General features: G+C 57.0%; 104 protein-coding genes, 1 tRNA gene and 1 riboswitch. Of the genes, 46 read left to right on the top strand and 59 right to left on the bottom strand.

Translation table 11 applies throughout. From position 1 onward, the window contains the following. Window positions 1-122: 122 nt before the first annotated feature. From mzrA to OKF39_RS20465, 4 genes are all read right to left on the bottom strand, one after another. Complete coding sequence (gene mzrA / locus OKF39_RS20480) at window positions 123-506, bottom strand: EnvZ/OmpR regulon moderator MzrA (protein ID WP_028014507.1); 384 nt, start codon at window positions 504-506, stop codon at window positions 123-125. Window positions 507-508: 2 nt separating this feature from the next. Then, window positions 509-1,171: a DedA family general envelope maintenance protein YqjA gene (gene yqjA, locus OKF39_RS20475; RefSeq protein ID WP_008503144.1), complete on the bottom strand. Its 663-nt coding sequence runs from the start codon at window positions 1,169-1,171 to the stop codon at window positions 509-511. A 343-nt stretch (window positions 1,172-1,514) separates the two neighbouring features. Beyond that, the gene (exuR, locus tag OKF39_RS20470; protein WP_479983316.1) at window positions 1,515-2,291 is read right to left on the bottom strand and encodes a transcriptional regulator ExuR; all 777 of its coding nucleotides are present in this window, start codon (window positions 2,289-2,291) and stop codon (window positions 1,515-1,517) included. A 115-nt stretch (window positions 2,292-2,406) separates the two neighbouring features. Further along, a complete protein-coding gene (locus OKF39_RS20465) occupies window positions 2,407-3,705 on the bottom strand; it encodes an MFS transporter (protein WP_479983315.1) in 1,299 nt (432 codons plus the stop codon). 476 nt (window positions 3,706-4,181) lie between these two features. Between OKF39_RS20465 and uxaC the strand changes: the two genes are divergently transcribed. Both uxaC and OKF39_RS20455 read left to right on the top strand, forming a co-directional pair. Continuing rightward, entirely contained in the window at window positions 4,182-5,594 is a 1,413-nt protein-coding gene (gene uxaC, locus OKF39_RS20460; RefSeq protein WP_479983314.1) for a glucuronate isomerase, read from the top strand. Window positions 5,595-5,611: 17 nt separating this feature from the next. Next, complete coding sequence (locus OKF39_RS20455) at window positions 5,612-7,099, top strand: UxaA family hydrolase (protein ID WP_479983313.1); 1,488 nt, start codon at window positions 5,612-5,614, stop codon at window positions 7,097-7,099. A gap of 139 nt (window positions 7,100-7,238) precedes the next feature. Here the strand turns inward: OKF39_RS20455 and sstT are convergent, their stop codons facing one another. The 4 genes from sstT to OKF39_RS20435 form a co-directional block, all read right to left on the bottom strand. Beyond that, window positions 7,239-8,480: a serine/threonine transporter SstT gene (gene sstT / locus OKF39_RS20450; protein WP_479983312.1), complete on the bottom strand. Its 1,242-nt coding sequence runs from the start codon at window positions 8,478-8,480 to the stop codon at window positions 7,239-7,241. A gap of 221 nt (window positions 8,481-8,701) precedes the next feature. Further along, entirely contained in the window at window positions 8,702-9,670 is a 969-nt protein-coding gene (locus OKF39_RS20445; RefSeq protein ID WP_479983311.1) for a TerC family protein, read from the bottom strand. A gap of 250 nt (window positions 9,671-9,920) precedes the next feature. Continuing rightward, window positions 9,921-10,919 carry a Gfo/Idh/MocA family protein gene (locus OKF39_RS20440; protein WP_028014500.1) on the bottom strand — a complete coding sequence of 333 codons (999 nt, stop codon included), beginning with the start codon at window positions 10,917-10,919 and terminating at the stop codon, window positions 9,921-9,923. Between the two features lie 70 nt (window positions 10,920-10,989). After that, window positions 10,990-11,493: a YgjP-like metallopeptidase domain-containing protein gene (locus OKF39_RS20435; RefSeq protein ID WP_193066168.1), complete on the bottom strand. Its 504-nt coding sequence runs from the start codon at window positions 11,491-11,493 to the stop codon at window positions 10,990-10,992. Between the two features lie 83 nt (window positions 11,494-11,576). On the opposite strand from OKF39_RS20435, the gene rlmG reads away from it, so the two are divergent. Further along, entirely contained in the window at window positions 11,577-12,713 is a 1,137-nt protein-coding gene (gene rlmG / locus OKF39_RS20430) for a 23S rRNA (guanine(1835)-N(2))-methyltransferase RlmG (protein ID WP_063155303.1), read from the top strand. Here the strand turns inward: rlmG and OKF39_RS20425 are convergent. The 3 genes from OKF39_RS20425 to lsrR form a co-directional block, all read right to left on the bottom strand. After that, window positions 12,710-14,731: an oxidoreductase gene (locus tag OKF39_RS20425; protein WP_479983310.1), complete on the bottom strand. Its 2,022-nt coding sequence runs from the start codon at window positions 14,729-14,731 to the stop codon at window positions 12,710-12,712. The two genes, rlmG and OKF39_RS20425, sit on opposite strands and share 4 nt — an antisense overlap. A gap of 185 nt (window positions 14,732-14,916) precedes the next feature. Next, complete coding sequence (gene lsrK / locus OKF39_RS20420) at window positions 14,917-16,497, bottom strand: autoinducer-2 kinase (RefSeq protein WP_479983309.1); 1,581 nt, start codon at window positions 16,495-16,497, stop codon at window positions 14,917-14,919. 32 nt (window positions 16,498-16,529) lie between these two features. Continuing rightward, on the bottom strand, window positions 16,530-17,501 hold the full coding sequence (gene lsrR / locus OKF39_RS20415) for a transcriptional regulator LsrR (RefSeq protein WP_479983308.1): 972 nt from the start codon (window positions 17,499-17,501) through the stop codon (window positions 16,530-16,532). Window positions 17,502-17,716: 215 nt separating this feature from the next. Between lsrR and lsrA the strand changes: the two genes are divergently transcribed. The 6 genes from lsrA to lsrG are packed head-to-tail and all read left to right on the top strand — an operon-like array spanning window position 17,717 to window position 23,402. Further along, window positions 17,717-19,204 carry an autoinducer 2 ABC transporter ATP-binding protein LsrA gene (gene lsrA, locus OKF39_RS20410; RefSeq protein WP_047367086.1) on the top strand — a complete coding sequence of 496 codons (1,488 nt, stop codon included), beginning with the start codon at window positions 17,717-17,719 and terminating at the stop codon, window positions 19,202-19,204. Beyond that, window positions 19,201-20,232, top strand: a complete 1,032-nt coding sequence (lsrC, locus tag OKF39_RS20405; protein WP_063155307.1) for an autoinducer 2 ABC transporter permease LsrC — start codon at window positions 19,201-19,203, stop codon at window positions 20,230-20,232. Before lsrA ends, lsrC begins: the two co-directional genes overlap by 4 nt. After that, complete coding sequence (gene lsrD, locus OKF39_RS20400) at window positions 20,233-21,210, top strand: autoinducer 2 ABC transporter permease LsrD (RefSeq protein ID WP_047367088.1); 978 nt, start codon at window positions 20,233-20,235, stop codon at window positions 21,208-21,210. 1 nt (window position 21,211) lies between these two features. After that, window positions 21,212-22,213 (top strand): autoinducer 2 ABC transporter substrate-binding protein LsrB, encoded by a 1,002-nt coding sequence (gene lsrB, locus OKF39_RS20395; RefSeq protein ID WP_088204301.1) that lies wholly within the window; start codon window positions 21,212-21,214, stop codon window positions 22,211-22,213. An 11-nt stretch (window positions 22,214-22,224) separates the two neighbouring features. Beyond that, the gene (lsrF, locus tag OKF39_RS20390) at window positions 22,225-23,112 is read left to right on the top strand and encodes a 3-hydroxy-5-phosphonooxypentane-2,4-dione thiolase (protein WP_479983307.1); all 888 of its coding nucleotides are present in this window, start codon (window positions 22,225-22,227) and stop codon (window positions 23,110-23,112) included. After that, window positions 23,109-23,402 carry a (4S)-4-hydroxy-5-phosphonooxypentane-2,3-dione isomerase gene (gene lsrG, locus OKF39_RS20385; RefSeq protein ID WP_028014490.1) on the top strand — a complete coding sequence of 98 codons (294 nt, stop codon included), beginning with the start codon at window positions 23,109-23,111 and terminating at the stop codon, window positions 23,400-23,402. The genes lsrF and lsrG overlap by 4 nt, the downstream gene beginning before the upstream one ends. A 46-nt stretch (window positions 23,403-23,448) precedes the next feature. Here lsrG and OKF39_RS20380 read toward each other — a convergent pair whose 3' ends face one another. The 9 genes from OKF39_RS20380 to ygjG form a co-directional block, all read right to left on the bottom strand. Continuing rightward, entirely contained in the window at window positions 23,449-24,075 is a 627-nt protein-coding gene (locus OKF39_RS20380; RefSeq protein WP_049137050.1) for a thioredoxin domain-containing protein, read from the bottom strand. Between the two features lie 31 nt (window positions 24,076-24,106). Continuing rightward, window positions 24,107-24,844, bottom strand: coding sequence for a fimbrial biogenesis chaperone (locus OKF39_RS20375; RefSeq protein ID WP_074171846.1), 738 nt, complete (start codon window positions 24,842-24,844; stop codon window positions 24,107-24,109). Next, entirely contained in the window at window positions 24,810-25,340 is a 531-nt protein-coding gene (locus tag OKF39_RS20370) for a fimbrial protein (RefSeq protein WP_028014487.1), read from the bottom strand. The genes OKF39_RS20375 and OKF39_RS20370 overlap by 35 nt, the downstream gene beginning before the upstream one ends. A 9-nt stretch (window positions 25,341-25,349) precedes the next feature. Next, complete coding sequence (locus OKF39_RS20365; protein WP_048960488.1) at window positions 25,350-25,892, bottom strand: fimbrial protein; 543 nt, start codon at window positions 25,890-25,892, stop codon at window positions 25,350-25,352. A gap of 9 nt (window positions 25,893-25,901) precedes the next feature. After that, the gene (locus OKF39_RS20360; RefSeq protein ID WP_248038164.1) at window positions 25,902-26,918 is read right to left on the bottom strand and encodes a fimbrial protein; all 1,017 of its coding nucleotides are present in this window, start codon (window positions 26,916-26,918) and stop codon (window positions 25,902-25,904) included. Further along, on the bottom strand, window positions 26,919-29,537 hold the full coding sequence (locus OKF39_RS20355; RefSeq protein WP_479983306.1) for a fimbrial biogenesis usher protein: 2,619 nt from the start codon (window positions 29,535-29,537) through the stop codon (window positions 26,919-26,921). It lies immediately after the preceding gene. Window positions 29,538-29,586: 49 nt separating this feature from the next. Beyond that, entirely contained in the window at window positions 29,587-30,294 is a 708-nt protein-coding gene (locus tag OKF39_RS20350) for a fimbria/pilus periplasmic chaperone (protein ID WP_028014483.1), read from the bottom strand. 153 nt (window positions 30,295-30,447) lie between these two features. Further along, window positions 30,448-30,990 (bottom strand): fimbrial protein BcfA, encoded by a 543-nt coding sequence (locus OKF39_RS20345; protein WP_028014482.1) that lies wholly within the window; start codon window positions 30,988-30,990, stop codon window positions 30,448-30,450. Window positions 30,991-31,474: 484 nt separating this feature from the next. After that, window positions 31,475-32,854 carry a putrescine aminotransferase gene (gene ygjG / locus OKF39_RS20340; RefSeq protein WP_236298741.1) on the bottom strand — a complete coding sequence of 460 codons (1,380 nt, stop codon included), beginning with the start codon at window positions 32,852-32,854 and terminating at the stop codon, window positions 31,475-31,477. 435 nt (window positions 32,855-33,289) lie between these two features. Between ygjG and OKF39_RS20335 the strand changes: the two genes are divergently transcribed. Both OKF39_RS20335 and OKF39_RS20330 read left to right on the top strand, forming a co-directional pair. Then, window positions 33,290-34,810, top strand: coding sequence for a methyl-accepting chemotaxis protein (locus OKF39_RS20335; RefSeq protein ID WP_063943009.1), 1,521 nt, complete (start codon window positions 33,290-33,292; stop codon window positions 34,808-34,810). Between the two features lie 336 nt (window positions 34,811-35,146). Next, a complete protein-coding gene (locus OKF39_RS20330; RefSeq protein ID WP_028014479.1) occupies window positions 35,147-36,706 on the top strand; it encodes a methyl-accepting chemotaxis protein in 1,560 nt (519 codons plus the stop codon). Here OKF39_RS20330 and OKF39_RS20325 read toward each other — a convergent pair. Next, window positions 36,703-37,197 carry a PadR family transcriptional regulator gene (locus OKF39_RS20325; protein ID WP_041908013.1) on the bottom strand — a complete coding sequence of 165 codons (495 nt, stop codon included), beginning with the start codon at window positions 37,195-37,197 and terminating at the stop codon, window positions 36,703-36,705. The two genes, OKF39_RS20330 and OKF39_RS20325, sit on opposite strands and share 4 nt — an antisense overlap. 147 nt (window positions 37,198-37,344) lie before the next feature. On the opposite strand from OKF39_RS20325, the gene OKF39_RS20320 reads away from it, so the two are divergent. Next, window positions 37,345-38,109, top strand: coding sequence for a siderophore-interacting protein (locus OKF39_RS20320; RefSeq protein WP_479983305.1), 765 nt, complete (start codon window positions 37,345-37,347; stop codon window positions 38,107-38,109). Here OKF39_RS20320 and OKF39_RS20315 read toward each other — a convergent pair whose 3' ends face one another. Beyond that, complete coding sequence (locus tag OKF39_RS20315) at window positions 38,110-39,279, bottom strand: coiled-coil domain-containing protein (protein ID WP_069732673.1); 1,170 nt, start codon at window positions 39,277-39,279, stop codon at window positions 38,110-38,112. Window positions 39,280-39,953: 674 nt separating this feature from the next. On the opposite strand from OKF39_RS20315, the gene OKF39_RS20310 reads away from it, so the two are divergent. The 4 genes from OKF39_RS20310 (at window position 39,954) to OKF39_RS20295 (ending at window position 43,547) form a co-directional block, all read left to right on the top strand. Continuing rightward, window positions 39,954-40,439 carry a PAAR domain-containing protein gene (locus OKF39_RS20310; protein ID WP_479983304.1) on the top strand — a complete coding sequence of 162 codons (486 nt, stop codon included), beginning with the start codon at window positions 39,954-39,956 and terminating at the stop codon, window positions 40,437-40,439. A gap of 3 nt (window positions 40,440-40,442) precedes the next feature. After that, a complete protein-coding gene (locus OKF39_RS20305) occupies window positions 40,443-42,140 on the top strand; it encodes an S-type pyocin domain-containing protein (protein WP_479983303.1) in 1,698 nt (565 codons plus the stop codon). Beyond that, window positions 42,137-42,604 (top strand): DUF6392 family protein, encoded by a 468-nt coding sequence (locus OKF39_RS20300; protein WP_074164144.1) that lies wholly within the window; start codon window positions 42,137-42,139, stop codon window positions 42,602-42,604. Before OKF39_RS20305 ends, OKF39_RS20300 begins: the two co-directional genes overlap by 4 nt. Window positions 42,605-42,908: 304 nt before the next feature. Then, the gene (locus OKF39_RS20295; RefSeq protein WP_100170911.1) at window positions 42,909-43,547 is read left to right on the top strand and encodes an HGGxSTG domain-containing protein; all 639 of its coding nucleotides are present in this window, start codon (window positions 42,909-42,911) and stop codon (window positions 43,545-43,547) included. A gap of 646 nt (window positions 43,548-44,193) precedes the next feature. Here OKF39_RS20295 and OKF39_RS20290 read toward each other — a convergent pair. Further along, window positions 44,194-44,520, bottom strand: coding sequence for a hypothetical protein (locus tag OKF39_RS20290; protein ID WP_100170910.1), 327 nt, complete (start codon window positions 44,518-44,520; stop codon window positions 44,194-44,196). A gap of 156 nt (window positions 44,521-44,676) precedes the next feature. Then, window positions 44,677-44,752 (bottom strand) — tRNA-Ile (locus OKF39_RS20285). Between the two features lie 124 nt (window positions 44,753-44,876). Here OKF39_RS20285 and mug point away from each other — a divergent pair. Next, window positions 44,877-45,383 (top strand): G/U mismatch-specific DNA glycosylase, encoded by a 507-nt coding sequence (mug, locus tag OKF39_RS20280; protein WP_023333460.1) that lies wholly within the window; start codon window positions 44,877-44,879, stop codon window positions 45,381-45,383. A gap of 102 nt (window positions 45,384-45,485) precedes the next feature. On the opposite strand, the gene rpoD is transcribed toward mug, so the two are convergent. The 3 genes from rpoD to rpsU all read right to left on the bottom strand — a co-directional run bounded on the left by rpoD (window position 45,486) and on the right by rpsU (window position 49,561). Next, window positions 45,486-47,330 (bottom strand): RNA polymerase sigma factor RpoD, encoded by a 1,845-nt coding sequence (rpoD, locus tag OKF39_RS20275; RefSeq protein ID WP_028014473.1) that lies wholly within the window; start codon window positions 47,328-47,330, stop codon window positions 45,486-45,488. Between the two features lie 154 nt (window positions 47,331-47,484). Further along, on the bottom strand, window positions 47,485-49,230 hold the full coding sequence (gene dnaG / locus OKF39_RS20270; protein WP_420871081.1) for a DNA primase: 1,746 nt from the start codon (window positions 49,228-49,230) through the stop codon (window positions 47,485-47,487). A 115-nt stretch (window positions 49,231-49,345) separates the two neighbouring features. Then, window positions 49,346-49,561 carry a 30S ribosomal protein S21 gene (gene rpsU, locus OKF39_RS20265; protein ID WP_001144069.1) on the bottom strand — a complete coding sequence of 72 codons (216 nt, stop codon included), beginning with the start codon at window positions 49,559-49,561 and terminating at the stop codon, window positions 49,346-49,348. A 236-nt stretch (window positions 49,562-49,797) separates the two neighbouring features. On the opposite strand from rpsU, the gene tsaD reads away from it, so the two are divergent. Both tsaD and OKF39_RS20255 read left to right on the top strand, forming a co-directional pair. Continuing rightward, complete coding sequence (gene tsaD / locus OKF39_RS20260) at window positions 49,798-50,811, top strand: tRNA (adenosine(37)-N6)-threonylcarbamoyltransferase complex transferase subunit TsaD (protein ID WP_028014471.1); 1,014 nt, start codon at window positions 49,798-49,800, stop codon at window positions 50,809-50,811. A 101-nt stretch (window positions 50,812-50,912) separates the two neighbouring features. Next, window positions 50,913-52,067, top strand: a complete 1,155-nt coding sequence (locus OKF39_RS20255) for an IS481 family transposase (protein WP_479983302.1) — start codon at window positions 50,913-50,915, stop codon at window positions 52,065-52,067. 80 nt (window positions 52,068-52,147) lie between these two features. On the opposite strand, the gene ureG is transcribed toward OKF39_RS20255, so the two are convergent. The 9 genes from ureG to OKF39_RS20210 form a co-directional block, all read right to left on the bottom strand. After that, window positions 52,148-52,765: an urease accessory protein UreG gene (gene ureG, locus OKF39_RS20250; protein ID WP_022651876.1), complete on the bottom strand. Its 618-nt coding sequence runs from the start codon at window positions 52,763-52,765 to the stop codon at window positions 52,148-52,150. A 9-nt stretch (window positions 52,766-52,774) separates the two neighbouring features. Continuing rightward, a complete protein-coding gene (locus OKF39_RS20245) occupies window positions 52,775-53,449 on the bottom strand; it encodes an urease accessory protein UreF (protein ID WP_126344883.1) in 675 nt (224 codons plus the stop codon). Next, window positions 53,449-53,988, bottom strand: a complete 540-nt coding sequence (locus tag OKF39_RS20240) for a HupE/UreJ family protein (protein ID WP_126344884.1) — start codon at window positions 53,986-53,988, stop codon at window positions 53,449-53,451. Before OKF39_RS20240 ends, OKF39_RS20245 begins: the two co-directional genes overlap by 1 nt. Window positions 53,989-53,997: 9 nt before the next feature. Then, entirely contained in the window at window positions 53,998-54,456 is a 459-nt protein-coding gene (gene ureE, locus OKF39_RS20235) for an urease accessory protein UreE (protein ID WP_048961248.1), read from the bottom strand. Between the two features lie 9 nt (window positions 54,457-54,465). Then, complete coding sequence (gene ureC / locus OKF39_RS20230) at window positions 54,466-56,169, bottom strand: urease subunit alpha (protein WP_479983301.1); 1,704 nt, start codon at window positions 56,167-56,169, stop codon at window positions 54,466-54,468. Next, the gene (locus OKF39_RS20225) at window positions 56,162-56,476 is read right to left on the bottom strand and encodes an urease subunit beta (RefSeq protein ID WP_028014465.1); all 315 of its coding nucleotides are present in this window, start codon (window positions 56,474-56,476) and stop codon (window positions 56,162-56,164) included. Before OKF39_RS20225 ends, ureC begins: the two co-directional genes overlap by 8 nt. 10 nt (window positions 56,477-56,486) lie before the next feature. Then, window positions 56,487-56,789, bottom strand: a complete 303-nt coding sequence (locus OKF39_RS20220) for an urease subunit gamma (protein ID WP_041908071.1) — start codon at window positions 56,787-56,789, stop codon at window positions 56,487-56,489. 10 nt (window positions 56,790-56,799) lie between these two features. After that, a complete protein-coding gene (locus OKF39_RS20215; RefSeq protein ID WP_048959465.1) occupies window positions 56,800-57,627 on the bottom strand; it encodes an urease accessory protein UreD in 828 nt (275 codons plus the stop codon). A 137-nt stretch (window positions 57,628-57,764) separates the two neighbouring features. After that, a complete protein-coding gene (locus OKF39_RS20210; protein ID WP_048959464.1) occupies window positions 57,765-58,778 on the bottom strand; it encodes an alpha/beta hydrolase in 1,014 nt (337 codons plus the stop codon). 143 nt (window positions 58,779-58,921) lie between these two features. Here OKF39_RS20210 and OKF39_RS20205 point away from each other — a divergent pair, with 143 nt between their 5' ends. Next, on the top strand, window positions 58,922-59,344 hold the full coding sequence (locus OKF39_RS20205; RefSeq protein ID WP_047367377.1) for a MarR family winged helix-turn-helix transcriptional regulator: 423 nt from the start codon (window positions 58,922-58,924) through the stop codon (window positions 59,342-59,344). Between the two features lie 41 nt (window positions 59,345-59,385). Here OKF39_RS20205 and OKF39_RS20200 read toward each other — a convergent pair whose 3' ends face one another. Both OKF39_RS20200 and plsY read right to left on the bottom strand, forming a co-directional pair. Beyond that, window positions 59,386-60,852 (bottom strand): MFS transporter, encoded by a 1,467-nt coding sequence (locus OKF39_RS20200; RefSeq protein WP_049138352.1) that lies wholly within the window; start codon window positions 60,850-60,852, stop codon window positions 59,386-59,388. A gap of 92 nt (window positions 60,853-60,944) precedes the next feature. Beyond that, window positions 60,945-61,559, bottom strand: a complete 615-nt coding sequence (plsY, locus tag OKF39_RS20195; RefSeq protein WP_014833311.1) for a glycerol-3-phosphate 1-O-acyltransferase PlsY — start codon at window positions 61,557-61,559, stop codon at window positions 60,945-60,947. Window positions 61,560-61,666: 107 nt separating this feature from the next. Between plsY and folB the strand changes: the two genes are divergently transcribed. After that, on the top strand, window positions 61,667-62,035 hold the full coding sequence (gene folB, locus OKF39_RS20190; protein WP_028014460.1) for a bifunctional dihydroneopterin aldolase/7,8-dihydroneopterin epimerase: 369 nt from the start codon (window positions 61,667-61,669) through the stop codon (window positions 62,033-62,035). Window positions 62,036-62,143: 108 nt separating this feature from the next. Further along, complete coding sequence (bacA, locus tag OKF39_RS20185; RefSeq protein ID WP_028014459.1) at window positions 62,144-62,965, top strand: undecaprenyl-diphosphate phosphatase; 822 nt, start codon at window positions 62,144-62,146, stop codon at window positions 62,963-62,965. A gap of 13 nt (window positions 62,966-62,978) precedes the next feature. On the opposite strand, the gene OKF39_RS20180 is transcribed toward bacA, so the two are convergent. Continuing rightward, on the bottom strand, window positions 62,979-64,220 hold the full coding sequence (locus OKF39_RS20180; protein ID WP_028014458.1) for a multifunctional CCA addition/repair protein: 1,242 nt from the start codon (window positions 64,218-64,220) through the stop codon (window positions 62,979-62,981). Between the two features lie 60 nt (window positions 64,221-64,280). Then, a complete protein-coding gene (locus tag OKF39_RS20175; protein WP_028014457.1) occupies window positions 64,281-64,901 on the bottom strand; it encodes a TIGR04211 family SH3 domain-containing protein in 621 nt (206 codons plus the stop codon). Between the two features lie 229 nt (window positions 64,902-65,130). Here OKF39_RS20175 and OKF39_RS20170 point away from each other — a divergent pair, with 229 nt between their 5' ends. From OKF39_RS20170 to hldE, 3 genes are read left to right on the top strand one after another with little or no spacing between them, the layout of a single operon-like run. Further along, the gene (locus OKF39_RS20170; protein WP_479983300.1) at window positions 65,131-66,432 is read left to right on the top strand and encodes a CYTH domain-containing protein; all 1,302 of its coding nucleotides are present in this window, start codon (window positions 65,131-65,133) and stop codon (window positions 66,430-66,432) included. 21 nt (window positions 66,433-66,453) lie between these two features. Next, complete coding sequence (gene glnE, locus OKF39_RS20165; RefSeq protein WP_479983299.1) at window positions 66,454-69,309, top strand: bifunctional [glutamate--ammonia ligase]-adenylyl-L-tyrosine phosphorylase/[glutamate--ammonia-ligase] adenylyltransferase; 2,856 nt, start codon at window positions 66,454-66,456, stop codon at window positions 69,307-69,309. 40 nt (window positions 69,310-69,349) lie between these two features. Further along, window positions 69,350-70,780, top strand: coding sequence for a bifunctional D-glycero-beta-D-manno-heptose-7-phosphate kinase/D-glycero-beta-D-manno-heptose 1-phosphate adenylyltransferase HldE (gene hldE, locus OKF39_RS20160; protein ID WP_003862540.1), 1,431 nt, complete (start codon window positions 69,350-69,352; stop codon window positions 70,778-70,780). Window positions 70,781-70,843: 63 nt separating this feature from the next. Here the strand turns inward: hldE and ubiK are convergent, their stop codons facing one another. Continuing rightward, window positions 70,844-71,140: a ubiquinone biosynthesis accessory factor UbiK gene (gene ubiK / locus OKF39_RS20155; RefSeq protein ID WP_028014454.1), complete on the bottom strand. Its 297-nt coding sequence runs from the start codon at window positions 71,138-71,140 to the stop codon at window positions 70,844-70,846. A gap of 121 nt (window positions 71,141-71,261) precedes the next feature. After that, window positions 71,262-71,412, top strand: a riboswitch (FMN riboswitch). A 106-nt stretch (window positions 71,413-71,518) separates the two neighbouring features. On the opposite strand from ubiK, the gene ribB reads away from it, so the two are divergent. After that, entirely contained in the window at window positions 71,519-72,172 is a 654-nt protein-coding gene (gene ribB, locus OKF39_RS20150; protein ID WP_028017147.1) for a 3,4-dihydroxy-2-butanone-4-phosphate synthase, read from the top strand. Between the two features lie 44 nt (window positions 72,173-72,216). Here ribB and OKF39_RS20145 read toward each other — a convergent pair whose 3' ends face one another. From OKF39_RS20145 to zupT, 5 genes are all read right to left on the bottom strand, one after another. Next, window positions 72,217-73,278 carry a fimbrial protein gene (locus tag OKF39_RS20145; RefSeq protein ID WP_479983298.1) on the bottom strand — a complete coding sequence of 354 codons (1,062 nt, stop codon included), beginning with the start codon at window positions 73,276-73,278 and terminating at the stop codon, window positions 72,217-72,219. Further along, window positions 73,262-74,023 (bottom strand): fimbrial biogenesis chaperone, encoded by a 762-nt coding sequence (locus OKF39_RS20140; RefSeq protein WP_048959459.1) that lies wholly within the window; start codon window positions 74,021-74,023, stop codon window positions 73,262-73,264. The genes OKF39_RS20145 and OKF39_RS20140 overlap by 17 nt, the downstream gene beginning before the upstream one ends. Window positions 74,024-74,032: 9 nt before the next feature. Next, window positions 74,033-76,471: a fimbria/pilus outer membrane usher protein gene (locus OKF39_RS20135; protein WP_479983821.1), complete on the bottom strand. Its 2,439-nt coding sequence runs from the start codon at window positions 76,469-76,471 to the stop codon at window positions 74,033-74,035. A 73-nt stretch (window positions 76,472-76,544) separates the two neighbouring features. Continuing rightward, window positions 76,545-77,105, bottom strand: a complete 561-nt coding sequence (locus OKF39_RS20130; protein WP_045261131.1) for a fimbrial protein — start codon at window positions 77,103-77,105, stop codon at window positions 76,545-76,547. Between the two features lie 333 nt (window positions 77,106-77,438). Further along, entirely contained in the window at window positions 77,439-78,212 is a 774-nt protein-coding gene (gene zupT, locus OKF39_RS20125; RefSeq protein ID WP_028014448.1) for a zinc transporter ZupT, read from the bottom strand. 130 nt (window positions 78,213-78,342) lie between these two features. On the opposite strand from zupT, the gene ygiD reads away from it, so the two are divergent. Further along, entirely contained in the window at window positions 78,343-79,131 is a 789-nt protein-coding gene (gene ygiD / locus OKF39_RS20120; protein ID WP_048959959.1) for a 4,5-DOPA-extradiol-dioxygenase, read from the top strand. 37 nt (window positions 79,132-79,168) lie between these two features. Here ygiD and OKF39_RS20115 read toward each other — a convergent pair whose 3' ends face one another. The 3 genes from OKF39_RS20115 to tolC form a co-directional block, all read right to left on the bottom strand. After that, window positions 79,169-80,329: a glutathionylspermidine synthase family protein gene (locus tag OKF39_RS20115; protein WP_320700488.1), complete on the bottom strand. Its 1,161-nt coding sequence runs from the start codon at window positions 80,327-80,329 to the stop codon at window positions 79,169-79,171. Between the two features lie 2 nt (window positions 80,330-80,331). Next, complete coding sequence (locus OKF39_RS20110; RefSeq protein WP_028014445.1) at window positions 80,332-80,997, bottom strand: DUF1190 family protein; 666 nt, start codon at window positions 80,995-80,997, stop codon at window positions 80,332-80,334. Window positions 80,998-81,158: 161 nt separating this feature from the next. Continuing rightward, entirely contained in the window at window positions 81,159-82,637 is a 1,479-nt protein-coding gene (gene tolC, locus OKF39_RS20105; protein WP_028014444.1) for an outer membrane channel protein TolC, read from the bottom strand. 204 nt (window positions 82,638-82,841) lie between these two features. Here tolC and nudF point away from each other — a divergent pair, with 204 nt between their 5' ends. The 5 genes from nudF to parE are packed head-to-tail and all read left to right on the top strand — an operon-like array spanning window position 82,842 to window position 87,250. After that, entirely contained in the window at window positions 82,842-83,474 is a 633-nt protein-coding gene (nudF, locus tag OKF39_RS20100) for an ADP-ribose diphosphatase (protein ID WP_028014443.1), read from the top strand. Further along, complete coding sequence (locus OKF39_RS20095; RefSeq protein WP_003862516.1) at window positions 83,471-83,893, top strand: DUF1249 family protein; 423 nt, start codon at window positions 83,471-83,473, stop codon at window positions 83,891-83,893. Before nudF ends, OKF39_RS20095 begins: the two co-directional genes overlap by 4 nt. 27 nt (window positions 83,894-83,920) lie before the next feature. Then, entirely contained in the window at window positions 83,921-84,748 is an 828-nt protein-coding gene (gene cpdA / locus OKF39_RS20090) for a 3',5'-cyclic-AMP phosphodiesterase (protein WP_028014441.1), read from the top strand. Next, a complete protein-coding gene (yqiA, locus tag OKF39_RS20085; RefSeq protein ID WP_041908103.1) occupies window positions 84,748-85,329 on the top strand; it encodes an esterase YqiA in 582 nt (193 codons plus the stop codon). The genes cpdA and yqiA overlap by 1 nt, the downstream gene beginning before the upstream one ends. A 28-nt stretch (window positions 85,330-85,357) precedes the next feature. Then, window positions 85,358-87,250 carry a DNA topoisomerase IV subunit B gene (gene parE / locus OKF39_RS20080; protein WP_028014439.1) on the top strand — a complete coding sequence of 631 codons (1,893 nt, stop codon included), beginning with the start codon at window positions 85,358-85,360 and terminating at the stop codon, window positions 87,248-87,250. Window positions 87,251-87,333: 83 nt separating this feature from the next. Here parE and OKF39_RS20075 read toward each other — a convergent pair whose 3' ends face one another. After that, a complete protein-coding gene (locus tag OKF39_RS20075) occupies window positions 87,334-89,472 on the bottom strand; it encodes a TonB-dependent siderophore receptor (RefSeq protein WP_479983297.1) in 2,139 nt (712 codons plus the stop codon). Window positions 89,473-89,856: 384 nt separating this feature from the next. On the opposite strand from OKF39_RS20075, the gene OKF39_RS20070 reads away from it, so the two are divergent. Genes OKF39_RS20070 through OKF39_RS20050 form a run of 5 tightly spaced genes read left to right on the top strand, consistent with a single transcriptional unit; the run spans window position 89,857 to window position 94,518 of the window. Further along, window positions 89,857-90,669, top strand: coding sequence for an ABC transporter ATP-binding protein (locus tag OKF39_RS20070; RefSeq protein ID WP_126817121.1), 813 nt, complete (start codon window positions 89,857-89,859; stop codon window positions 90,667-90,669). Next, entirely contained in the window at window positions 90,666-91,649 is a 984-nt protein-coding gene (locus OKF39_RS20065; RefSeq protein ID WP_048959956.1) for a FecCD family ABC transporter permease, read from the top strand. The genes OKF39_RS20070 and OKF39_RS20065 overlap by 4 nt, the downstream gene beginning before the upstream one ends. Continuing rightward, window positions 91,646-92,686: a FecCD family ABC transporter permease gene (locus OKF39_RS20060; protein WP_473711913.1), complete on the top strand. Its 1,041-nt coding sequence runs from the start codon at window positions 91,646-91,648 to the stop codon at window positions 92,684-92,686. Before OKF39_RS20065 ends, OKF39_RS20060 begins: the two co-directional genes overlap by 4 nt. 9 nt (window positions 92,687-92,695) lie before the next feature. Further along, window positions 92,696-93,646, top strand: coding sequence for an iron-siderophore ABC transporter substrate-binding protein (locus OKF39_RS20055; RefSeq protein WP_048959954.1), 951 nt, complete (start codon window positions 92,696-92,698; stop codon window positions 93,644-93,646). Then, window positions 93,643-94,518, top strand: a complete 876-nt coding sequence (locus OKF39_RS20050) for a MurR/RpiR family transcriptional regulator (RefSeq protein WP_028014433.1) — start codon at window positions 93,643-93,645, stop codon at window positions 94,516-94,518. Before OKF39_RS20055 ends, OKF39_RS20050 begins: the two co-directional genes overlap by 4 nt. 40 nt (window positions 94,519-94,558) lie before the next feature. Here OKF39_RS20050 and OKF39_RS20045 read toward each other — a convergent pair whose 3' ends face one another. Further along, a complete protein-coding gene (locus OKF39_RS20045; protein WP_447616304.1) occupies window positions 94,559-95,398 on the bottom strand; it encodes a helix-turn-helix transcriptional regulator in 840 nt (279 codons plus the stop codon). A gap of 166 nt (window positions 95,399-95,564) precedes the next feature. On the opposite strand from OKF39_RS20045, the gene OKF39_RS20040 reads away from it, so the two are divergent. Genes OKF39_RS20040 through OKF39_RS20030 form a run of 3 tightly spaced genes read left to right on the top strand, consistent with a single transcriptional unit; the run spans window position 95,565 to window position 99,882 of the window. Beyond that, window positions 95,565-97,379: a DUF2264 domain-containing protein gene (locus OKF39_RS20040; protein WP_479983296.1), complete on the top strand. Its 1,815-nt coding sequence runs from the start codon at window positions 95,565-95,567 to the stop codon at window positions 97,377-97,379. A gap of 32 nt (window positions 97,380-97,411) precedes the next feature. Continuing rightward, the gene (locus OKF39_RS20035) at window positions 97,412-98,677 is read left to right on the top strand and encodes an oligosaccharide MFS transporter (protein WP_479983295.1); all 1,266 of its coding nucleotides are present in this window, start codon (window positions 97,412-97,414) and stop codon (window positions 98,675-98,677) included. Between the two features lie 17 nt (window positions 98,678-98,694). Then, a complete protein-coding gene (locus OKF39_RS20030; RefSeq protein ID WP_150145052.1) occupies window positions 98,695-99,882 on the top strand; it encodes a glycoside hydrolase family 88 protein in 1,188 nt (395 codons plus the stop codon). A gap of 32 nt (window positions 99,883-99,914) precedes the next feature. On the opposite strand, the gene lysM is transcribed toward OKF39_RS20030, so the two are convergent. The 5 genes from lysM to qseB form a co-directional block, all read right to left on the bottom strand. Then, window positions 99,915-100,355, bottom strand: a complete 441-nt coding sequence (lysM, locus tag OKF39_RS20025; RefSeq protein ID WP_028014428.1) for a peptidoglycan-binding protein LysM — start codon at window positions 100,353-100,355, stop codon at window positions 99,915-99,917. 85 nt (window positions 100,356-100,440) lie between these two features. Then, window positions 100,441-100,755: a putative quinol monooxygenase gene (locus OKF39_RS20020; protein WP_008502984.1), complete on the bottom strand. Its 315-nt coding sequence runs from the start codon at window positions 100,753-100,755 to the stop codon at window positions 100,441-100,443. A 31-nt stretch (window positions 100,756-100,786) separates the two neighbouring features. Next, the gene (locus OKF39_RS20015) at window positions 100,787-101,368 is read right to left on the bottom strand and encodes an NAD(P)H-dependent oxidoreductase (protein WP_041908121.1); all 582 of its coding nucleotides are present in this window, start codon (window positions 101,366-101,368) and stop codon (window positions 100,787-100,789) included. A 105-nt stretch (window positions 101,369-101,473) separates the two neighbouring features. Beyond that, window positions 101,474-102,811 carry a quorum sensing histidine kinase QseC gene (gene qseC, locus OKF39_RS20010; RefSeq protein WP_150145051.1) on the bottom strand — a complete coding sequence of 446 codons (1,338 nt, stop codon included), beginning with the start codon at window positions 102,809-102,811 and terminating at the stop codon, window positions 101,474-101,476. Continuing rightward, entirely contained in the window at window positions 102,808-103,467 is a 660-nt protein-coding gene (gene qseB, locus OKF39_RS20005) for a quorum sensing response regulator transcription factor QseB (protein WP_199886795.1), read from the bottom strand. Before qseB ends, qseC begins: the two co-directional genes overlap by 4 nt. A 139-nt stretch (window positions 103,468-103,606) precedes the next feature. Between qseB and OKF39_RS20000 the strand changes: the two genes are divergently transcribed. The 5 genes from OKF39_RS20000 to OKF39_RS19980 all read left to right on the top strand — a co-directional run bounded on the left by OKF39_RS20000 (window position 103,607) and on the right by OKF39_RS19980 (window position 111,059). After that, the gene (locus tag OKF39_RS20000; RefSeq protein ID WP_023309189.1) at window positions 103,607-104,008 is read left to right on the top strand and encodes a YgiW/YdeI family stress tolerance OB fold protein; all 402 of its coding nucleotides are present in this window, start codon (window positions 103,607-103,609) and stop codon (window positions 104,006-104,008) included. A gap of 118 nt (window positions 104,009-104,126) precedes the next feature. Beyond that, window positions 104,127-106,385 (top strand): DNA topoisomerase IV subunit A, encoded by a 2,259-nt coding sequence (gene parC / locus OKF39_RS19995; RefSeq protein ID WP_028014425.1) that lies wholly within the window; start codon window positions 104,127-104,129, stop codon window positions 106,383-106,385. A 162-nt stretch (window positions 106,386-106,547) separates the two neighbouring features. Continuing rightward, window positions 106,548-107,285 carry a 1-acylglycerol-3-phosphate O-acyltransferase gene (gene plsC, locus OKF39_RS19990; RefSeq protein WP_028014424.1) on the top strand — a complete coding sequence of 246 codons (738 nt, stop codon included), beginning with the start codon at window positions 106,548-106,550 and terminating at the stop codon, window positions 107,283-107,285. A 58-nt stretch (window positions 107,286-107,343) separates the two neighbouring features. Next, window positions 107,344-108,756: a cell division protein FtsP gene (gene ftsP / locus OKF39_RS19985; RefSeq protein ID WP_028014423.1), complete on the top strand. Its 1,413-nt coding sequence runs from the start codon at window positions 107,344-107,346 to the stop codon at window positions 108,754-108,756. Window positions 108,757-108,887: 131 nt separating this feature from the next. Further along, complete coding sequence (locus OKF39_RS19980) at window positions 108,888-111,059, top strand: YgiQ family radical SAM protein (protein ID WP_224066003.1); 2,172 nt, start codon at window positions 108,888-108,890, stop codon at window positions 111,057-111,059. Between the two features lie 73 nt (window positions 111,060-111,132). On the opposite strand, the gene dkgA is transcribed toward OKF39_RS19980, so the two are convergent. Then, entirely contained in the window at window positions 111,133-111,960 is an 828-nt protein-coding gene (gene dkgA, locus OKF39_RS19975) for a 2,5-didehydrogluconate reductase DkgA (protein ID WP_023616907.1), read from the bottom strand. Between the two features lie 105 nt (window positions 111,961-112,065). Next, entirely contained in the window at window positions 112,066-113,229 is a 1,164-nt protein-coding gene (gene yqhD, locus OKF39_RS19970) for an alcohol dehydrogenase (RefSeq protein ID WP_126300153.1), read from the bottom strand. 195 nt (window positions 113,230-113,424) lie between these two features. Here yqhD and OKF39_RS19965 point away from each other — a divergent pair, with 195 nt between their 5' ends. After that, entirely contained in the window at window positions 113,425-114,324 is a 900-nt protein-coding gene (locus OKF39_RS19965) for an AraC family transcriptional regulator (protein WP_324660731.1), read from the top strand. A gap of 45 nt (window positions 114,325-114,369) precedes the next feature. Here the strand turns inward: OKF39_RS19965 and yghB are convergent, their stop codons facing one another. Further along, the gene (gene yghB / locus OKF39_RS19960) at window positions 114,370-115,029 is read right to left on the bottom strand and encodes a DedA family general envelope maintenance protein YghB (protein ID WP_028014419.1); all 660 of its coding nucleotides are present in this window, start codon (window positions 115,027-115,029) and stop codon (window positions 114,370-114,372) included. Window positions 115,030-115,068: the final 39 nt, after the last annotated feature.

Raw genomic sequence — 115,068 nt, 5'->3', positions numbered from 1 at the left:
TGCGGGGTTAGCCGCTATCCAAAATGATGCGGAGTACATTTGAGGGGTGCTCCGCGTACTTAAGCATAGTAAGTAAACGGGGGATTCACCAAAGTGAGTGAAAAGATTCGGAATCCAGGAAGTTATCCAAACCGATGCGACGTATCGCGAATCAATGATAACCACGCGGCTGGCGGGTTGTCATCTTCCTGCTGGGCAATGATATAGCCGTGCGGCAGCGTGCGGTCAAGAACCGCTTTCGCGGCAGCGCTCTGCGCACGGGAATCAAACTTAATCAGTAAAACATCGTCCTGCGGGGTGATGCTTTTAAAGCGGATGCCGTTTGCATCCAGATGATGCCAGACAGAAAAACCGTCAGGCACACCGCCCCCCTGGTTTACCGGGCGAATGGCCAGCGTAGCGTCCTGATGTGAAAGCGTGTTCCAGGCCAGCAGTACGGCGCTGAGCATCACCAGTGCAATAAAGGCACAGGCAAAGCGGCGCATGGCGAGCGGTGAGATAACCATCGTTAACCTCGCGCTCCGTATTTTTTCTTCCACAGGACAACCAGCGAGCCGATCAGGCCGAAGACCAGCAGAACAACAGGCAGCAGCATCAGGCAGGACATCAGCTGATCTTCATATTTCATGAAGACCGGCGTCTTACCCAGCGCATAGCCCAGCGTCGTCAGGATCAGAACCCATAACAGGCCGCTCATCCAGTTGAAGAACTGGAAGCGTGCGCTGCTCAACCCGGACAGCCCGGCAATGGTGGGCAGCAGGGTACGCACAAAAGCGATAAAGCGGCCAATCAGCAGCGCGGAAAGCCCATGCTTATGGAACAGGTGGTGTGCCCGCTGGTGATAGTGAGCAGGCAGATGGGAAAGCCAGTTCTGTACTATTCGGGTATTGCCCAGCCATCTTCCCTGGATATAGCTCACCCAGCAGCCAAGGCTGGCCGCGACGGTCAGTAATAAAATGGTTTGCGGGAACGCCATTGCGCCTTTAGCACACAGCACGCCGACAAGCACCAGCAAACTGTCACCCGGCAAGAAGGCTGCAGGCAGCAAACCATTCTCAAGGAACAGAATCATAAACAAGACAAAATAGAGCATGCCAATCATGGAAGGGTTGGCCAGCGTTTCAAAATCCTGCGCCCAAAGGGCATGCAGCAGTTGGGTCAAAAGTTCCATTCAGTGTTCCTGGAAATCGGTTAACGTCTCGCCTGTTATCCGGGACAAACAGCACGGCGACATTGTTGTGATTTCATTATGGTCGCTCGCGGACACATTGCGGTGTGGCCAACACTGTTCCCTGTTAATTGGCTGGTTAGCAAGCACTAACTTTCAAAATAACGAAGTGAATCCAATTGTAACAAAGCCCAACGTTCTGCGTCACAGAATTTGCAGGGTGAGGTGATTTTGGCGTAAGCCCTGAAAGTGAGCGAGGGATTTTACAAAGGCTGACACTATATATGTTTTGCTTACCCATTCAGCCGGGGAGGCGCAGCGAAGCGCCTGCCGGTAGAAAGGTCGCCTATTTTGCGCCGCTCGGGGCCGTATCGAGATGAACGACAGGATTATCGGCAAAAAGATAGCGGTCAGCGTTAAATTCGAAGTCGTCGCTGGTTTCATTGAAGAGCATCTGCTTGGTGTTTTCCAGGTGCTGCCACATGGCGAGCTTCGCGGCGTGGGGATCTTTACGAATCAGCGCCTTAAGAATTTGATCGTGGTCGTCACACCAGTTGTCCACGGTACGCGAATCAATATGATCGTGCAGTTTTTTCCAGTACGGGTTGTGAACGCGCTGAGTCCACATTTTCTCAACGATTGCCGCCAGCGCCGTATTCTGGGTTGCCAGGGCGACCTGAACGTGAAACTGCAGGTCCCACTCGGAATCACGGAAACATTTTTCCTTGCGAGCGTTCTCCTGAATCTCCATCAGCTTCATGATGTCCTGCTTGGTCACCTGCGTGGCGGCAAATTCGGCAATATTGCTTTCGATCAGCTGGCGAGCCTGGAGCAGCTCAAACGGACCGTAGCTGGCGAATTCTAGACTTTCATCCGCCACCGGAGAGTGTTTAGGCTGATTAGAAATAACGTGAATGCCGGAACCTTTGCGTACCTCAACGTAGCCTTCCACTTCCAGCATGATAATCGCTTCGCGCACCACGGTTCGGCTTACGCTTTTTTCATCCGCGATAAAGCGCTCGGCGGGAAGTTTATCACCGACAAGATAGACCCCTTGCTCGATGCGATCTTTCAGCTCGACAGCAAGTTGTTGATATAAACGACGTGGTTCGGTGATTTCCATATGCGCTCCAGGCAGGGTACGGCAGATGATTTGTTATACCACTTTCACGGAATACTCTCCAGATTTTGCCATTAAAAAAGCCGCCCGGGGGCGGCTTCGGTGAAACGCATTTTCGCTAACTCTGCGTAGCCGGTCGCCCGAGAGACTCTTTCGCCAGCTCCTCTGCGGATTTGCTTTTCAGCACCGTCCAGATAACCACCGCGCCCATCAGGTCGAAGATTGCCAGCACCGCGAACAGCGGGCTGAAGCCGATGGTATCCGCCAGCGCGCCGACGACCAGCGCAAACATCGTACTCGCGGTCCACGCGGCCATCCCGGTCAGGCCGTTGGCGGTGGCCACTTCGTTGCGACCGAAGACGTCAGAGGAGAGCGTAATCAGCGCGCCGGAGAGCGACTGGTGCGCAAAACCACCGATGCACAGCAGGGCGATAGCCATATACGGACTGGTGAACAGGCCGATCATGCCCGGGCCAATCATCAGCAGGGCGCCCATGGTCACCACCATCTTACGGGAAACAATCAGGTTCACCCCAAACCAGCGCTGGAACAGCGGTGGCAGGTAGCCGCCTACAATACAGCCCAGGTCAGCGAACAGCATCGGCATCCAGGCGAACATCGCGATCTCTTTCAGGTTAAAGCCGTAGACTTTAAACATAAACAGTGGGATCCACGCGTTGAAGGTGCCCCAGGCCGGTTCAGCCAGGAAGCGCGGCAGGGCGATACCCCAGAACTGACGGGTGCCCAGGATCTGCCAGACGGACATCTTCTTGCCATTGTTGGTCTGATGCTGCGCTTCCTGACCACCAATAATGTATTCGCGTTCTTCCTCGGAGAGTTTTTTCTGATCGCGCGGGTGTTTATAGAAAACCAGCCACGCCATTGCCCAGGCAAAGCTCAGCACGCCAGAGATAATGAATGCCATCTGCCAGCTGTGCATCACGATGGCCCACACCACCAGCGGCGGCGCAATCATTGCGCCGATGGACGAGCCCACGTTGAAGTAACCCACCGCGATGGAACGCTCTTTTGCCGGGAACCACTCAGAGCTGGCTTTCAGCCCCGCCGGGATCATTGCGGCTTCTGCCGCACCGACCGCTCCACGGGCCAGCGCCAGGCCGCCCCAGCTGCCTGCCAGTGCGGTTGCACCGCAGAATACCGCCCAGGCGATGGCGAAGAAGGCATAGCCGATTTTGGTACCCAGAATATCGAGAACATACCCAGCAACAGGCTGCATGACGGTGTAAGCGGCAGAATAGGCCGCGATGATGTAAGAGTATTGCTGCGTGGAGATATGCAGCTCTTCCATCAACGTTGGCGCCGCGGCTGCCACGGTGTTACGTGTCAGGTAGCCCAGCACGGTACCCAGCGTCACCAGTGCGATCATATACCAACGTAACCCTTTAATTTTACGCATCTAAAACCTCATCGTTATGTTATTTCCGCGCCAGAGCACGGCAACCTCTCAACCGTTGCCGGGAGCAGTTGTGTAACGGGAGGGGCGTAGCCGGGAGAATGTCCCGGAACGGCCCGAACCTTGCCATAAGTAAGCGTGCATAAGTCGGTATCCGTACCGTTAAATCCGATGTGTCTCACACCGGTAACGCATTCCGTCGGCTTAGTGTTTGCGACGGCGAAACGATAACTTGTCATACAACTTTAAAAGGTGAGTGACATCACAAATGTATGATTCTTTGTAGGGACATTAATCGCTGCGCGCAAAGCCAGCAACGGCGCGGCCTGTAGAAGGGTTTACCCCATTGAGGGTAATTTATTTGTTAGCGTTTATTGATCTCACTCACGAAAAAAGCTTCGGCGGGTGGAAATTGGTGTGATAACTTTGCAGCATATGAACATACGCTTTCTGACGCTCCCGTAATGAGGAAGACGATAATGACGCCGTTTATGACCGACGATTTTCTGTTAGATACCGAATTTGCCCGCCGCCTGTACCACGACTACGCTAAAGACCAGCCGATTTTCGACTACCACTGCCACTTACCGCCGCAGCAGGTTGCCGAAAATTACCGTTTCAAAAACCTGTATGATATCTGGCTGAAGGGTGACCACTATAAATGGCGCGCAATGCGCACCAACGGCGTGGCTGAGCGACTGTGTACCGGCGACGCGACCGATCGCGAGAAGTTCGACGCCTGGGCGGCGACCGTTCCGCACACTATCGGCAACCCGCTTTACCACTGGACGCACCTCGAACTACGCCGTCCGTTTGGCATCACCGGCAAGCTGCTTTCTCCCGCTACGGCGGATGAAATCTGGGACCAGTGCAACGAACTGCTGGCGCAGGATAACTTCTCCGCGCGCGGCATCATGAAGCAGATGAACGTGAAGATGGTGGGCACCACCGACGATCCGATTGACTCCCTGGAGCATCATGCCGTTGTCGCCAAAGACGCCTCTTTTGACATTAAAGTGCTGCCAAGCTGGCGCCCGGACAAAGCCTTCAATATTGAGCAGGCCACGTTCAACGACTATATGGCGAAGTTGGCGGAAGTGTCCGATACCGACATCCGTCGTTTCGCCGATCTGCAAACCGCGCTGACCAAACGTCTGGACCACTTCGCGACGCACGGCTGTAAAGTCTCTGACCACGCGCTGGACGTGGTGCTGTTCGCGGAATCCAACGAAGCCGAACTGGACAGCATCCTGGCGCGTCGCCTCTCCGGTGAATCGCTTAGCCAGCATGAAGTAGCGCAGTTCAAAACCGCGGTGCTGGTGTTTCTCGGCGCGGAATACGCCCGTCGCGGCTGGGTACAGCAGTACCACATCGGCGCGCTGCGCAATAACAACCAGCGCCAGTTCAAACTTCTGGGCGCGGACGTGGGCTTTGACTCCATCAACGACCGCCCGCTGGCGGAAGAGCTGTCAAAACTGTTGAGCAAACAGAACGAGCAAAACCTGCTGCCGAAAACCATTCTGTACTGCCTGAACCCGCGCGATAACGAAGTGCTGGGCACCATGGTGGGCAACTTCCAGGGCGAAGGTATGCCGGGCAAGATGCAGTTCGGATCCGGCTGGTGGTTCAACGATCAGAAAGACGGCATGGAGCGTCAGATGACGCAGCTGGCGCAGCTCGGTCTGTTAAGCCGCTTTGTCGGCATGCTGACCGACAGCCGCAGCTTCCTCTCCTACACTCGCCACGAATATTTCCGCCGCATTCTGTGCCAGATGATTGGCCGCTGGGTGCATGCGGGCGAAGCGCCAGCGGATCTCCAGCTGCTGGGCGACATGGTGAAAAACATCTGCTTTAACAATGCGCGTGACTACTTCGCCATTGAACTGAACTAAGGCCGTCTGAGGTTGATATGCAATACATCAAAATCCATTCGCTGGATAACGTGGCCGTCGCGCTGGCAGATTTAACCGAAGGCACGGAAGTAGCCTTCGATAACCAGTCGGTCACGTTGCGCCAGGCCATTGGACGTGGACACAAGTTTGCCCTGATCCCCATTGCAAAAGGGGAGAACGTGGTGAAGTACGGTTTGCCCATCGGCCATGCGCTGGCGGATATTGCGCCGGGTGAATATATTCATTCCCACAATACCCGCACCAATCTCAGCGATCTGGACGAGTACAGCTATCAGCCTGAACTACCGAAGGCAGGCGTGCAGGCGGGGGATCGTGAGGTGCAAATCTACCGTCGCGCAAACGGTGATGTGGGGATCCGCAACGAGCTGTGGATCCTGCCGACCGTCGGCTGCGTGAACGGCATTGCGCGTCAGATCCAGACCCGCTTTCTGAAGGAGACCCATGATGCCGAGGGCATCGACGGGGTACATCTGTTCAGCCACACCTACGGCTGCTCCCAGCTGGGTGACGACCACATCAACACCCGCACCATGCTGCAAAACATGGTGCGCCACCCGAATGCGGGCGCGGTGCTGGTGATCGGCCTCGGCTGCGAGAACAACCAGGTCGACGCCTTCCGCGAGACGCTGGGAGAATTCGACCCTGAGCGCGTTCACTTCATGGTGTGCCAGCATCAGGACGACGAAGTGGAAGCGGGCGTTGAGCAGCTGCATCAGCTTTATGAGGTGATGCGCCACGACAGGCGCGAGCCGGGCAGGCTGAGCGAGCTGAAGTTTGGCCTGGAGTGCGGTGGGTCTGACGGTCTTTCCGGCATTACCGCTAACCCAATGCTGGGCCGCTTCTCGGATTACGTGATTGCCACCGGCGGCACCACGGTGCTGACCGAAGTGCCGGAGATGTTTGGCGCGGAGCGCATTCTGATGAGCCACTGCCGCGACGAAGAGACGTTTGAGAAGACCGTCACCATGGTGAACGACTTCAAACAGTACTTCATTGCCCACAATCAGCCGATTTACGAGAATCCGTCCCCGGGGAACAAGGCGGGCGGAATCACCACGCTGGAGGAGAAATCCCTCGGCTGCACCCAGAAAGCGGGGGCCAGCCAGGTGGTGGACGTTCTGCGCTACGGCGAACGCCTGAAAACCCACGGCCTGAACCTGCTGAGCGCACCGGGTAACGATGCGGTCGCCACCAGCGCGCTGGCGGGGGCGGGCTGTCACATGGTGTTGTTCAGCACCGGTCGCGGTACGCCGTACGGCGGTTTTGTGCCGACGGTGAAAATCGCCACCAACAGCGAGCTGGCGGCGAAGAAAAAGCACTGGATCGATTTCGACGCAGGCCAGCTGATCCACGGCAAAGCGATGCCGCAGCTGCTGACGGAGTTCGTGGACACTATCGTGGAGTTTGCTAACGGCAGACAGACCTGTAACGAGAAGAACGACTTCCGCGAGCTGGCGATCTTTAAGAGTGGTGTGACGCTTTAAATGTTTTATCGGGTGGCGCTAGCGCTTACCCGACCTACTGAACTTTAATCGGTGCGGCCTGATGCCCTCACCCTGACCCTCTCCCACGGGAGAGGGTACAAACACTAAAAACGGCAACCTCAGGGTTGCCGTTTTGCTGTTAACCTCGCAGCGCGTTCTTCGCTAAACGCGCGTCTTCTGCCTGACAGGCCGCTGCGGTGAACAGCACGTCGGTAGAGGAGTTCAGCGCGGTTTCGCAGGAGTCCTGCAGCACGCCGATGATGAAGCCGACGGCCACAACCTGCATGGCGATCTCGTTCGGGATGCCGAACATATTGCACGCCAGCGGGATCAGCAGCAGCGAACCGCCCGCCACGCCGGAAGCGCCACAGGCACACAGCGACGCCACCACGCTCAGCAGCAGCGCCGTTGGCAGATCCACAGGAATACCCAGCGTATGCACTGCCGCCAGGGTCAGCACGGTGATGGTAATCGCCGCACCTGCCATGTTAACGGTCGCACCCAGCGGGATCGACACGGAATAGGTATCGCGGTCCAGGTTCAGCTTCTCCGCCAGCGCCATGTTGACCGGAATGTTTGCCGCCGAGCTGCGGGTGAAGAAGGCGTATACGCCGCTCTCGCGCAGGCAGGTGAGCACCAGCGGATACGGGTTACGGCGGATCTGCCAGAACACCAGCAGCGGGTTGATCACCAGCGCCACCAGCAGCATACAGCCGACCAGTACCATCAGCAGCTGCGCGTAGCCCCACAGCGCGTCAAAGCCGGTTGTGGCCAGGGTAGATGACACCAGGCCGAAGATACCGATGGGCGCAAAGCGAATCACGACCTTAACGATAAAGGTCACGGCGTTGGACATGTCGTTGACCAGGTTTTTCGTCGTTTCGTTGCCGTGACGCAGGGCGAAGCCCAGGCCGATCGCCCACACCAGGATGCCAATGTAGTTGGCATTCAGCAGGGCATCAATGGGGTTCGTAACCATGCTCATCAGCAGGCCGCGCAGCACTTCCACAATGCCTGAAGGCGGCGTGACGTCGCCCGCCGCAGAGGTCAGATGTAGCGTGGAGGGGAAGAGGAAGCTAAAGACAACTGCGGTCAGCGCAGCAGAAAACGTGCCCAGCAGATATAAAAAGAGAATCGGGCGAATGTTGGTTTTTTGTCCGTGTTGGTGATTGGCGATAGAAGCCATGACCAGCATCAGTACCAGCACCGGCGCAACGGCCTTCAGCGCGCCCACGAAAAGCGTTCCGAGAAGCCCCGTCGCTTCCGCGGCGGGTTTTGACACCAGCGCCAGCAGAATACCCAGAACCAGACCTACCAGGATTTGTTTAACCAGGCTACCCTGCGTCAGACGCGTAAGCAGGCCCTTAGATTGTGTGCTCATACTAAATTCCTAAGTGAAATTGTGTTCCATCCTGGATGTGCTCTAAGTCACATTTATTTCAGGATGTAAATATTTGTTTGCCTGGTTGAGTATCAAGGAAAGCGGGGAAAGGCGGAAGAGTAAAATGCTGGATTTTACGTGTCACATCATATTTTTTAACTATTGAGTCACAAAAGTGTGTTAACCCTCTCCCCTTTGAGGAGAGGGTTAGGGTGAGGGGATTACTCCGCCTGCTGCTTTTTATCGTGCTGGCGGTTAACCCAGGTATTGATAACCAGCGTCACCAGCAGAATGCCGAACACCACGCCAAGCGAAATGGCGATCGGGATGTGGTAGAAATCCACGATCAGCATCTTGATACCGATAAACACCAGGATCACCGACAGACCGTACTTCAGCATCGAGAAGCGCTCTGCCGCACCTGCCAGCAGGAAGTACATCGCGCGCAGACCGAGGATCGCAAACAGGTTAGAGGTCAGCACGATGAACGGATCAGTCGTCACCGCGAAGATTGCCGGGATGCTGTCTACCGCGAAAATCACGTCGCTCAGCTCGACCAGAATCAGCACCAGCAGCAGCGGGGTAGCAAACAGCAGGCCGTTCTTACGCACGAAGAAGTGCTCGCTCTCGATCTTGTCCGTCATGCGCAGATGGCCGCGGATCCACTTCACCAGCGGCTTATCACCGATACCGGTATCGTCTTCTTTCGCCAGCGCCATCTTGACCCCGGTAAACAGCAGGAACGCGCCGAACACGTACAGCAGCCATTCGAACTGGGTAATCAGCCAGCTGCCGGCGAAGATCATGATGGTACGCAGGACAATGGCACCCAGCACGCCGTAGACCAGCACGCGGCGTTGCAGGGCTGCAGGCACAGCAAAGTAGCTGAACAGCATCAGCCAGACGAAGACGTTATCAACCGCCAGGGCTTTTTCAATCAGATAACCGGTGAGGAAGGCGAGCGCCTGAGGATCGGCCACCGCACGGCCTTCGGTTGAGGCCAGGTACCACCAGAAGGCGGCGCAAAAGAGGAGCGAGAGGGTAACCCAGACCAGCGACCAGACGGCGGCCTGCTTAACGCTCATGCCGTGTTCGCCGCGACGACCCTGCAAAAAGAGGTCAATCGCCAGCATGATGAGCACGACAACCGTGAATCCGCCCCACAGCATTGGAGTGCCGACAGAATGCATACTATTTTCCTTACACATAAAAAACAAAAACGGCCATGGTCAGAAGACGATAGCCGTTAGCTTTTTATGCATAGACCTCGCCTTCCGGCAAGGTCTCACTTACAACCACGAAGGTTGCCCGGCGACCGGATGCATATTTAACGCATCGTAATGACGATCCACCGGCGAAGAAGTTACTCCCCTTTGCAGGTAACAAAATATGTCAGACCATCGGTTTCGTCAATGGCCTGCGCCGTTTCATTACACAGCTTTACGCGATCGCTTCCGCGCCTATGCCGTCTGCCGGGAACACCACGCCGGTCTGGCGGCGGATCTCGGTTTGCAGCTTCGCCGTGGTGCGGCTTACCGCAAGGCCTGGGTGATTCACTTCGTTGTCTTCCACCAGACGGGCGAAGACCTCTGCCTCATAGAGCATAGTGTTAATATGCTGAGGCTGCGTTAGTTCCTGCGCTTTGCCGCCGCGCGGCACGAAGCTCACCTTCTGGCATTCGGAGATCTTCTCGATGACCAGCGACCCGGCTTCGCCCTGAATTTCGCTCGGCAACACGGAATCGCTCACCTTGGAGTGCTGCAGCGTGACGCTGAAATCACCGTAATCCAGCACCACCAAACCGTGTGCATCCACGCCGCTCTCCAGCAGGCTGGCGGTGGCCGTAACGCCGTGCGGCTCGCCCCACAGCGCTACGGCAGAGGCCAGGCAGTAAAAACCGATATCCATAATCGAGCCGTTTGAGAAGGCCGGGTTAAAGGTATTCGGATTCTCGCCGTCCAGATAGCGCTGATAGCGCGACGAATACTGGCAGTAGTTGATAAAGGCTTTGCGCACTTTGCCAATTTTCGGCAGGGACTGCTGCAGCAGAAGGAAATTCGGCAGGCTGGCGGTTTTGAACGCTTCGAACAGCACCACCTGGTTTTCGCGGGCAAGCGCAATGGCCGCTTCCACTTCCTCAATATTCGAGGCCAGCGGCTTCTCGCAAATTACGTGCTTTTTGTGGCCGAGAAACAGCGCCGTTTGCGGGAAGTGCAGGGAGTTCGGGCTGGCGATATAAACCGCGTCAATGGCGTCGCTTTGCGCCATTTCATCCAGGGAGGTGAAGAGATGCTCGACGAGGTAGTCGTTAGCAAAGCTCTGCGCCTGCTCAAGGCTGCGGGAATAGACTGCGGTGAGTTTAAGTTTGCCGGTTTCGTGGGCGGCGTCGACGAACTGGCGCGTGATCCAGTTCGTTCCAATGACTGCGAAACGTATCATAAACGTTTACGTACTCCGTAGCGGGGAACCTTTAGCCACTGTAGCACGGGATTATTGCAAAACCAGTGCGCTATTCCGCATTACCATTTAACGATAAATGCGTAAGCCACAGGCGGGTATCAAACTCCAGCTGGTGATACTGCGGCTCCATGTGGCAGCACAGGGAATAGAACGCTTTGTCGTGCTCTTTCTCTTTCAGGTGCGCCAGCTCATGCACTACGATCATCCGCAGAAAGGCTTCCGGCGCGTTACGGAAAACCGTCGCCACGCGGATCTCCGCCTTAGCCTTTAGCTTGCCGCCCTGCACGCGGGAGATGGCGGTGTGCAGGCCGAGCGCGTTTTTCAGCACGTGGATCTTGTTGTCGTACATCACCTTGTTGATCGGCGGCGCGCTCTTCAGATACCGGCTTTTCAGATCCTGCGTATACTGCCAGAGAGCCTTATCGGTCGCGAAATCGTGCGTGCCGGGATAGCGTTTTTCCAGCACCGCGCCGAGCTTCTGCTCGGCAATCAGGCTGCGAACCTGGGAAAGTAAATGCTCCGGATAGCCCTGGAGATAAGTAAGTTGGTTCATCAAAAGCCCAAATTAATGCGAAAACGGGTATACTCACGCACCCTTTTCAGGGATACGCCAAATTTTACCATTCAGGAGGGCCGATGAGCCACTTAGACAACGGTTTCCGTTCACTCAACCTTAAACGTTTCCCGGAAACGGACGACGTTAACCCGCTTCAGGCGTGGGAAGCGGCGGATGAATATCTGCTGCAGCAGTTGGATGAGACTGAAATCCGCGGCCCGGTTCTGATCCTGAATGACGCGTTTGGTGCCCTGGGCTGCGCCCTTGCGGAGCACACGCCGTACAGCATCGGCGATTCCTACCTGAGCGAGCTGGCGACGCGTGAAAACCTGCGCCATAACGACATCGACGAGTCCAGCGTGAAGTTCCTCGACAGCACCGCGGACTACCCGCAGGCGCCGGGCGTGGTATTGATCAAGGTGCCAAAAACCATGGCGCTGCTGGAGCAGCAGCTGCGCGCGCTGCGTAAAGTCGTCACGCCGGAAACCCGCATCATTGCGGGTGCCAAAGCGCGCGATATTCACACCTCAACGCTGGAGCTGTTCGAGAAGGTTCTCGGTCCAACCACCACGACGCTTGCCTGGAAAAAAGCGCGCCTGATCAACTGCACCTTCAGCGCACCGGCGCTGGCCGACGCGCCGGAGACGCTGAGCTGGAAACTGGAAGGCACCGACTGGACCATCCATAACCATGCGAACGTCTTCTCCCGCACCGGGCTGGATATTGGGGCGCGTTTCTTTATGGAGCATCTGCCGGAAAACCTGGAAGGGGAGATTGTCGATCTGGGCTGCGGCAACGGCGTGATTGGCCTGACGCTGCTGGCGAAGAATCCGGAAGCCAGCGTGGTGTTCAGCGACGAGTCGCCGATGGCGGTGGCCTCCAGCCGTCTGAACGTGGAAACCAACATGCCGGAAGCTGTGGATCGCTGCGAATTTATGATCAACAACGCGCTCTCCGGCGTTGAGCCTTTCCGCTTCAACGCCGTGTTCTGCAACCCGCCGTTCCACCAGAAGCACGCCCTGACGGATAACGTCGCGTGGGAGATGTTCCACCACGCGCGCCGCTGCCTGAAAATCAACGGCGAGCTGTATATCGTGGCGAACCGTCACCTGGACTACTTCCACAAGCTGAAGAAGATTTTCGGCAACTGCGTCACCATTGCGACCAATAACAAGTTTGTGGTGCTGAAAGCGGTGAAGCTGGGTCGCCGTCGCTAAATAACCAGTGCAAGCTGGGTGCCCTGCGCAATCGCCCGCCGCGCATCCAGCTCCATCGCCACGTCGCACCCGCCGATCAAATGCACCGTTTTACCCGCTTCGCGCAGCGGATCGGCCAGATCGCGCTTTGGCTCCTGTCCGGCGCACAAAATCACATGATCCACGTGCAGCAGCTGCGGTTCACCACCGATCAGCACATGCAGCCCGTCGTCGTCGATCTTCTGGTAGCTCACCGCCGGGATCATCTTCACCCCGCGCGAGAGCAGGGTGGCGCGGTGGATCCAGCCCGTGGTTTTGCCCAGCCCTTCACCCGGCTTGCTGGCCTTACGCTGGAGCATCACGATCTGGCGCGGGCTTTTCGGCAGCTGCGGCCCTTCCGGCCGTAATCCGCCGGACTGGCTCAGGCTGGTATCAATGCCCCATTCTACGCAAAACTCGGCGATGTTCTGGCTGGTGGCCTCGCCCGGCTGGCTTAAATACATCGCGGTATCAAAGCCGATCCCGCCGCAGCCGATAATAGCCACTTTCTCGCCAACAGGCGCTTTGTCACGCAATACGTCCAGATAGCTCAACACCTTCGGATGATCGATACCCTCGATTGCAGGCGTGCGCGGTGCGATCCCGCTCGCCAGGATCACCTCGTCGAAACCGATCAGATCCGCCGCGCTAACAAGCTGGTTAAGCCGCAGATCAACACCCGTCAGATCGATCATCCGGCGGTAGTAGCGCAGGGTTTCATAGAACTCCTCTTTGCCGGGGATCTGTTTGGCGATATTAAACTGCCCGCCAATTTCACCGGCGGCATCAAACAGCGTCACGCTGTGCCCGCGCGAGGCGGCATTCACCGCAAACGCCAGCCCAGCGGGGCCGGCTCCCACGACGGCCAGGCGTTTTTGACTGACCGCGGGGACGACCGGCATTTTCGTTTCATGGCAGGCGCGGGGGTTCACCAGGCATGAGGTGACTTTGCCGGCGAAGATCTGATCCAGACAGGCCTGGTTACAGCCGATGCAGGTGTTGATCTCATCCGCACGGCCGCTTTGCGCTTTGGAGAGCAGTTCGGAGTCCGCGAGGAACGGACGCGCCATCGAGACCATATCGGCGTCGCCGCGTGAGATCACATCGTCCGCCACCTGCGGGTCGTTAATGCGATTCGTCGTTACCAGCGGAACGGAGACTTTGCCTTTCAGCTTGCGCGTTACCCAACTGAACGCCGAGCGCGGCACCGGCGTGGCGATGGTCGGGATGCGCGCTTCGTGCCAGCCAATCCCGGTGTTGATGATGGTGGCACCTGCGGCTTCAATCGCCTGCGCCAGCTGCACGGTTTCGTCGAACGTGCCGCCGCCCTCCACCAGGTCGAGCATCGACAGGCGGAAGATAATAATAAAGTCCGCGCCCGCACGTTCGCGCACCGCGCGCACCACCTCCACGGCAAAGCGCATCCGGCGGGCATAGTCACCGCCCCATTCGTCGTCGCGCTGGTTGGTGCGTGCGGCGAGGAATTCGTTAATCAGATAGCCTTCAGAGCCCATCACCTCCACGCCGTCGTAGCCCGCCTCACGCGCCAGCGCGGCGCAGCGGGCAAAATCGTCGATCAGCGCCAGGATCTCGTCGTGGCTGAGGGCGTGAGGGGTAAAGCGGTTAATCGGCGCCTGAATAGCCGATGGCGCAACCAGCTTTGGCTGATAGCTGTAGCGCCCGGTATGCAGAATTTGCAGGGCGATTTTGCCGCCTTCGTTATGCACCGCGTCCGTGACAATGCGGTGATGCGGCAGCTGTGTCGCATCATTCAGGACTGCGCCGCCCTCCATCGTCACGCCTGAAGGGGCAGGGGCTACGCCGCCGGTGACAATCAGCGCCACCCCGTGGCGCGCGCGCTCGGCGTAGAAGGCCGCCAGGCGCTCGGCTCCGTCCGGACGCTCTTCCAGCCCGGTGTGCATCGAGCCCATCAACACGCGGTTTTTGAGGGTGGTAAACCCCAGATCGAGGGGGGCGAATAGCGACGGGTAGCGGCTCATAGTCTCTTCCAGTGTAAAATTATTGCTATGTGGTCGGATGAGTTACTAATTTAGCCAGCGGCAGCAGAAAGGTAAAAGCGGGATCGAATGATTGTGATAGATCTCAAAGAACTTCCCCGGTGGCGCTACGCTTACCGGGGCTACAAAACCCCAGGACGGATAAGCGCAGCGCCATCCGGCGTTATTTACGGCGTCGCTGCCCGCGCTAACCCCGGCGCCTGCCACATCGACGTGGTCAGCCCGCTGTCCACCAGCCCGAGCTGATCCGCGTACACCGCCTGCCACTTCTCCATCATGCTGTCGTATAGCTCCCGGTGCTGCGGGTTTGGCGTAAACTCGCGGCTCCACTTCACCAGCCGCTCGCCCGTCGAGGCCATATCCGCAAACAGCCCCGCGCCCGTTCCGGCGGCAATGGCGCAGCCGAGCGCCGTTGCCTCTTTGACTTCCGGCACGCGCACCGGCAGGCCGGTGACGTCGCTTAAAATCTGGCTCCACAGGGCGCCCTTTGCGCCGCCGCCCGCAAACACCAGGCTATCAAACGTCACGCCGGAGAAGCGCGAAATCTGCGTCAGGTTACAGGCCGAGACGATTGCCGCGTTCTCCTCCAGGGCGCGGAACAGCGTCGCTTTGTTGCACTTTTCCGGGTCGATGGAGAGGTTAATAAACGACGGCGCGGCATGGTACCACTGCTTAAAATGCATCGCGTCGGAGAAGATTGGCATTACGCCGTGGGAGCCAGCGGGTACGCGGCCCGCCATCTCTTCCAGCAGGGAATAGGTGTCCATCCCCATCCGCTCGGCAATCAGCTTCTCTTCGGCACAAAAGGCGTCGCGGAACCAGCGCATGGTCAGCCCGGTAAAGAAGCTGATCGACTCCGCCTGCGCCATGCCAGGGATAACGTGCGGGTTCACGCGGATGTTCATCTCAGGGTCGGTGCGCACCTGCGGCAGGTTAACCACCTGCTGCCAGAAGGTGCCGCCCAGCACCGCCGTTTGTCCGGCGCGGACAACGCCCAGCCCCAGGCAGCCCAGCTGCACGTCGCCGCCGCCCATCACTACCGGCGTGCCCTCGCGTAAACCGCTCTGCTGTGCGGCTTCTTTCGTGATGGCCCCCAGCACGGTGCCGGTCTCTTTTACCGGCGAGAGAATATCGGCGCGCAGCCCGGCCATGTCGAGCAGCGCCGGACGCCAGTCGCGTGAAAAGAGATCCAGCATGCCGGTGGTGCCCGCGTTAGACGGATCGACCGCCAGCTCGCCGGAGAGCTTTGCCGCCAGCCAGTCGCTGATCATGGTGATAGTGGCGGCCTTACGATAAATATCCGGGCGATGATGCGCCAGCCAGAGCAGGCGCGGCATGGCGCTAAGGGCAAGCGTCTGGCCGGAAACGTCATACACTTCGGATTCAAAACGGTAGTCGTGGATCTCTTTGAGTTCAGCCACCTCGCGGCTGGCGCGGGCGTCGACGTTGGCGCAGGCCCAGATGGCCTCGCCGCTGCGGTCGTACAGCACGATCCCTTCGCGCATCGAACAGCAGGCGACGGACTGAATATCCGCCGCGCTCAGGCGCGCGCGCTCCAGCGCCTGCTGAACGCACCGGCAGGCCAGCTGCCAGTTGGTGTCGAGGTCAAACTCCATTGAGCCCGGCACGTTCTCCACGCTCAGGTGCTTCCACTCGGCCTGGCCGACGGCAATCTGGTTGCCCTGTAAATCGAAAATCACGGCGCGAACGCTGCCTGTCCCTGCATCTAACGCTAAAAGGTAACTCATGAGCTTGCCTCGCTATTAGCGCAGGGCGACTCTTATTTGGCCAGAGCCAGCACCGCGCGGGCTGTCGTCTCTTCCGTCACCAGGCCATTAATACGGCGACCTTTCAGTGCGGCGTAAATCGCATCGGCTTTCTCTTCCCCTCCGGCCACGCCGACGATGGTGGGCAGCTGCGCCAGTTCATCGAGCGTGACGCCGAGTAATTCTTTGTGGATCTCCAGCTCCTCGACGCATTCCCCTTCGGCATTAAGGAAATAGCCGAGGATATCGCCCACCGCCCCTTTACGGGCGTACATCAACTGTTCACCTTCGCTGATATAGCCGGAGCGCAGTATGGTCGCGTCACGTCGCTGGTTCACGGAACCAATGCCGACCACCGCCACGTCAGCGGCGGTCGCGGCGAGGATCACGTCCCGAACGCTGGTTTCGCGCTTTAAGATCCTGGCGACTTCCGCAGATGAGACGCGAAGCGGGGCGGGGATCATGCTGACGCTACAGGCCGCATCCAGCTGGCCGATACCGGTCATATACGGCCCCACGCCGCCGGAAAGCGTCACCAGGCGGATCTGCTGCGAGCTGATAAACCCGCTCAGGTGCTGCAGGCTACTCATGGTGGTTTCACCGAACCCCACCGCCAGCAGCTGGCCGGGCGCCAGCACGCCCATCAGCGACTGCGCCGCGCCAATGCCCAGCCGCACGTTCATCGGCGGGGTATTTAGGGCAGGCATCACGCGCACCAGCTTCAGCCCAAAGCGCTGCTGTAGCTCGGTTTCCAGCGACAGGCACCCCTCGTAGCGGGAGTTGATCTGCACGCGGATCACCCCCGACTGGCGGCCTTTCTCCAGCAGGCGGGAGATCTTCAGGCGCGGCAGACCGAGCCGTTCGCCGATATCATTCTGGGTCAGCCCGTCGTGGTAGTAGCACCAGGCGACGCGCGCCACCAGCTCCTCTTCCGCCAGTGCCAGCCCGGCAAACCGTCCTTCTTCCGCAGTGCGTTTATCGCTCATAATTGAACTCTTATAAAAATTTAGATCATATGTTCGTAATGGCGCGGCGTGAAAATGTGAGCCACGCGGCAAAACGGATCTTTTAGATCGTTTCTGGTTAATCTGAATCTCAATCGATAAAACTGTGATCCCTGCACGGTTGTAAATATAGTTCACCGTCTACGCTTTTGAACATTATTAAATCTAAAAATCATTTGTTCAATAGCGGAGCGATGATGACACCACTTCTCAACGCGCGAAATATCAGCAAGCAGTTCTCAGGCGTGCCGGTCTTAAAAGGCATTGATTTCACGCTGCTTGCGGGGCAGGTGCACGCGCTGATGGGCGGTAACGGCGCGGGAAAATCGACGCTAATGAAGATCATCGCCGGGGTAGAAACGCCGGATAGCGGTGAACTTTCGGTTGCGGGCGAGTCTTTTGCACGGCTTACCCCGGCGCAGGCGCATCGGTTAGGCATTTATCTGGTGCCGCAGGAGCCTCTGCTTTTCCCCAACCTGACCGTGAGGGAAAACATCCTGTTCCGCCTGCCGCGCGAGCGCGATCGGGAAAAGCGGCTGGCGGAGAAACTCCAGCAGCTGCAATGTCAGCTTAACCTTGATGCAACGGCCAGCACCCTGGAAGTGGCGGACCAGCAGATGGTAGAGATCCTGCGCGGGTTGATGCGCAACGCCAGAATTTTGATCCTGGACGAGCCCACGGCCTCGCTGACGCCCGGTGAAACCGAACGGCTGTTTCGCCAGATCCGCGCCTTACAGGCGTTCGGCGTCGGGATCGTCTTTATCTCGCATAAGCTGCCGGAAATCCGCACGCTGTCGAGCCACGTTTCGGTGATGCGCGACGGCGCGGTGGTGCTCAGCGGAGAAACCGCCCAGTTTGACGACAGCGCCCTGATCGCCGCCATGACGCCGGTCAGCCGCGAAAAAGGCTTAAGCGATGCGCAAAAGCTGTGGCTGGCGCTGCCGGGCAATCGCCGCACCCAGCCGCAGGATTTTCCGGTGCTGCGCGTGGAAGATCTCACCGGAGAGGGCTTTATCGATCTCAGCCTGGAGATTTACGCCGGGGAGATCGTCGGCCTTGCCGGACTGGTCGGATCCGGGCGCACCGAGTTTGCCGAAACGCTCTATGGCCTGCGTCCCGTACGCGGCGGGCGGGTGTGGCTGGAGAGCCGGGAGATCACCTCCGATCCGGTGGGTTTACGTCTGGAAAAAGGGCTGGTTTATCTGCCGGAAGACAGGCAGGTGTCCGGCCTGTTTCTCGACGCGCCTGTCCGCTGGAACACGGTGGCGCTGAACGAGCCGTCGCTCTGGCAGCAGCGAAAGCGGGAGTCTGCGGTGGTGGAGCGCTATCACCGTGCGCTGGGGATCAAGCTCAATCATGCGGATCAAACCGTGCGCACGCTCTCCGGCGGCAACCAGCAGAAGGTGCTGCTGGCGCGCTGTCTGGAGGCCAATCCTTTATTGCTGATCGTCGATGAGCCGACGCGCGGCGTGGACGTGTCGGCGCGCGCCGATATCTACCAGCTCATTAAAAGTGTGGCGGCGCAGAATGTTGCGGTGCTGATGATCTCAAGCGATCTCGATGAATTTCCCGGCCTTGCGGACCGTGTGCTGGTGATGCATCAGGGCGTACTCAGCGGCGAGCTGCCGCGCCACGCCGTCAGTCTCGATCGGATGATGGCGCTGGCGTTTGGAGGACAATCATGAAGATCTTACTCAAAAACCGCGAGCTGAGCGCGTTTCTTGCCATTCTGGCGCTGTTCGCCGTGCTGGTGGCGCTGAATCCGTCCTACTTCAGCCTGCAAACGCTGGGGATGATCTTCGCCAGCGCGCAGATCTTGATCCTGCTGGCCATCGGCGCCGCGCTGGTGATGCTGACCCGCAATATCGACGTCTCCGTGGGCTCGACCGTCGGGCTGTCCGCCATTGCCGTCGGCGTGGCGCTCAACGGTGGCTACAGCCTGCCGGTATCGATACTTTTTGCGCTGTCGATTGGCGCGCTGGCGGGGGCGTTCAACGGTTTTCTGGTGGTGGGGCTGCGCATTCCGGCGATTGTCGCCACCCTCGGCACGCTGGGGCTGTACCGCGGAGCGATGCTGCTCTGGACGGGCGGAAAGTGGATTGAGGGGCTGCCGCCGGGGCTGAAATCTCTCTCCGAGCCTGCCGCCATCGGCATTTCACCGCTCGGCGTGGGAGTGTTGATTCTCGTTGTCGTTGGCGCGTGGGGGCTATCGCGCACCTCGTTCGGGCGTGATTTTTACGCGGTGGGGGATAATCTCGCCGCCGCGCGCCAGCTGGGCGTGGCGGTGAACCGCACGCGCATGATCGCCTTCACCCTCAACGGCATGCTGGCAGCCTGCGCCGGGATTGTCTTTGCCGCGCAGATCGGCTTTGTGCCCAACCAGACCGGCAGCGGGCTGGAGATGAAAGCCATTGCCGCCTGCGTGCTCGGCGGCATTTCGCTGCTGGGCGGCACCGGCACGCTGGTCGGTGCGTTCCTCGGCGCGTTCTTCCTTACCCAAATCGACACCGTGCTGGTGCTGTTCAGGCTACCGGCGTGGTGGAACGACTTCATCGCCGGGCTGGTGCTGCTGGGCGTGCTGGTGCTCGACGGGCGGCTGCGCCAGGCGCTGTCACGCCATCAGCGGGCGCTGAAGTACGGCCGGTTCCAGCCTGGAAACAGAGGGGGAAAGCACGTCACCCCGTTTCCCAAACGCAACAAAGAGGTGGCGTAAATGAGGCTCAACTGGGAAAGCGCGCTGCTGATATTGCTGGTGCTGGAGATCCTGCTCTTCGGCGCCATTAACCCGCGCATGCTCGACGTTAACATGCTGCTGTTCAGCACCAGCGATTTCATCTGCATCGGCATCGTGGCGCTGCCGCTGACGCTGGTGATTATCAGCGGCGGGATCGACATTTCGCTGGGCTCCACCATCGGCCTGTGCGCCATCGCGCTGGGGGTGATGATGCAGGCGGGGTGGCCCATGACGATCGCCGTTCCGCTGACGCTGCTGCTTGGCCTGCTGTGTGGGCTGGTGAATGCGGCGCTGATCCACTACACCGGCATTAGCCCTTTAGTTATTACCCTCGGCACGCTCTACCTCTACGGCGGCGGCGCGCTGCTGCTCTCCGGCATGGCGGGGGCGACGGGCTACGAGGGCATCGGCGGCTTCCCGGACGGTTTTACCGCGTTCGCTAACCTCACGGTGCTGGGGCTGCCGATCCCGCTGGTGCTGTTCGCGGTGATTACCGCCTTCTTCTGGCTGATTACCCATCGCGGGCGCTTTGGCCGCCATCTGTTTTTAATCGGCCAGAATCCGCGCGCGGCGCGCTATGCGGCGCTGTCGGTGAACGGCATGCCCTACGCGCTGTACGGTCTGGTGGGCGTGGCGTCGGCGGTGGCCGCGCTGGTGATGGTCTCCTATTTCGGCTCTGCGCGTTCGGATCTGGGGCGCGATTTGCTGATGCCCGCGCTCACCGCCGCCGTACTCGGCGGGGCAAATATTTACGGGGGTTCAGGGTCGGTGCTGGGTACGGCGCTGGCGGCGCTGCTGGTGGGTTATCTCCAGCAGGGATTACAGATGGTCGGCATCCCCAACCAGGTGTCGAGCGCGCTGTCGGGGGCGCTGCTGGTTGTGGTGGTGATGGGACGTTCGCTAAGTCTGCACCGCGAATGGGTGCGATCTCTCTTCAGAAAACTATCCGGAGCGTAAGATGAAAACAAAACTGCTCGTCCTGGCAATGGCCCTCAGCTTCGCTTCGGCGCAGGCGGCGGACCGCATTGCCTTTATCCCCAAGCTGGTGGGCGTGGGTTTCTTCACCAGCGGCGGCAACGGCGCGAAAGAGGCGGGGAAAGATCTTGGCGTGGACGTGACCTACGACGGCCCGACAGAGCCGAGCGTTTCCGGCCAGGTGCAGCTCATCAACAACTTCGTCAACCAGGGCTATAACGCCATTATCGTCTCCGCCGTGTCGCCGGACGGTCTCTGCCCGGCGCTGAAGCGCGCGATGCAGCGCGGCGTGAAGGTGCTGACCTGGGATTCCGACACCAAACCGGAGTGCCGCAGCATTTATATCAACCAGGGGACGCCGGAACAGCTCGGCGGCCTGCTGGTAGAGATGGCGGGCAAGCAGGTCACCAAACCGAATGCCAAAGTGGCGTTCTTCTACTCCAGCCCCACCGTCACCGACCAGAACCAGTGGGTGAAAGAGGCGAAGGCCAAAATCGAGAAAGATCACCCCCAGTGGCAGATCGTGACCACCCAGTTTGGCTATAACGACGCAACCAAATCTCTGCAGACCGCCGAGGGGATCTTAAAAGCGTATCCGGATCTGGACGCGATCATTGCGCCGGACGCCAACGCCCTGCCGGCGGCGGCGCAGGCGGCGGAAAACCTGAAGCGGGAAGGGGTGGCGATTGTCGGCTTCAGCACGCCGAACGTCATGCGTCCGTACGTTGAGCGCGGGACGGTGAAAGCCTTCGGCCTGTGGGATGTCGTACAACAGGGCAAAATTGCGGTCAATGTCGCCGATCGTCTGCTGAAAAAAGGCGATCTTAACCCTGGCGACAGCGTGGACGTAAAAGATATCGGCGCGCTGAAGGTGGAGCCGAACAGCGTGCAGGGCTATCAGTATGAGGCGAAGGGCAACGGCATCGTGCTGCTGCCGGAGCGGGTGGTGTTCACCAAAGAAAACATCAGCAAATACGATTTCTGACGGGGGAGCAAATGGCTGATTTAGACGACATCAAAGACGGCAAGGATTTTGGCATCGGCACGCCGCAGCAGAATGTGCCGTTCACGCTGAAGGGCTGCGGCTCGCTGGACTGGGGCATGCAGTCCCGTCTGGCGCGTATCTTTAACCCGCAGAGCAACCGCACGGTGATGCTGGCCTTTGACCACGGCTACTTTCAGGGGCCGACCACCGGCCTTGAGCGTATCGATCTCTCCATCTCCCCGCTGTTTGGCGAAACCGACGTGCTGATGTGTACCCGTGGCATTCTGCGAAGCCAGGTGCCCGCCGCGACAAACAAACCGGTGGTGCTGCGCGCTTCCGGCGGTAACTCGATTCTGGGCGAGCTGTCGAACGAGTGCGTGGCGGTGGCGATGGAGGATGCCCTGCGCCTGAACGTCTGCGCGGTGGCGGCGCAGGTGTACATCGGAAGCCCGTTTGAGCATCAGTCGATTAACAACATCATTAAGCTGGTGGACGCGGGCGCACGCTACGGCATGCCGACTCTGGCGGTGACGGGCGTCGGCAAGGAGATGGCCCGCGACGCGCGCTACTTCTCGCTCGCCAGCCGCATCGCCGCCGAAATGGGGGCGCAGTTCGTCAAAACCTACTACGTGGACGAGGGCTTTGAAAAAGTGACCGCCAGCTGCCCGGTGCCGATCGTCATCGCCGGGGGCAAAAAGCTGCCGGAGCTCGAGGCGCTGGAGATGTGCTGGCGGGCGATTGATCAGGGGGCGTCCGGCGTGGACATGGGGCGCAATATCTTCCAGTCCAGCGCGCCGCTCGCCATGCTGAAAGCGGTGAAAAAAGTGGTTCACGAGAACGTGAGCGCCCGGGAGGCGTTCCAGTTCTGGCAGGAAGAGAAACAGGGAGAAGCAAAATGAACGTGACGCTGGTTGAGATTAACATCAAGCCCGAGCGGGTGGACGAGTTCCTGGAGGTGTTTCGCGCCAACCATGAGGGGGCCATCAGGGAGCCGGGAAACCTGCGCTTTGACGTGTTGCAGGACCCGAGGGTGAAAACCCGGTTCTTTATCTACGAGGCCTACAAAGACGAAGCGGCGGTGCTGGCGCATAAGCAAACCCCGCACTATCTGGCGTGCGTGGATAAGCTTGAGGAGCTGATGTCGGAGCCGCGTAAGAAACGCAGTTTTGTGGGGCTGTTGCCGGAGTAATTCGATGCCCGATGACGCACTCATGCGCGTCATCGGGCATCCTGGCTTATCCTTTGGCTTTCTGGATCGCCATGATTAATGCATCGGAAGAGACGTTTCCTGACATCACGCTAATGCGCTGAATGACCGGATCTTTTTCCTGAGGTAAAACCACAAACGCCGGCGCGTTGGCAAAACCGATCTGCTTCACGAGCTTCACATTGTCCTGTAACACTTTGTTTGCCGACCCGGCCGAAGGCAATTTTTTAAAGATAAAACGGATATCCGGGTTGGCATGGATAAGCGTTTCTGTGACGTTGCAGTTCACGCATTGCTCATCCACAAAAGACACCACGGCGACTTTTGCGTTGGCGGGCCCGACAACAGGATCGCCGCCAGCAAGCAGCTGCTCGCGATGGAGGATGACATTTTGCACCATGGCCTGTTGCTGCGCTATCTCCTGACGCTGGCGAAGGCTTTCCCCTGCCGCAACTAAAAACTCAGGATGTTCAGCGAGATAGGTAGAAACAATTTCACCCATTTTTTCAGGATGGGCGGCGAAATACGCTTCGGCGGCTTTTCCTGTTTGTTCAATCTGCTGTGGCGTCGCTTGCTCTGCCTGCGCTGCGGCTGAGAAAGTCAAGGTCGCGGCCAGCAGAAGCGAAAGGCGACGAAGGGAGGTTGAAACTTCCATTGATGTTATTCCGTAAAAGAGAGAGACGGGACTAGGACGCCAGTGCCTGTGTACGAACAGGCATAATGCGTCCATAGTCATTAATCGCTTGCCAGCGCACCTGGCATACCCCTGGGTCTGGACAACCCTCGAGCGCTCGCTCGCTAAAAGGGGCGACAAGGCCGCCATCAGCGATGCGCTTACCGCCGAGGCTGAGCTGATAAAGCGTGATGTAGTAAGGCGTCGGATTATTCACAACGACGTTATTTTTGTTTCGTGACCAGCGTAAGGCCTGATAAGCATCATCAGGATTGCCGGTGAGCCCGGTGGGCCGATAAAAAAGTTTAAAGCGTGAACGTACCGCCGTTTGCACACCCGTGGTGTGCGGGTTAGCGGAAGGGATCGCCGCAACGTTTAATGTGAACAGCGTTTCCCGGTTCTCGGGTAACTTTCCTCCCGTAAATATCAGCCGAATCGTGTTTTCGCGTTGCGGACGCAATGAGAACAGCTGCGGCGTGGCCACAAATGCGGATTGAACCCCATGTGGGGCATCCGCCCCAGTCCACAGGCCACCCGGCTCGACTTTGGTGTAGATCAGATACGATTCGTCAGAAGGGTTACGCACGGAAAAGCTGATCGATTTCTCACGTTCCGGATAGACAAACCGCGTTCCGCCGATCACCACGCCAGCTTGCGCCTGAAGCATGATGGTGGAGAGAAAAAAGAGAAGCAGGATCTTCGCCGGATAAACACACTTACGCATAATTGAGAATAAAGGTTGTCGTCGCATTTGCCGTTCCCGTGGTGACCTTGTTTGCGGTGGCAACATAGCGGGCGTAAAACTGGAGAGTCGCGTCGCTTTGATTAGGAATAATCATCGTCTTCTGGCTTTTACTTCCCATAGAGATGAGCGACTTGTCCTGGTTGTAAATTCCTACGCCGATACCGGTTGCATAGCCTTCACCGCCGATGAGCGTCAGTAAATCCGGGTTTGCTGTATCGGGTGTGCCGTCAAAGGTAATACTGACTGAGCCTTCTGTTCCGGCACAGTTTTCCACATTAATAGCAAACGGATGATAATCAGCGCCCATACCTGACTGGGTGAAATATTTACTTTGCACGCTGTCCATTGTGACGGTCAGGTTCTGAGAATCAGGCGCGATACTGCACGTCTTTTTATGGATCACGCCAGTGATATAAATTGTACCGTCGTGCGCCAGTGTACGCGCTGAAAAAAATGGCACCAGAAAAAGCGCGGTGAATATTATTGTGAAAAACTTTTTCATTTCCGCATCCTACTGATAGAGCAGATCAAAATACATGATGGCCGTAGCATTCCCTGTCGTAACCTCGGGCAGGGTCGATTTGTACCGTAAATTAAACGTCAGGCTATTATCTCCCTGCTTTAAGGGATAAATTTCGGATTCCGTATTATTTATTTTAATCGGATTCATTCCGGCATTGAGAAGCTCTACGCCAACGCCCGTCGCCATTTCGCCAGCCGTTCCTTTACCCGTGTCGCTGAGCGCCAGCAGGTCCGAATTATTGGTATCCGGCATACCGCTGAACCAGATTTTTGTCCCCTGAATGGCGCGTGAACAATTTTTAAGATCGATCGTGAACGCTTTTTCCGGCGTCGTTGTTCCGGTTGCGGGAAATTCAGATATATCGAATGCGCCTAAATCAACCGTTTGTTCTTTACTGTTCACATCAACTTCACACGATTCGCCGATAATTGTGCCGTATATCTGGAGGTTAACTGTAAAACCCTCATCGGCGTACGTTGTTGCTATGCCAGAGAACAGTGTCGCCAGGGCGACAAAATACAAGACTCTCATTTTTCACCCTTACGCAAAATCGATACGTAAACAGGCCAACGCAGTAAACAGACCTTCTGCCGGGGCCTTCCCTGTCGTGCTGATGGGGTAGGTTTTTAACGTGACATCAGCATGGCCCGAACTATCAGTAATAAAATCAGCGGTGCTGGAGGCGTCGTTAGGTATCATGACGGTGCCATTTTCGTTGGTTACCACCACGCCGACATCTTTATTATCCGTAGCGATCGCCTGGCCGACGTTGCTGTCTGCGTTGGCGACCAGTCGAAGCGTAAGATGCGCAGGCGAAATCACGTCCGCATTACACTCGATGGGAACATTAAAGGTTTTTACCGGCGCATTAGAAGGTTTCTCACCCGCTTTCGTGAATGAAGCACTGTTGAGTTTTCCCAGGTCAACCGTAATGATTTGTCCCGCATTAATGATGCAGTTTTGCGGCACCGTGACCGCGCCGCTGTATGTTATTTGATAAACAATATCATTCAACGGGTCGGTATTTTCGGTGGTGATATAAACATTAAACATCACTTTACTGGGGATAATGACCGTGCCGATAAAAGGTTTGATAATTTTTAACCGGAATACCAGGTTGGAGTCATATACCGGGAAAGGTATGTTCATATCCTCTTTATCCACCCTGTAATCTTTACCCATATGGATATAGTCTCCAGGCGGAAAATATTCACCAATTTCGGAATCGGTTATCCGCATTGCCCCTGCAATATAGATCGGGTCAAGATTCATATACTGCCACTGGTCTTCCGTGAAAATCACCGGGTAGGTATTCCTGTATGAGCGATAGGTACGAGAATCGCCATCTGGATGATAGTCACATATGGCGTTTACGCCCACATCCTGTGATTTAACCAGTTCTACTGCCTGCCCCAGCTGGTTTTGTTCTTTTGTCAGCGTGGCCGTCAGATCGTAATTCACATTCGTAATGCTGTGATCAAAGTTATGACAGACCGCTGCCAGACTTTGCGTAGAAGCCGTAAGGCTGAGTAATAAAAAAATAATGCGTACTTTCACTTATCGGCACTCCGCTTTTAAACGCACGAGGGACTGCTTTGTTTCACTTAGCTTGTAAACGGCAACACATTTTTTATCATCTGTGTCGCCCCATTGCGCTGTCAGACTCCCTGTCTCGCCCAGCCCAGACAGATACGCTTCGCCGTTATCGCCTACGATGGTGTCCCCACCTTCATCGCTGCGCGTAACAACCGCGCCAAAGGGCACAGGGCGCCCGTTATGCATAAGTGCAATCATCGCGCGCGTTCCTGAGCGCGCCTTAAAGGTGGCGCGAACCAGGGCGCCCTGGGTTGGAACAACGTGGGTTACAGCCTCGTCAATGTCCAGATCGTCGCTGAGCGAGTTGGTGTTCAGCGCCATGCGGTTACGGTGGTATGCGCTGGCATACGGCACAATCGCATAACCACGCCAGTCGGTATGGATCCCTGGGCCGTCTTCGACCTTAACGTTGCTTGCGCCGGGCGCGGCGATCAGGACATTGGTATCCCCCAACGGCTGGCTTAAGGTGATGCCGTTGCGATGCGCGACGATACCGCCGCTGAGGCCGTAGTTGATCTGTTGATAATCACCATTGTTACTGTAGTTGTACCCCAGGCTCGCATTACCGTAGGCGCTATCATATTCCGTGCTGATGCTTCCACTGGCACCGGTATGTTGGTTCTGATATCCCTGCTGAACGCTGTAGCTGAGGTTATTGTCTTCAAGCAGCGTTCCGTTGATGCCGGCAGTATTATTGACCCTGCCGTCGTTATCGGTGCTCATGCCGTATGTGGCGTAAATGCTGTTTAAACGTTTGGTCACATCTCCACCTGGATGAAGCCACAGATTGAGCGGGAAGGAGAGCGTTAAAGAATAAATACGATCGCTTTCACTCATGCCAGGGGATTTATTGTAGTTGTAGGTCAGGTTATAGGTTACGCCCGCAACCGTTCCGCTATAACCTAGCTGAATAAGCGTATTTTTTTCGTCGGTATGCCAGTACGTTTGCTGGCTGCCGTTGAGGAAAATCGACCCGGCAGTGCCCAGCTGTTGGGAAATATTGGCCTGCAGCTTGCCGCGTTTGGTGTAGTACAGATTGTAATAATCGGTCCACACGGGCTGATTGTCGTCGGTGTGGTCGTTGGGATCGTCCTGGCCCACATAACCTTTCATTTGCTTATAGGTGGTTTCATCCAGGGTATAAAAACCGGATGTGGAATAGCGATAGCCTAACAGCTGGAAATTGGTGCCCATGCCGTTCAACGATTTTGCATATAAGAAACGTATTGACTGCCCGTTATGTGAGCTACCGTCGCTCAGTTCGCTTTGTGCGGAGGTGAGATCGGCCGATACGGCGCCAAAATTCCCCAGGTTCACCCCGGTACCCAACGCAAAGGCAGAGTATTTTTCCGTCAGCTGCGTACCACCGTAGACGGTGAATCCTTTTGGTAACCCCCAGATAAGCGTTCCCTGGACAAAATTTGTGTCCTCCTGCTGATCGCTGTTACTGCGATAGCGGGCCGCAGTGGCGGCATATTTTACGGTGCCTTCACGCTGTAAAACCGGTACCGCGGAATAGGGCACAGAGTAGCTGCTGATCGTTCCGTCAGATTCTTTGACCTCTACATTCAGGTCACCGCTGGAGGAGGTGGGGTACAGATCGTTAATGGCAAACGCCCCGGGCGGCACATAGCTTTGATAAATGGTGTAACCGTTTTGTTTGATGGTGACCTGGGCGTTGGATTTAGCGATCCCATGAATGGTTGGCGCAAAACCTTTCATACTATCAGGCAGCATGTTGTCATCAGAATTGATCTGCACCCCGCGGAATGGCAGGCTGTCGAAGACATCCGAAGTGGTATAGTTCTCGCCGATTGTTAGCTTGCTTTTTAGCGGGATAACGGCACGTTCAACATAGGTTTTAATGTGTTCCCAGTTGGTGTAGGTCTCTGAGCCGCTGCTGTTGTAGCTCCATGTAGAGAAATCCCGCAGCCGCCACGGCCCCAGGTTTAATCCACTGTTAAGTCCCAGAAAATAGTTGTCTGTCGTCGAACCGTAATCACCGCTATTGTGACTATGCGAACCCGAAAAGTCATAATTCAGCATCAGGGCGTTAATGCCTTCGTCCCATTGCTCAGGGGGAATGTACCCGCGCGCGTTATTACGCAGCGCCGCTTGCGGAATACTGATATTCAGGCGCTGGTGTTCAAAATCAAAAAATGTGGCGGCAGCGGGAATGGCTGCCGGCAAGTCGACACAGTTGCCCGCTTTTTCGTCCTTAAGACCGGGTAAGACATCGACATTTACCCCCATCGCATCAAGTGACTTACGCGATAGGCAGGGCGTCAGCCCCGTATCGTCATCCGTAGGTGTTGAATTTTTGCGCACGTTAAACGTGACGTCGCGCGTGGCTAAAAAATTGTCATTCAGCCATACGTCCACGCGATAGACCCCTGGCGCCTGACCAGCATTACTAAAACGTGATAAATCAGCAACCGCCGCAGGATCGCTTGAAAGAAAGGCAGGGTTGAAATAATAGCCCGCATCCGCATTAACGGATGCGAATGCGCCGAGCATGGCCAGCGTGAGAGGGGCCAAACGATGATTGACTATCCTTGTCTGATACTTGCGAAACTTCATTTTTCTCTGCCTGCTTCAACGCGCTATGTTCGGTATTTTTCCGGGAAAATTATGCTCCAGGGCATGTCTGAACAGGGGTGGTAGCACCGAAATCGTTAACGGTCTGGAACGTCACCTGGCTCCCGCTACCGGCAGGTAGATCAACGACCAGGCTGTTCATTGGCGGAACCATGTTATTGGTTAACTTTGCGTTTCCCGCTTTGAATTGCACCAGCGACACGTAATAAGGCGACGCGTTTTTGATGGTCAACTTGCCGTTACTGACCGTGCAGCGCAGCGCCTTTGGCGCGTCAATTGACGGGGTAGGCAATTTTTTTGGGCGAATAAAAAGCTTAATGACGCTCTGCGTCGCAATCTGCAATGTATTTCCCTGCAACTTACTTTTATCCACGGCGGGGATAGCTTTGCTGTTGAAATAAAAAACGCTTTCTCTGTCTTTCGGCAAATCTGGGCCAGCGTACATAATCCGGATGGTGTTTTCTTTTTTAGGATGCATAACAAAAAGTGGAGGCGTAACAATAAAGTCCGTGGACTTCGATTGATCGGCGTTCGCAACCCACGATTGCACCAGGAAAGCATTGCTTTGAGACGAGTTCGTAATAGGTAACGAAATCTGTTTATCACCCTGAGGGTAAATAATACGCGTTGCGCCCAGGCCTATCCCCCCAGCGTGAGCCGTAGTCAGCACCGTAGCTGCGAATAAAAAAGAATGCGTAATCAGCTTCGTTATCAAAGATACAGTATTAATTCGTTTCATTTATATATCACTTCATTGAATACATAATCAAATACATAGAATAAAACATGCCGTTTAAGCCTATGTATTTAATCTATATAAAACGGTCGGTTATATTAAAAATCCCTCCTTCGTACAGGCGTACGAAGGAGGGATGACAGCATCCTAATTCGATTAGGAATAAACCATCTGGAAGGTAGCGGTGGATGCTACGTTACCTGGTGTTGCTGCGCCTGTAGCGATGTAGTCAACGCTCAGTGGGATAATGTTTTCACCGTTGATCAGGCCGATTGCAGAAGAGGTGGTACCCAGATCCAGGTTTTTACCGTCCGGTCCAAACAGCTGCAGAGCCACGTTCTGTGCGGAACCTGCACCTGCGGTATTCGCCATAGCGCCCGGCTGAGTTGCATCCTGCTGCGCGTTGAAAATAACCGCTGCGTTCTGGCTGACAGTGGTGTCGCAATCTTCCAGTTTAATGTTGAAATCTTCTTTCTGATTCGCCAGCATTCCGCTTTGAGTCAGCTTCACGGTACGAACCTGGCTCAGGATAACGGTCTGGTCAACAGAATCGGCAGCAACTGAACAGGCAGCGTTAACAACCTGACCGACGAAATTAACGGTACCGCCGCTTACTGTGGTGGTGTCTGCCTGTGCGTTCATCATCACGCCGCTTGCCATAGATGCAGCAACAACCATTGCTAAAACATGCTTTTTCATACAAATCCTTTTAAATAAACAGTTTTCTGTCAAGTTGAAACAAAATTAAAGGTGACTTAATACAAGACTATTCAGATTAAAAATCATGAATATACAGAATCATACAGTACGCTGTGTTTTGCACATTCTCGTGATGTTCCGAAAGCGTATTTTATGAGGCGAGACATATTATATCAATCTATTGCTGGTTGATTTTTGCTTAGAAATTCTTAAATGGGTTTTAATTATAAATTTATTAGTTTTTAGAATGGGAGGGTATGTTTGATGCGCTATTTAGCCTGATTCAGTAAGATGCAATCGCCGAGAGTGATATTTCTGCATTGTTATTGAACGCTATCCTTTTATTAAAATTAAATATTAATTTAAAACGGGAATTGTTCTTTAGGGCAATGTAAGAGTGATTTTCAATATGCCATGTTTAATTACAAATTGAAATGAAATTAGAGTGGATATAACTCCCTCCTCCATAAGAGGAGGGATTAAATCATACTTCTTCTACTCTTACCCGCAGCGCTGCCAGCGCCTTGCGCGCCGCTTTCAGCACCTGCTCACACTGCTCAATGGTCAGCGTCAGCGGTGGTTCCACGCGGATGGTTTTCGAGTTGTTGAGCGTGCCGGCTACCAGCACCCGCTGGCGGAACATCTCGCTGGCGAAGCTGTAGCCGATTTCATTGTCGACAAACTCGATTGCCATCAGCATCCCTTTGCCGCGCGCCTCCTGCACCAGATCCGGGTACTCACGCCCCAACTGGCGGAAGCCGTCCAGCAGCATGTCGCCTTTCTGCTCCGCCTGCGCAGGCAGGTTTTGCTCCAGCAGCACGTTGATGGTGGCCAGCGCCGCCGCACAGGCCAGCGGGTTACCGCCAAAGGTAGTGGTGTGCAGGAACGGATTGTCGAACAGCACCGAGAACACCTCCTCGGTGGCAACCGTTGCACCAATCGGCATCACGCCGCCGCCGAGCGCCTTCGCAAGACACAGTATGTCCGGCTGAACGTTCTCGTGCTCGCAGGCAAACATCCTGCCGGTGCGCCCCATCCCGGTCTGCACTTCGTCGAGGATCAGCAGCGCGCCAAACTCATCGCACAGCTGACGCACGGCAGGCAGGTAGCCCTGTGGAGGCAAAATCACGCCGCCTTCACCCTGAATCGGCTCGAGGATCACCGCCGCCACGTCATCGCCGGTTTTACGGCATTCGCTTAGCACGGTGCGCATGGCGTTAATGTCGCCAAACGGCACGTGGCGGAAGCCCGGCAGCAGCGGCATAAACGGTTTACGGAAGGTGGATTTGGCGGTCGCAGACAGTGCCCCCAGGGATTTCCCGTGGAACGCGCCGCTGGTGGCGATAAAGGTGAATTTCCCGCGTGGCGACTGGTACGCCTTGGCGAGCTTGATCGCCGCCTCGACCGACTCGGTGCCGCTGTTGCTGAAGAAGCTGTATTTCAGCTTGCCGGGCGTTAAGGCCGCCAGCGTTTTCGCGAGCATGGCGCGAAGCGGGTCGAGCAGTTCCTGACTATGGAGAGGTTGTTTCGCAAGTTGATTCTGTACGGCGGAAACCACTACTGGATTACGGTGCCCCACGTTAAAGATACCGAAACCACCCAGGCAATCTATAAACTCCTGTCCCTGGGTGTCGACAAGCGTGTTGAGACTTCCCGCTTGCCACTCTACGGCTCCGTAATCCCCGCCGGCGGTAACAGATTTGCGATACTCCAGAAAACCAGGATTCACATGCTCTTTAAAATAATCGATGACCTCTCGGTTAAGTTGTTTCATCTCCTCATGATCGAGCGTTCGCTTCTCAATGAGATTCAGTGCGTGCGCGGTACAGGCAAGAGCCGAGGCGCTGGAAGGTAACCTGTTCAAAATATGCTCCCGGGGATCGCGTATCACATGATACTGAGTTAAGTATTGCAGGGATTACGCCACTTCAGATGACTTAACGAAAATCGGGATAAACGCCAGGTTAAAATTATGTTGCGCAATATTTAATCATGCCGGAGCAATCGAAACGGGATTTAGGGGGACAGGGCAACCCGCATTCTCAGGTGCACAAAAAGGCAATTGCACTAAAGGAGTGCATGGCTTGCGGCTTAAGTGGGCGTTAACAGGTCATGCTTTATAGGTAATTTCTTTGTGAAAGTATTTGGAATCAATGAATTATAAAATCTCACAAAAAGTGCGGTTTAAGTGAAATCTGCGATCTCCATCAAGTTTAACAACTAAAGATAAATTGTTTACCGCCGAAAAAATAATAAACCACAAAATTAACATTCGAATAACCTGCAAGGAATGCCCGTCATGTCTTCTCCTTCCTGTGTCACCCAGAATAATTATCCTCTGGACGATGACACCACCTTAATGTCGACCACCGACGTCCACAGCTATATGACCCATGCAAACGACACCTTTGTGCAGGTGAGCGGCTATCAGCTTGATGAGCTGATGGGCCAGCCGCACAATCTGGTGCGTCATCCCGACATGCCAAAAGCGGCGTTTGCCGATATGTGGTACACCCTGCAGCAGGGTGAGCCGTGGAGCGGCATTGTCAAAAATCGACGTAAAAATGGCGATCATTACTGGGTGCGTGCGAATGCGGTACCGATGGTGCGGAATGGGCAGGTGACGGGGTATATGTCGATCCGCACCAAAGCCACGGAGGAAGAGATCGCTGCCGTAGAGCCGCTCTACCGGGCGCTGAATAACGGGAGCTGTAAAAAACGCATCCAAAAAGGACTGGTGGTGCGTAAGGGCTGGTTGGGTAAACTTCCTTCCATGCCGCTACGCTGGCGCGTACGCAGCGTGATGGCGGCGCTCTTTGCCGCGCTTGCCGCTACCCTGGTGACCACCTCCGCAGGCTGGGTGCCGCTCGCAGCGGCCGCCGTGATAACGCTACTGGGAACGCTGCTGTTTGAGCAACAGATTGTCCGCCCGATCGAAAACGTCGCGCATCAGGCGCTGAAGGTGGCGACCGGCGAGCGCAACAGCGTGCAGCATCTGAACCGCAGCGACGAGCTGGGGTTAACCCTGCGCGCGGTAGGACAGTTGGGGCTGATGTGCCGCTGGCTCATCAATGACGTCTCAAGCCAGGTGATGAGCGTCCGTGACGGCAGCGACAGGCTGGCGCAGGGGAACGAAGCGCTGAACGATCGTACGCGTCAGACCGTGGCGAACGTGCAGCAGACCGTCGCAACGATGAACCAGATGGCCGCTTCCGTTCAGAGCAACTCAGAAACCGCCGCCGAAGTGGACAAACTCTCCGTCGCCGCGAGCAGCGCGGCGACGAAAGGCGGCAACGCGATGCAGACCGTGGTGAAAACGATGGATGACATCGCCGATAGCACGCAGCGCATCGGCTCGATTACCTCCCTGATTAACGACATCGCTTTCCAGACCAATATCCTGGCGCTGAATGCGGCCGTTGAAGCGGCAAGAGCCGGCGAGCAGGGGAAAGGCTTTGCCGTGGTCGCGGGGGAAGTTCGCCACCTTGCCAGCCGCAGCGCGAATGCGGCTAACGATATCCGCAAGCTGATTGATGCCAGCGCCAGCAGGGTACAGTCCGGCTCCGAGCAGGTGCACGCCGCAGGCCGCACGATGGATGACATTGTCGAGCAGGTGAAAAACGTCACGCAGCTCATCGCGCAGATCAGCCACTCGACGTCCGAACAGGCGACCGGGTTGTCAGAGCTAACCCGCGCGGTGGCGGAACTGGACAGCATTACGCAAAAAAATGCCGACCTGGTCGAGGAGAGCGCGCATATCTCTGCCATGGTGAAACACCGCGCCGGGCGTCTTAAGGATGCGGTGACGGTGCTCCATTGAGCCAGTAATGTTCCGGAAAAGTCGTTTATACCGTAAGGAATAAACGGCTTTTTTATTTGTGGTTGTGACTATTAATGTTTTTTATTGTTAATGAGATATTAAATAACTAAATAAAATGTCTCAGTTATTTATCCCTGCCTAAGTCAGTTTTTCCCGATGCTATTTTGCAAAACCCTGTTCTGGTGGTCTGGTAACGATCGATGGGGCGGAATTAATAGTCTCTACCTATCCATTGTGATGGTTATGAAATAAAAAAACGATCAAAGTCATAAAGTTAGCGGATTCGTTACCGATAACAGCGATCGTCTGAGAAATAATCACATCGATGGAGTAAATATGTTCTTACATGACGTAAAGATCGGCACGAAATTATTTCTGGCGTTTGGATTCTTTATTGTCCTGATGGTGATCAGCGCCAGTATGTCCTTACTGAGCCTGAACCGGGCTAACAACGGGATGCAATCCATCATTACCCATGATTATCCCACCACGGTAAAAGCGAACCAGTTAATCGACAACTTCCAGGAATTTATTAGCACTCAGCAGCTCATGCTGCTGGATGAACAGGGAACGTACACGGCACAGTCGCAGCAGCATCTTAAAGAGATCAGCGAGCATATCACGGTGATTTTGGGCGAGCTGAATACGGTGTTGCAGGACCCGAAATCGCAGCAGGTCCTTGCCGAGATCCGCGACGTTCGTCAGCAGTATCTGGACTCGCGCTATCGCATTTTGCAGGCGGTGCAGAATAATGACCGTGCGGGTGCTATCCAGGAGATGATGACCCATACCCTCACCGTGCAGCAGGCCTATAAAGCTAAAGTGCAGGAGCTGATTGCGATTCAGAACCATGAGATGCAGAGCGCGGGGGCGCAGGTGGAAGGAGACTTCAGGTCTAGCCGACTGCTTCTGATCCTGATCACCCTCTTTAGCGTCGCCGCTGGCAGCCTGATTGGCTGGTTTATCGTGCGCGCTATTACCCGCCCACTCGGCGAGGCGGTGAATTTTGCCAATGCCATTTCAGAGGGCGACCTGACGGGCAGCATCACGCCGCACGGCAAAGACGAAACGGGCCTATTGCTGCACGCGCTGATGGAGATGAAAAACCGCCTGCTGGATATTGTGCAGCAGGTGCAAACGGGCTCGGAGAATATCTCCAGCGCAGCCGCGCAGATTGTCGCCGGTAACCAGGATCTTGCCGCGCGCACCGAGGAGCAGGCAAGTTCCGTTGAACAGACCGCCGCCTCGATGGAGCAGATCACCGCGACGGTGAAAAACACCGCCTCGCACACCGGGGAAGCGACTAATCTCTCGGCAGATGCCGCCACGGTGGTCAAAAACAACGGGGAGATGATGAAGCAGGTGACCAGCAAAATGCGCCTGATTAACGAGACGTCGAACCGGATGTCCGACATTATCGACCTGATCGACGCCATTGCGTTCCAGACCAACATTCTGGCGCTCAACGCAGCGGTGGAAGCCGCCCGTGCCGGTGAGCACGGTCGCGGCTTCGCGGTCGTGGCGGGGGAAGTGCGCCAGCTTGCCCAGAAGAGCGCGTCGTCTGCCAGTGAAATTCGCGAGCTGATCGAGAGCTCCACCAGCCAGACCCAGGATGGGATGAATCTGGTGGAAAAAGCGAGCGCGTTGATCAACGGCATGGTCGGCAACGTGGAGGAGATGGACACGATCCTGCGCGAGATCCGCCAGGCCAGCCACGAGCAGACGGAGGGGATCTCGCAGATCAACAGCGCGATTGGCCTGATTGATGCCACCACCCAGCAGAACTCTGCGCTGGTGGAGGAGTCCGTCGCGGCGGCGGCATCCCTTAACGAGCAGGCGATGCACCTGAAAGAGCTGGTACGTGTATTCCGAGTGAGCGAGCACGCGCCGGCTTAATCCAACTGGGAGATCTCCAGCGCCGCGCGGTCGATTATGCCGATAATCTGCTTGAGCTGCGCGTCGCTGAGCTCTCCCTGATTTACCTTCAGGTCTAACACCGCTTTAAAGTTATCCAGCGCCCGCTTCATCTGCGGGTTTTTGCGCAGCTCAAAGCCGACGCTGCGCGCCTTAATACGCACCTGGATCTGTTCCAGCTGTTCCCGGTTTTCGTCCAGCCAGCGTTGTCCTTCAGCGGTAATCGCAATTTTCTTACGACCGCTCTCTTCTTCCGTAATGGTGATAAAGGTTTGATCCTGCAGATAATCCAGCGTCGGGTAGATCACACCGGGGCTCGGCGTGTAGTTCCCCTGGGTCAGGTTCTCGATCTCTTTGATCAGCTCATAGCCGTGGCTGGCGCTGCGGGTCAGGATATCCAGAATCACCAGTCGCAGGTCGCCGTGGCCGAAAAAGCGCGGTCGGCGTCCACCGCCGTCGTGTTCATGTCGCATGTTATGTCTCTTAATTTGATATATCTAAACTATATCTAAGATATATTCAGATGCAATCTAAAAAATCTTGCTTTTTTACTGATTAGTAATCATTATCATTTGAAAATCAATTCCGATATATCGTATTCACCAGAGAAGAGGCTAAAAATGGCATCTACCCGTTACCCACAGCGCGTGCGTAATGACCTGCGCTTTCGCGAGCTGACGGTGCGCCGCGTTGAGCGCATTAGCGCAGGCTTTCAGCGCATTGTTTTAGGCGGCGAGGCACTGGAGGGCTTTAGCTCCCGCGGCTTCGACGACCACACCAAAGTCTTTTTCCCTGCACCTGGCACCACGTTTGTCCCGCCGAAGGTCACCGATGAAGGCATCGACTGGGGCGACGGCGTACGTCCACAGGCGCGCGACTATACGCCGCTGTACGATGAGGCAAATCATGAGCTGGCGCTCGATTTCTTCATTCATGACGGCGGGATTGCCAGCGGCTGGGCAGTCGAGGCGAAGGTGGGCGACAGGTTGACGATCGGCGGCCCGCGCGGTTCGCTGGTAGTGCCGGAGGATTACGCCTGGCAGCTGTACGTGTGCGACGAGTCCGGCATGCCCGCGCTGCGTCGACGTTTAGATAGCATTGCTAAACTGCCGGTTTGTCCGGAGATTCACGCGGTGGTGACCGTAGGTGACGAATCTTATAAGGACTATCTGGCGCACCTGAGTGATTTCAACATCACCTGGGTGGTGGGCCACAGCGAGCAGGCGGTGGCTGACCGTCTGGCGGCGCTGGCCGTGCCGGCGGAGGATTACTTTATCTGGCTGACCGGAGAAGGGAAGGTGGTAAAAAGCCTGAGCCGCCAGTTTGAAACCAACGCGATTGACCAGCATCTGGTGCGTGCCAGCGCATACTGGCACGCTAAATAATCAGGCTGCCGAATCCATCTGCGCTTCGTTAACCTGATGTTCGAGCGAGGCGCATACCTCTTTTAGCGCTTTCTCCTGCTGAGCAAAGTACGCTTCCATATTGCTCAGCGACGAGACCAGCAGCCATGACTCCTCTTTTTCCAGCTCCGCCAGCTCGTTCACTAAGGTGTCGATTTGCTCGCGTACCTGCGCCATTTTTTTGCGGATACGCTCCAGATCGTTCAGCCTGTCGCTCGCCATCAATGGCTCGAACCCCTGCTGCAGGCGGGCCACCAGCGAGCGAATGGTTTTGACGTCGCCGCGCTGTTTGGCCTGGTTGAGCTGCACCATCATCGCGTTGGCTTCCTCTTTCAGATCGTCTGCGACTAAATCCGGATGGCAGAGCTTGCTCGCCTGCCGCCAGAGGCGCTTGAGTTCGTTCTGATCTTCTTCCGAGAGATGCTTGCCCTTGCGCAGCCGCACTTCGGCATCGTGATGCTGTTCGCGATACTTCTCGTACTCTTCGTTGGCCTCGTCGCGCGCCTGACGCGCGGGCTCTTCTTCGCGCGTTAAGCCGCTTTCCAGTTCGAGCGCTTCGGCCAGCAGGTTGGTAATCAGATTGCTTTGCTGCTCCAGATGCTTACGCGCCTGAGCGGCCTGGACGGAGTCAGCCGGGAGATCGCGCCAGCGCTGGGTAAGCGTCGCCAGCACCTCCACCGCCTGCGCCATATAGCGCTGACAGCGGCGGTAATCCTCCTCGCGACGACGTGCCTCCGCCTGCTGACGACGCAGGTTCAGCTCCGCCAGCGTTTTACGCAGGGCGAGGATCTGCTGCATCAGCGGTCCGAGGCGGGAGAAATAGAGATCGTTGAACTCATCAAGCTGCTGCACGCGAGCGTTGCGGCGGTCAATCAGATCGCGCAGACGCTCTTCCAGCGCCTTCAGCTCCAGCTTGCTGGCGGCTACCTGTGGGTCACGCCACTGGGTCACGGCGCGTTGGCCCTGCAGCCAGGCGGTTATGGCCGCCATGGCCGAGGTATAGTTCTTTTCCTCAAGCGCCACGACGATTGCCTGTAGCTCATCGTCAAACGCTTCATTTTTCAGGCGTGTCAGCTGGCTCTGGATGATGTCGTCATCTTCCAGTTCAATGGCATTTTTAATGATTTCTAGCCGTTTGATCGGTGTGCTCATGATGCCTTTCGCTTTGGCGCTTAAGTATTTGAGTTAAGGGTAGTTGTTGTAAAAGCTACAGGAAATAATACACACGGATGATGATCGGCGCGATGGGGGATTTCTTTAGATTTGCAGTTTGTGAGGTGGGGAAGTGAGCAGGAGTACGAAAGGGCGGGGAGCTGATTGCTCCGTATCCTGCTCAGCCTGTGATAATCAGAAGAACGCTTGTTATAATATGATGCTAACGTTTTGATGCTTTAGCACTTTCTTGCTTAACCTCATTGATTACGTCGAGCATTCTGCTTAAGCATTAAGTACATACCACGATAGCTGAAAGTGTTTCATTCAATGAATTTCTGAAAATTACCGATGAAGTTGCGGAGGCTCTCGAAAAAAGGGCCTCTGGAGTCGCGCAGCGACGGCTGACTTGAGGTGATGTATTTCCCTGAACAGACGACAAAACGCGCGCAGCGGCAGCGGTACGCCGCAATAACTGCCAGAAAATGCTTAATGGCGTGAAGCACGAATCAAATACAGCAGAAAATTAAATATTAATATTCATAGCGATTATTTTTATAGCGAATTTATTTGTGTATTTAATATGAACTAAAAATGCTGATTAAATCTCGTTAATTTCTATTCGTAGTAGAATTGTTTAATTTTTTAACTAACTGGAATTAAAGGGAATTTACATGGATCAGCAATACAGCAATGAATTAACACCAGAAATAGTAGCCGAACTGGAAATGTCGCCTTTTACTGCGGAAGAAATTGCCGCAATGGATCAAGATTCACGCGCCATAATCGCAGAGGGAAAAGCGCTGGAATGGAAGCATCCTGTGAATGCTATCTGGCGAATAGCAACGGAAGGGAACATTACCCGCTGTGGGGGGATCGTTGCGCCGGTGGAGCGTGAATCAAAACTCCTGCTTGATAATGGACGCTACGCCAGCGTAGCCACCGCCGGGGATATCGTTACCTGTCCTGACGGCAGCACTGCCACCATAGCCACCAGCGCTGGCGCAACCAGTATGTGCAATGGGGCAGACGTTGCGCTGGTGGACAGTCTACTGGATAACGGTGACGAAATTATCAGTACACCGCAGCGCCATACTTATCTGGTCACACGTGAAGGGATTACTTCCGGGGCGGATTTTCTGACAGTTACCGGAGCGTAACGCATGGGTTATCGCACCGATAATTACGGGCGTGGGCAGGCGCTTGAGAATGATAAAACCACCACCGGTGCCAGGTGTATTGCGTCCATTACGGACAGCACCGAATTCGGACGCAGAATTCTCCGGGTGGGTGATAAAACCACACCCTGTCCCAAATGCGGGAAACAGGGCGTGATTGTATCGGGTGAGGATCGCGTGACATTTCACGGGGTACCCGCCGCCGTTCACGGTTCAGAGGTACACTGTGATTGCCCTCCGGGTTCGAACCGGGTGATTGCTCCGGCAGGTCAGTGGCTGGGACGGGGACGTGACCCGGTTGAGATTGCCAGAGAGGAACACGCCGCCAGGCTGGCAGCAGAAAAGGAAGCCGAAGAAAAACGCAGGGCGGAGGAAAGGGAGCGTAACCGGGTATTCGCAAAATCCTGCCTGCGCGGTGAGGGGTGTAATGATGCCGGTGACCAGCGCGAGCCTCACACCAATTTTGCTGATATGGCTTTTTTTCAGGCCATGCCCGCCAGCGACCCTGCAACCGATTCAGACACCCCGCAGCACGCCCGGACCGCAAAAAAGAAAAAGCCAGACGATATCCCCAAACCGAAGAAGTGCAGCGCCCTGTATCGCTGGTGGAACGGTAACCATGAGGAGATGGATTATCAGGCCGCCGTTGCTGCCGCAGCTGCAGCTTCACGTGCACAGACGGCCACGGCAGGCGCAAGCCTGCTGGAGCTGATAAGCGGCAGGGCGCTGACATATGGCACCTGGGCGGTACGTGGTGCCGCCGGGCTGGGTGAGACAGCCGCCGCCGGAGCGGGTGCATCCGTGGCCGGGCTGCTGGTGGGAATGATGCCCGGAAGGGTGAACGACGGCGAACAGGATTTTATCGACCGTATGCGTCTGGAGCAGATGCGTGAAGCCCCGAGCCGGGTGCGCTATACGTGGGAGAATGACAGCAGCGGGAACGCGGTCCCGAGTGGCTGGCACACGCCACCCGGCCGGGACAGTGTTCGCGTCAGAAAAATGGAGTATGACAGCAGCGCGCAGGCGTACACGTTCACCACGGAGGAAGAACCGCACATAACCATAATCTGGACGCCTGACCGGACGGGCGAAGAAAAACCGTGGAATACAGGCAACCAGGCGCGGCCGGTGCTGCCGAACCCGGTGGTTGTTGACCCGCTGCCGGATTACACCGGCATAACGGCGACCACCAGCCCGGCGCCAGAGGAAAAAAGTTTCGCGGATTACATTCTGATCCTGCCGTTCCCTGACCTGCCACCGATTTATATTTACCTGAGCAAACCGCCGGTGGAGTTTCTGGAAGTCGAGTTATACAGTGACTTTAAACGCCGTTCGCGGCAGGGGATTTACGAGGCCGATCACATGCCGTCTGCTGCGGCTGCTCGTGCCTACTTGAGGCAAAAATATCCGAAGCTCGACACTAAGCAGTTAGATCGAATGGCAGAAGATGTCGCTGCGATTGTTGTTCCCAAAGACGTGCATCAAAAATTAAGTGAGACATACGGTGGTCGTAATAAACCAGCACAAATTGAGCAGGATTCTCAGAATCTGCGGGCAGCAGCGGATCGCAATCTGGATGCCGTTAAGCCTGCACTAAAAGAACATGGGGCAACCGAATCTCAGATAGAAGCGGCAAGGGTGAAAATGCATAGGCTGAACAATGAAATGGGGCTGTATAAATGACGGTGAATATTAACGCTTTAATTGACGGAATAGGAAAGACCTATCAAGAATTGTTTGATGAAGGGTTAATTCCTTATAAAACGAAACCAACTGGTTATCCTGGAGATCCTGATTTAACACTGGATATGGCAAGAGAGGGGGTTCATCTCACATTCAAAAGAGAGGGGCGTCTGTTATGGTCCGTTATCCTCAGTCTTCAACATGATAATGTTAATAGATGGAGCTTCCCAAACGAATTACCATCCCCCCTTAAAAATACTATGTCGCGAACCTGGACACATGAAACTCTGGGGGAGCCGGAGAGAAGTTCTCCCCCTGAGGTCATCATGAAAAGAGCTTTTGGCTGGACAGATATTTTCACAGTTAGTGGGCGATCTGTTCCGATGAGTATGCAGGTAAATTATGATATAGCGGATATGGTTTCTTCTGTTGTGTTTCTTCCTACCTCAGAGCTTCGCTGGTAATGCTTAAAACAAGCCCCGAAAGGGGCTTTTTTGTGTTCGTTTTTTTCTGCGAATTCGCAAAAAAACAGCCAGGAAAACTGCGAATTCGAAATTTTTGGTTTAATGATTTCGTGAATTATCATGATGCTTCGATCGTCTTCGATCCTGCATAGGATATGGATCTGGCGGGGGTTTTGGCAGGACAAGGGCCGGAAAATTTGGAGATACGCCTTACCCCATGAGCTGTTAAGAAATGCTAAGGTTTTTGGGGCACACACTGCCGGAAGCTAACCTGTGAGGCATTCAGGTTTATACAGGAGGGGGAATGGATAAGGCGCTGAAACGTCATCTTCAGGAACTGCGCAGGGAGGTCCGGGCCTTTCATCTTTCGCAACTGGATAAAAAGGCGCAGCATGATGCTTTACGCGAGGCTTACTTTTCAGTTCCGCCCAGATTCAGGGCACAGCCAGAGCTCTGCCTTTACGAGTGGGAGCCGCGGCCAGAGCATTTGCGGTATATTCCATGCGGAGCCACCACCCGCGCCGGAACACCCTGCAAAATGACCGTATTATACCGTGGCGGGCGCTGTAAGCTGCACGGCGGTATGAGTACCGGGGCAAAGACAAAGGCCGGGCGAAAGCGTCAGCGTGATGGGTTCCGCGCGTGGCAGGAGCGACAGCGAGCCAGCAAGGCTGGCCGTAAGCGCACCCGGACATATATCAGTGACGTTACGGGAATTAATGGCGCGACACTGGCCGAAATTAGCGCCAGCGCAACGGAGAGACCATTAAAGACAGTCAGCGGTCTTGCGTTGCACTTCACAGGAGAGCGCCTCACAGCTGCGCTGTTGAGCGGTCAGAGCGTTCCAGTGCAGTTGACGACCACCAGCCCAAAGTATGGCGGCGTTCGCTGGTGGTATGTATGCCCGACAAAGCATCACTGTATGTTTCGGGTACTTCATTGATCTGCCGCCAGTGTGCAGGGCTGCATTACGCCAGCCATAGCAAATAGCATTTTCTTCCACAGAATAAATCACTGAAAAATGACCCTGGCTCACAGGGCATATAACACAATACCCTGATAAAAATTGTGGTTTATGATGTTTGCTCCACCAGCTAGGATCCTTACCGATGAAACTTACCCACCATGAACTCTCCGACCTCGATGCCATGATGTATCAGCACCGGCAAAAGCTCTTAAACAGAGCAGGGAGCACCTGCAGGTAATGGAGAACTTATGGGCAGAGGGCATGCTCAGGCAACTTAACTCCTGGAAAGATGGGGTGTGAACCAACTTTTACGGGGCTGAATCAACCTCATTTTACCGTATGTTGGTTCGCATAAATCCAGTGCTGGCGCGGCTTACAGAGCCGTGAACCAACTGAACCGACTGAACCGACGTTTTTTCTGTGTCTATATATACGTTTTTATTGTGTCTGAATTGGCTGGTGAACGGAGAACCATCAACGCTAGTGGTAAGAGGGGGGTAGGACAATCCCTGCAGGGTACCGATCGCTATACGGCCCGCTTCATTAAGTTTTTATACCCGCGAAATTAAAAAATTGGGGTAACGAACAAAGCAGGCATCTGGCGTGCTGGTGGGATGGAGTTTTAAACACCTTTCGGACTGAGGAACATCAGTAAGCCTGTACTGATGACTGCGCCAAGAAAACCGTAACCACCGAAGAAGTACATGGCGATCAGTCCAGAAAAATTCACTACGGCCAGCAAGACACAGAAAAGTAAGGAGGGCAGTTTATTTTTTTTGAGGCTATCAATGCTGCTCCAAACTCCCAGCCCAGCAAAAAGCAAAAGCAGAAGGCCTAAAATCAGCAGCGCTTTTTCATTCGTTAGATTTCTACAGGCATAGTAACAGCCCGCATAGGCATTATTGAGAGGGGCAAACAGAACCGAAGCAGTGATGAAGATCCGTTTCATTATACCCCTTGCAGTAGTGGTCACTGCATGAAGCCGGTTAGATCCAGGAGTGTATGAACGGTCATAAATTAACCATAAATCACTATGGTTCCCGTTTCAAAATATCCTGGAGGATTTTGGGCTGGTGGGTGACTCCCCGCCAGCCCTTGCGGTGTTTGGTGGCCCCTGCTGGACTTGAACCAGCGACCAAGCGATTATGAGTCGCCTGCTCTAACCACTGAGCTAAGGGGCCGTGGCGGTGAATTATAGAGTAACTCCCCGCAGCAATCCAGCCATTCACACCTGCCTGCTGTTTTTATAAACAACGCATTATCAATCCTTTATACTTCCATTACGACGTATCAGCGGGAGTAAAGATGATCAACGACATTCTGGCCCCTGGCCTGCGGGTGGTGTTTTGCGGAATCAACCCGGGAAAGTCCTCGGCGCACACCGGCTTTCACTTCGCCCATCCGGGCAATCGCTTCTGGAAAGTGATCTACCAGGCCGGGTTTACCGACAGGTTACTCAAGCCTGAAGAGGAGCAGCACCTGCTGGACACGCGCTGCGGGATCACCATGTTGGTCGAGCGGCCGACGGTACAGGCAAGCGAGGTCAACCTGCATGAGCTGCGCAGCGGCGGGCGGGAACTGGTGAAGAAGATTGAAGACTATCAGCCCGCCGCGCTGGCGATCCTCGGTAAGCAGGCCTACGAGCAGGCGTTTAGCCAGCGCGGGGCTAAGTGGGGTAAGCAGAGCATCACCATTGGCGTTACGCAGGTGTGGGTGTTGCCGAATCCTAGCGGGCTCAACAGAGCGACGCTGGATAAGCTGGTGGAGGCCTACAGGGAGCTGGATGAGGCCCTGATGGTGCGGGGGCTTTAGCTCCTTTGCGGCCTGTTGACCTCACCCTGACCCTCTCCCAAAGAGAGAGGGAATAAACAAAAAAAAAGCTCCCGATTGGGAGCTTTTTGCTGTTTACCAGGATTAGTCGTCCAGGAAGCTACGCAGCACTTCAGAGCGGCTTGGATGACGCAGCTTACGCAGCGCCTTCGCTTCGATCTGACGGATACGTTCGCGTGTCACGTCGAACTGTTTACCCACTTCTTCCAGCGTGTGGTCGGTATTCATGTCGATACCGAAACGCATACGCAGCACTTTTGCTTCACGGGCGGTCAGGCCAGCCAGGACGTCGTGCGTTGCGGCACGCAGGCTCTCGGTGGTGGCAGAGTCCAGCGGCAGCTCGAGGGTGGTATCCTCGATGAAATCCCCCAGATGCGAATCTTCATCATCACCGATCGGTGTTTCCATGGAGATTGGCTCTTTGGCAATCTTCAGCACTTTACGGATCTTGTCTTCCGGCATCAGCATGCGCTCGGCCAGCTCTTCCGGCGTCGGCTCGCGGCCCATCTCCTGCAGCATCTGGCGGGAGATACGGTTGAGCTTGTTGATGGTCTCAATCATATGAACCGGAATACGGATGGTGCGTGCCTGGTCCGCGATAGAGCGGGTGATCGCCTGACGGATCCACCATGTCGCGTAAGTAGAGAACTTGTAACCACGACGGTATTCAAACTTATCTACCGCTTTCATCAGACCGATGTTGCCTTCCTGAATCAGATCCAGGAATTGCAGACCGCGGTTGGTGTATTTCTTGGCGATAGAGATAACCAGACGCAAGTTCGCCTCAACCATCTCTTTCTTCGCACGGCGGGCTTTCGCTTCACCGATGGACATGCGACGGTTGATGTCTTTGACCTGCTCGATGGTCAGGCCGGTCTCTTCTTCAATTTGCTGCAGCTTCTGCAGACCGCGATAGACATCGTCCTTCACGTCGTGCAGTTTTTCAGACCACGGCTTGTTCATCGCAATAGCCGCGTTGAACCAGGTTTCGCTGGTTTCGTTGCCGGTGAAGAGGGTGATGAAGTTCTTCTTCGGCATTTTGCACTGCTCAACGCACAGCTTCATGATGATGCGTTCCTGGGTGCGTACGCGATCCATCATCACGCGCATGCTGTTTACCAGGTAGTCGAACTGTTTTGGCACCAGGCGGAACTGTTTGAATACTTCAGACAGCTTCAGGATCTCTTCCTGAGCGGCAGCATGGCTGCGGCCTTTCGCTTTGATGGTGTCACGCGTTACTTCGTACTGGGTACGCAGCTCGGCAAACTTCTCGCGCGCCAGTTCCGGGTCGATGCTGTTGTCATCGTCCGCGCTGTCGTCGTCTTCTTCCTCATCTTCATCTTCGTCGTCATCCATCTCTTCCTGAGACAGCTCAGAACCGACGTGAGTGGCGGTAGGCGCCATATCTTCTTCAGCGTTCGGGTCGACAAAACCGGTGATCAGGTCAGACAGGCGCGCTTCTTCCGCTTCAACGCGATCGTACTGCTCCAGCAGATAGGTAATCGCTTCCGGGTATTCGGCAACAGAGCACTGAACCTGGTTGATCCCGTCTTCGATGCGTTTTGCGATGTCAATTTCGCCTTCGCGGGTCAACAGTTCAACGGTACCCATTTCGCGCATGTACATGCGGACCGGGTCAGTGGTACGCCCGATTTCAGATTCCACGCTGGACAGGACCTGTGCAGCAGCTTCTTCCGCATCTTCGTCAGTGTTGTTGGAGGTTTCAGCCAGCAACAGATCATCGGCATCCGGTGCTTCTTCCATCACCTGAATGCCCATGTCATTGATCATTTGGATGATGTCTTCGATCTGGTCTGAATCGACGATATCTTCCGGCAGATGGTCATTGACCTCGGCATAGGTCAGATAGCCTTGCTCCTTACCGCGTTGGACAAGAAGTTTCAGCTGTGACTGCGGGTTTTGCTCCATAAGACGGTATCCACACTTAATTCGTTTGATTGGTGTCGGCGATGGTGCTGCCAACCTTTAAAGCGAGGGCGTACTTATATTTTTGCCGCTGCCTCTCAGTGCGGCTGCCGGGGGCTTCCCGATCGATATTCGGCACTTAAGCCGTTAAATTTTTTTATTTCTTCGCCAGTTCCTGGTTAATCATCCAGAGCTCCCGGCGTTCTTCGCTGCTTAAGCCATGGGTGCGCTCGCGAGCTATCAACTCTTCCTGGCGCAACTCAAGCATCGAATCAAACATATGGTTGAGCGAGTCGGTGAACGTTTTTTCTGCAATTTCCTTATCTGCTATATCGTCCCACATCGACAGTTTTTCAAGGGTAGCGGCCTCTTTTGTGCCGCGATAATGCTCTAAAAGTTGTCCGGTGGTCAGACCTGGCTGAGACAAACAAGTGTTGACCAGTTCTGAAAATAAGCCAAGTCCGGGCAACTTTTCGTGGTTCAAACCCGCCAGCGACGGCACTTGCGGAGCAAGTTCGGGGTTTTGCACCAGTAACCCTATCAGTATACGCATGGTTGTGCGTTTTAGCTGAGGCGCGGGGCGAACCGTGCCGTTTTCAGCCTGTTTAGGCATTAAACGTTCAAGCTGGCTGTCATCCAGGATACCGAGCTTGTTGCCTAACTCCTGACGCAGATAGATGCGCAGCGTTTCGCCGGGCACCTGGCTGATTAACGGCAGCGCCAGGGTACTGAGCTGCGCGCGCCCGTCAGGGGTACTCAAATCCACCTGCGGCATCAGGCTGTTAAACAGAAACGTGGAGAGCGGCTGTGCCTGCTCCATCCGCGCTTCGAATGCCGCTTTGCCCTCTTTACGCACCAGCGTATCCGGGTCTTCACCGTCGGGCAGGAACATAAAGCGTAGCTGACGTCCGTCGGTCATATACGGCAGCGCGGTTTCCAGCGCTCGCCAGGCGGCGTCGCGTCCGGCTCGGTCACCGTCGTAACAGCAGATGACGTTGTTGGTCACCCTGAACAGCAGTTGAATATGATCGGCAGTGGTGGACGTACCTAACGACGCAACCGCGTAGTTAATGTCGTACTGCGCCAGCGCAACGACGTCCATATAGCCTTCGACGACCAACAGACGCGGAGGTTCCGCATTGTCCTGCTGCGCCTCATAAAGACCGTACAACTGGCGGCCCTTATGGAAAATATCGGTTTCCGGAGAGTTGAGGTATTTCGGCAGGGCATCACCCAGCACGCGACCACCAAAACCAATTACCCGGCCACGCTTGTCGCGGATCGGGAACATCACCCGTTCACGGAAGCGGTCGTAGCTTCGTCCCTGGTCGTTAGTGACCAACATGCCTGCGTCGATGAGGGATTTACGATCTTCGCCATTGCCGCCAAAACGCTTTAACACGTTGTCCCAGCCGGGCGGGGCGTAACCAATAGCGAAACGCGCAATCACATCGTCGCTCAGTCCGCGCTTGTTCAGATACTGACGCGCAGGCTCAGCCGCAGAGTGCTTAAGAGACTGTTGGTAAAACGAATTCAGGCCATCCATCAGTTGATACAGCGTTTGCCGCTGATGGCGCTCGATCTGACTTGGCCCACTGCCTGCTTCATACGGCACTTCAAGATTATGCATCGCCGCCAGTTCTTCGACGGTTTCAACGAACTCGAGCTTGTCGTAGTTCATTAAAAAATCGACGGCATTACCGTGTGCGCCACAGCCGAAGCAATGGTAAAACTGCTTTTCACCGTTTACGGTGAAGGAGGGGGTTTTTTCGTTATGGAACGGACAGCACGCATGGTAGTTCTTGCCCTGCTTTTTCAGCTTTACCCGCGCGTCGATGAGATCGACGATGTCGGTTCTGGCGAGCAGGTCATTGATGAAAACGCGTGGGATTCTTCCGGCCATATGCCCCAAAAATTTAAGCGACTTATAAACGAAAACAAGCCGCGCATTCCTTCCGGAAGCACGGCCTTACGACTACTACTCTGTCTGTCAATTGAGGGCGTTGGCCCTCAACAGATTAGTACAGACGAGTACGGCGTGCGTTTTCGCGAGCCAGTTTCTTCGCGTGACGTTTCACAGCGGAAGCTTTAGCGCGCTTACGTTCGGTCGTTGGTTTTTCATAAAACTCACGACGACGAACTTCAGCCAGAACACCTGCTTTCTCGCATGAACGTTTGAAGCGACGCAGTGCTACGTCGAACGGCTCGTTTTCACGTACTTTAATTACCGGCATGTAACTCTCACCTTTAATAAATTCGGTTTGCCGCTGGCATCAACGCCAGCTTATTTCAAAATGGTGCGGAATTTTACTGCAAATGCTGCTGCTTTGTAAAGCACCGATGCGATTTTGAAAGGGACTTTAATAAGGGTGAGGAGTATACACGAGCCTTCTTCCTGGGGCGAACAAAGTTTTACATCAACCCGCCCAGGCTCTACACTGCGCGGTATTGAAACGAGGTAAAACAAGTCATGCGTGTACTGGGTATTGAAACATCCTGCGATGAAACCGGCATCGCCATTTACGACGACGAAAAAGGGCTTCTGGCCAACCAGCTGTATAGTCAGGTGAAATTGCACGCTGACTACGGCGGCGTCGTACCTGAACTGGCCTCTCGTGACCACGTGCGTAAAACGGTTCCCCTGATTCAGGCGGCGCTGAAAGAGGCCGGATTAAGCTCAACCGATATTGACGCCGTAGCCTATACCGCAGGGCCGGGTCTGGTCGGTGCGCTGCTGGTCGGCGCAACGGTAGGGCGTTCGCTGGCCTTCGCGTGGGACGTTCCCGCCATTCCGGTTCACCACATGGAAGGGCATCTTCTGGCGCCGATGCTGGAAGAGAATCCGCCCGAATTCCCGTTCGTGGCGCTGCTGGTCTCCGGTGGGCATACCCAGCTGATTAGCGTAACGGGTATTGGCAAGTACGAGCTGCTGGGCGAGTCGATCGACGACGCCGCCGGCGAAGCGTTCGATAAAACCGCCAAGCTGCTGGGCCTGGATTACCCAGGCGGCCCGATGCTCTCTAAAATGGCGTCGCAGGGAACGGAAGGGCGCTTTGTTTTCCCGCGCCCGATGACCGACCGTCCGGGGCTGGACTTCAGCTTCTCCGGGCTGAAAACCTTCGCGGCCAACACGATCCGCAATAACGACGACAGCGACCAGACCCGCGCCGATATCGCCCGCGCGTTTGAAGACGCGGTGGTGGATACGCTGATGATCAAGTGCAAGCGCGCGCTGGATCAGACCGGGTTTAAGCGTCTGGTGATGGCGGGCGGCGTCAGCGCCAACCGCACGCTGCGCGCGAAGCTTGCGGAGATGATGCAAAAGCGTCGCGGGGAAGTGTTCTATGCGCGTCCGGAATTCTGTACCGATAACGGGGCGATGATCGCTTACGCCGGGATGGTGCGCCTGAATGCGGGGGCAACGTCCGACCTGAGCGTGTCCGTGCGTCCGCGCTGGCCGCTGGCGGAACTGCCTGAGGCGTAACCCCCTCACCCTAACCCTCTCCCCTGTACGGTCCGGGGACATAGTGAACACTTGTTCGGGGACATGGTAGACACTTACAACTGAGGCATAAGAACCCGTTTATGGAGTCGCTTACGCCCTGGGATGCGAGAGATACCATGTCATTACGTACCGAGTTTGTGCTGTTCGCCTCGCAGGACGGGGCGAACATCCGTTTCCTCTGCCGTCAGTTCGGCATTTCTCCTGCCACCGGCTACAAGTGGCTTCAGCGCTGGGCTGAGGAAGGTGCCTCCGGTCTTCAGGACCGCTCCCGCGCACCTCATCATTCCCCGAACCGCTCATCTGACGACATCACGGCCCTGCTGCGCATGGCGCATGACCGTCATCAACGCTGGGGCGCCCGCAAGATTAAGCGCTGGCTTGAAGACCAGGGGCACCGTATGCCCGCCTTCAGCACCGTCCATAATCTGATGGCCCGTCACGGTCTGCTGCCGGGCGCATCACCGGGCGTTCCGGCTACGGAACGCTTCGAACATGACGCGCCGAACCGGCTCTGGCAGATGGATTTTAAGGGCCACTTTCCCTTTGGCGGTGGCCGCTGCCATCCGCTCACCCTGCTGGACGACCACTCCCGTTTTTCCCTGTGCCTGGCGCACTGTACCGATGAACGGCGCGAGACCGTGCAGCAGCAGCTGGTCAGCGCGTTTGAACGCTACGGCCTGCCGGACAGGATGACGATGGACAACGGCTCACCGTGGGGCGACACCACCGGCACCTGGACGGCGCTGGAGCTGTGGCTGATGCGCCACGGTATCCGGGTGGGGCACTCCCGGCCTTATCATCCGCAGACGCAGGGCAAGCTGGAGCGTTTTCACCGCAGCCTGAAGGCGGAAGTGCTGCAGGGAAAATGGTTCGCGGACAGCGGAGAGCTGCAGCGCGCTTTCGATCACTGGCGCACGGTGTACAACCTTGAACGCCCGCACGAGGCGCTGGATATGGCGGTACCGGCCTCGCGGTATCAGCCGTCAGCGCGGCAGTACAGCGGCAGCGTAACGCCACCTGAATACGATGAAGGGGTGAAGGTCAGGAAAGTGGATGTCAGCGGAAAGCTGAGCATACAGGGTGTCAGTCTGAGCGCAGGCAAGGCGTTCAGGGGAGAACGGGTCGGGCTGAGGGAGACACAGGATGACGGCTGCTATGAAGTGTGGTGGTACAGCACGAAAGTGGGGGTGATCGACCTGAAGAAAAAGTCGATCACCATGGGTAAAGGATGTTAAAAAGTGTTCACCATGTCCCCGAACACCTGTCTACCATGTCCCCGGACTGTACACCCCACAGGGGAGAGGGAAATTTACGACTACACCCGCAGCATCCCTTTCTCTTCCAGAAACGCAATAATCGTCCCCAGACCGTCACCCGCCTTCAGGTTGGTAAAGGTCCACGGGCGCTCGCCGCGCATGCGGTTGGTATCACGCTCCATCACCTCCAGCGACGCACCGACGTACGGCGCGAGGTCGGTTTTGTTGATCACCAGAAAATCGGATTTGGTGATCCCCGGTCCGCCCTTGCGCGGGATTTTTTCCCCTTCGGCCACGTCGATCACGTAAATAGTCAGGTCCGCCAGCTCCGGGCTGAAGGTCGCGCTCAGGTTGTCGCCGCCGCTTTCAACGAAGATCAGATCCAGATTACCGAACTTCTCGCTGAGTGCTTCTACCGCCGCGAGGTTCATTGAGGCATCTTCGCGGATGGCGGTATGCGGGCAGCCGCCCGTCTCCACGCCCACGATGCGCTCCGGCTCAAGCGCGCCCGCCTCGGTGAGGATGCGCTGATCCTCTTTGGTGTAGATATCATTGGTCACCACCGCCAGATGGTACGTGTCGCGCATCGCCTTGCAGAGCGCTTCCAGCAGGGCGGTTTTGCCCGAGCCTACCGGGCCGCCCACGCCAACGCGCAGGGGATGTTTGTAATCAGCCATGTTGACTCCTCAGGAACGGAATAGTCGTGAATATTGTGTTTCGTGGCGCGCGGAGGCGATAGCCGACAGTGGCGTAGCTGCCCCCAGCGCGTCGTCGCCACGTAAAAATGCCTGTTCAAACCCGGCGGCAAAATGGTCGCTCAGCTCGATAATCAGCTGCTGCGCCGCCTGCTGTCCGAAGGGGACGAGCTTGACGCCCGCCATCACCGCGCTCTCTATCCAGCTGTAGCCGAGGCTCAGCGCCAGCTCGCGCGCGCCAATGCCCCAGCGCACGCCGAGCCACGCCATGCCGCAGAGCTGGCTCTGCGCAAACAGCGGCAGCCACTCTGCCGGGCAGTTCGGCTCCCAGCTTTTAATCAGGCGCGTAAAGGCCGCACCACGGTTGCGCTCCTCTTCGCGCAGCTCGCGCGTTTCCCGGCAGGCGAGCAGATATGTCGTCCAGCGTTTTGCTGCCGCGACGTCCTGCTGTTCGCAGGCCCGGAACAGCCGGATAAACATCGGCAGATCGACGCAGAAAAAGCTCTGCTCCATCTGCTGGATCTGCCAGCGTCTGAAGGCGTCGGTGCTCGTAACCCAGCCCGCCTCTACGGCCCACTCCAGCCCCTGCGACCAGGTAAACGATCCGACCGGCAGGCTACTGCTGGAGAGCTGCATCAGGCGCAGCCGCTGGCGGGCATGCTCCATCAGCTCATCAGCGCCAGAAGGGCGGAGATGATCAGCCCGCCGCCGAAGGTTTTACGCAGCCCGTCGTGGCGGCGCAGCAGCAAGCCTGCGGCGAAACTGGCGCACAGCACCGTCGCGCTGGCCAGCATAAAACCGCTGGTGAACAGCCAGAAGCTGTGGCCGGACATCTCCACGCCGTGCGCCCAGCCGTGGAACATCGCCAGGGCAGGTACCGCCAGCAGCAGGCGGTTTTCAGTTTTAAACATCATCACCCCGCAGACCGCCAGCGAGGCGATAATCAGCATCTCCATGCCGCTAAAGCCGCCGAGCAGGCTGCCCGCAACGGCGCCGACAAGCATCATGCCGAGGGTGGCAAACGGCAGCAGGAGCTTGCGGCCGCTCAGGGCAGATAGCACGCCAGCCCCGGTCAGCATCAGCAGGTGATCCAGCCCGGTCAGCGGATGGAAAAACCCGGCCTGAAAGCTGTCGGCGCCGTGGCCGGGATGCGCGAGCGCGGGAACGGAAAAAGCCAGCAGTAATAGCGGTAAATACTTGCGCATGATTGATCCTTAATGTGAATGAGCGTGAGAGTGACTGTGGGCATCGCTGGCATACGCGCCCGCTTCCGGTTCAAACGGCAGGCTGGCGTAGGTCACGTCCAGCCCGAACTGGCGCAGCATGTCGTCGAGAACGTGATCGTGGTGATAGCGCAGCTCGCCGGGCATGACCTGCAGCGGCACGTGGCGGTTGCCCAGGTGGTAACAGGCGCGGGCGAGCAGGAACGGATCGGCGCAGCGCACCACGGAAACCGACTCCGGGGCAGCGATCACTTCGATCACTTCGCTGCCGTCGTCGGTGGTCAACAGGTCGCCCCCACGCAGCAGCAGGCCGCGCGGCAGCATCAGTCCGGCTTCGCGCCCGTCGTTAAGCGCCACGCGGGCGCGGCTTTTCACCCGCACGTCAATCGGCAGCGTGACGCTGGCGGTAGTCGGATGCGCGTGGTCCAGACGTTGGGTCAAATAGATCATCTTCACTCCTCAAAACAGGAAATAGCGTTGCGCCATCGGCAGAACGTCAGCCGGTTCGCTGGTAATCAGTTCACCGTCGACGCGCACCTCGTAGGTTTGCGAGTCAACGGTGATATTCGGCTGCAGGGCGTTATGGATCATGTCCGCCTTTTTCACCGTCCGGCAGCCTTTTACCACCGCCGTGGCGCTCTGCAGGCTGAGCTGCTGCGGGATGCCGTTCGCGTGGGCCGCCTGAGAAACAAACGTCAGCCGCGTGGCGTGGCGTGCGGCGCCCAGCGCGCCAAACATCGGGCGGTAATGCACCGGCTGCGGCGTGGGGATCGAGGCGTTGATGTCGCCCATCGGCGCGCAGGCGATCATCCCGCCTTTGACGATGGTGGCCGGTTTTACGCCAAAGAAGGCGGGGGACCAGACCACCAGATCCGCCAGCTTGCCCGCCTCAATCGAGCCCACTTCATGGGCGATGCCGTGGGTCAGCGCCGGGTTGATGGTGTATTTGGCGACATAGCGCTTCACCCGGAAGTTGTCGTTACCGCCCACTTCTTCCGGCAGCGCGCCGCGCTGGACCTTCATGCGGTGCGCCACCTGCCAGGTGCGGATAATCACTTCCCCGACGCGGCCCATGGCCTGCGAATCTGACGAGGTGAGCGAGAACGCGCCGATATCGTGCAGCACGTCTTCCGCAGCGATGGTCTCCCGGCGAATGCGGGATTCGGCAAACGCCACGTCCTCGGCGATATCCGGGTCAAGGTGATGGCAAACCATCAGCATGTCGAGGTGCTCGTCGATGGTGTTCACCGTGTAGGGCAAGGTCGGGTTGGTGGAAGAGGGCAGAATATTCGGGTGCGCGCAGGCGGTGATGATATCCGGCGCGTGGCCGCCGCCCGCGCCTTCGGTGTGGAAGGTGTGGATCGTGCGCCCGCCGATGGCCGCCAGCGTGTCTTCGACAAACCCGGACTCGTTCAGCGTGTCGCTGTGCAGCGCCACCTGAATATCCATCTCTTCGGCCACCTCCAGCGAGCAGTTGATCGCCGCGGGCGTCGCGCCCCAGTCTTCGTGGATCTTCAGCCCGATGGCGCCGGCGGCGATCTGCTCGCGCAGGGCATCCGGGTTGGAGCCGTTACCCTTGCCGAGCAGGCCAATATTCACCGGCAGCGTATCGGCGGCCTGCAGCATGCGGGCGATATACCACGGCCCCGGCGTGCAGGTGGTGGCGTTGGTGCCCGCCGCCGGTCCGGTGCCGCCGCCAATCATGGTGGTGACGCCGGAGACCAGCGCCTCTTCCGCCTGCTGCGGGCAGATCCAGTGGATGTGGGTGTCGATCCCGCCGGCGGTGACGATCTTCCCCTCGGCGGCAATCACTTCCGTCGCAGCGCCGATCGGGATCGTCACGCCGGGCTGAATGTCCGGGTTCCCGGCTTTGCCGACGGCGAAGATCCGCCCGTTCTTCACACCGATATCGGCCTTCACGATCCCCCAGTGGTCGACGATCAGCGCGTTGGTGAGAACCAGATCCACGCAGCCGTCAGCGGTCATCTGCCCCTGACCCATGCCGTCGCGGATCACCTTCCCGCCGCCGAACTTGACCTCTTCGCCGTAGACCGTGAGATCGTCTTCCACTTCGATCCACAACTCGCTGTCCGCCAGCCGCACCTTATCCCCGGTGGTGGGGCCGAACATGTCGGCATACGCCTGACGTGAAATTTCAGCCATGTTTCACCTCGCCCATGACCTCGCCGCGAAAGCCAAAAATGCGCTGCGCGCCCGTCACCTGCACCAGCGTCACCTCTCGCTTCTGGCCTGGCTCGAAGCGCACGGCGGTGCCCGCCGGAATGTTCAGCCGGTAGCCCCTGGTGGCTTCGCGATCAAACTTCAGCGCCGGGTTGACCTCGTAAAAGTGATAGTGCGATCCCACCTGGATCGGCCTGTCGCCGTGGTTTTCAACAACAACACTTTGGGCTTCACGCCCGACGTTGATCGCAATAGTGCCGGGCTGAATCTGGTATTCACCTGGGATCATCACGTGCTCCTTACACGATCGGGTTGTGGACGGTGACGAGCTTGGAGCCGTCCGGGAAGGTGGCTTCCACCTGAATATCCGGGATCATCTCCGGCACGCCCTCCATCACCTGATCGCGCGTCAGGACGTGGCGGCCCGCCTCCATCAGCGCGGCGACGGTTTCGCCATCGCGCGCGCCTTCCATGATGAAGGCGCTGATCAGCGCGACCGATTCCGGGTAGTTGAGCTTTACCCCGCGCGCAAGGCGGCGTTCGGCAACCAGCGCGGCGGTAAACAGCAACAGCTTGTCTTTTTCTCTGGGGGTCAGTTCCATAACGTTTCTCTTATGTCTGCCAGATGCGCGGCGAACAGGCGGTTTTGGTAGTGAGAAGCGGGCGAAGCGACTGCCAGATGTCGCGCATCGCCCGCTGGCAAATCAGGTTGTCGTGGGAGAGAAAACGCACCGACAGCAGATCGTCGGTGAGCGTTGCCCCCGCAAAATGGCCCAGAGGCGCGAGCAGCGCGCGCACCGTGTCGAGATGTTCTTCCCGGGCCGGATAGAACAGCAGGGTGCCGATCCATGGGTGTCCGGCAACGGGCGTGAGATCGCCGTCGCCGAGGTGCTGGCGCTCTATCAGGCGCGGTTCGTCATCCACCCACACCTCAAGGCGGCTCTCCAGCGTGCCGTGGCTGAAGGTCTCACCGATTACCGGGCGGCCCAGGCAGTACAGCTCCCACGCCAGCAGCGTGCTGGAGGCCTTAAGGTGGAAGACGGAACGCAGCGCGGCGTTCGCGCCGGGAAAGATAATGGTGTCCTGCGGCAGCCACTCCAGCGTGGCGTTTTCATCAAGATAAAAGTGCTGGCTCAGACGCGCCTGCGGGCCGCTGCTGCGGTAGAACTTGCTGGCGCCGGGCATGGTGATAAGCGCGTGGCTTTTGGCATCGAGCCGAACGGAAATATCCAGCGTATCGCCGCCCACGACGCCGCCGGGCGGGTGCAGCAGATAGAGGTGGCAGGTTTTTCCTTCGGGGTAAAACGGACGTTGTACGGTGAGCGGCCCGACGTGTCGAGCGGAACGCAGGAGGGTTTTCTCAGGGGCGTGACAAAACTGCAGGGCAAGCGACGCCTGCCAGCCTTTATACGTATTATCAGTGACCTGAGCTGCTAACATGCTGCTTCCATCTGCGCATCATCGGGGTCGTTTCAGTATGCCCTGGCGGAAATGAAGGCTGTCATATGAGTCGCTTATGGATAGGGGAAATTAAAAAGCACGGCCCGGGGCCGTGCTCTGTGTGAAGCATGACGATCCTATTTCAGGTGGTCATGCAATGCTGCACCTGCCTGCTCAAGGGCGACTTTAACCGTTGGCTCCTGGCTCAGCGGGTTAAGCAGGCCGTAATCGTGGATCATGCCGTTATAGCGCGTGACGGTCACCGGGACGCCAGCCGCATCCAGTTTACGCCCGAATGCTTCACCTTCATCCCGCAGAACGTCCAGCTCAGCTGTCTGAATCAGCGTCTCCGGGAAGCCTTTCAACTGTGCAGCGCTGGCGCGAAGCGGAGAGGCAAGGATATTGTTACGATCGGCAGCGCTGGTGGTGTAGTTATCCCAGAACCATTTCATCATGTTTTTTGACAGGAAGTAGCCATTTTCGAACTGGTGATAGGAAGCCGTATCAAAACTGGCGTCCGTCACTGGCCAGAGCATCACGTTGTAGCGAATTTTTGGCCCATTAAACTGTTTGGCCTGTAACGCCACTGAAGCCACCATGTTGCCGCCCACGCTGTTACCAACCAGGCCCAGACGGCTGCCGTCCACGCCAATTTCATGGCCGTGCTCGGCTACCCATTTTGTCGCTTCATAGGCCTGATTGATTGCCACCGGGAAATGGGCTTCAGGTGACGGTGTGTAATCAACGTAAACCGCTGCGGCGCCTGATGCACGAACCAGATCGCGGATTAAACGTTCGTGGGTTGGAAAATCACCCAGCACCCAACCGCCACCGTGGAAGAACATAAATACCGGGAGCGTACCGGCAGCATGTTCAGGCTTCACAATTTTAAGGGCGATCGTCTGGCCATTGACCTGGATCGTTTTTTCAGTCACCTGAGCGGGCGGCAATTTTGCTCCTTGCTGTGCGCCGATCAGTACCTGGCGGGCCTCCTGCGGGGTCATCTGTTCCATCGGTTTCCCTTTGCCAGCATTCAGGACATCAAGAAATGCCTGTACGCCTGCGGTCGGGGCTGGAGTATTGGTGGTTTGAGCGGATGCCGCGGCTGACGCGAAGACGGAAGAAATCAGGATGGCGGTTAATGTTTTCATGGTGGTACCCCTTTTAACGTATTTGATTGGATAACTAAATAGTGCGCTACTTAGTTGTTGGTGTAATACTTGCGCGCAAGATACTTTTAGTCAAACATTATTTATAATTTTTTTTAGACAACAGATTCAGGGTTGATAGAAAAATGAAAGAAAACAAAACACTAGATGATTTATTGTGCTTCTCGCTGTACTCGGTCACCAATGCGTTCGTGCGCCAGTATCGCCCCCTGCTGCAGGAGATGGATCTGACCTATCCGCAATTTGTTGTTTTGATGGCGCTTTATGAGAAAGACAACATCCCGCTTCGCGATCTCAGCGATAAAACCTATTTTGATTCAGGCACATTGACCCCGCTGGTCCAGAAGCTTGAGGCAAAAGGTTTTCTCAACCGTATCGCGGTTGTGGGGGATGAAAGGATGAAAAATGTCGTATTGACCGATAAAGCGAAAGAACTGAAAAAGCAGGTGATGGCGCTGCCGGACCAGATTCGATGCAGCATGCGGATGAATGATGATGAGCTGGAAATGCTAAAAAAACTCTCCCGAACGCTGCTGGAAGATTTGTAAGCGCACTTCGGTGGGGGGGAACCCACCGAAGCGATGTGTCGTTACCGGTAGTCCTCCGCATCCACATCATACCCGGACGGCTCCCAGCGGATCGCCAGCAATGACGCCAGACCGATAAACGGCGCCAGCGCAATCACCCAGAACACGGCGGTGTCGAGAGATGCGACCAGCAGCGGGAACAGGAACAGCGACAGCGTGGAGCTGCTGCGCATCAGCGTCTGGTTGAGACCCACGCCCACGCCGCGCAGCGAGGTCGGGTAGCTCAGCGAGGCGAACGTCATGGTATGCGCGCCCGGGCCAAATCCCTGGCCGAACAGGAAAAGCGCCAGCATCGCCACGGCAAGCCCCCCTTCAGAGGCACCGTCCGGTCGACCAATCAGCGCCAGCCCCAGCAGCGCCACAAGCTGACAGGCGTAACCCGCCAGCGACATCCGCCACGCGCCGAAGCGCGGCACGTAGCGCACCGCCAGTAATCCGCCGATAAACGCAAAAAGCAGGTTCAGCGCCAGCGAGATCACAATAGTGGTCAGCATAGACTGCACGAAGAAGCTTGAAATAATCACCGGCAGGCCAAAGGCCACGGCGTTATAGGCGAACGAGGAGACGACGGACAGCAGCGTGGCGAGCGTGGTACGCCGAAGATAGATGCCGCGGAACAGGTTCAGATAGTTCGACCATTTGGCTTTATTCACGACAGGCGCAGGCTGGGTGAGCGCATCCTGCGGGACGTGAGCGTTAATATTGTACGACTGCCGCAAAATGGACGCCGCCTCTTTCAGGTTGCCCTGATTCGCCGCCCAGACCGGCGATTCGCTCATATAGCGGCTGCGGATGGCGATAATCACCAGCGCGGGTACTGCACCAAAGCCGAGAATCAAACGCCAGAGCCAGTCGCTGTGGCTTTCCGGCAGCACGGCATAGAAAAAGAGAACCAGAAGGTAAGAGATGCTGATCGCCGCATACCAGGTAGGGCACCACATCGCGACGCTGGAGGCCTTATTGCCCGGCCCTTTCAGCCTGGCAAACTCGCTCAGGAACGCCATCGCCACGGGAAGGTCAATCCCCACGCCAAGGCCCATCACAAAGCGCGCGCCCGCCAGCACATATTCATTCGGGGCCAGCGCGCAGGCGATAGCGGCGACGACAAAGAATACCATGTCGGCCATAAAGACGCGGTAGCGCCCGATTTTATCCGTGAGGTAACCGCCGAGCAGCGCCCCGACAATGGCACCAAAGGTAATCGCCGAGGCCACCATGCCGGTACCGGCGGGCGTCAGGTTAAATTCGCGGGTAATGTCTTTAATGCCGAACGCCAGTGCACCCAGATCGTAGGCATCGAGGAAAATTCCCCCGAGCGCGATACCGACCACGATGCGGGCATTTGCCCGGCCCTGTGAGCCGTCATTAACGAGACGTGAAACGTCCGATGCACTGCGCACCCACTGAATGTCGCCATCAGGGGGAATTCCTGCCGTTGAAAGGGGAGTTGTGTCTGTGATTTCTGCCATTTTCTTTTTGTGTGGTTGTGTTGTGTCTCTAACAGTTACCACAGGCAGAAGGTGACAAAAATCACATTTGGTTATAAGGCATAACTAACCGCCTACTCGGGATCTTTTTTCTTTCGCTTGAGCTTCGTCCAGATCTTCGTTTCCTGGCGTCGCCACAGGCGCTGGATATTGTCGTGATGACGCAGCAGGATCAGGCAGGAGAGCATCGATACCGGGAAGGTGAATTGGGGTTTAAACCACCAGACGTAAAACGGGGCGATCAGCGCGCTGACGATGGCACCCAGCGACGAATAGCCGCTCAGCAGAATGGTCAGCAGCCAGGTCCCGGCCATGACGCCGGTTAAGTCCCATCCGATGGGCGCGATGGCACCAAAGGCGGTCGCCACCCCTTTGCCGCCTTTAAAGCCGAAGAATACGGGCCAGATATGGCCGACGCAGGCGGCGATGGCGATGAGCCCCAGCCAGAATGGCGTGACGCCCAGCGCATACGCGCCCCAGACGGGTAGCATCCCCTTCAGAACATCAAAAATCAAAACCGCTACGGCTGCTCCCTTGCCGCCAATTCGAAGCACGTTGGTCGCTCCCGGATTCCCGGAACCACTTTCACGCGGGTCAGGTAACCCGGCAATGCGGCAGACCAGAATGGCGCTGGAGATTGAGCCGCAAAGATAGGCGAGGAGGATCATTCCAGGCGCGATTGCACTCATAACGCTGTTCCGTTTTGAAAATGTATCTGTATTCTCAGCATCTGTGGATAATACGCATAATTCGCCGGAAGTGGTATCCGGTTTAGCCAAAAAGCAGGCAGGTCGTGATGGATATTGTATTTATAGAGCAACTTTCGGTAATCACCACAATTGGTGTTTACGACTGGGAACAGACCATCGAGCAGAAACTGGTGTTCGATATCGAAATGGGATGGGATAACCGCAAATCGGCAAAAAGCGATGACGTGAATGACTGTCTGAGCTATGCCGACATCAGCGAAGCGGTGATCGGCCACGTGGAAGGACAGCGTTTTGCGCTGGTGGAACGGGTGGCGGAAGAGGTGGCGGATCTGCTGCTGACCAAATTCAACTCACCGTGGGTACGCATTAAGCTGAGCAAGCCGGGGGCTGTGGCGCGCGCCGCCAACGTGGGCGTCATCATTGAGCGTGGCACAAATCTGAAAGGAAAGATTTAACGTCATAATTGCTAAACCATTTTAGGTTATATCGGTCTTAAGGCTGTATCTTTCACGGTAGCCGTTAGGGGCGACCGTTTTTTTATATCTTTTTTTAGGGGTTTATAGATGAGCGATATGCACTCGCTGCTGGTGGCGGCAATTCTGGGTGTGGTCGAAGGATTGACGGAGTTTTTGCCGGTTTCCAGTACGGGCCATATGATTATCGTTGGCCATCTGCTGGGCTTCGAAGGCGATACCGCAAAGACGTTTGAGGTGGTAATTCAGCTGGGCTCGATTCTGGCGGTGGTGGTGATGTTCTGGCGTCGCCTGTTTGGCCTGATCGGCATCCACTTTGGCCGTCTGCCGCAGCGTGAAGGAGAGGGGAAAGGCCGCCTGACGCTGATTCACATCCTGCTCGGGATGATCCCGGCGGTGGTATTGGGGCTGGTATTCCACGACACCATTAAATCGCTGTTTAACCCGATTAACGTCATGTACGCGCTGGTGGTGGGCGGTTTCCTGCTGATTGCCGCGGAAGTGCTGAAGCCAAAAGTCCCGCGTGCGGAAGGCCTGGACGATATGACCTATCGTCAGGCGTTTATCATTGGCTGCTTCCAGTGTCTGGCGCTGTGGCCGGGCTTCTCCCGTTCAGGTGCGACCATTTCAGGCGGGATGCTGATGGGCGTGAGCCGCTATGCGGCGTCCGAGTTCTCGTTCCTGCTGGCGGTGCCGATGATGATGGGCGCCACCGCGCTGGACCTTTACAAAAGCATTGGCTTCCTGACCACAGGCGATATTCCGATGTTTGCCGTGGGCTTTATCACCGCCTTTATCGTGGCGCTGATTGCCATCAAAACCTTCCTGCAGCTGATTAAGCGTATCTCGTTTATTCCGTTCGCGATCTACCGCTTTATCGTCGCGGCTGCGGTGTACGTGGTCTTCTTCTGATAACCGATTGCCCTCACTCTTTCGGCTGAGGGCAACGCTTTTCCTTCCACGCGGTAACCGCGTCAATCCGCCGTTTGGTTAGCTCCTCGCGAATCTCCGGGCCTTTAAATCCTGCCTCAACCACGTCTTTCGTTGGCACCGCTTTTGCGACTTCCCACGCTTCGCGCAGCAAACGCCCCTGGGGATAATCGGACGCTTCAAACCCGGTGCGACCGCGCACGTCCGCTTCGCTGGTGAGCGCAATCTGCTCCACGCGCTGCGGCTTGCGCCAGGCGTCGATATTATCGAACAGCTTCACGATGGTGGCGGGCTTCAGGATCGGGAAGGTATGGATCAGGTCGTGGAACTCGGCGACCAGCTTTGCCAGATCGCGGATGTCATTCGGCACGCGCAGACGCTGGCAGAGCCCGTCAACCAGCTTTACCCCCGCCGGACCGTGCCCGTGATGGCGCGGCCAGAACTCTTTCGGCGTTAAGCCTTTTCCGAGATCGTGGCACAGGGTGGAAAAACGTACGTCCACCTCAGGGCTGAGCATGGCGGCCATGCTCAGCGTCATCAGCGTGTGCACGCCGGTATCAATTTCGGGATGCCATTTCGCCGGTGCGGGCACGCCAAACAGCGCGTCGATTTCCGGGAACAGCACCTTCAGCGCGCCGCAGTCGCGCAGAACCTGGAAAAAGACCTGCGGGTTGCGGGTGGTGAGGGCATTTTCCGTCTCTTTCCAGACGCGCTCCGGCGTCAGGTGTTCCAGCTCGCCCGCCTCGGTCATGGCCGTCATCAACGCCATCGTCTCATCCGCAATACGGAAGCTCAGATGCGCGTAACGCGCGGCAAAACGCGCCACGCGCAGCACGCGGAGCGGATCTTCAGAAAATGCCGGAGAGACGTGACGCAAAAGACGATCGCGCAGGTCGTCCTGCCCGCCGTAGGCGTCGATGATATGGCCGTTTTCGTCCTGGGCCAGGGCGTTAATGGTGAGATCGCGGCGCAGCAGATCCTGCTCCAGCGTCACATCCGGCGCGGCGTAGCAGGTGAAGCCGGTATAACCGGAACCGGATTTCCGTTCGGTACGCGCCAGGGCGTACTCTTCCCGGCTTTTCGGATGCAGGAACACGGGAAAATCGCGGCCTACCTGCTGGTAGCCCGCGTCGAGCATCTCTTCCGGGGTGGCGCCCACCACCACCCAGTCTTTATCTTTGACCGGCAGACCTAACAACGCATCACGTACCGCACCACCGACCAGATAACTCTTCACGCCCAACTCTCCCGTTTTCTCTTTTCCAGAATGATACGTAAGTCTGGCAGAGAAGACGAATTAGTTCATCCAGCGATCTTTACGCTTACGGCTTGGGATCAGATGTGGCAGAACCAGACCCAGCACCAGACCGACGCCCAGCACGCCGCCGCCATACATAAACCACTGCATGATAATGGTGCGCTGTTTGTCATCAAGCTGCAGGTTCGCGGCGTTCACTTTTTTCTGCGCGACGATCAGCTCGTTTTTGAGCTTTTGATTCTCTTCTTTCAGACCGTTGATCACGCCGTCACTCTGCGCCACTTTCTGCTGCATCTCGGCGGTGCGCTGGTTCCAGGTTCCGTCGATGTTGTTCAGCTTGTCGGTCAGGGTCTTCACCTGATTTTCCAGATCCGGCACGCGGGTGCGCAGGCTTGGCACGGTGCTCAGCTCTTTCATTGGGATCCAGGAGGTACGGCCGGAACTGTCGCGAACCTGACCGTAATTGGTCTCCGCGTTGGTCTGCAACAGGGTGACTTCCTCGCCGGCATTCACCGTGCCCACGAGGCGATAATTGTCTCCGGGGCCACTGCGCACCCAGGTGTTAAGTTCGTCAGAAACGTAACGCTTCTCTTCAGCGTGCACTGCGGTTGCGGCGCTAAAAGCGAGTAAAGTAAGTCCAATCAGGCGTAATTTAAGCATCATTAGTCGTTATTTTCATAAAAAGTGGAACGATAGTAGTGGCAACAGTGTCTCTACGCAAAGCATTCATCAGCAATCAGAATCATCTGTGTCACGACTCTACACATTTACGCCCGACAAATTGCTCATTGCATGGCAATTTGGCGCAAAATACTATGTACTGACAAATAAATGGCGAGGAAGTTCGCCCTCATTGACGCGTCTGTGACGCCCGCAAAAGTACAAGGCTATGGCTCAGGAAATCGAATTAAAATTTATCGTCGAAAAAGACAGCGTTGACGCGCTCCGTCAGCATCTGAATACGCTCTCCGGCGAGCACCATGAACCCGTACCGTTGCTCAACATCTACTACGAAACGCCGGACAACTGGCTGCGCAACCACGATATGGGGCTGCGCATCCGCGGCGCGAACGGACGCTACGAGATGACGATGAAAATCGCCGGCCGCGTGGTCGGCGGTTTGCATCAGCGCCCGGAATACAATATCGACATCAGTAAGCCAGAACTTGAGCTGGAACGTTTCCCGGCGGAAGTCTGGCCGGAAGGCGAACTGCCCGCCACGCTGGCTGGGCAGGTGCAGCCGCTGTTCAGCACCGATTTCGCTCGCGAGAAATGGCTGGTGACGGAAGGCAAGAGCCGCATTGAAATCGCGCTGGATTTAGGCGAGGTGAAGGCGGGTGAGTTCCAGGAACCGATCTGCGAGCTGGAGCTGGAACTTCTGGAAGGGGATGCGAGCGACGTGCTGAAGCTGGCGCGCAAGCTGGTAAGCCAGCCGGGTTTACGTCAGGGCAGCTTGAGCAAAGCGGCGCGCGGCTACCACCTGGCTGCCGGAAATGCGCCACGCGTGCTGAGAGAGACTCCGATTTTGCGCGTCGTCCCGAAAGCCAGCATTGAGCAGGGCATGGAAGCGGCGCTGGAGCTGGCGCTCTCCCAATGGCAGTACCATGAAGAACTGTGGGCGCGTAACGTCAAAAATGCCAAAAAACAGGTGCTGGCCGCTATTGGACTGGTGCGTCATACCCTGACGCTATTTGGCGGTATCGTACCGCGTAAAGCCAGCACTCACTTACGTGATTTGCTCACTCAAACCGAAACGCTGATGCTTTCCGACGTGTCGGCACAAACCGCGCTTTATAGCCCGCAAAATGCCGCGGCAAAACTGGCGCTGACCGAGTTTCTGGTGACGCGCGGCTGGCGCGTCTTCCTCGATGCAAAAGCGCAGACCAAAATCGCGGACAACTTTAAACGCTTCGCGGATATCCATCTTTCCCGCCACGCCGCCGAGCTGAGAACCACCTTCGCGCATCCGCTGGGCGACCAGTATGGCGACCAGCTTCCCCGCCTGGCGCGTAATATCGACAGCATGTTGCTTCTGTCGGGAGCGTACGAGGGCGTGAAGGCGCAGGCCTGGCTGGAGAACTGGCAGGGGCTTAAGCATGCCATTGAGACCCGTCAGCAGATTGAGATCGAGCATTTCCGCAACGAAGCCATTTCGCAGGATCCATACTGGCTGCACAGCGGAAAACGTTAATTCTGGCAAGGAACCCCTGATATGCCGCTTTCTTCGCAGTTACAGCAGCACTGGCAGACCGTTTGCGAACGTCTGCCCGAGTCGTTACCCGCGTCATCGTTAAGCGAGCAGGCGAAAAGCGTGCTCACGTTCAGTGATTTTGTGCAGGAGAGCGTCAGCGCCAATCCTGACTGGCTGGCAGAGCTGGAAAGCGCGCCGCAGCAGGCTGATGAGTGGCGGCACTATGCTGGCTGGCTGCAAACCGCGCTGGCAGAGGTGGCGGATGAAGCCACGCTGATGCGCGTTCTGCGTCAGTTCCGCCGCCGGGTGATGGTGCGCATTGCCTGGGCGCAGGCGCTGGAGCTGGTGAGTGAAGAGAGCACCTTGCAGCAGCTGAGCGAGCTGGCGCAGACGCTGATTGTTGCCGCGCGGGACTGGCTCTACGCCGCCTGCTGTAAAGAGTGGGGCACGCCGTGCAGCGAAGAAGGGGTTCCGCAGCCGCTGTTGATTCTGGGGATGGGCAAGCTGGGCGGCTGCGAGCTGAACTTCTCCTCGGATATCGACCTGATCTTTGCCTGGCCGGAGAATGGCGCCACGCGAGGCGGTCGTCGCGAGCTGGATAACGCCCAGTTCTTTACCCGACTCGGGCAGCGTCTGATTAAGGCGCTGGACCAGCCTACGCAGGACGGCTTTGTTTACCGCGTGGACATGCGCCTGCGCCCGTTTGGCGACAGTGGCCCGCTGGTACTGAGCTTCGCCGCGCTGGAAGATTATTACCAGGAGCAGGGGCGCGACTGGGAGCGTTACGCGATGGTCAAAGCGCGGATCATGGGCGACAGCGACGACGCTTACGCCAACGAGCTTCGCGCCATGCTGCGCCCGTTCGTGTTCCGCCGTTACATCGACTTTAGCGTGATCCAGTCCCTGCGCAATATGAAAGGGATGATCGCCCGCGAGGTGCGCCGTCGCGGCCTGAAGGACAACATCAAGCTTGGCGCGGGCGGCATCCGCGAAATCGAATTTATCGTTCAGGTCTTCCAGCTGATCCGCGGCGGGCGCGAGCCGTCGCTGCAGTCCCGCTCGCTGCTGCCGACGCTGAGCGCCATTGAGCAACTGCATTTGCTGCCGGACGGCGACGCGCAAACCCTACGCGACGCCTATCTGTTCCTGCGCCGTCTGGAAAACCTGCTGCAAAGCATTAACGACGAACAGACCCAGACCCTGCCGGGGGATGACCTTAACCGGGCGCGCCTGGCCTGGGGCATGCGGGTGGATGACTGGTCAACGTTGACCGAACGGCTGGATGCCCATATGGCAGGCGTTCGCCGCATCTTTAACGATCTTATTGGTGACGACGAAAGTGAATCGCCGGACGATGCGCTCTCAGAGCACTGGCGCGAACTGTGGCAGGACGCGCTCCAGGAAGATGACACCACGCCGGTGCTGGCGCACTTAAGCGACGACGCCCGCCATCGCGTGGTGGCCTTGATTGCCGATTTCCGCCTTGAGCTGAACAAGCGCGCCATTGGGCCGCGCGGTCGTCAGGTGCTGGATCATCTGATGCCGCACCTGCTGAGCGAGGTCTGCTCCCGCGAGGATGCGCCGGTGCCGCTGTCGCGCATGATGCCGCTGCTGAGCGGGATTATCACGCGTACCACCTATCTTGAACTGCTGAGCGAGTTTCCCGGCGCGCTGAAACACCTGATTTCCCTCTGCGCCGCGTCGCCGATGGTGGCCAACAAGCTGGCGCGATACCCGCTGCTGCTGGACGAACTGCTCGACCCGAACACGCTCTATCAGCCGACGGCGACGGACGCCTACCGCGACGAGCTGCGCCAGTATCTGCTGCGCGTGCCGGAAGAGGACGAAGAGCAGCAGCTGGAGGCGCTGCGTCAGTTTAAGCAGGCGCAGATGCTGCGCGTGGCGGCGGCGGATATCGCCGGTACGCTGCCGGTAATGAAAGTGAGCGATCACTTAACATGGCTGGCGGAGGCGATCATCGACGCGGTAGTCCATCAGGCGTGGGTGCAGATGGTGGCCCGCTATGGCCAGCCGAAGCATCTTGCTGACCGCGAGGGGCGAGGGTTTGCCGTGGTCGGTTACGGCAAGCTGGGCGGCTGGGAGCTGGGCTACAGCTCCGATCTGGATCTGATTTTCCTGCACGACTGTCCGGCGGACGTCATGACCGACGGCGAACGTGAGATTGACGGGCGGCAGTTCTACCTGCGCCTGGCCCAGCGCATCATGCACCTGTTCAGCACCCGCACTTCGTCGGGCATTCTGTACGAGGTGGACGCGCGCCTGCGCCCGTCCGGCGCGGCAGGCATGCTGGTCACCTCGACGGACGCGTTTGCCGATTATCAGAAGAACGAAGCCTGGACGTGGGAACATCAGGCGCTGGTGCGCGCCCGCGTGGTGTACGGCGATCCGCAGCTCAAAACGCAGTTCGATGCGATCCGCAAGTCAGTCATGACGACCCCGCGCGAGGGCAGCACCCTGCAAACTGAAGTGCGCGAAATGCGTGAGAAAATGCGCGCGCATTTGGGTAATAAACATCGCGATCGCTTTGATATCAAAGCCGATGAGGGCGGGATTACCGATATTGAGTTCATCACTCAGTACCTGGTGCTACTGCATGCCCACGACAAGCCGAAGTTAACCCGCTGGTCCGATAACGTGCGCATTCTGGAACTGCTTGCGCAAAACGACATCATGGACGAGCAGGAGGCGCAGGCCTTAACCCGCGCCTACACCACGCTGCGCGATGAGCTTCATCACCTGGCATTGCAGGAACAGCCGGGCCACGTGGCGCTGGACTGTTTTACCGCAGAGCGCGCCCAGGTGACGGCAAGCTGGCAGAAATGGCTGGTGGAGCCGTGCGTAACAAAACAAGTGTGATATTATCGCGCGCAAATTGTGAATCTTTCTGGAGTCAGGAATGAAAGTAACACTGCCAGAGTTTGAACGTGCTGGAGTAATGGTTGTCGGGGATGTGATGCTGGATCGCTACTGGTATGGGCCGACCAGCCGCATCTCTCCTGAAGCGCCGGTACCGGTGGTTAAGGTCGACACCATTGAAGAGCGTCCCGGCGGCGCGGCAAACGTGGCGATGAACATAGCCTCGCTGGGCGCGCATTCGCGTCTGGTGGGCCTGACCGGCATTGACGATGCGGCGCGTGCGCTGAGCAAGTCGCTGGCGGACGTGAACGTGAAGTGCGACTTCGTTTCTGTTCCGACACACCCAACTATCACCAAGCTGCGCGTGCTGTCGCGTAACCAGCAGCTGATCCGCCTCGATTTCGAAGAAGGCTTTGAAGGCGTTGATCCTGAGCCGCTGCACGAGCGCATCAATCAGGCGCTTGGCAATATCGGTGCGCTGGTGCTGTCTGACTACGCCAAAGGCGCGCTGGCGAGCGTGCAAACGATGATCCAGCTGGCGCGTAAAGCCAGCGTACCGGTGTTGATCGACCCGAAAGGCACCGATTTTGAGCGCTATCGCGGCGCAACCCTGCTGACGCCAAACCTTTCTGAGTTCGAAGCGGTGGCGGGCAAGTGCAAAACGGAAGAAGAACTGGTTGAGCGCGGCATGAAGATCATTGCTGACTTCGAGCTGTCCGCGCTGCTGGTCACCCGCTCCGAGCAGGGGATGACGCTGCTGCAGCCGGGCAAGGCGCCGCTGCATATGCCAACCCAGGCGCAGGAAGTGTACGACGTGACCGGTGCCGGTGATACGGTGATCGGCGTGCTGGCGGCAACGCTGGCGGCGGGTAACTCCCTGGAAGAGGCGTGCTACTTCGCGAACGCCGCGGCGGGCGTGGTCGTCGGTAAATTGGGTACTTCAACCGTTTCGCCCATCGAGCTGGAAAACGCGGTGCGCGGGCGTGCGGATACCGGTTTTGGCGTGATGACCGAAGACGAGCTGAAGGTGGCCGTTGCCGCCGCGCGCAAGCGCGGTGAAAAAGTGGTGATGACCAACGGCGTGTTCGACATCCTGCACGCGGGCCACGTGTCGTATCTGGCGAATGCGCGCAAGCTGGGCGATCGCCTCATTGTGGCAGTGAACAGCGATGCGTCGACCAAACGCCTGAAGGGCGAAACGCGCCCTGTGAACCCGCTCGAGCAACGTATGATTGTGCTTGGCGCGCTGGAAGCGGTGGACTGGGTGGTGTCGTTTGAAGAAGATACCCCGCAGCGCCTGATTGCCGGGATCCTGCCAGACCTGCTGGTGAAGGGCGGCGATTACAAGCCGGAGCAAATCGCAGGTAGCGAAGAGGTCTGGGCCAACGGCGGTGAGGTGATGGTGCTCAATTTTGAGGACGGGTGTTCAACCACCAACATCATCAAGAAGATCCAGAAAGACAGTCAGTAAAAAACGGGCCAATTGGCCCGTTTTTTTCACCCTCTCCCTGTGGGGGAGGGCATCAGGCCGCACTTACTCCTGGTCGTCCACCGGTGGAATGGCCGGTGCCGGCTTCACTTCTTCCGGCGCATTGCGGTTTTCCAGCTCGCTCAGACGCTGTTCCAGTAGCGCCAGCTTCTCGCGGGTGCGCAGCAGAACCTGGGTCTGCACGTCAAACTCTTCGCGGCTGACTAAATCAAGGCGAACCAACTGCGCCTGCAGCGTCTGGCGGATTTTCTTCTCAACGTCATCACCAAATTCACGAATGCCCTTTGGCATGGACTCATGAACCTGACGCGCGATCTGCTCAATTTTTTTCGGGTCAATCATAATGGCTTCCCTTGATAAGTCGGTGTTGATGAACATTGTAGCGCGTCATGACCCAGGATAAAGCAGATTTGTTTGAAGCTTATGCATTGCCCAGGTTAATCAATAGCGTTATAGTTATCTCGCTTATTCTCAGGGCGGGGCGAAATTCCCCACCGGCGGTAAATCAGCTTAACGCTGAAAGCCCGCGAGCGCTTTGGGTGAATTCTCAAAGGTCAGCAGATCCGGTGTAATTCCGGGGCCGACGGTTAGAGTCCGGATGGGAGAGAGTAACGATCCAGTCGGGCATGGGCCCGCTCACGTTATTTTTTTGCCGCTTATACGGCGCTCCTAAGACTGCCCTGATTCTGGTAACCATAATGTTAATGAGGTTTTTTTACCATGAATCAGACGCTACTTTCCTCTTTTGGCACTTCAACTCAACGTGTTGAACATGCACTGGATGCACTGCGCGAAGGCCGCGGTGTGATGGTGCTTGACGATGAAAACCGTGAAAACGAAGGCGACATGATTTTTGCCGCCGAAAACATGACCGTTGAACAGATGGCGCTGACCATCCGTCACGGCAGCGGCATCGTATGCCTGTGTATTACCGAAGATCGTCGTAAGCAGCTTGAGCTGCCGATGATGGTTGAGAACAACACCAGCGCCTTTGGTACCGGCTTTACCGTGACAATTGAAGCGGCGCATGGCGTGACTACCGGTGTATCGGCGGCTGACCGCCTGACCACCGTGCGTGCCGCCATTGCTGATGATGCGAAACCCTCAGATCTGCATCGTCCAGGCCACGTCTTCCCGCTGCGCGCGCAGGCGGGCGGCGTGCTGACCCGTGGCGGTCACACCGAAGCGACGATCGACCTGGTGACACTGGCGGGCTTTAAGCCTGCGGGCGTGCTGTGCGAGCTGACCAACGATGACGGCACCATGGCCCGCGCGCCAGAGTGCATCACCTTTGCGCGTCTGCACAACATGCCGGTTGTCACAATTGAAGATCTGGTGGAATACCGCCAGGCGCACGAGCGTAAGGCCAGCTGAGACAGCTGATGTGAAAAAGCCGGGGAAACCCGGCTTTTTTGTCGCTAGTGGTAGTTAATTTTAAACAGCACCACGGTTTCAAACGGTCCGGACTGGATCGCTTTTCCCTCATCCCACGACAGCTCTGCCGTGTACTTTTGCTCATACTGCAACGTACTCCCGGTGAAGTCGGCATACTCCTGGTAGTGGTTGAAGGTAAACGGATCCATTCCGTTCAGAATACGCAGTTTTAGCCCATTCCCAATCAATAGCGCCGTATCGTCAGCGCTGAGTTTTTCGTTCGTGTAGAATGACGAGTCCATTTTGAATCCATCAGAGCATTGCGCGTCCTGCACCTTGGTGGTTTTGACCGTAAATTCGCGAACGCGCGTTTTCTGGTTCACGATGTCGCGAGCGCTGAAGGTGCCAAAATCGATCTCCTGGTTTTCAGGGTAGATGCTGAAGGTTGCCCCGCAGTCCAGAACGGTAATGTTTTGCAAGCCGTTGATGTGGTACTTGAGGTTTTTCGCGTCGGCCATCTGGTTGACCCCGCCTTTACCGTCAAACTGCACCACGATGTAATCCCCGAGGGAACTCACGTAGCCGTGAGGCGGAATCGCCTTAATTTTAACAAACAGGCGAAAGCGGGCAACAAAGGTGCGTGTCGGATGAATGTCATCCGGGTTTCCGGAGCAGATCAGGTTTTCCCAGCCCATCTGCCGTATCTGATCCGGGGTATAGATGAGGATATTCTTGTTATCAAGACACTGGCGGGTGTCCACGCCATTCGGCTGGCCCGTGGCATCGTAATCCACCCCTTCGTAGGTTACGCCAAGCTCATAGTAAGGGTCCGTTGCGGCAGGATAAGGGTTAACCCAGGCGAATACGTCTTCCGGCTCAAAGCCGCCGTTGACGTTGTGATCGCAGGTGACCGGGATTTTAATGTCATCTGATTCCCAGATTTTCTGCCCCACCTGCGCGTTGCTGGGGATAGCAAAGGGCGAGATGGTTTTCGTCTCTTCAACCGGCCCGCCTGAAGCACCAAGATAGCAGTCCAGCGCCAGCGCTTCTCTTACGGGCAGAGCGGATATCAGCAGCAGGAACAGCAGATTAGCGAGCTTGCGCATCTTTATCGACCTTATGCTCGCTGAGCGTACATTTCGCCGTACCTGAACATTGCGCGTCGACCTTTTTCAGCGCACCGTAATCATCGATGTAGCCAATGCTGTAGTAGTTACCGTGATAGTCACCTGTAGAGGTTGTCGCCGTCGCAAACGGGGCGATCATCAGGCTGTCAAAACCGGGCAGCATGGTTTTCGCATTTTTGCTCAGCCACGCCAGCGTGATGTAATAAGGCGTAGGGTTATGCACGGTGAGCCCTTTCGCGTTTGCGGTGACTTCCATACGCATTTCTGCCTGATCGCCTGCCTTTTTGGCGATCGCTTTGGGACGCCAGAACAGTTTGATCCTGCTCTGCATCGCGACCTGCATGACGCTGCGTTCCTCGCTCGCGCTGGAACTTTTCGGCGGCACCTCGCGCAGGTTGAAATAAAACAGCGATTCCCGGTCTTTCGGCAACCGGGCGGTCGCGGCCTGCTTCACAATCCGGACCTGAGACGAGGCGCCCGCTTCAAGACGTTGAATCGGCGGAAGCGCCATAAAATGGCTGTCCTCCTTGCGTCCGTTTTCATCTTCTATCCAGGAGAGCGCCAGATAAGGCAACGTTTTGCTCTGATTATCAATCTTGAGGCTGCTGGCCTTATCGCTTTCCGGAAACACAATGCGGGTGCGGTCCAGGTTAACGGCGGCGTGGGTGGTAAATGCGGTGCCGATTAACATCAGGCACAGGCTAGTGAATGAGGTCAGTTTCATCATGGTTTCTTACTGGCATGGCAGTATCAACTGCATACTGTTTTCAAGGTGTGGAGGCAGCGAGAAGCGACACTGCTGATTGTCACCCCACGTTACCCGGAATTGTTGTTCAGGCTCGACTGCTCCCAGCCAGACGTGGCCTTCGTCGGCGACCATGCCGATTTGCTGGTCACTTTCCAGCAGGTGAACAATCGCGCCCAGCGGCGGAGTGCCGGCTGGCGTACGGATAATGCCGGCAATATCGTTGCCAGCGCGCGTGGCAATCTGGCGGTAGCCAATCGCCCCCTCGGTCCAGGTGGTGGTCGTGATGCGGTTGTCCACATCGACGCCGTCAGGCAGGTTATCCAGATTGACCTGTACGCTGGCGGGAGAGTAACTGGAAACCGACGGTAAAACGCCGATACCAAAGCGGTTGGTTTCATCCCGCGACATGTTCAGCGGAATGTTGCCGACGCCGTCGGTGCTGACCATCACGCGCGGTTCGTTTCCGTAGCTGCGACGGTGCAGCGCCGCGCCTTTGGCCGTTGAGGTAAACGAGCCATTCCAGCTGGCGCTCAGGGAGTTATATTCATCAGCTTTATAACTTCCGGAGATATTCAGATCGCCAAACGGTGAATAATGCTGATAGTTGCCGCTCATCTGTGCGCCCGCGTCCGCGTGTTCACTCTCCGTCCCCGCGGAGACGCCCCAGGTATTATTGCGATCGGACGTGTCGTACCAGGAGACATTTTGGCTCAGGCTATCGCTGTTGTGCAGATCGTAACTGAGGCGATGATCCGGATCGATCGGTACGCTCAGGGACAGGTAAAACTGCGTATCGTCGTCTTCATCTTCGTAATGCGTCTTGCTCCAGGAGAGGGTGACGCCGAGGTTTTTCCAGCGCCCCAGATCAAAGTTATAGCCTGCGGTAATGCTTCCGGTCGTGGACGGGGCTTCGTTCCACCAGGTCTGACGCAGTACGTTGACGTAGAGGTTGAGCGATAACGGGCTGATGTACTGGCTGGCGGTTACACTCAGCGTCTGCTTTTCTGTCTGACGATCGTTGTCGTCATAATCAAGGAAGCGGGCATAGCTCAGGAATTTCCGATCGGAGTAGCGGTAGCTGGCAAGCGTAAGCTGGCTGCCGGTGGTATCGAAACGCTTACTGTAGTTAAAACGGTAGCTGTAACCCGTCTGGCTATCCTGGAAGGGGAGCTGGCTGGTGGCCTGCGTGACGTCAAAAGAGAGGGCACCCAGATGCGCCATATTTTGCCCGATCCCGGCGGCAATGGAACGGTAATGATCCCCGTCGGCAAGCGTCCCGCCATAGAGCGAGGTGTTTGACAGCATTCCCCATGAGAATTCACCGCTCATAAAACCGGTGTCTTCGACGTCATGAGAGGCGTCTTTACGCGCTTTACCCGCCGCCAGCTTGTAGCGAACCTGCCCTTTACGCGTTAAAAAAGGCACCGATTCCGCCGAGACCTGGAAAGTGCTGACGCGCCCGTCTTCCTCCGTCACTTTTACGTCCAGCGTCCCCTGAACGGACTGGTTAAGATCCTGAATAACAAAGGGGCCTGGCGGAACTTTACTTTGATAAATTACGCGATCGGACAGGCTGACGGTGACGGTCGCGTTGGTTTGCGCGATACCGGTAATTTGTGGCGCATAGCCACGCAGCGACCAGGGCAGCATGCGCTCATCGCTGATCAGGGAGGCGCCGGTATAGGTAAAAGCGTCAAAGATTGAGGACTGGAAGTCCGTTTCACCCAGCGTCAGCTTAGCACCAAATGAAGGAAGAGGGCGGAACATGTAGACGCGCGAAAAGCGTCCGTCATGATCCGAACCTGCATCGGTATGCGTTTGGCTGTACTGATAATCACTGCGCAGGCGCCATGCGCCCATATTCGCGCCCGCCGTGCCATAGGTGTTGGCGTTGTTGGTGCTGCTGCCGTCGCTGGGCTGATAGTGGCTGGCGAACAGGTTGTAATCCAGAATCACGCCCGGTACGCCATTGTCCCACGTTGCGGGTGGCATCCAGTCGGCGGCGCGGTACTGCAACCATGCCTGGGGTACGGTGACCTTCAGCGTCTGGGTCGCTTGTTCAAAATTAAAGGTGATATCCGGTCTGGAGGAAAAGTCGACGCATCCTTCTTTTTCGGGTAAGGCGTCGCGGACTTCCTCTTTCAGGGCAAACGTATCTGCCAGTTCAGGAGGAATACACACCTGTACCGTGTTATTTACCTCTTTCCAGCTAAGCTGCCAGCCGTTAGCCAGCGGTGTGTCGTTAATAGATACGGTAACAAAATAGCTGCCAGGGGTAACCGCTATTTCATTTTTAAAAAGGGAGAGGTCAACGCTACCCCGCTGGTCTTTATCAATGGCATTGATATTAAACTCGGTGGCAGAGGCAATCTTCGTCATTAACAGGGACGCAATGATGATTTTAGATTGTAATTTATATGTCATCATCCTGTTACCAAAATAATATCACATACCGGCTGGCAAATAATGCCAGCCGGTTTTATCGTGATGCATTGCCTTATTTGTACATCAGCACATAGTTGGCAGTCGCTTCAACCTGACCCGCTGTGGCAGTTTTACCCTGAGCAACTTCCATTAATGCTTTGAAGTGCAGAGTCTGAGTGGTGGAACCCGCCAGCAGATCGACCGTTTGAGCCGAACCCAGGGTGATGTTGGCTTCGTTGTTGTCCAGCAGACGAACACCGACGTTCTGAGCACCGCTTGCATAGGTGTTGCTCATCAGGCTGGTGTCAGTAGCGTCAGTTGCTGCGCTGGTGAAGGTCACGTCAACTTTGGTTACTGGCGTATCCGTTTCGTCCGCCGGATCGTCAAGCTGGCAGTTCTCCAGATTGATATCAACCGGAACAGCGGTAGACTTTTTGTTAGCGTTGATCACGGCAGTGGTAACTTCACCGAGGTCCACTTCTTTATCAACGCTGTCTGGTGCAATGCTGCACGGTGCATCAATGACCACGCCTTTGAATTTGATTTTGCCGGAACCCTGGTCATCAGCAAAAGCAGAACCCGAAACGATGGCAGCCATCGCAACCGCTAACAATACTTTTTTACCCATATACATGAAAATATCCTTTTTCAATTGAATTCATAATCTGAATATTAATTTTCAGAATACTCGCAAAGTATAACGGGATGAGGGAGGCTTTTACGATTAATGAGGCTTAAAGATATTTTTAGAGGAGGTTAATATATAATTTATTACTATCGTAACCGGTTAATATTTCATGTATCAGCGGTTTTTTAAGCGCAATTTAATTGGGAAATATTGCGCTTAAAAATATCCATAAAAACTCTTGATTTTCCAATTGTAAATACAGAGCCGCAGACAGTGTAAAATGCAACGGCTGCGCTGGGGCGCATCAAAGAATTGCCCTCATCGATGAGGGCATCCGTGTCAGCCTATACCTGCCGTTTGCAGCAGAACCAGGCTTAGCCCCATCACCGACATGCCGCACAGCACGCCATAGCTGGGATTATTGTTAGGATCGATCTCTTTCGCCAGCGGCATCAGCTCATCTACGGAGAGCGCAACCATAATCCCGGCCACGGCAGCCATAATCGCCGCCATCACGACAGGGGAGACGAGGCTTCCAAGGATCAGCCACGCCAGTACGCCGCCGAGAATTTCGGCCATCCCGGAAATCCCCGCCCAGAAGACGGCAGTACGTTTTGAACCCGTTGCGGCATAAACCGGCCCGGCCACGGCAAGTCCTTCAGGAATATTGTGTAAGGCTACCGCCAGCGCGACACCAAATCCCATTTCCAGATTGCTGCTGGCCGTGACATACGTGGCGACACCTTCCGGGAAGTTGTGCAGGCTGATACCCAGCGTCAGCAGGATCGCCGTGCGCTTGATGTTGCCGGGGATTGGAGTAACGCTTTTTTGCATCAAATCCTGAGGGTGGGCGTGGGGCAGCATACGGTCGAGCGCAAAATAGCCCAGCAGACCAACGATGAACATGCCGTAGCCCAGAACCGGAGACATTCCCTCGGTGTGAAGCGCTGCTGGCAGCATCTCCATCAGCGAGATAAGCAGCATGATCCCAGCGGCGAAGCCCAGCGAGAACGCCAGAAGACGATTAGACGGTTTTTGCCCGAGCACGCCGAGGAACGCACCGATAAAGGTCGCGGCACCCGCAAGCACGGTCAAAATTAAGGGTACTGACATGCACTCTCCTTAAGGGATATCTTACGTTCAAATTTCCTGATGATGATCTTCACGGTTATCTGCGTTTATCTTCACCTGAATGCGCGTAATGTAGAACCATCAAATTGACACCTTCTCTAAGGATACCACCATGTCTTCTTCTCGTATGCCTGCACTGTTTTTAGGCCACGGCAGCCCAATGAACGTTCTGGAAGACAACGTTTATACCCGCGCCTGGCGTCATCTGGGGGAGACATTGCCGCGTCCGAAGGCGATTGTGGTGGTGTCTGCGCACTGGTTTACCCGTGGTACCGGCGTGACGGCCATGGAAGCGCCTAAAACCATTCATGATTTCGGCGGCTTCCCGCAGGCGCTGTATGATACGCATTATCCGGCTCCCGGCTCGCCTGCGCTGGCACAGCGGCTGGTAGAGTTGCTCGCACCTGTTCCAGTGGCGCTGGATAAAGAAGCCTGGGGCTTTGACCACGGCTCGTGGGGCGTGCTGATTAAGATGTACCCTGATGCAGATATTCCGATGGTGCAGTTAAGCATCGACAGCACTAAACCGGCGGCCTGGCATCTGGAAATGGGCCGCAAACTGGCGACCCTGCGTGATGAGGGCATCATGCTGGTGGCAAGCGGCAACGTGGTGCATAACCTGCGTACGGCGCGCTGGCACGGTGAGAACACGCCATACCCGTGGGCGAGCGCTTTTAACGCCTACGTCAAAGCGAACCTGACCTGGCAAGGCCCGGTTGAGAAGCATCCGTTAGTGAACTATCTGGATCACGAAGGCGGTTCGCTCTCTAACCCGACGCCGGAACACTTCCTGCCGCTGCTGTATGTGTTAGGTGCATGGGACGGTCAGGAGCCGGTTACCATTCCGGTTGACGGCATTGAGATGGGCAGTTTGAGTATGCTGTCGGTGCAGGTGGGGTAAAAACATGCCCGGTAAGCGTAGCGCCACCGGGCAAGTTTTATTCAACAAAAATATGCGGATAGAACCGTGACAGATCCTGCGTAATCAACGCGCGATCTTCGCGAATACCAATCCCGGCAGGTTGATCATTAATAAGCCAGCTGCCGATCAGCGTATAGCTGTCGCCAAATTTCGGCAGTTGATAAAACTCCTGGACAATCATCCCTTCTTCACCGTATGGCCCTTCAACCGCTTCCAGCGTTTTACCGTTTTCGATAATGGAGACGTTCGCGCCTTCGCGGGAAAAGATAGGCTTAACGACGTATTTCTCCATCGACGGGAACTCATCTTCGGCAAAGTAAGCTGGCAACAGGTTAGGGTGGTTCGGGAACATCTCCCACAGCATCGGCAGCAGGGCTTTGTTGGAGATAATGCTCTTCCACGCCGGTTCCAGCCAGCGCACGCCCGCGTCTTCCAGCTTGGTGGAGAACATTTCACGCAGCATGTATTCCCACGGATAGAGCTTGAACAGGTTGCTGATCACCTGATCCTGCATATCCGTAAACTGACCTTTTTCCCCCAGGCCAATATCTTCGATATAGAGGAATTCAGTCGCCACTTCCGCTTCGGCCGCGCAGTCCTGCAGATACTGAACCGTGCCCCTGTCTTCTTCCGTGTCGCGACAGCAGGCAAGATGCAGCAGATTGAAGCCAAACTGCTCCCGCAGTTCGGCGAAACGCTCAATCAGCTTTTCCTGCAGGCTGTTGAACTGGTCGCTACCTTCCGGCAGGTTTCCGGCGTTCATCTGATCTTCCAGCCAAATCCACTGGAAGAATGCCGCTTCGTAAAGAGAGGTCGGCGTATCCGCGTTGTTTTCTAAAAGCTTCGGCTCACCCACGCCATCCCACGCCAGATCGAGGCGAGAGTAAAGCGAAGGCTGATTCGTTTTCCACGACTGACGGACGAAACTCCAGGTGTGCTTCGGAATACGGAATTTAGTCATCAGCTCGTCGCTGTCGATGACTTTATCCACCACCTTCAGGCACATCTGGTGCAGCTCGGCCGTCACCTCTTCCAGTTTTTCCACCTGGTCGAGCGTCAGTTTGTAGTAAGCATCTTCACACCAGTACGGCTCGCCGTACATGGTGTGGAAGTTAAAACCGTATTCAGTGGCTTTTTCGCGCCAGTCCGGGCGCTCGGTAATACCGACTCGTTCCATGATCAGCCGCCCATTGAGCGAGTGGAAGTGCCTGTTGCACTACGCTGCATGCTGGTCTGTTTCGCCACAGACTCACCGAACCCACCGCGGGTGATGGTGCTGGTGGTCGCAGGCTTCGGCGCCATCGCGGTTTTCGGGACGGTCACGGTGCGGCCCGGGGTCGCTGCGCCATAGCCTTTGCCGCTGGCATCGGTATATTGACCATAAGCCGGGCTGGCCGGGTTTTTCGAGCTAAACAGCGGTTGCTGCTGATAGCCCGCACCGCCGCCCATCAGGCGGCCCATCATGTAACCTGCCATTAATGGCATCCAGAAGCTGCCGCTGGACTGCGCCTGCGCCTGATTCTCCGGCGCAGTACCTGCCTGAGCTGGCGTCTGCTGACACTGTCCTTCACCAAATTCCGCCACGCAGTCTTCGCGTGAGGCGTATTTCGGCGCGGTGCGTTCCGCTTCTTTCAGGGCGTTGGTGTAGGCGGTTTTACATTCTGCTGCCTGGCCGGTTGCGGCGGAGCAGTCGTCCGCGTTTTGATACAGCGAAACCGTTTCGTCGTTTTTCTCACAGCCTGCCAGCATAAAGACCGCAGTTACTGCCAGCGCAACAGGGGTGAGATGACGTGCGTTCCAGCTTTTGCGGAACGACGCGTGGTTAATCGTTTTTGTCCGTTTCATGTTTGTCTTCCAGGACCCAGTGGTAATAACGCTCAGGATAGTGGATGAGTGGTTGAAAATGAAGCGAAGAGGGGCGGAATCAGGGGGATCTTTACGTTGGCTTACGTTCGGGTGTGATTCAGCTGCGCCCTCTCCCGGTGAGAGAGGGCGTGATAACACTCTTAGTTACGGAACGGGTTAGAACCGCTGCTTGCAGGTGCCGTGCTACGCGCGGCCGCTGGCTGTGCGGCAGGGGCGCTGCCGTTAGCGTTGAAGTTATCAACGGCGGCAACCTGCTCCGGGTTCTCCGGCGCAACGCTGTCCGGCGAGGTAGAGACCGGTTTGCCCAGCGCGCTGTTCAGCATCTGCAGGTCTTGCTCGTTCAGCGTACCCAGAGCCTGCTTAATGTTCAGCTGGTTAATCAGGTACTGATAACGTGCGCTGGAGAGCTGCTGTTTCGCGTTGTAGAGCGTGGTGGTCGCGTCCAGCACGTCAACGATGGTGCGGGTACCAACGGAGTAACCGGCTTCCATCGCGTCCAGGGAGCTCTGTGCAGACACAACGGCCTGTTTATAGGCGTTGATGCTGCTGATAGACGCGTTCACGTTGTTGAAGGACGAACGCACGGTCTGCACCACGTTGCGGTGCGCGCTTTCCAGCTGCTCGCTCGCGCCAACAAAGTTGTATTGCGCCTGTTTCACCTGAGAGTTGACCTGACCGCCCTGGTACAGCGGCAGGGAGAAGCTCAGGCCCACTTTGTTCTGACCCATATTGCTGTCGTCATACTGGGCAGAATTGGTTTTAGAGCCGCTGTAGGTCGTGTCAGAAACGCCGGTGGACGCGCTCAGGCTCAGGGTTGGCAGATGGCCGTCCTGCGCCTGACGAATTTGCTCGCGGGCCAGGTCCTGGCTCAGACGCGCCTGCAGCAACGTCAGGTTGCGGTTTTCCGCCTCTTTCAGCAGGGCGTTAACGGCCTGCGGCTTATCCGTTTTGAAGCTGTCGACGTTCAGGGAAGCCAGCTCAGGATAGTAATTCCCTGTCACCTGGCGCAGGGATTCCAGCGCGTTGTCGAGGTTGTTACGCGCGGTCACTTCGTTGGCCAGCACGGTGTCGTACTGTGAACGGGCGTTCTGCACGTCGGTGATCGCCACCAGACCCACGTTGAAGCGCTGGGTGGTTTGATCCAACTGGCGGTAGATCGCCTGTTTCTGCGCTTCGGTGTAGGAGAGCGCGTCAATGGCGCTCAGCACGTTGAAGTACGCGGTGGCAGTATTCAGGATCAGCGTTTGCTGGTCGGTCTGATAGGTCACATCCTGGATGCCCGCGCTCTTTTCCTGCAGGGTCAGGGCGCGCCATTTGGACATATCAAACAGCGTCTGTGTTAATTGCAGTGAGGCGCTGGTAGCATTGGAGTTAACGCCGTTAGCGTCGCGGAAACCGTTGCTGTAGGTATAATCTGCACCTAAACCTAACTGCGGCAGCAGTGGGCTACGCGCTTCGTTAATCTTTTCAAACGCAGCATCACGATCGGCCGCTGATTTACGTAAATCAGGGTTGCCCAGACGTGCCTGCTGGTAGACCTGTAACAGGTTTTCCGCCTGGCTCATTGCACTGAAGCCCGTCAGGCTCAGGCCGATAAGGATGGGGAGCAATTTCTTCATTTGCATTCCTTGTTGTGAAGCAGTATTAGCGCTGATCTAATTAAAAAATAATTGCCGATTCTAACAGAATCATCCACACCAAAAGGTTGGCGTTACGTGCCATCTGGCGGTAATTTGCACCAATCTACCATATAGCCTTACAAACGGCAGCCAAACAGCCTTGAAATTCATAATTTCATCACCATTGCTACCAGGACTCGACTCATGCAAAAACCAGAAAAGTTGCCCGTGACATTCGCCAAAAACGATGTAGAAATTATTGCACGAGAAACGCTTTATAGCGGTTTTTTTTCGATGGATCTTTACCGTTTCAGGCATCGCCTGTTCAACGGTGAAATGAGCGGCGAAATCAGACGTGAAATTTTTGAGCGCGGGCATGCGGCTGTCTTGCTACCCTTTGACCCAGTGCGTGACGAAGTCGTGCTGGTGGAGCAGATCCGCATTGCCGCGTATGACACCAGTGAAAGCCCGTGGCTGCTGGAGATGGTGGCAGGGATGATCGAAGAGGGCGAGTCGGTTGAAGACGTCGCCCGTCGCGAGGCGCTGGAAGAGGCCGGGCTGGTGGTAGGCCGCACTAAACCGGTGTTGAGCTATCTGGCGAGTCCGGGTGGCACCAGCGAACGCTTATCCATTATGGTGGGCGAAGTGGACGCCACGACCGCAGAAGGTATTCACGGTCTGGCTGATGAAAACGAAGATATTCGGGTTCATGTGGTGAGCCGGGAACAGGCTTATCAGTGGGTAGAAGAGGGGAAAATCGACAACGCAGCGTCTGTCATCGCCCTGCAATGGCTGCAGCTGCATTATCAGACATTACGAAACGAGTGGAAAAAATGAAGCGCTATACGCCTGACTTCCCAGAAATGATGCGCCTGTGCGAAACCAATTTCGCACAGCTGCGCCGCCTGCTGCCGAGAAACGACGCACCCGGCGAAACGGTAAGCTATCAGGTGAGCAACGCGCAGTATCGGTTAACGATAACAGAATCAACGCGCTACACTACGCTGGTGGAAATAGAACAAACAGCGCCCAGCATCAGCTACTGGAGCCTGCCGTCGATGACGGTGCGTCTCTATCATGACGCGATGGTCGCTGAAGTGTGTTCAAGTCAGCAGATCTTTCGCTTCAAGGCGCGGTATGATTATCCGAATAAAAAGTTGCATCAACGCGACGAAAAGCATCAAATTAACCAGTTTTTAGCCGACTGGCTAAGATATTGTTTAGCACATGGAGCAATGGCGATTCCGGTTTGTTAGCGTCATAAACCTACCTAAGGACACCATTTGGAAAGCCTGTTGAACCTGACTGTTGCTGGTGGGGCGCCAGTCAGGATATTACAAATCACCGATACCCACCTTTTTGCCGAAAAGCATGAAACTTTGCTGGGGGTTAATACCTGGGAGAGTTATCAGGCGGTACTGAGCGCCATTCACGCTGAACATCGCGACTGCGACCTGATTGTCGCAACGGGCGATCTGGCGCAGGACCAGTCCTCCGCGGCCTACCAGCATTTTGCTGAAGGCATCGCGAGCTTTAGCGTGCCTTGCGTCTGGCTGCCCGGAAACCACGATTTCCAGCCCGCAATGTACAGCTCCCTTCAGGATGCGGGGATTTCTCCGGCGAAATGCGTATTTGCGGGTGAACAGTGGCAGATCCTGCTGCTGGACAGCCAGGTATTTGGCGTCCCGCACGGTGAATTAAGCGAGTTTCAACTCGACTGGCTGGAGACCAAACTGGCTGCCGAACCTGAACGTCATACGCTGCTGTTGCTCCATCATCATCCGCTGCCGGCGGGCTGCAGCTGGCTGGATCAGCACAGCCTGCGTAACTCCGCGGCGCTGGATAGCGTGCTGGCGAAATACCCGCGCGTGAAACACCTGCTGTGCGGACACATCCATCAGGAACAGGATCTCGACTGGAACGGACGCCGCATGCTGGCGACGCCGTCAACCTGTGTGCAGTTTAAGCCGCACTGCGCCAACTTTACGCTGGATACCATCGCGCCAGGCTGGCGCTGGCTGGAACTGCATGCCGACGGCACGCTGACCACGGAAGTCTGCCGTCTGGCAGGCGCAGAGTTCCGCCCGGATACCGCTTCAGAAGGCTACTGATGTCTACGCTCCTTTATCTGCACGGATTCAACAGCTCGCCGCGCTCCGCAAAAGCGACGCAGTTTCGCCAGTGGCTGAGCGAGCATCACCCCCACGTTGAGATGATTATCCCGCAGCTGCCGCCGTACCCGGCGGAGGCGGCGGAAATGCTCGAATCGATCGTGCTTGAACACGGCGGTGAATCCTTTGGCGTAGTCGGCTCATCGCTGGGCGGGTACTATGCCACCTGGCTCTCACAATGCTTTATGCTGCCCGCCGTTGTGGTTAATCCGGCGGTACGGCCCTTTGAGCTGCTGAGGGACTTTCTTGGCGAAAACGAGAACCCCTACACCGGGCAGCAATATGTGCTAGAGTCACGCCATATTTACGATCTCAAAGTTATGCAGGTCGACCCGCTTGAAGCGCCGGATCTCATCTGGCTGCTGCAGCAGACGGGTGATGAAGTGCTGGATTACCGCCAGGCAGTGGCGTATTACGCCTCCTGCCGCCAGACTATAGAAGAGGGCGGAAACCATGCTTTCACGGGCTTTGAGGATCATTTCACCCAGATTGTCGATTTTCTTGGACTGCACAGCCACTGACAATCAATGCGAATTGCTAGTTTAAATCATGACGCAAACCTATAACGCTGATGCCATTGAGGTACTCACCGGGCTTGAGCCGGTTCGCCGCCGCCCGGGGATGTATACCGATACGACGCGCCCGAACCATCTGGGCCAGGAAGTTATTGATAACAGTGTGGACGAAGCGCTGGCGGGCCATGCCAAACGCGTTGACGTCATCCTGCACGCCGATCAGTCGCTGGAGGTCATCGACGACGGTCGCGGCATGCCGGTGGACATCCACCCGGAAGAGGGCGTGCCTGCCGTTGAGCTGATTCTCTGCCGTCTGCACGCGGGCGGTAAGTTCTCCAACAAGAACTATCAGTTCTCCGGTGGTCTGCACGGCGTGGGGATTTCCGTGGTGAACGCCCTGTCCAAACGCGTGGAAGTGAACGTCCGTCGCGACGGTCAGGTCTACAACATCGCGTTTGAAAACGGCGAGAAGGTGCAGGATCTGCAGGTTGTCGGCACGTGCGCTAAACGCAACACCGGCACGAGCGTCCACTTCTGGCCTGACGAAAGCTTCTTCGACAGCCCGCGCTTTTCCGTTTCTCGCCTGACGCACCTGCTGAAAGCCAAAGCGGTACTGTGCCCGGGCGTGGAAATTACCTTTAAAGATCACGTCAACAACACCGAGCAGACCTGGTGCTACGCCGATGGCCTGAACGACTACCTGTGCGAAGCGGTAAACGGCCTGCCAACGCTGCCGGAAAAACCGTTTGTCGGTAACTTTAGCGGTGATACCGAAGCGGTGGACTGGGCGCTGCTGTGGCTGCCGGAAGGCGGCGAGCTGCTGACGGAAAGCTACGTTAACCTGATCCCAACCATGCTCGGCGGTACCCACGTCAACGGCCTGCGTCAGGGACTGCTGGACGCGATGCGTGAGTTCTGCGAATACCGCAACATTCTGCCGCGCGGCGTGAAGCTCTCGGCGGAAGATATCTGGGACCGCTGCGCCTACGTGCTCTCCGTGAAAATGCAGGATCCGCAGTTTGCCGGTCAGACTAAAGAACGTCTGTCATCGCGCCAGTGCGCGGCGTTCGTCTCCGGCGTGGTGAAAGATGCGTTTACCCTGTGGCTGAACCAGAACGTTCAGGCGGCTGAGATGCTGGCTGAAATGGCCATCTCCAGCGCCCAGCGTCGTCTGCGTGCCGCGAAGAAAGTGGTGCGTAAAAAGCTGACCAGCGGCCCTGCGCTGCCGGGCAAGCTGGCGGACTGCACCGCGCAGGATCTCAACCGCACCGAGCTGTTCCTCGTGGAAGGGGATTCGGCGGGTGGGTCGGCCAAACAGGCGCGCGATCGTGAATATCAGGCGATCATGCCACTCAAGGGTAAGATCCTGAACACCTGGGAAGTCTCTTCAGACGAAGTGCTGGCCTCGCAGGAAGTGCACGACATCTCCGTTGCGATCGGCATCGATCCGGACAGCGAGGATCTGAGCCAGCTGCGCTACGGCAAGATCTGCATTCTCGCGGATGCGGACTCCGATGGTCTGCACATCGCCACGCTGCTGTGCGCGCTGTTTGTGAAGCACTTCCGCACGCTGGTGAAAAACGGTCACGTCCACGTGGCGCTGCCGCCGCTCTACCGTATCGACCTCGGCAAAGAGGTTTACTACGCGCTGACGGAAGAAGAGAAGGCGGGCGTGCTGGAGCAGCTTAAGCGTAAGAAGGGCAAACCAAATGTGCAGCGCTTTAAAGGGCTGGGCGAAATGAACCCGATGCAGCTGCGCGAAACGACGCTGGATCCGAACACGCGCCGCCTGGTGCAGCTGACGATCAGCGACGAAGACGAACAGCAAACCAACGCCGTGATGGATATGCTCCTCGCCAAGAAACGTTCGGAAGACCGACGTAACTGGCTGCAGGAGAAAGGGGATATGGCGGATATTGAGGCCTGATGCCCTCACCCTAACCCTCTCCCACAGGGAGAGGGAATGGATCGTAGGCCCGGTAAGCATTAGCGCCACCGGGCTTTTTTACATCAAAACTCCATCTTCACCGTAAACTGCACTTCGCGCGGGTCGCCAATCTGGTTGCCCAGGTTGTTGGTCGCAATCGACGACGTGTAGTAGGTCTTATCAAACAGGTTCTTCACGTTCACCTGCAGCGTCACCGGATACTGCAGCTTCATCTTATACGCCGCAAACGCATCCGCCACGAAATAGCCCGGCAGATAATAATCCGCACCGTTGGTCGCCGAGCGGCGGCTTACGCCGTGCCCGCCGCCGCCGAGCGTCAGGGTATTCCCGGCAAACGCATTATGAATATCGTACGTCAGGAACAGGGAGCCGGTATGGCGCGGCACATTCGGCAGCGGTTTGCCCGCGTAGTCCGGGTCTTCAAGCACCTTCGCGTCGGTATAGCCGTAGCTGGCGATAATATTGGTGTTCTCGGTCAGTGACCCGGCAAGATCCACCTCCACGCCCTGGGAGCGCACGCGGCCCGCGGTTTTGGCGATGGTTTCACCTCCCACGCTTTCGGTGTACAGCACGTTGCGCTTGTGAATATCAAACAGCGCGATATTGGCGGTTATGCCGTCGAACAGATCGAACTTTGCGCCTACTTCGTACGCGTTTGAGGTTTCCGGCGGTAGGTCGCCAATGTAGCTCGCAATGGACGACTGCGGCATAAACGTCTGCGAATAGTTGGCAAACAGCGAGACTGCTGGCGTCAGTTTGTAAACCAGCCCCAGCTTCGGCGTCCACTGCTCGTCGCGGCTGTCGGTATTGACGTTAAACGGACGACCTTTGCCCGCGTACTGAGTGTAATACTGGTAGCGCAGCCCGGCGACGGCAATCCATTTATCCGTCAGGTACAGGGCATCCTGGGCGTAGGCCGAGTAGCTCTCCTGCTTGAGCGTCTGGTCGCTGTCAGCGGCGGAGACGGTTGTACACTCGTCGAGTTTGCCGTAAACCGGCTTATAGATATTGAAACCTTTGACGTTCTTACAGCGCATCATGTCCGTGCGCAGCAGATCGTAATTTTCATACGACACGCCGGTGAGGATCTCATTATAAAAGCCCGCGATATCCACGTTGCCCTGCAGATCCGCACGGGTGCTGTGCATGCGCTGGGTCGAGCCCTGGGTTGCATCCACCCGGCGGGTCAGGGTGCCGGTTTTTGAATCGTAGGCCATTACGCGGGCCTGGTTGTCACTGTATTTATCCTGGCTGTAGCTGTAGTCGAACTTCGCGGTCCACTGGCTGTTGAGGCGGTATTCCGCGTTAAGCTGAGCGAGATCGGACTGCCCGTCGGTCACGTTAAACGGCTCGTCAAAGCGGGTTTTGCGATCGACGTCGACGGCCTTTTTAGTGTTGAGATCGAAGATCGTTCCGCGATCGAACGGCGTCTTATAGTCGCGATGCGAATAGAGCACGGTCACGGTGGCATCGTCGCCGAACCAGGTCAGCGACGGGGCGATAAAGGTGCTGCGTTCGTTGCCGAAGTTGCGCCAGTAATCCTCGTCCTGATACTCGCCCGTGAGGCGATACGCCAGGCGCGTGCCCTCAATCGGACCGGTGACATCGACCTGTCCGGTGCCGCCGCCAAAGCTGGAAGAGGTGGCAGAAATCGAGCCACCGAAGATTTTCTCCGGGCGCTTCGTGACGACGTTAATCAGACCGCCCGGATCGAGAATGCCGTACAGCGTTGAGGCCGGGCCTTTCAGCACCTCCACGCGTTCGGTTGCGGCGTTAAAGCTGCGCGGCAGCACGGTGCGCAGGCCGTTGGTCATGATCGAGCCGTCGCGGTTTGCGCCAAACCCGCGGCGTACGAAGGCATCCTGCGTACCGCCCAGAGTGTTGGTCTGCACCACGTTGCTGACGTTATAGAGCGCTTCATCGAGCGTGGTGGCGTGCTGATCCGCCAGCACCTTATCGCTGACGGTATTCACCACCTGCGGGATATCCAGCATCGGCATGTTGGTCAGCGTGGCGGTGGAGGTATTCAGCGGCTGGTAGCCGTTGGTGGCCTCCGCCGTAGCATTTGGATCGGCGGTGACGGTAAGCGTTTCGCCGTCTTTAGCCGTGGTGTCTGCTGCCTGCGACAGCGGCGCCATAAACAGCAGTGAAAAGAGCGCGCGCCCTTTTATCCCAGAGAGTGAAGGTGTGAACGTAGCCATTACAACTGTTATCCCAAAATATCCGTGAAGCACCTTCACGGAAGAACCTGTGAGTCATTGCCCTTTATGGTCTGCCCGTTAGCCAGAACTGGCATCGAACATGTAATTGAGAATCATTCAATCATGCGGAAATGTAGTAGTAAATGAAAAAAGCTAAAAATCGGCTACATCTCTGAAACGTAACGGAAAAGCACAGGGTTAATCACTTAATGGATTGAAAATTAAGTCTTTATTGTTTTAACGGTCAGTGTAGTAGCACACCGTTACCCCTGGTTTTTTCAGGGTGTTTCTTCCCTTGACTACTACATGGCGCGGCCTCAAACTCTCAAAAGAGAATGATTTTTATTTATATTTGTTTCCCTTTTTTATTACGTTGGCATGCACGTGGCTCACAACACGACAAAACCGGGTCTGGTTCTGGAGAATCTTTCTGCCGGTTATCAGAAAAAAATCATCGTTGATGATATTTCCCTTGCGGTCCCCCAGCAGAAAATCACCGTTCTGGTGGGGGCGAACGGCTGCGGAAAATCCACGCTGCTGAGTACCATCGCGCGTTTGCTTCAGCCGCTTGGCGGCGCGGCGGTTCTCGACGGCAAGGCGATCCACGCGCAGCCGACGAAAGCCGTCGCCCGCCAGCTTGGCATCCTGCCGCAGTCTCCGCTGCTGCCGGAAGGGTTAACCGTCTTTGAGCTGGTCTCGCGCGGGCGTTTTCCCTGGCAGAACGTTATGCGCCAGTGGAGCGACGAGGACGAGCAGGCGGTGGAGGAGGCCCTGCGCCTGACCGGCACGGCCGAGTTTGCCCACATGCCCGTCGAAAGCCTGTCCGGCGGCCAGCGTCAGCGCTGCTGGATCGCCATGGCGCTGGCGCAGCAAACGCCCTATATCCTGCTGGATGAACCCACCACGTTCCTCGATCTCCGGTATCAGGTGGAGATCCTCGAACTGCTGCATACGCTGACGCGCGAGCACGGACGTACCGTGGTGGTGGTGCTGCACGATCTCAACTTCGCCGTGAGCTACGGCGATTCGCTGGTCTTTTTACGCCAGGGAAAAGTCGAGGGCGTACTGCATGAAGGGGACGCCTGCACGCCGGAGCTGATTAAAGCGGTGTTTGATGTCGACGTGCATATGTCCATCAATCCGCTGACCGGTAAACCGTTCTTTATGCCGTTTCGCCAGGTCGCAAAACAGCCATGATGCGCACCTCTCTGGCTTTCCTGATGTTCGCCCTGCTGCTTGCAACCGGCGCGATTGCCCATCTGGGGATCGGCGCCCGCTTTATCGCCCCGCAAACGGTGGTGGAGGCCATCCTCCACTTCGATCCGCGCAATTTCGACCATAACATCATCATCAAGCTCAGACTGCTGCGCCTCTGCGCCGCGATGGTGGCGGGGGCCGCGCTCGGTGTGGCGGGCGTGCTGCTGCAATCCACGATCCGCAACCCGCTCGGCGAACCGCATATTCTGGGGCTCAACGCCGGGGCGGCGCTCGCGGTGGTGCTGACGAGCGCGCTGGGGATGACGCTGCCGTTTGGGCGCCCGCTGATTGCCGCCGCCGGAGCCGCGGCGCTGTTTCTGCTGGTGCTCACGTTCTCCTCGTCCGGACGCACCGGGCTTACACCGATGAAGGTCACGCTGTGCGGCGTGGCGATGTCGGCGTTTGCCTCGTCGATTACCGCCACGGTGCTCATCCTCGATGAACAGACGCTGCTCGCCATGCGCACCTGGCTGGCGGGGGATTTAGCGGGGGTCAGCGGTGAAACGATTGCCGCCGCCCTGTGGGTGGCTGGCGTGGGCTTTGCGCTGGCGCTCTGGCTGTCGCCCTCGCTCAACATGCTGGCGCTGGGCGACAGAATGGCGCAGGGGCTTGGCGTATCGCTGCTGAAAACGCGGCTGCTTGCCCTGATGGCCATCGCGCTGCTCTGCGGTGCGGCAGTCTCCCTCGCCGGGCCGATCGGCTTTATTGGGCTCGTGGTGCCTCAGCTCGTTCGCCGTCTGGTGTCGGTCGATCTGCGCGTGATGGTGCCGCTGTCCGCCCTGTGCGGGGCGCTGGTTCTGCTGCTGGCGGATATCGCTGCCCGCACGCTGTTTTCGCCCTGGGAGCTGGCAACCGGCATCATGACCGCGCTGGTTGGCGCCCCGGTCTTTATCTTCATGGCCTCGAGGATGTTTAAATGAACCGCGCCGGACTGCGTGCGCTACGCGTTGGCACCTTCTCGGCGCTGGTCCGCCCAAAGGCGCTGGTATGTCTGGTCATCCTGACGCTGGCCGCCTGCCTGCTGACGGGGTTTGGCCTGACGCACGGCTCTCTGCCCATCCCCACTTCCGCCATCGGGCGCGCGCTGTTTTATCCAGAAACCCTGACGTCAGAGACGCGCTACATCGTGATGGATATCCGCCTGCCGCGCCTGCTGATGGCGGCGCTGTGCGGTGGGATGCTCGGCATGGCGGGGGCGGCAATGCAGTCCATTACCCGCAATGGCCTGGCCGATCCGGGGCTTATCGGGGTGAAAGAGGGCTGTAGCGCGGCGGTATTGCTGCTGATATTTCAGTTCCCGGCGCTGGGCCTGGCCTGGCGGCCGCTGGTTGGCATGGTCGGGGGGCTGCTCACCGCGCTGCTGGTGGTGGCTCTGGCGCGCGATATCTCACGTCCGCGATTCATCCTGATCGGCATCGGCGTGTCGTGGGTCTTTGCCGCCGCAATGGGCGTCTTTATGACCACGGCGGACGTGCGCGACGTGCAGACGGCGATGCTGTGGCTGGCGGGCAGCCTCCACGCGGCAAACTGGACGCTGGTCTGCATTGCCGCTGCCTGGGCGCTTCCGGCGTTTGCGCTGCTGCTGTTTACCGCCCGCGCTGCGGACGTGGCGCTGCTTGGTAACCACACCGCAGCGGGCCTTGGCGTGCGCACAAACCGGCTGGCGCTTCTCAGGGTTCTCGCCCCGGTAGTGCTGACGGCGGCCTGCGTCTCCTGCGTGGGCAGCATTGGTTTTGTCGGGCTGATTGCGCCGCACATGGCGCGCCTGCTGCTCCGCGGCGGGCAAACGGCGCTCCTGACGGGTAGCGCCGTGCTGGGGGCGCTGCTGGTGCTACTGGCGGATAACGTCGGGCGGCTGGCATTCCTCCCGCTGCAGCTGCCGGCGGGAATTGTGATTTCACTGATTGGCGGACCGTTTTTCCTGCTGCTGCTCTGGCAGCGTCGGGACAGATTTTAGGGGATTAACATGCGCATACTGTTTTCATTGCTGTTGCTGGTGGGGTTTGCGGCGAGCGCGACCGAGCCGACGCAGACGTTTACTGACGATCTGAACCGTAAGGTGGTGGTGCCGGTGCATCCGAAACGGATCGTCTCGCTACACGACCTGGACATTACTATTCCGCTGATTGAGCTTGGCGTGCCGCCGGTGGCAAGCCATGGCCGCACCCGGCCGGACGGCAGCCATTTTCTGCGCTCCAGCGGCATGTTGACCGGCGTCGACTTCGATAATTCCGACATCAAGTTTATCGGCACTGCGGATATCGACATTGAAGCCATCGCCGCCGCAAAGCCTGACCTGATCATTACCGAGCCGACGCGAAATACCCCGGTGGAACAGCTGGAGAAAATTGCCCCGACGGTGAGTATCGATCATCTCGACGGCGGCGCGCCGGAGATCTACCGCAAGCTGGCGCAGCTGACGGGCACGCAGGCGCGGCTCAAGGTTCTGGAGCGGCGCTATCAGGAGCAAATTAAGGCGCTGAAAGCGACTATTGATACCCGCAAAGTGAGCGTGTCGGTGATTCAGGCCAATCAGGGGAAAATCAACGCCATGCACAGCTATCACTCGCTGGGCCGCGTGCTGCGTGATGCCGGGTTCACCTTCCCGCCGCTGATTGAGTCCATCCCGGAAGGGGGACGCATTGACGTCAGCGCCGAGCGGCTGCCGGAGCTGGATGCGGATTTCGTTTTCGCCACCTGGCGCGGGGATACGGGCGGCAAACCGCAGGATGAGCTGGCGGCGATGGATGCGGTGATGCCGGGCTGGTGTCAGTTCCTGAATGCCTGTCGGACCGGACATTACGTGCTGATCTCGCGTGAAGAGGCCATCTCGAACTCGTTCGCCTCGTTAGGGCTGATGGCCGCGCAGGTCCAGTCGCAGATTGCCGGACGTCCGCTGCCGGAGGCGTCACGATGAGCCGTAAAGTTGATCTCTTCGGCGACCGCCTCCGCTCCCGGTCGCACCAGCTCACGCCGCGCCTGCTGCAGGTGGCGCGCTATATCAATGAAAATCGTGAAGCGGTGATGGAGCAGACGGCAATGGAGATCGCGACGCTGCTGAAAACGTCGGACGCTACCGTCGTTCGCGCCATCCAGGCGCTGGGTTTCGCCGGGCTGCGCGATCTCAAGCAGACGCTGGAGCAGTGGTTTGGCCCGGTCGTGACCTCCAGCGAAAAGATCTCCACCACGGTGAATACGCTGACCAGCGACGTCAATGCGAGCATTGATTTCGTGCTGGAGGGGCATCAGCACACCTGTGAAGTGTTGTCTGAACCCCACAACCGCTTCGCGATGGCGCAGGCGGTCTCGCTGCTGGCGCAGGCGAGGCAGGTTGCCATATTTGGGATTGGCGCGTCCGGGATTTTGGCCGACTACACCGCCAGGCTGTTCAGTCGGATGGGGCTACCCGCCACGCCGCTTAACCGCACCGGAATAGGGCTGGCCGAGCAGCTGATAGGTCTCCAGCGCGGGGATGTGCTGATCATGATGGCGCAAAAATCCGCGCATCGGGAAGGACAGACCACGCTGCGCGAAGCGAAACGGCTGGGTATTCCCACCATTTTGCTCACCAATGCCACCGACTCCCGATTCAGCAAAGAGGCCAGCGTGGTGATCCACGTTCCGCGCGGCGGCGAGAAGGGCAAAATCCCGCTCCACGGCACGGTGCTGCTGTGCCTGGAGATGATTGTTTTATCCGTCGCTTCCACCGAGCCGCAGCGCACCATCAAGTCGATGAAGCGCATCAACGAGCTTCACCGTGGGCTAAAGCCGGGCAAGAAAAGCAGTTGATTGTCTCCCTCTTCCCGCGGGAGAGGGGCGGGTGAGGGTGTCATACCGCACGATGATTCTTCCGGTACTGCAGCGGCGTCTCGCCAATCCCCTTCTTAAATGCGCTGATAAACCAGGTCACGTCAGAAAATCCCACCCGCGCGGCAATCTCCCGCACGCTCGCGTCACTGTGCAGCAGGCATTCGCACGCCTTACGCAGGCGGAGCGTGTTCAGGTAGTGGTGGATTTTCTCCCCCGTCTCCGCATGAAATTTTCGCGACACGTAGCTGCGCGATCTGCCCAGTTCCGCTGCCAGCGCGTCGAGGCGGAATTTCTCCTGATAATGCTCGTCCAGCCAGAACATCACCTGGCTGGCGATCCCCGAGCTGCTGCCCGGTGCGCCGGTACGATCGTCAGGCAACATAGCAAACAGGCTAATCAGCAGCCCGGCGATGCTTTCGCTGCTCATCGGCGGCGGATAACGGCTGAAGAGATGATCGACATGGCTGTGGCAGTGTGCCAGGTCAACCACCCACGCCTCTGAGCCGCGACGCGAGAGTTTTTCCAGCCGCTGCTGCGTGTGCGGAAAATCACGCAGACACTTCAGCACCGCATGGTGGTCGAGGTGAATAATCGTGCGCCGGTAAATCGCTTCCGCCTGTTCGTCTACCCTGACTTTATGCAGGGTAAACGGCGGAAAGAAAAACAGGCGTCCGGGGCGCATGGTGTAGTGACGGTTATCGACAATCGCGACGCCAAACCCTTCTTCCACATAGAGAATTTCAAGACACTGATGCCAGTGGTGGTAACGCACCGTGTTAGCAAACAGGCGGCTGAACGACGCTACGGTGTCGTTTAAGGTAATGAGTTCAAGACGATCGGTTATGGGCGCGTCATGCATAGTGCAATAAAACTCAACTTTTCCCCGTCAGAAGAGATTTATAAACCACCTTTTTAAATTTTATCAACCGCAGGTTTATCGAACGTTCTCACCTGTGACGTGGCTAACATTTCTCCACCTTACGCATTCACTATGCTTGGCCGCAGTTGATGACGAGGGTGGAACTATGCGGGCGGAAAGCGAAGAAAAATCAAATCTGTTGTCTTCACGCCAGGACGTCGTGGCGTCTCTGAATACCTTACTTGGCGCGCTGGATAAGCAGTTTCCGGTAAATCATTCGCGGTTCTCGCTGGGTGATACCTGCGCGCACTACGCGACGGATATCGCGCAGATGGAGGGGCTCTCCCGCGCGCTATGGGGGCTGTTTCCGCTGTTGGCTTCGGGCGATGCTTCGCCGTTTAGCGAGAAGTACATGCAGGCCATCAGGATCGGCACCGATCCGCAAAGCCCGGGCTACTGGGGCGAAACCGCTCCGTACGATCAGCGTCTGGTCGAGATGGCATCCTACGGTCTGGGGCTTTCCCTGCTGGGGAATAAACTCACCGATTGCTTCAGCGAGCGCGAGGTGATGAACCTGCACGCGTGGCTGAATCAGATTGCCGACGCGCAGATGCCCGACAGCAACTGGAACTACTTTGCCATTATGGTCCAGCTGGGCTTCAAACGCGCCGGGCTGCCGTACGACCAGGCCGCCATCGACCATCGGTTTGCGCTGATGGAGGCCTATTACCTGGGTGACGGCTGGTATTCCGACGGCGCGGGTCGCCCGAAAGATTACTACATCTCCATGGCGTTCCACTTCTACGGCCTGATTTACGCCACTTTAAGCGGCGATGAGGCGAGGGCAGAAGTGCTGCGCGAGCGCTCGCGTCTGTTTGCGGAGGACTTTATCTACTGGTCCGCCGCGGACGGCGCGTCGGTACCGTTTGGCCGCAGCCTGACCTACCGCTTTGCGATGGTCGCCTTCTGGAGCGCGGTTGCCTTCTCTGAACTTGACGTGTTCACGCCGGGTATTGTGAAGGGCATTATCCTGCGCCATCTCCGCTGGTGGCAGCAGCGGACAATTACCGACCGGGACGGCATTCTGACCCTCGGTTTTGCCTGTCCGAACCTCGCCATGTGTGAGGACTATAACTCTCCCGGCTCGCCCTACTGGGCGCTAAAAAGCTACCTGATTCTGGCGCTGCCGAAGACGCATCCGTTCTGGCAGGCAGAAGAACAGCCGCTGCCCACGCTGGCGGAGAAGCACGTCATCCCGCACGCGCAGCAAATCCTGATGCATTCGACGAACTCTCAGCACGTCACCATGCTCACCGCCGGTCAGCTGGAGCTGAACAACTACGTCAACACCGAAGCGAAATACACCAAATTTGCCTACTCCAGCCGCTTTGGCTTCACCATTGAGCGCGGGCGCTTTGGCCTGAAGCATGCGGCCTGTGATTCCATGCTGCTGCTGGCGGACGGGGATAACTATTTCCGCGGCCGTCGCGAGTGCGACGCGGTGCGGGTGGATGAAAACTACATCTATTCACGCTGGTCGCCGTGGCACGACGTGCACATCGAGACCTGGCAAATCCCCTTCGGCGAGTGGCATTTGCGCCTGCACCGCATCAACAGCGCGCGCACGCTGCAAACGGCGGAGGGCGGTTTCGCCGTGATGAAAACGGAGCACCAGATCCGCGCGCGCGGCAGCTATCTGGCGGCAGAGAACGGCAGCAGTGCGATTGTCGATCTGTCGCCTTTCAATGAACGCACCCCGGACAGCATCGTCACGCCGCCGAACAGCAGCATCATGTTCCCGGAGTGCGCCTCCATTCCGCTGTTAAAAACCGATCTCCAACCGGGAGAGCGCTGGCTCTGCTGCGCCGTCATTGCCAGTGAAAAACAGAACGTTGCGGCCGCGCCGCAGCTGGATATGAACCATAACCGGGTCGTAATCCGCGATCCTGGAGGCGAACGTCTGCTGTCGTTCACGTTATAAAAATTCTGACCCTACACCTCGGCGAGGATGGTATGAAAAATACATCGACAACCAACAGAACCGAATATTACAAAATCAGCAGCTTTATTTTTCTCTATTTCTTTACCTGGTCCGCGAGTATTGGCCTGCTGGCGATCTGGCTGGGTCAAAAAGCGAATCTCAGCGGGACGGTAATTGGAACCGTGTTCGCGGTGAACGGAATATTTTCCGTTATCCTCAAACCCATCTACGGCTATATTCTCGATAAAATCGGCATGAGCAAATATCTGCTCTATTTTGTGGTCGCCATGTCGGCCCTGATGGCGCCGTTTTTTATTTACGTCTATCAGCCGCTGTTAATGTCCAGCACCTTGCTGGGGATTATTATCGGCGCGCTCTATTTAAGCTTTGCCTGGTATGCGGGCGTGGCGGCGTGTGAATCTTATTCCGACCGCTTCAGCCGCTTAAACGGCATGGAGTTCGGGCAAATTCGTATGTGGGGCTCGCTCGGCTGGGCGGTGGCATCGTCCTTCTCCGGCCTGCTGTTCAACCTCTCACCGACCTATAACTTCATTATGGGCAGCGTGACGTCGATCGTGATGCTGGTTGTCCTGCTCAGCCTGAAAGTGAACACTAACTCCGTTCATGCCGATGCGGTACTGACCAAAGAGAAAATCGCCCCGGCAGATGTGTACGCCCTGCTGCGTAACCGTAAATTCTGGGCTTTTTGCCTGTACGTGGCGGGCGTGGCGTGGATGATGTTTATCGCCGAGCAGCAGTTCTCGCGCTATTTCGTTACCTTCTTTGACGATATTCATGAGGGCAACGCGGTGTTTGGCTATCTCGGTACCGTGCAGTCGGGCATAGAATTCGTCATGTATATGGTTGTCCCGCTGTTCGTTAACTTTATTGGCGCCAGGCGCGGGCTATTAATTGTCGGGCTGATCGTCGGGGTGCGTTTGATTATTTCCGGGATGTGCGACTCGCATCTGTTAATTTCCGTGCTCAAGCCGCTATACGGTATAGAAATTTGCCTGCTGCTGGTGTCGGTCTTTAAATATATTGCGGAGCATTTCGACAAGCGCGTGAACGCCACCATGTATTTGCTGGGCTATCAGGCGATTCTGTACGTGGGGAACGTGGTGGTTTCCTCGCCTGCCGGATATATGTATGACCGCATCGGCTTTGAACAGACCTATATCATCATGGGGGCGACGGCGCTGATCTTTACCTTTATTTCTGCCTTTACGTTATCCGCCTGCCAGAGCAAATGGCGCGGCCCCCGCCCGCTGAACGTAGCAGAACCTTCATCACGCTGACCACAAGGAACCGAAATATGTTAAGTCGTATCAGAGAGGAACGCCTGTCTGCCATTCCTGCTCCCGTAGACTCGCGCCTGTTTAGCGATGAACTGATCTCTGCGCGTAGCCATGTCCTCGAGCTGATTAGCCGTCATTTAACGGCATTCGGAGAGCAGTTCCCGGCGGAAACCTGCCGGAACGGTTATTACCCGCTGACCGACAACGTAGAGTGGACAACCAGTTTCTGGACCGGCCAGCTGTGGCTGGCGTGGGAGATGAGCGGCGAGGAGAAATTCCGCTCGATGGCGGAAAAACACGTGCGCTCCTTCGGCCTGCGCATCGCCGGGCGCAGCGACACCAACACTCACGATCTGGGCTTCCTGTACACGCTCTCCTGCGTGGCGGCCTGGAGACTCACCGGCAGCCGCGAGGCGCGCGGTTTCTCCCTGCTGGCGGCTGAAGCCCTGCTGGAGCGCTTTCATGAGAAGGCGAAAATCATTCAGGCGTGGGGCGATCTTTCAGACCCGGAGCAGGCCGGACGGATGATCATCGACTGCAACATGAACCTGCCGTTGCTCTACTGGGCGACGGAGCAGACGGGGGATCCGCGCTTTGCTGACGCCGCAAAAGCGCACGTCATGCAGGCGGCAAACTATCTCATCCGCGACGATGCCTCCACGTTCCACACCTATTATATGGACGTGGTAACCGGCGCGCCGCGCTACGGCAATACCCAGCAGGGCTATGCCGATGACTCCTGCTGGTCGCGCGGGCAGGCGTGGGGGATTTACGGCTTCCTGCTGAGCTATATCTATACCGGCGACGAGACGATGATTGCCCTGTCGAAGCGGCTGGCGAACTACTTCCTCAACCGTCTCCCGGAAGACTACGTCTGCCACTGGGATCTGGCGCTGGTGGGGACCAACGCGCTGCGCGATTCGTCCTCGGCGGCGATTGCGGTGTGCGGGCTGCTGGAGCTGGTGAAGCACCTGCCCGTGACGGATCCGGACCGGGAGCGGTATCTGGAGTGGGCCAAAGGCATTATGTCGTCACTGACGAAGCACTACCTGATGGGCAAAGAGGAGAAGGGCACCGGGCTGCTGAAGCACTCGGTCTATCACCTGGCGAGCAACAAAGGGGTGGACGAGTGCGCGAGCTGGGGAGATTACTTCTACGTGGAGGCGCTGGTGCGCTTTACGCAGAGCTGGAAACTGTACTGGTAAAAAAGGTCGGGGGGCATCCCCCGACTCGCGGATCACGCTTTAGGAATACGCAGCGTCTGGCCGGGGTAGATTTTATCCGGGCTGGAGAGCATCGGGCGGTTAGCCTCAAAAATCTTGTTGTACTGGTTGGCATCGCCGTACACGGTTTTGGAGATAGCGCTCAGGGTGTCGCCGGATTTTACCGTGTAGTAGGTGGCTTCATCTTTGGCATCGGTCGTGGTGATGTTGTTCTCCACCTCGCTGACGCCCGCGATGTTGCCGACGGCGACCTGGATTTTTTCTTTCTGCTCCTGGGTCAGCCCGTCACCCGTCACGCTGGCCTTGCCGTCGGTAACGTTAACCTGAACTTTGTCTGAACCGGGAATGTTGAGTTTCTTGAGGTGCTCGGTGATTTTGTCGCTCTGACCTTTGTGGTCGGTCAGGTTATCCCATAGCTTTTCGCCTGCTTCTTTCACGAAGTTAAAAAGACCCATTCCATCCTCCTGTTAATCATGAAGTCAGAATAAGCATAGCAGGTCAGAGAGAATTCCCTCCCCGGAAGGAGAGGGAAGGCAGGTTTTAAACCCCTTGCTCCAGAATACGGATGTGGGTCTCCAGCACGTCACCCTTCACCGCATCGCTCCACGCTTTCATGTGCGCGGTCTGCAGGTGTGCTTCAAGGTGCGCGACGGTTTCCCACTGCTCAACCATGATAATGGAGTCTGGCGCAGTGGCCTGGAAGCTTGCGTCGGTAGCGGCGTCCACCATCGGCGCGTAGCCGTGGCAGCCTTCTTCTTTCAGTACGGTTGGGATGATTTTCGCGAACTGATCCAGCACCGCCTGGCGGTGATGTTGACCTGGACGAGTACGGATTTCTGCGATTACTGTAAGCATGGTTACTACTCCTTTAATTCCAGGCTACCAGTTAAGCAAAAATTTTCGCGAGATGCTTGCGATATTCTGCGATATAGCTCGGGACGTCAGGCATTTTAATCACGTCGTTGACGATAAAAGTCGGCAGCGGATCCATTCCCAGGAACTGGTTCGCCTTGTGGAACGGCAGATACGCGCCGTCTACGCCCACGCCTTCGAAGAACTGATCTTTTTCGGTGAAGGCTTCCAGAGGGGCGTTCCAGGTCAGGGAGAGCATATATTTTTTGCCCTGAATCAGGCCGCCGGAGCCGTATTTTTTAGAGGCGTCTGAGCGGGTGCGTCCGTCGCTGGCATACAGCGAACCGTGACCTTCGGTGAAAACGTCGTCCATGTACTTTTTCACGGTCCACGGCGCGCCCATCCACCAGCCCGGCATCTGCCAGACAACCACATCGGCCCACAGGAAGTTCTGCACTTCGGCCTTCACGTCATAGTTGCTGTCCGCGCGCACGACCTTAACATCATGCCCGGCGTCGCGCAGGAAACCGTCCGCGACCTCGGTCAGGGTGTCATTCAGCTGGCCTTTAGAGTGCGCGAACTCTTTCGCGCCGTTGATAATCAGAATATTGCTCATTATTTGTCCTCGGTCATGAGAGTATGCCGGGTATTCTACGCGCGAGGACGGAGCGGAAAAATAAGCAAAATGTGCAAAGTCTTTTGCGCGAAATGCAATAATCCCTTACCAGTTAACCTTCACTTCAAAGCCGCCTTCTGGCGCATTGCCCAGCGAGACGCGCATGCCGTGCAGCGCGGCAATGCGTTTCACAATGGATAGCCCCAGCCCGCTGCCCGTGGCGTCCTGACCCGGTGGACGATAAAAGCGCTCGCCGAGACGCGCCAGCGCATCGGGCGAAATGCCCGGGCCATTGTCGCGCACGGTAACGCTACGGGTGTTCAGCGTCAGGTCTACCACGCTGCCGCGCGGGCTGTAGCGGGTGGCGTTATCCAGCAGGTTGCGCGCCAGCAGGCTCAGAAGCAGCTGCTGACCCGTGCGGGTCACCTCCGGCGCGTTGATGTGCAGGCGAATATCAATACCCGCCTGCTGTGCCGAAGGATAAATATCCATTACCGCAGACTGCAGCAGGTCGGCCATCGCTATCTGTTCTACGCCCTCCAGGCTGTCCAGAGAGTCCAGGCGCGACAGGGTGAGGAGCTGATCCACCAGCCGGGAGGCGCGGTCGATACCCGCGTGCAGCTGCGCCAGCGCTTTTTCCTGCGCCTGCGGATCGTCCTGAGAAAGCTGCGCCACGTCGGTTTGCACCTTCAGCGCCGCCAGCGGGCTGCGCAGCTCGTGGGCGGCGTCGGAGGTAAAGCGGCGCTCGCGGGTCATCATCTCCTGGGTACGGGTAAAAAGATGGTTCAGCGAGTCGAGCAGGGGGCGCACTTCCGCCGGCACGCCCTGAGTGGGCAGGGCGTCGGTGGCGTCCGGCGAGCGGGAACGCAGGGTCTGGGCCAGCTTTTTCAGGGGCTTCAGCTCCCGGCTCAGCAGGACAATAAGCAACAGCAGCATCACCGGCAGCGCCACCAGCCACGGCGTCAGCTGCGAGCTGACCACGTCCAGCGCCATATCCTGCCGGTACTCCCACTCCTGGCCGACAACGACACGGTATTTTCCGTCTGGCGACGTCAGCCATAAAAAGCGCCATTCATCGTTGTCATCCTGAAGCCGTCCGTCATCAAAGCCGTCACGACGATAGTGATACGGGATATCGCGCCCGTTTTCGCCGTCGTTAAGGATCATCGTGCCGTCTGAAGCGTAAATAGCGAAGGCCAGCGCGTCATCGTCCAGATGCCCGTGTTTGGCCTTTTTCGGCACCTCGCGCATGCGCTCCGGCGCGCGGATCTCGTCCAGATCCATCGTCAGCAGCCGTTTGGCAAACAGCATCTGCTGGGTGTCGAACAGCTTATCGAGCTTGTGGGTGGTCTGCTGCCACGCCACCAGGCTGGCGGCAAACCAGGCCGTCAGAGACAGCGCTAAAAAGAGGAGCGTCAGGCGCAGCTTCAGGCTCAGCTTCATGCGTCACCCAGGGTGTAGCCGATGCCGTGCACGGTGCGGATAAACCCGCTCCCGAGCTTGCGGCGTAAATGATGGACATGGACTTCGACGGCGTTGCTGGAGACGTCATCGTCCCAGGTATAAAGCTTTTCCTCGATCAGCTTGCGCGGCAGCACCCGGCCCGCGTTGCGCATCAGCAGCTCCAGCAGGGCGAACTCTTTGGGTTTAAGCGTCAGCGTTTCGCCCTCCAGCGTGGCGACGAGGCTTGCCGGATCGAGCGTCACCTTGCCGTGGCGCAGCTCGCTGCGGGTCTGGCCGTGGCTGCGGCGCACCAGTGCTTCCAGACGGGCGGCCACTTCTATCAGCGCGAACGGCTTACAGAGATAATCGTCCGCACCGAGGCGCAGCCCTTCAACGCGCTGGTTCAGCGCATCCCGCGCGGTTAGGATCAGTACCGGCTCGCTGCGGCCGCTTTCGCGCCAGGCGCGCAGGATCTCCAGACCGTCAATTCCCGGTAGGGTCAGGTCAAGCACCACGGCATCATAGGGCGCTGAGGCGAGCGCGGCCTGCCCGGTTTTCCCGTCGGTAAACCAGTCCACGCTAAAGCCCAGTTTGCTTAAGCCTGCTTTGATGCCATCGCCGATTAACCTGTCGTCTTCTACCAGTAAAATGCGCATGTTCCCTCCTTGATGCCGTCAGTAAACCCTCTGCAAGCGCCTGCTGTACAGTAAAAATAAATAAATTTTCCCCTTAAGAAGTTGTTAAGGTTTACCCTGTTTAATGAACTGCGAAACGACATTAAAGGGAGAGATGAAGATGAAAAAATTCGCTGCAATTGCTGCCATCATGATGATGACCACCGCGCCGGTCTTTGCTGCACAGGGCGGTTTTACTGGCCCATCTGCGACACAGACCCAGACGCAAACCCAGCAGGGCGGTTTTGTCGATAACAATGCCAACCTCACCACCGCGGCTAAAGTGAAAGATCTGAAGGACGATGCCTGGGTGAAGCTGCGCGGGAACATTACCGAGCGTCTGTCCGATGACCGCTACACCTTCCGCGACGAGTCGGGCACGGTGGTGGTTGAGATTGACCACAAGCGCTGGAACGGCGTGACCGTCACCCCGCAGGATAAAGTAGAGCTGCAGGGTAAAGTCGACAAAGACTGGAACGAGTTTGAAATCGACGTGAAGCAGGTTATCAAGCTGAACAAATAACCCGAAAAGGGCCGCTTATGCGGCCCTTTTTCTTTGTGACTCAATTCGTCAGATGAGGTAGTATCTGCGGCAATATTGCCTGAAACCCTTCGGTTTCTGAGTTGAGGAATCACACGTAATGAGCGATATGGCAGAGCGCCTCGCGCTACATGAATTCACGGAAAACGCCTACCTGAACTACTCCATGTACGTCATCATGGACAGGGCGTTGCCGTTTATCGGGGATGGCCTGAAGCCCGTTCAGCGCCGCATCGTCTATGCGATGTCCGAACTGGGGCTGAACGCCACCGCCAAGTTCAAGAAATCCGCCCGTACCGTCGGTGACGTACTGGGTAAATACCATCCGCACGGCGACAGCGCCTGCTATGAAGCGATGGTGCTGATGGCCCAGCCGTTCTCTTACCGATATCCGCTGGTGGACGGGCAGGGGAACTGGGGTGCGCCGGACGATCCGAAATCCTTCGCAGCGATGCGTTATACCGAATCCCGCCTGTCCAAATACGCCGAAGTGCTGCTGGGCGAGCTGGGTCAGGGAACCGTTGACTGGGTGCCAAACTTCGACGGTACGCTGCAGGAGCCGAAGATGCTGCCTGCGCGTCTGCCCAACATCCTGCTGAACGGCACCACCGGTATTGCGGTCGGCATGGCGACGGACATTCCGCCGCACAACCTGCGTGAAGTGGCGAAAGCCGCCATCACTCTGATCGAGCAGCCAAAAACCTCGCTGGACGACCTGCTGGATATCGTGCAGGGGCCGGATTACCCGACCGAAGCCGAGATCATCACCTCGCGTGCAGAAATCCGCAAGATCTACCAGAACGGTCGCGGCTCCGTGCGCATGCGCGCGGTGTGGAATAAAGAGGACGGCGCCGTGGTGATCACCGCGCTGCCGCACCAGGTTTCCGGTGCCAAAGTGCTGGAGCAGATCGCCGCCCAGATGCGCAATAAAAAGCTGCCGATGGTGGACGATCTGCGCGACGAATCCGACCACGAGAACCCGACCCGTCTGGTGATCGTGCCGCGCTCTAACCGCGTGGACATGGAGCAGGTGATGAACCACCTGTTCGCCACTACCGATCTGGAAAAAAGCTACCGCATCAACCTGAATATGATTGGCCTCGACGGTCGTCCGGCGGTGAAAAACCTGCTGGAGATCCTCAGCGAGTGGCTGACGTTCCGCCGCGATACGGTGCGCCGTCGTCTGAACCATCGTCTGGAGAAAGTGCTTAAGCGCCTGCATATCCTCGAAGGTTTGCTGGTGGCGTTCCTCAATATCGATGAAGTGATTGAGATCATCCGTACCGAGGACGAGCCGAAGCCCGCGCTGATGTCGCGCTTCGGCATCAGCGAAACCCAGGCCGAAGCGATCCTCGAACTGAAGCTGCGCCATCTCGCTAAGCTGGAAGAGATGAAGATCCGCGGCGAGCAAAGCGAGCTGGAAAAAGAGCGCGATCAGCTGCAGGCGATCCTCGCCTCCGAACGCAAGATGAACACCCTGCTGAAGAAAGAGCTGCAGGCGGATGCCGATGCCTTCGGTGACGACCGTCGTTCTCCGCTGCACGAGCGCGAAGAAGCGAAGGCGATGAACGAGCACGACATGCAGCCGTCCGAGCCGGTGACCATTGTGCTGTCGCAGAGCGGCTGGGTGCGCAGCGCCAAAGGCCACGATATCGACGCGCCGGGCCTAAGCTATAAAGCGGGCGACAGCTTTAAAGCGGCGGTGAAAGGCAAGAGCAACCAGCCGGTGGCGTTTATCGACTCCACGGGCCGCAGCTACGCTATCGACCCGATCACGCTGCCTTCCGCGCGCGGCCAGGGCGAACCGCTCACCGGTAAGCTGACGCTGCCGCCGGGCGCAACGGTTGACCACATGCTGATGGAGGCCGACGACCAGAAGCTGCTGATGGCGTCCGATGCGGGCTACGGCTTTATCTGTACCTTTAACGACCTCGTGTCGCGTAACCGTGCCGGTAAAGCGCTGATCAGCCTGCCGGACAATGCCCGCGTGATGACACCGCTGGTGATTGAGAACGAGAGCGACATGCTGCTGGCGATCACCTCTGCCGGACGCATGCTGATGTTCCCGGTCAGCGACCTGCCGGAGCTGTCTAAAGGTAAGGGCAACAAGATCATCAACATCCCGTCGGCGGAAGCCGCGAAAGGTGAAGATGGCCTGGCGCACCTCTTCCTGCTGCCGCCGCAGAGCACGCTGACCATCCACGTTGGCAAGCGTAAAATCAAGCTTCGCCCGGAAGAGCTGCAGAAAGTGGTGGGCGAGCGCGGTCGCCGCGGTTCGCTGATGCGCGGCCTGCAGCGTATCGACCGCGTGGAGATTGATTCGCCTGCGCGCAGCAGCGCGGGCGACAGCGAAGAGTAATGTCATGACACCCCCTCTGTCCGGAGGGGGTATTTCAATAAAATTTCCCGTAAAATCGTTGTTAATTCGTGCGTTGCGATTAACAATACGCGCTCGTAATAAAGTCCTTACCTGGCCACAGGTGAAGTATAATTGTCAGCTGTCAGGGCTTCAGAGGTCGCTATGCTATACATTGTACGTCTCATTCTTACCGTTATTTACTGCATTCTGGTCTGTATTTTCGGCTCTATTTACTGCCTGTTCAGCCCGCGTAATCCGAAGCATGTTGCCACCTTTGGCCATATGTTCGGTCGCCTTGCGCCGCTGTTTGGTCTGAAGGTTGAAAAACGCCTGCCTGAAGGAGCGGAGAACTTCGGTAACGCCATCTATATCGCCAACCATCAGAACAACTACGATATGGTGACGGCCTCCAATATTGTTCTGCCTCCGACCGTGACGGTGGGGAAAAAAAGCCTGCTGTGGATCCCGTTTTTTGGCCAGCTGTACTGGCTGACCGGTAACCTGCTGATCGACCGTAACAACCGTGCAAAAGCGCACGGCACGATTGCAGAAGTGGTGAATCATTTTAAAAAGCGCCGGATCTCAATCTGGATGTTCCCGGAAGGGACGCGTAGCCGCGGCCGCGGCCTGCTGCCGTTTAAAACCGGCGCGTTTCATGCCGCAATTGCGGCAGGTGTTCCAATTATTCCCGTGTGCGTTTCCAATACTTCTAATAAGATTAATCTTAACCGCCTGAATAATGGTCTGGTGATTGTCGAAATGCTGCCACCCGTCGATACCAGCAAATACGGTAAAGACCAGGTGCGCGAACTGGCAGCACACTGCCGCGAGCTCATGGCTCAGCATATTGCGCTGCTGGATAAAGAAGTCGCAGAAAGAGAAGCCGCCGGTAAGGTTTAATTCGGCGTTAAAGGGAAAAAGAATTCCCGCGTTGTTAGTCGTTTCAGATGGAGCTTATATGTCACTCAGTCGGCGTCAGTTTATTCAGGCTTCGGGGATTGCCCTTTGTGCGGGTGCGATGCCGCTGACAGCCAGCGCCGCCGGGCAGCAGCAGCCGCTGCCCATTCCGCCGTTGATTGAATCCCGTCGCGGGCAGCCGCTTTTCCTCACGCTTCAGCGCAGCCACTGGTCCTTTACCCAGGGCACGCGCGCGCCGGTGTGGGGCATTAACGGGCGCTACCTCGGGCCGACCATCCGCGTGTGGAACGGCGATGACGTTAAGCTCATTTACAGCAACCGTACGGCTGAAAATGTCGCCATGACCATCAGCGGCTTACAGGTTCCTGGACCTTTGATTGGCGGCGCGGCGCGAATGATGTCCCCCAACGCCGACTGGGCGCCCGTCCTGCCGATTCGCCAGAGTGCGGCAACCCTGTGGTATCACGCCAATACCCCTAACCGTACGGCGCAGCAGGTCTATAACGGTCTGGCCGGCATGTGGCTGGTGGAAGATGAGGTCAGTAAATCTCTGCCGATCCCGAACCACTACGGCGTGGACGATTTCCCGGTCATTATTCAGGACAAACGTCTGGATAACTTCGGCACGCCCGAGTACAGCGAGCCGGGCAGCGGTGGCTTTGTCGGCGATACCTTGCTGGTTAACGGCGCGCAGAGCCCGTACGTGGAAGTGTCCCGCGGCTGGGTGCGCCTGCGCCTGCTCAACGCCTCTAACTCGCGTCGCTATCAGCTGCAGATGAGTGATGGCCGCCCGCTGCACGTGATCTCCGGCGACCAGGGCTTTTTACCTGCGCCGGTCTCCGTTAAACAGCTTGCGCTGGCGCCGGGTGAACGTCGTGAAATTCTGGTGGATATGACCAACGGGGACGAAGTCTCCGTCACCTGTGGTGAAGCCGCGAGCATCGTTGATCGTATTCGCGGGTTCTTTGAGCCGTCGAGCATTCTGGTCTCCACGCTGGTGCTTACTCTGCGTCCAACCGGCCTGCTGCCGTTGGTCACCGATAGCCTGCCGATGCGCCTGCTGCCGCAGGAGATCATGAGCGGCTCGCCGGTGCGCAGCCGTGATATCAGCCTGGGCGACGATCCGGGCATCAACGGCGCGCTGTGGGATGTAAATCGCATTGATATCACTGCTCAGCAGGGCACCTGGGAGCGCTGGACGGTCCGGTCAGACATGCCGCAGTCGTTCCATATTGAAGGTGTGTCATTCCTGATCCGCAACGTTAATGGCGCGATGCCGTTCCCGGAAGATCGCGGCTGGAAAGATACCGTGTGGGTGGACGGCCAGGTTGAACTGCTCGTCTACTACGGTCAGCCTTCGTGGCCGCACTTCCCGTTCCTGTTCCACAGCCAGACGCTGGAGATGATGGACAGGGGCTCGGTAGGGCAGATGCTGGTGAATCCGGCGCCGTAACGTGCTTTTCTCCCTCTCCCTGTGGGAGAGGGTTGGGGTGAGGGCAACAGCCCGCATAATACCCCTTCATTTCCCACAATGTTCCAGCGTATAATCCCCGCCCTTTTGTCTATTTTTTCTTCGGAAGCACTATGAGCGCAATTTCCCTGATCCAGCCGGATCGTGACCTCTTCTCCTGGCCCCAGTACTGGGCGGCCTGCTTTGGACCGGCGCCGTTCCTGCCGATGTCCCGGGAAGAGATGGACCAACTGGGCTGGGACAGCTGCGATATCATTCTGGTCACGGGCGATGCCTACGTTGACCACCCGAGCTTCGGCATGGCCATCTGTGGCCGTATGCTCGAAGCGCAGGGCTTCCGCGTGGGGATCATCTCCCAGCCCGACTGGAACAGCAAAGACGACTTCATGCGTCTGGGAAAACCAAACCTGTTCTTCGGCGTGACCGCTGGCAACATGGACTCGATGATCAACCGCTATACCGCCGACCGTAAGCTGCGCCATGACGACGCCTACACGCCGGATAACGTGGCGGGCAAACGTCCGGACCGCGCGACCCTGGTTTATACCCAGCGCTGCAAAGAAGCCTGGAAAGACGTGCCGGTGATCCTCGGCGGCATCGAGGCGAGCCTGCGCCGCACCGCGCACTACGACTACTGGTCAGATACCGTGCGCCGCTCGGTGCTGGTGGACTCCAAGGCCGACATGCTGATTTACGGTAACGGCGAGCGTCCGCTGGTGGAGGTGGCGCACCGTCTGTCGCAGGGCGAGCCGGTGAGCAGCATCCGCGACGTGCGCAATACTGCGATCATGGTGAAAGAAGCGCTGCCGGGCTGGAGCGGGGTGGATTCACGCATTATTGATATGCCGGGCAAAATCGACCCGATCCCGCACCCGTACGGTGAAGATCTGCCGTGTGCCGATAACAAGCCGGTTGAGCCGAAGAAAGCGGAAGCGAAGGCTATCGTTGTGCAGCCGCCGCGCCCGAAGCCGTGGGAAAAGACCTACGTGCTGCTACCGTCCTACGAGAAGGTGAAAGCCGACAAGGTGCTCTACGCGCACGCGTCCCGTATTCTGCACCATGAAACCAACCCGGGCTGCGCCCGCGCGCTGATGCAGAAGCACGGCGAGCGCTTCATCTGGATCAACCCGCCGGCGATCCCGCTCTCCACCGAAGAGATGGATAGCGTCTTTGCGCTGCCGTACAAGCGCGTGCCACACCCGGCGTACGGCAACGCCCGTATCCCGGCGTATGAGATGATCCGCTTCTCGATCAACATCATGCGCGGCTGCTTCGGCGGCTGCTCCTTCTGCTCCATTACCGAACACGAAGGCCGTATTATCCAGAGCCGCTCTGAGGATTCGATCATCAATGAGATCGAAGCCATTCGCGACACGGTGCCGGGCTTTACCGGCGTGATCTCCGATCTCGGCGGCCCAACCGCGAACATGTATATGCTGCGCTGCAAGTCGCCGCGCGCGGAGCAGACCTGCCGTCGTCTCTCCTGCGTCTACCCAAGCATTTGCGAGCACATGGATACTAACCACGAGCCGACGATCAACCTCTACCGCCGCGCGCGCGACCTGAAGGGCATCAAAAAGATCCTCATCGCCTCCGGGGTGCGTTACGACATCGCCGTGGAAGATCCTCGCTATATCAAAGAGCTGGCGACGCACCACGTCGGCGGTTATCTGAAGATTGCGCCGGAGCACACCGAAGAAGGCCCGCTGTCGAAGATGATGAAGCCGGGCATGGGCAGCTACGATCGCTTTAAGCAGCTGTTCGACACCTACTCGAAGCAGGCGGGCAAAGAGCAGTATCTGATCCCGTACTTCATCTCCGCGCATCCTGGCACGCGCGATGAAGACATGGTGAACCTGGCGCTGTGGCTGAAGCAGCGTCGCTTCCGTCTGGATCAGGTGCAGAACTTCTATCCTTCACCGCTCGCCAACTCGACGACCATGTATTACACCGGCAAAAACCCGCTGAGTAAGATTGGCTACAAGAGTGAAGAGGTGGTGGTGCCGAAAGGGGATAAACAGCGTCGTCTGCATAAGGCGCTGCTGCGTTACCACGACCCGAAAAACTGGCCGCTGATCCGCCAGGCGCTGGAAGATATGGGTAAAAAACACCTTATTGGCTCGCGCCGCGACTGCCTGGTTCCGGCTCCTACGCTGGATGAGATGCGTGAAGCGCGTCGCCAGAACCGCAATACGCGCCCGGCGCTGACCAAACATACGCCGATTGTGCATCAGCGTTCGAACGGTAATTCCAGTGTGAAGAAACCTGTGAAGCGTAAAGCGTAAAAGAAAACCCCGGCTTGCCGGGGTTTTTTGTAGGTCGGGTAAGGCGAAGCCGCCACCCGGCGTTTTAACGCGATTAACCGCCAAACTGATCCGGGTCCGGCCCAAGCCGCTTACCTTTATCCAGCTTCGCAATTTCACCCAGCTCGTCTTTGTCCAGTCGGAAATCCCAGACGTCGAAGTTCTCGGCTATGCGCGACGGCGTGACCGATTTCGGGATCACTACCAGGCCGTTGTCCAGATGCCAGCGAATGACGATCTGCGCCGGGGTTTTGCCGTATTTATCCGCCAGGTCGCGGATGATTTTCTGATCGAACACGCCTTCACCGCCCTGCGCCAGCGGGCTCCAGGACTCGGTCTGGATCTTGTGGGTGGCGTTCCAGGCGTGAAGCTGGCGCTGCTGCAGCAGCGGGTGCAGTTCGATCTGGTTAATCACCGGAGCGACGCCCGTTTCGTCAATCAGGCGCTGCAGGTGATGCACCTGGAAGTTACAGACGCCGATGCTTTTCACCAGCCCCTCTTTCTGCAGTTCAATCATCCCTTTCCAGGCGTCAACGTAATGGTCGATGGCCGGAACCGGCCAGTGCATCAGGTACAGATCGACGAAATCAAGCTGGAGTTTCTCCAGGCTCTCCTGCAACGCTTCGCGGGGGCGCTTTTGATCGTCGTTCCACAGTTTAGTGGTGATGAACAGCTCATCGCGGGGGACGCCGGCGCTGACCAGCGCGGTCCCCACGCCGTCCTCGTTTTTGTACGCGGCGGCGGTATCAATCGACCGATAGCCGACTTCGAGTGCTTTATGAATGGCGGAGACGACCTCGTCGTTACCGGCTTTCCATACACCTAGCCCCAGCTGGGGCATCACGTTGCCGTCCTGCAGCTTGATTACGGTTTGGTTTGCCATTTTTCCTCCTTCAGGTGCGCATCGCCGGAGGGGGACTCCGGCGATGGGGTGTGCATTAAGTCTGGACGAAATGTCAAAAAACGAAAGTCAGGATGCCAAAATCGCTTAGCGTGCCGCTTCGTAGATCCGACGGCTGACGTCCAGCGTGATGTCACCGTGCTCGCCCAGATGGGTCATGCCGTGCTCTTCAAGTTTCGCCAGCAGGGCAGGGATGGAGCTGCCGTCCAGGCCGTAGCCGGACAGACGCGTTGGCACGCCCAGGCTTTCAAAGAAGTTACGGGTCGCTGCAATGGCGGCATCAATACGCGCATCGTCAGAACCCTCGGTGATGTTCCACACGCGCTCGGCGTACTGCAGCAGCTTGGCACGCTTGGTATCCCGTTTTTCGTTCCACAGCGCAGGCAGCACAACGGCCAGCGTCTGGGCGTGGTCCAGGCCGTGCATCGCCGTCAGCTCGTGGCCCAGCATATGGGTTGCCCAGTCCTGCGGCACGCCAGCGCCGATCAGGCCGTTCAGCGCCTGCGTTGCGGCCCACATGACGTTGGCACGCACGTCGTAGTTTTCCGGCTCTTTCAGCGCTTTCGGGCCGTCTTCAATCAGCGTCAGCAGAATGCCTTCCGCGAAGCGATCCTGAATTTTGGCATTAACAGGGTAGGTCACGTACTGCTCGACGGTGTGTACAAAGGCATCGACCACGCCGTTCGCCACCTGACGCGCGGGCAGGGTGTAGGTGTAAACCGGATCCAGAATGGCGAAGACAGGCTGAACGTGTTCGTTCATAAAGGCCTGCTTGTCGCCGGTGGTTTTGCGGGAGATCACCGCGCCCTTGTTGGATTCAGAACCCGTCGCTGGCAGGGTCAATACGGATCCCATCGGGATCGCGCTTTTGATGTCGCTGCCGCGGGTTTCCAGGATGTGCCACGGATCGATGCCATCAGCGTAGTGCGCTGCTGCCGCGATGAATTTAGTGCCGTCCAGCACGGAGCCGCCGCCGACCGCCAGCAGGAAGGTGATGTTTTCTTCGCGGGCGATTTTCACCGCGTTCATCAGCGTTTCGTAAGACGGGTTTGGCTCAATGCCGCCGAACTCACGCACGTCCAGTCCGTCCAGAGCGCTGTAAACTTGATCCAGCACGCCGGTTTTTTTCACGCTGCCGCCACCGTAGGTGATCAGCACGCGGGCGTCAGCAGGGATCTGCGCGCGCAGGTCGGCGATAGCGTCTTTACCAAACAGAATGCGGGTTGGGGTGTGAAGATTAAAATTGTTCATTGCTCGTTCCCTTTAGTGGGTGAAAAACCGTGGTGGCGCTGATGGCTACCTGATGCTGCTCATTGTGGCCGTCCGGGGCCAGGCTCTCAATGCACATTCCTGCCGATGTCTTGCCCATTTCTACAGAGCGCTGGAGAAACTTCGTAAAAATGCGCAGACTGTGAGGGTCGGAAACCGTACCCGGAGTAACGTAAAATGAACCGTGAAGCGATCTGCCTTCAGCTTACCTCGCAGATTAAAAGGCTGATAGATAAAGAAAATAATGTTGGCGACCTGCTGCAGGACATTCGCCTGCTCTACGGCACGCAGCCCGGGACGCGCACGCCGGTGATGTACCAGCCGGGCATCGTTTTTCTCTTTTCAGGTCATAAGATTGGCTATATCAACGAGCGGGTGTTCCGCTACGACACCAATGAATATCTGCTCCTGACGGTACCTTTACCCTTCGAATGTGAAACCTTCGCGACGGAGGCGGTCCCGCTGGCGGGTATTCGCGTCAACGTCGATATTCTTCAGCTGCAGGAGCTGCTGATGGAGATTGGCGAAGACGAGCTTTTCCAGCCGTCGATGGCCTCCAGCGGGATTAACTCGGCGACGCTGTCGGAAGAGATCCTCTGCGCCATTGAGCGCCTGCTGGACGTCATGGAAAGGCCGCTGGACGCGCGTATTCTCGGCAAGCAGATTATCCGCGAAATTCTTTATCACGTGCTGCTGGGGCCGGGCGGCGGGGCGTTACTCGCGCTGGTGAGCCGACAGACCCACTTCAGCCTGATCAGCCGCGTGCTCAAGCGTATTGAAAGCCAGTACACGGAGAACCTCAGCGTTGACCAGCTGGCGGCGGAAGCGAACATGAGCGTTTCGGCCTTTCACCACAACTTTAAGTCGGTGACCAGCACCTCGCCGCTGCAGTACCTCAAAACCTACCGTTTGCATAAGGCACGGATGTTGATGATCCACGACGGCATGAAGGCCAGCGCGGCGGCCATGCGCGTCGGCTATGAAAGTGCGTCGCAGTTCAGTCGGGAGTTTAAGCGCTATTTCGGCGTCACGCCGGGAGAAGATGCGTCACGTATAAGAACGATGCAGGGCGCCTGAGGGGAAACGTAGGCCGGGTAAGCGGTAGCGCCACCCGGCTTTTGTTTATGCACTGCAATACTTTTTCTTAATCACCACCGCAATGGTACCCACCAGCCCAGCAACCAGCAGGAATATCGGCAGGATCATCAGGAAGGTCATCACCTGATCTTCATGGTGCTTCACAAAGGGGATCATGTTCAGCGCATAGCCGAGGGTGGTTACCACGCCAACCCACAGCAGGGCGCTCAGCCAGTTGAAGAACTGGAAGCGGCGGTTAGACAGCCCGGAAATACCCGCCATGGTGGGCAGAAGGGTGCGCACAAACGCCAGGAAACGCCCGGCGAGCAGCGCCAGCAGGCCGTGGCGGTCAAACATGCAGGTCGCACGCTGGTGGTATTTATGCGGTAACTGCGCCAGCCAGCCCTTCACCACGCGCGTGTTCCCCAGCCAGCGGCCCTGCAGATAGCTCAGCCAGCAGCCCAGGCTCGCGGCGGAGGTAAGGATAACCATCGTTGGCGTAAAGTCCATGACGCCTTTGCCGATCAGCGCCCCGGCAAGCAAAAGCAAACTGTCACCGGGTAAAAACGAGGCTGGCAGTAATCCATTTTCCAGAAACAGCGTCGCGAACATCACGAAATAGACGACGCCTACAACGTGGGGATCCGCCAGGGCGGCAAAATCATGTTGCCAGAGCGCCGCGATAATATCTTGAATAACAGCCATGGACTTTCCTGTGGAACAGCAGAGATAACGCTATTGTAC

This window comes from Enterobacter cloacae complex sp. HYC042_NIDB (assembly GCF_056673315.1).
This window is presented reverse-complemented; position numbering and strand designations above follow the sequence as displayed.

Bases quoted from the DNA above. Each gene is read 5' to 3' on its own strand.
- lsrK (WP_479983309.1), bottom strand. From the start codon at position 16,497: ATGAGTTACCTTTTAGCGTTAGATGCAGGGACAGGCAGCGTTCGCGCC.
- rpoD (WP_028014473.1), bottom strand. From the start codon at position 47,330: ATGGAGCAAAACCCGCAGTCACAGCTGAAACTTCTTGTCCAACGCGGT.
- tolC (WP_028014444.1), bottom strand. From the start codon at position 82,637: ATGAAGAAATTGCTCCCCATCCTTATCGGCCTGAGCCTGACGGGCTTC.
- OKF39_RS20370 (WP_028014487.1), bottom strand. From the start codon at position 25,340: ATGAAAAAGTTTTTCACAATAATATTCACCGCGCTTTTTCTGGTGCCA.
- OKF39_RS20345 (WP_028014482.1), bottom strand. From the start codon at position 30,990: ATGAAAAAGCATGTTTTAGCAATGGTTGTTGCTGCATCTATGGCAAGC.
- OKF39_RS20020 (WP_008502984.1), bottom strand. From the start codon at position 100,755: ATGCTTACAGTAATCGCAGAAATCCGTACTCGTCCAGGTCAACATCAC.
- OKF39_RS20225 (WP_028014465.1), bottom strand. From the start codon at position 56,476: ATGATCCCAGGTGAATACCAGATTCAGCCCGGCACTATTGCGATCAAC.
- yqhD (WP_126300153.1), bottom strand. From the start codon at position 113,229: ATGAACAATTTTAATCTTCACACCCCAACCCGCATTCTGTTTGGTAAA.
- OKF39_RS20040 (WP_479983296.1), top strand. From the start codon at position 95,565: ATGCGGGCGGAAAGCGAAGAAAAATCAAATCTGTTGTCTTCACGCCAG.
- sstT (WP_479983312.1), bottom strand. From the start codon at position 8,480: ATGAGCACACAATCTAAGGGCCTGCTTACGCGTCTGACGCAGGGTAGC.
- OKF39_RS20050 (WP_028014433.1), top strand. From the start codon at position 93,643: ATGAGCCGTAAAGTTGATCTCTTCGGCGACCGCCTCCGCTCCCGGTCG.
- OKF39_RS20255 (WP_479983302.1), top strand. From the start codon at position 50,913: ATGGAGTCGCTTACGCCCTGGGATGCGAGAGATACCATGTCATTACGT.
- ygiD (WP_048959959.1), top strand. From the start codon at position 78,343: ATGTCTTCTTCTCGTATGCCTGCACTGTTTTTAGGCCACGGCAGCCCA.
- OKF39_RS20220 (WP_041908071.1), bottom strand. From the start codon at position 56,789: ATGGAACTGACCCCCAGAGAAAAAGACAAGCTGTTGCTGTTTACCGCC.
- mzrA (WP_028014507.1), bottom strand. From the start codon at position 506: ATGGTTATCTCACCGCTCGCCATGCGCCGCTTTGCCTGTGCCTTTATT.
- yqjA (WP_008503144.1), bottom strand. From the start codon at position 1,171: ATGGAACTTTTGACCCAACTGCTGCATGCCCTTTGGGCGCAGGATTTT.
- lsrD (WP_047367088.1), top strand. From the start codon at position 20,233: ATGAGGCTCAACTGGGAAAGCGCGCTGCTGATATTGCTGGTGCTGGAG.
- OKF39_RS20035 (WP_479983295.1), top strand. From the start codon at position 97,412: ATGAAAAATACATCGACAACCAACAGAACCGAATATTACAAAATCAGC.
- OKF39_RS20095 (WP_003862516.1), top strand. From the start codon at position 83,471: ATGAAGCGCTATACGCCTGACTTCCCAGAAATGATGCGCCTGTGCGAA.
- OKF39_RS20335 (WP_063943009.1), top strand. From the start codon at position 33,290: ATGTCTTCTCCTTCCTGTGTCACCCAGAATAATTATCCTCTGGACGAT.
- qseC (WP_150145051.1), bottom strand. From the start codon at position 102,811: ATGAAGCTGAGCCTGAAGCTGCGCCTGACGCTCCTCTTTTTAGCGCTG.
- OKF39_RS20365 (WP_048960488.1), bottom strand. From the start codon at position 25,892: ATGAGAGTCTTGTATTTTGTCGCCCTGGCGACACTGTTCTCTGGCATA.
- rpsU (WP_001144069.1), bottom strand. From the start codon at position 49,561: ATGCCGGTAATTAAAGTACGTGAAAACGAGCCGTTCGACGTAGCACTG.
- OKF39_RS20315 (WP_069732673.1), bottom strand. From the start codon at position 39,279: ATGAGCACACCGATCAAACGGCTAGAAATCATTAAAAATGCCATTGAA.
- parE (WP_028014439.1), top strand. From the start codon at position 85,358: ATGACGCAAACCTATAACGCTGATGCCATTGAGGTACTCACCGGGCTT.
- OKF39_RS20140 (WP_048959459.1), bottom strand. From the start codon at position 74,023: ATGAAACTGACCTCATTCACTAGCCTGTGCCTGATGTTAATCGGCACC.
- OKF39_RS20350 (WP_028014483.1), bottom strand. From the start codon at position 30,294: ATGAAACGAATTAATACTGTATCTTTGATAACGAAGCTGATTACGCAT.
- lsrB (WP_088204301.1), top strand. From the start codon at position 21,212: ATGAAAACAAAACTGCTCGTCCTGGCAATGGCCCTCAGCTTCGCTTCG.
- plsC (WP_028014424.1), top strand. From the start codon at position 106,548: ATGCTATACATTGTACGTCTCATTCTTACCGTTATTTACTGCATTCTG.
- ubiK (WP_028014454.1), bottom strand. From the start codon at position 71,140: ATGATTGACCCGAAAAAAATTGAGCAGATCGCGCGTCAGGTTCATGAG.
- OKF39_RS19980 (WP_224066003.1), top strand. From the start codon at position 108,888: ATGAGCGCAATTTCCCTGATCCAGCCGGATCGTGACCTCTTCTCCTGG.
- OKF39_RS20325 (WP_041908013.1), bottom strand. From the start codon at position 37,197: ATGCGACATGAACACGACGGCGGTGGACGCCGACCGCGCTTTTTCGGC.
- OKF39_RS20300 (WP_074164144.1), top strand. From the start codon at position 42,137: ATGACGGTGAATATTAACGCTTTAATTGACGGAATAGGAAAGACCTAT.
- OKF39_RS20210 (WP_048959464.1), bottom strand. From the start codon at position 58,778: ATGAAAACATTAACCGCCATCCTGATTTCTTCCGTCTTCGCGTCAGCC.
- OKF39_RS20175 (WP_028014457.1), bottom strand. From the start codon at position 64,901: ATGCTTAAATTACGCCTGATTGGACTTACTTTACTCGCTTTTAGCGCC.
- hldE (WP_003862540.1), top strand. From the start codon at position 69,350: ATGAAAGTAACACTGCCAGAGTTTGAACGTGCTGGAGTAATGGTTGTC.
- OKF39_RS20375 (WP_074171846.1), bottom strand. From the start codon at position 24,844: ATGCGACGACAACCTTTATTCTCAATTATGCGTAAGTGTGTTTATCCG.
- OKF39_RS20055 (WP_048959954.1), top strand. From the start codon at position 92,696: ATGCGCATACTGTTTTCATTGCTGTTGCTGGTGGGGTTTGCGGCGAGC.
- OKF39_RS20290 (WP_100170910.1), bottom strand. From the start codon at position 44,520: ATGAAACGGATCTTCATCACTGCTTCGGTTCTGTTTGCCCCTCTCAAT.
- lsrR (WP_479983308.1), bottom strand. From the start codon at position 17,501: ATGAGCGATAAACGCACTGCGGAAGAAGGACGGTTTGCCGGGCTGGCA.
- OKF39_RS20030 (WP_150145052.1), top strand. From the start codon at position 98,695: ATGTTAAGTCGTATCAGAGAGGAACGCCTGTCTGCCATTCCTGCTCCC.
- OKF39_RS20135 (WP_479983821.1), bottom strand. From the start codon at position 76,471: ATGACATATAAATTACAATCTAAAATCATCATTGCGTCCCTGTTAATG.
- yghB (WP_028014419.1), bottom strand. From the start codon at position 115,029: ATGGCTGTTATTCAAGATATTATCGCGGCGCTCTGGCAACATGATTTT.
- OKF39_RS20130 (WP_045261131.1), bottom strand. From the start codon at position 77,105: ATGTATATGGGTAAAAAAGTATTGTTAGCGGTTGCGATGGCTGCCATC.
- glnE (WP_479983299.1), top strand. From the start codon at position 66,454: ATGCCGCTTTCTTCGCAGTTACAGCAGCACTGGCAGACCGTTTGCGAA.
- lsrF (WP_479983307.1), top strand. From the start codon at position 22,225: ATGGCTGATTTAGACGACATCAAAGACGGCAAGGATTTTGGCATCGGC.
- OKF39_RS20245 (WP_126344883.1), bottom strand. From the start codon at position 53,449: ATGGAGCATGCCCGCCAGCGGCTGCGCCTGATGCAGCTCTCCAGCAGT.
- parC (WP_028014425.1), top strand. From the start codon at position 104,127: ATGAGCGATATGGCAGAGCGCCTCGCGCTACATGAATTCACGGAAAAC.
- mug (WP_023333460.1), top strand. From the start codon at position 44,877: ATGATCAACGACATTCTGGCCCCTGGCCTGCGGGTGGTGTTTTGCGGA.
- OKF39_RS20445 (WP_479983311.1), bottom strand. From the start codon at position 9,670: ATGCATTCTGTCGGCACTCCAATGCTGTGGGGCGGATTCACGGTTGTC.
- OKF39_RS20015 (WP_041908121.1), bottom strand. From the start codon at position 101,368: ATGAGCAATATTCTGATTATCAACGGCGCGAAAGAGTTCGCGCACTCT.
- OKF39_RS20310 (WP_479983304.1), top strand. From the start codon at position 39,954: ATGGATCAGCAATACAGCAATGAATTAACACCAGAAATAGTAGCCGAA.
- OKF39_RS20110 (WP_028014445.1), bottom strand. From the start codon at position 80,997: ATGAAACGGACAAAAACGATTAACCACGCGTCGTTCCGCAAAAGCTGG.
- OKF39_RS20465 (WP_479983315.1), bottom strand. From the start codon at position 3,705: ATGCGTAAAATTAAAGGGTTACGTTGGTATATGATCGCACTGGTGACG.
- OKF39_RS20060 (WP_473711913.1), top strand. From the start codon at position 91,646: ATGAACCGCGCCGGACTGCGTGCGCTACGCGTTGGCACCTTCTCGGCG.
- OKF39_RS20200 (WP_049138352.1), bottom strand. From the start codon at position 60,852: ATGGCAGAAATCACAGACACAACTCCCCTTTCAACGGCAGGAATTCCC.
- OKF39_RS20435 (WP_193066168.1), bottom strand. From the start codon at position 11,493: ATGAACCAACTTACTTATCTCCAGGGCTATCCGGAGCATTTACTTTCC.
- nudF (WP_028014443.1), top strand. From the start codon at position 82,842: ATGCAAAAACCAGAAAAGTTGCCCGTGACATTCGCCAAAAACGATGTA.
- bacA (WP_028014459.1), top strand. From the start codon at position 62,144: ATGAGCGATATGCACTCGCTGCTGGTGGCGGCAATTCTGGGTGTGGTC.
- OKF39_RS20145 (WP_479983298.1), bottom strand. From the start codon at position 73,278: ATGCGCAAGCTCGCTAATCTGCTGTTCCTGCTGCTGATATCCGCTCTG.
- ribB (WP_028017147.1), top strand. From the start codon at position 71,519: ATGAATCAGACGCTACTTTCCTCTTTTGGCACTTCAACTCAACGTGTT.
- OKF39_RS20320 (WP_479983305.1), top strand. From the start codon at position 37,345: ATGGCATCTACCCGTTACCCACAGCGCGTGCGTAATGACCTGCGCTTT.
- OKF39_RS19965 (WP_324660731.1), top strand. From the start codon at position 113,425: ATGAACCGTGAAGCGATCTGCCTTCAGCTTACCTCGCAGATTAAAAGG.
- plsY (WP_014833311.1), bottom strand. From the start codon at position 61,559: ATGAGTGCAATCGCGCCTGGAATGATCCTCCTCGCCTATCTTTGCGGC.
- dnaG (WP_420871081.1), bottom strand. From the start codon at position 49,230: ATGGCCGGAAGAATCCCACGCGTTTTCATCAATGACCTGCTCGCCAGA.
- OKF39_RS20045 (WP_447616304.1), bottom strand. From the start codon at position 95,398: ATGCATGACGCGCCCATAACCGATCGTCTTGAACTCATTACCTTAAAC.
- folB (WP_028014460.1), top strand. From the start codon at position 61,667: ATGGATATTGTATTTATAGAGCAACTTTCGGTAATCACCACAATTGGT.
- qseB (WP_199886795.1), bottom strand. From the start codon at position 103,467: ATGCGCATTTTACTGGTAGAAGACGACAGGTTAATCGGCGATGGCATC.
- OKF39_RS20000 (WP_023309189.1), top strand. From the start codon at position 103,607: ATGAAAAAATTCGCTGCAATTGCTGCCATCATGATGATGACCACCGCG.
- OKF39_RS20115 (WP_320700488.1), bottom strand. From the start codon at position 80,329: ATGGAACGAGTCGGTATTACCGAGCGCCCGGACTGGCGCGAAAAAGCC.
- OKF39_RS20215 (WP_048959465.1), bottom strand. From the start codon at position 57,627: ATGTTAGCAGCTCAGGTCACTGATAATACGTATAAAGGCTGGCAGGCG.
- OKF39_RS20440 (WP_028014500.1), bottom strand. From the start codon at position 10,919: ATGATACGTTTCGCAGTCATTGGAACGAACTGGATCACGCGCCAGTTC.
- OKF39_RS20075 (WP_479983297.1), bottom strand. From the start codon at position 89,472: ATGGCTACGTTCACACCTTCACTCTCTGGGATAAAAGGGCGCGCGCTC.
- lsrG (WP_028014490.1), top strand. From the start codon at position 23,109: ATGAACGTGACGCTGGTTGAGATTAACATCAAGCCCGAGCGGGTGGAC.
- yqiA (WP_041908103.1), top strand. From the start codon at position 84,748: ATGTCTACGCTCCTTTATCTGCACGGATTCAACAGCTCGCCGCGCTCC.
- OKF39_RS20240 (WP_126344884.1), bottom strand. From the start codon at position 53,988: ATGCGCAAGTATTTACCGCTATTACTGCTGGCTTTTTCCGTTCCCGCG.
- ftsP (WP_028014423.1), top strand. From the start codon at position 107,344: ATGTCACTCAGTCGGCGTCAGTTTATTCAGGCTTCGGGGATTGCCCTT.
- lsrA (WP_047367086.1), top strand. From the start codon at position 17,717: ATGACACCACTTCTCAACGCGCGAAATATCAGCAAGCAGTTCTCAGGC.
- lsrC (WP_063155307.1), top strand. From the start codon at position 19,201: ATGAAGATCTTACTCAAAAACCGCGAGCTGAGCGCGTTTCTTGCCATT.
- OKF39_RS20305 (WP_479983303.1), top strand. From the start codon at position 40,443: ATGGGTTATCGCACCGATAATTACGGGCGTGGGCAGGCGCTTGAGAAT.
- uxaC (WP_479983314.1), top strand. From the start codon at position 4,182: ATGACGCCGTTTATGACCGACGATTTTCTGTTAGATACCGAATTTGCC.
- OKF39_RS20330 (WP_028014479.1), top strand. From the start codon at position 35,147: ATGTTCTTACATGACGTAAAGATCGGCACGAAATTATTTCTGGCGTTT.
- ureC (WP_479983301.1), bottom strand. From the start codon at position 56,169: ATGGCTGAAATTTCACGTCAGGCGTATGCCGACATGTTCGGCCCCACC.
- OKF39_RS20455 (WP_479983313.1), top strand. From the start codon at position 5,612: ATGCAATACATCAAAATCCATTCGCTGGATAACGTGGCCGTCGCGCTG.
- OKF39_RS20425 (WP_479983310.1), bottom strand. From the start codon at position 14,731: ATGAGCCGCTACCCGTCGCTATTCGCCCCCCTCGATCTGGGGTTTACC.
- OKF39_RS20205 (WP_047367377.1), top strand. From the start codon at position 58,922: ATGAAAGAAAACAAAACACTAGATGATTTATTGTGCTTCTCGCTGTAC.
- tsaD (WP_028014471.1), top strand. From the start codon at position 49,798: ATGCGTGTACTGGGTATTGAAACATCCTGCGATGAAACCGGCATCGCC.
- ureG (WP_022651876.1), bottom strand. From the start codon at position 52,765: ATGGCTGATTACAAACATCCCCTGCGCGTTGGCGTGGGCGGCCCGGTA.
- dkgA (WP_023616907.1), bottom strand. From the start codon at position 111,960: ATGGCAAACCAAACCGTAATCAAGCTGCAGGACGGCAACGTGATGCCC.
- OKF39_RS20295 (WP_100170911.1), top strand. From the start codon at position 42,909: ATGGATAAGGCGCTGAAACGTCATCTTCAGGAACTGCGCAGGGAGGTC.
- zupT (WP_028014448.1), bottom strand. From the start codon at position 78,212: ATGTCAGTACCCTTAATTTTGACCGTGCTTGCGGGTGCCGCGACCTTT.
- ureE (WP_048961248.1), bottom strand. From the start codon at position 54,456: ATGATCTATTTGACCCAACGTCTGGACCACGCGCATCCGACTACCGCC.
- rlmG (WP_063155303.1), top strand. From the start codon at position 11,577: ATGAGCCACTTAGACAACGGTTTCCGTTCACTCAACCTTAAACGTTTC.
- exuR (WP_479983316.1), bottom strand. From the start codon at position 2,291: ATGGAAATCACCGAACCACGTCGTTTATATCAACAACTTGCTGTCGAG.
- OKF39_RS20065 (WP_048959956.1), top strand. From the start codon at position 90,666: ATGATGCGCACCTCTCTGGCTTTCCTGATGTTCGCCCTGCTGCTTGCA.
- OKF39_RS20380 (WP_049137050.1), bottom strand. From the start codon at position 24,075: ATGGAAGTTTCAACCTCCCTTCGTCGCCTTTCGCTTCTGCTGGCCGCG.
- OKF39_RS20170 (WP_479983300.1), top strand. From the start codon at position 65,131: ATGGCTCAGGAAATCGAATTAAAATTTATCGTCGAAAAAGACAGCGTT.
- lysM (WP_028014428.1), bottom strand. From the start codon at position 100,355: ATGGGTCTTTTTAACTTCGTGAAAGAAGCAGGCGAAAAGCTATGGGAT.
- OKF39_RS20355 (WP_479983306.1), bottom strand. From the start codon at position 29,537: ATGAAGTTTCGCAAGTATCAGACAAGGATAGTCAATCATCGTTTGGCC.